Origin of the sequence: Streptomyces sp. NPDC005706 (assembly GCF_040631045.1) — a bacterium.
GTDB lineage: Bacteria > Actinomycetota > Actinomycetes > Streptomycetales > Streptomycetaceae > Streptomyces.
Window position 1 is genome coordinate 392,071 of the sequence record NZ_JBEXYS010000004.1, and the last position, 85,473, is coordinate 477,543.

Here is an 85,473-nt window from a genome sequence, read left to right on the forward strand (position 1 = left end):
CCGAATCCGACCGCTTTCAGGGTGAGTTGAGCAACCGGCTGACCAGTGGGCTGCGCCGATCCACCGCCGGGCTCGACGGTCACGGCGAGTGACGTCGAGGATCTGCCGAGACCCTTGGCGACCAAGGGCGTGTCGCCCGCGACGAGGCCCAGGGAGCGCGGTAGCGCATGGGAGCGCATGAGCCAGAGCTGGTGCACGCGGCCGCCGGAAGGGGTGCCGTATCCGCTGAGGGTGACGACGGCCCGCCCCTCCGAGGCGGAAGCGATCACTCCGATACCGCGGCCCCGGGCGTCCCCGCTCGCGGTGGCGCGGACGTCGGGAGCGGCGAGAACGTGGGCGATCTCACGTGCCCGGGTCTGCTCCGCGTCGAGCCGGTCCTGGGTGCGGTTCGCCTGGACGGCGAAGAGGGAGGCGACGACGAGGGCCGAGGCGGCGGTCGCCGTGGCGAACGGGACGAGGAGAGGGCGCGCCCGAGGCGTACGGGCGCGCGCGGGCGGGGGCTGGCCGCCCCAGACGTGCGGGGGCAGTTGGGGCGCGCGCTCCCGGGTGGGCGACTGCTCCTGCGGGGTGGCGCGGACGGCGGCCAGCACCCGGTCGCGCAGGGCGGCCGGCGCGGGGGCGGCCGTGGACCAGGCGAGGCGTACCGCGCCCTCGGACAGCGCGCGCGCCTCGGCGGCGCAGCGGTCGCAGTTGCCCAAGTGCTTCTCGAAACGGCGCCGTTCGCCGGGTTCGAGCGCGTCGAGCGCGTAGGGCGCGGCGAGGGAGTGCGGGTCCCCGCGGCCCAGGAGGCGGCCGAGGATGCTCACGCGGCACCTCCCAGGCAGTCGCGCAGCCGGGTGAGTCCGTCGCGCATCCGGGTCTTGACCGTGCCGAGCGGCAGCGAGAGCCGCTCGGCCACTTCACGGTAGGTGTAGCCGTCGTAGTAGGCGAGGGTGACGGACTGGCGTTGCAGCTCCGTGAGCCGGTTCAGGCAGCGGCGCACCCACTCGCGCTCCAGACCGGCCTCCACCTCCTCGGCGACATGGTCGAAGGCCGGTTCCCCTGCGCGCAGCGCCTCCCGCTGCTCGCGTTCGCCGGCCGCGCGTGCGCTGCGCACCCGGTCGACGGCGCGACGGTGGGCGAGGGTGAGGATCCAGGACAGGGCGCTGCCCCGCCGGGGGTCGAACCGGCCCGCGGAGCGCCAGAGTTCGAGCAGCACCTCCTGGGCCACCTCCTCGGACTGCGAGGGGTCGCGCACCACCCGCCGCACGAGCCCGAAGACCGGTCCGGACACCAGCCCGTACAGATCCTCGAACGCCCTCTGGTCGCCGCCCGCCACGAGCACCAGCAGTTCGTCCGCCTCCACCCCGGTCCTCCGTCCGTGGCCGCAGCCGGCCCGGCCCCCGCCTCTGACTCCACGCATCCGCACGAGCGCACACCTCCGGCGGTTGATACGCATCGGCGGGCCGAAAACGCGGGTCCAGGACGGTCCAAAAGAATTTTCCCGGCCGACCAATCCGATCGGCGATCCCGCTCCGTATACCCGTCCGTCAAAGCAAGTCGGTACTGAGGACGGACGGCATGACACCTCTCTTCTCCAGGAGCGGCACCGGTCGCAAGGGCCTGGTCGCGCTCATCTGCGGTGCGCTGGCCGCCGGGGGGCTCGCAGCCGCCGGCGTCGCCACGCTGGAACCCGGGGCGGCCTCCGCCTCCTCCCACCGCGAGGCCCCGCTGATCTCGGGGACCCCGCAGTACGACAACACGGACCTGTACGCGTTCGTCAGCCCGGACAAGCCCGACACCACGACGATCGTGGCCGACTGGATCCCGTTCGAGGAACCGGCCGGCGGCCCGAACTTCTACACGTTCGCGGACGACGCGCAGTACGACATCCACGTCGACAGCAACGGTGACGCGCAGGGCGAGCTGCTGTTCCGCTACACCTTCAAGACGCACACGAAGAACGGGGACACGTTCCTCTACAACACCGGTCCCGTCACCAGCCTGGACGACCCGGACCTCAACATCACGCAGACGTACGACATCGACCTGATCCGGATGAAGAACCAGCACGAGATGTCGCGGACGAAGCTCGCGGACGACGTGCCGGTGGCGCCGTCGAACGTGGGCAAGGCGTCCATGCCGGACTACGGCAAGCTGCGCTCGCAGGCCGTGTACAAGGCGGCGGGCGGTGCCGCGACCTTCGCCGGCCAGGCCGACGACCCGTTCTTCCTGGACCTGCGGGTGTTCGACCTGCTGTACGGCGGCAACCTCACCGAGGTCGGCCGGGACACGCTCAAGGGCTACAACGTCAACACGATCGCCCTCCAGGTGCCCAACGACCTGATACGCGAGTCCGGCGAGCAGCCGGTCGTCGGCATCTGGTCGACCACCCAGCGGCGCAACGCGCAGGGCTACTACTCGCAGGTCTCGCGCCTCGGCAACCCGCTGGTCAACGAGGTCGTCAACCCGCAGAAGGACAAGGACAGGTTCAACGCGTCGCAGCCCGCGTACGACGGCCAGTTCCTGAAGAACGTGACCAACCCCGAGCTGCCGAAGCTCATCGAGGGCATCTACAAGATCAAGGCGCCCGCCGAGCCGCGCAACGACCTGGTCGACGTCTTCCTCAAGGGCGTCAAGGGCCTCAACCAGCCGCCGAACGTGAAGCCTTCGGAGCAGTTGCGGCTGAACACCTCGATCAAGCCGAGCATGCATCCCAAGCGGCTGGGCGTCCTGGACGGTGACAACGCGGGCTTCCCGAACGGCCGCCGGCTCACCGACGACGTGATCGACGAGGCGCTCCAGGTCGTGGAGGGCGAACTGGTCGGCGCCAAGAACGACCTGGGCGACGCGGTGGACAAGAACGACAAGAAGTTCGAGAAGTACTTCCCGTACGTCGCCGAACCCACCGCCGGTTCGCGCGGCGCGCTCGCCAAGGGCACGACCAAGGGCGCGGACGTGCGCAGTCAGCTCGGCGACGCGCTGCGGCCGGCCGGGGCCGGCTCCTCCGGCTCCGGGAACACCGTGCTGATCGCCGCCTCGGCGGCCTCGGGCGCGGCCGGCATCCTGCTGATCGGCACCGCCCTCGCCTGGTGGCGCCGCCGGATGCAGCGCCCGTACTGACCCACCCCCGAACCGGCGCGGCCCGTTTCCCTTCCCCCACGGCGGGCCGCGCCCTTCTCGCTTCCGACCGGCACCAGGCGATCCAGGAGACGGCATGGCCCCGCGCACCAACGACGAGGAGACCGGCGGGCGTTCGGCCCGCACGGCCGGGCCGGGCACCCCTCCGCCCGGCACCCTGCCCGCACCGAGGCCCGAGTCCGGCACACCGCCGGACGAGCAGCGGGGCGAGGCCGGGGCCGAGGAGCGGGTGGCGGCCGTGCGGCGGGTGGGGGCCGCGGGGCGTCGGTGGCGGGCCGCGCGGCTCGCGGGGCCGGCGGTGCTGCTGGCGGTCGCGCTGACCGGCGGCGCGATCGCCGCCGGGGCCGTGCGGGACGGCCGGACGGCCCCGGCGGCGGCCTCCGGTGCCGTGGATCCCGGGGTGCTGGGCGGCGGAAACCTGGACGCGGCCGTCGCCGCCCTCCAGGCCCATCTGCGGTCGCAGCCCCGGGATCACGCCGGCTGGGCCACGCTCGGTCTGGCCTATGTCGAGCAGGCGCGGACCAAGGGCGACCCGGCCCGGTACCCGCAGGCCGAGAAGGCCCTGAAGCGGTCCCTGGAGCTGGCCCCCGGCAACGACCAGGCGCTGGCCGGCCGGGCCGCCCTCGCCGCGGCCCGGCACGACTTCGCCGGCGCCCTCACCTACGCGGACCGGGCGCTGCGGCGGAACCCGTACGGCGAACGCGCCCTGTGCTCCCGGATCGACGCCCTGGTGGAACTCGGCCGGTACGGGGAGGCGTCCCGGGCCGCCGACGCCGCCGACGAACGCAGGCCGGGCGTACCGGTGTTCACCCGGTACGCGTACGTGCGCGAGCTGCGCGGTGACGTGCCGGCGGCCCGGCGGGTCCTGCGGCAGGCCCTCGACGCGGCCGCCTCGCCCGGCGACGTCGCCTACGTGGCCGCCCAGCTCGGCCAGCTCGCCTGGAACCAGGGCCAGTACGCGTCCGCGCTCGACTACTACTCCCGGGCCCTGGCCGCCGACGACACCTATCTGCCGGCGCTGGAGGGCCGGGCCCGGGCGCAGGCGGCGAGCGGGCACCGGGACGAGGCGATCCGGGGGCTGCGGGCCGTGGTCGCCCGCTATCCGCTGCCCGGGCCGCTGGTCGCGCTCGGCGAGTTGTACGAGGCCCGGGGCGCGGCCGGCGACAAGGCGCGGGCGCGCGAGCAGTACGCGCTCGTGGACGCCTGGACCGCCCTGGCCCGGGCCAACGGCGTCGACGCCGACCTGGACACCGCGCTGGCCGCCGCCGACCACGGCGACAAGGCCTCCGCGCTGCGCGCGGCCCGCGCCGAGTGGGCCCGCCGGCACACGGTGCACACCGCGGACGCCCTCGCCTGGGCGCTGCACGTCAACGGCCATGACGAGGAGGCCCTGCCGCTGGCCCGCCGGGCCACGGCCACCGGCTACCGCAACGCGGCCTTCCTCCATCACCGCGGCGTGATCGAGCTGGCCACGGGCCACACCGCGGACGGCCGTGCCTCGCTGCGGGCGGCACTGCGGCTGAACCCCGGCTTCTCGCCGCTGGGCGCGGCACGGGCCCGGAAGGCACTGGAGGCCGCGAAGTGACGCTCCGCCGCCCGGCCGCCCTGGCCGCGGCCGTCCTGACCGCCGCCTGCGGACTCACGCTGCTCCCCGCCGCCACGGCGAGCGCGCACCCCCTCGGCAACTTCACCGTGAACCGGTACGACGGGCTCGTCGCCGCCCCCGGGCAGCTCCGCGTGGACCACGTGGAGGACCTCGCGGAGATCCCGGCGACCCAGGCCGGGCCCGCCGTCCGCCGGCTCGGCCTGAGCGCGTGGGCCGAGCGGCGTTGCGCCGAGGCCGCAGGGGACAGCGCGCTCACCGTCGCGGGCCGCGCCACCGAGCTGACCCCCGCGAGCGCCCGGGCCCGGCTGCGGCCCGGTCAGGCGGGTCTGCACACCCTGCGTCTGGAGTGCCGGTTCACCGCGCCGCTGCCGAAGGGTGAGCCGGTCGCCCTCGGCTTCCACGGCGCCGCGGCCGGCGGCGGGCCCGGCTGGCGGGAGATCACCGCGCGCGGCGACCGTATGACGCTCACCGCGACGGACGTGCCGAAGAGGTCCGTCTCGCACGAACTGACCACGTATCCCAAGGATCTGCTGTCGTCGCCGGCCGACACCACCGGCGCCTCCCTGCGGGTGCGCCCCGGTGGACCGGCCCTCGCCGAGGAGCGGCAGGACGCGCCCGGCGCGGCCGTCCTGCCCCGGGGCGCCGACCGCTGGACCCGCGCCCTGGACGATCTGGTGGCCCGGCACGACCTCACTCTCGGCTTCGCCGTGCTGGCGCTGCTCATCGCGGTCGCGCTCGGTGCACTGCACGCCCTGGCCCCGGGGCACGGCAAGACCCTGATGGCGGCGACGGCGGCCGCGCGCGGGGGCCGGTCCCGGCTGCGGGACGTGCTGCCCCTGGCCGCGTCGGTGACGGTGACGCACACCCTGGGCGTGGTCGCCCTGGGCCTGCTCGTCACGGCCGGGTCGGCGGCCACGCCCTCGGTGATCGCCTGGCTGGGCATGGCCGGCGGCGCCCTGGTGCTCGCGGCGGGCACCGGCCTGGTGCGCCGGGCCTGGCGCGACCGGGCACGCACGCGTCCGCACCCACGGGCTCGACAGGTGCCGCGGGAGCGCCCGTTGGTGCTGGTCGGCGCGGACGAGGAAACCGCCGGTGCAGGTCACCCGCACCACGACCACCACCACGACGGACACCACCACGACGGACAGCAGGACCACGGGCATCACCATCACGACGGACACCACCATCAAGAGGGACACCACCATCACCACCCCCACGAGGAGCACCACCACGCTCACCACGACGGTGTGGTGCACACCCACGGCGGCCACACCCACAGCCACCCCACCGCCCCCACCCTGCGCGGCACGATCCTGCTCGGGTTCGCCGGCGGACTGGTGCCCAGCCCCTCCGCCGTGGTCGTCCTGGTCGGCGCCGCGGCGCTCGGCAAGGCCTGGTTCGGGCTGTTGCTGGTCGTGGCGTACGGCGCGGGTCTGGCGCTGACGCTGACGGCGGCAGGGTTCGCGGTGGTCCGGCTGGGCTCGGGCGTCGCCCGGGCGCTGGGCCGGCGCCCGCGCTGGACGTCCCACCCGGTGACCGGCCTGGTCCGCCGCACCCTGCCGCTCGCGTCCGCGCTGGTCGTCGTCGCCCTGGGGGCCGGATTGCTGCTCAAGGGGGCGGCATCCGCGGTCGGTTGAGCTACTTTGTGGAGAAATCACGTCAGATGCCGTGGGGGGGGCGCCCGTGTCCGAAGAGCCGGGTCGTGAACGCGTGATCGCGGGCCGCTACCGTCTGCTGTCCCCGCTCGGCGAGGGCGGCATGGGCACCGTGTGGCGGGCCCGCGACGAGGTGCTGCACCGCGAGGTGGCCGTCAAGGAGGTACGGGCCCCGGCGGGCCTGCCCGCCTCCGACGTCGAGCGGATGTACGCGCGCCTGGAGCGCGAGGCGTGGGCGGCGGCCCGGGTCGCCGACCGCAACGTGGTCACGGTGTACGACGTGGCGCTGGAGGGCGGCCGCCCATGGATCGTGATGGAACTGGTCAGGGGGCTGTCGCTGGCAGACCGGCTGGACGGCGAGGGTCCGTTGCCGCCGGCGCGGGCGGCGCACATCGGCGCCGAGGTGCTGGCCGCGCTGCGCGCCGCGCACGCGGCCGGGGTGCTGCACCGGGACGTGAAGCCGGCCAACGTACTGCTGGCCGAGGACGGCCGGGTGGTGCTGACCGACTTCGGCATCGCCACGGTGGAGGGCAGCTCCGCGCTGACGATGACCGGAGAGGTGATCGGCTCTCCCGAGTTCCTCGCGCCGGAGCGGGCGCTGGGGCGCACCCCGGGCCCGGAGTCGGACCTGTGGTCGCTGGGTGTGTTGCTGTACGCGGCCGTCGAGGGCAGTTCGCCGTTCCGGCAGAACACCCCGCTGAGCACCCTGCGTGCCGTCGTGGACGAGGAGTTGCCGCCCCCGCGCCTGGCCGGGCCGCTGGCCCCGGTCATCGAGGGGCTGCTGCGCAAGGACCCCGCCGAGCGGCTGCCCGCCGAACAGGCCGAGCGGGATCTGCGGATCGTCGCGGCGGGCGGTACGGCGGCGGCCGGAGCGGCGGCCTCGCCGTACGCCGCGACGCTCGCGGCCCGGCCGCGCCGGCCCTCCCCCACCCCGCCGATGCCGCTGCCGGCGGGGAATCCGGAACCCGGGACCACGGCTGCCGGGCCGGAGCGCGGCCGGCGCGCCGGGCCGGTGCTCGTCGCCGGGCTGGTCGCGGTCCTGCTGGCGGTGGCGGGACTGACGTACGCCCTCCTCGACCACGGCGACGGCGGCGGCCGGGCGGACGACGGCACGCACACCAGCCGGGCGAGCGGCACGCACTCGAGCGCTCCCGGCACCGCCACGGACACGGGCGCGGACACCGGCGCACCGCCGCCCGCGCCGAGCAGCGGTGCGCCGAGCAGCGCGCCCGCCCAGTCGGTGCACGTCACCCTGGCCGGCGCGCACACGGAGTACGCCGGAAGCTGCCCGCCGCCGGACGCGCGGGCGCCCGCCTTCACGGCGACGTTCACCGTCGGGCGGCTGCCGGCGCGGGTGGAGTACCGGTGGGTGCTCGCGCACGGTTCGGTCTCCGACCCGGAGTGGAAGACGCTGACGTTCCCGGCGGACGGCGCGAGGAGCAGGCAGGTGCGGGTGACCGTGACCGCGTACGCCGACGGCGGGACGGTGGAGAACGAGATCAGCGTGGAGGTGCGCGCTCCGGTGCGGGCCACCTCGAACGCGGTGCCGTTCTCGGTGACCTGCACGAGCGCGACGGAGACCCCGTCGGACGGGGCCTCCGCGTCTCCTTCGGGCTCGCCCTGAGAGTTCACTCCCACGGGTCGTCCCTGGCGGAGCCTTGATTGACGGCCTCACCCGCCCGGCTCAGGCCGCGTTGGTGAGCACCGGCAGATAGCCGCCGGACTGGCCGGTAGCGGTCGGGTGGTACGACTCGCCGATGTCGAGCCAGTTGACGCTGTGGAGCCAGGAGCTGCTGGAGCAGATCTCGTGCCCGGTGAACGTGGTGCGTACGTCACCGAAGACGAAGTTGTGGTCGAGGGCGCGCTTCTGGACGGCGTTGTCGAGGTAGTCGGCCGCGCCGTTGATCGCGGACCGCTTGGTCTCGGAGAGGCCCAGGCAGGTCTGCCCGAGCTTGTAGAAGCGGGGGTAGCCGATGACGACGACCCGGGCGGACGGGGCTTTGGCGCTGATCGCGTCGTAGACGGTGTCGAGCTTGCCGGGGAGCGTGGAGTCGACGTACGCCTTGGCGGTGTTGATCTTGGCCAGGCAGGTGCTGTCGGACGAGGTGACACAGGTCGTCATGACGTCGGCGAAACCGGCGTCGTTGCCGCCGATGGTGATGGAGACCAGGGCGGTCGAGGAGTTGAGCGAGCCGAGCTGATTGGCCAGCACATCGCCCGTCTTGGCGCCCGAGCAGGCGTTGAAGGCGAACGAGGAGGGGCTGTGGGCGGCGTTCCACAGATAGGGGTACGCCTTGGTGCTGCGGTCGCAACTGCCGCTGGAGCTGATGTAACTGCCCGATCCGACCCCCGAGGAGTAGGAGTCGCCGAGCGCCACGTAGCCGCCGCTCACGGCGGTCGAGGACGCCTGCGCCGTGGCGGCCCCGGTGAGGGAGAGGCCGGTGGCGAGGAGGAGCGAGGTAACGAATCCGGTAAGTCGGGAACGTCTCATGGAACCTCCCTTTAGCAGGATCTCTGCCACAACTGTCGTAGCAACTACGCGTGTTGACTGGAAGTGTCCATGCCAAAAACTTTTTCGACCTCAACGACTTCTCACGACATCCCGACGCAATCGCCCCACAACGTTCACCGGCCGGCGTATTGCGCGCCCACGCCGCCCCATCCGCCCGACAGGGCGTCAGCCGGCTCCGTGGACACCCTCGGCGCAGGCCTCACAGCCGCTCGTTGAACACGCGTCTGGAAGGAGGGTGCCGTCTTGACGGCCCACGCGGGCTGCGCGACATTGAGGCCGACATCAGGCGCGCCGGGGGGCAAAGTCGCCCATGCACACCTCACGCATCGAGACACCTTCACCGGACGGCGGTACGGACGACGCCGAGCGGGACGGGACGGGACCAGGGAGGGACCTGTCGCCGCTGCTCGCGGGGGCCGCCACCGCCGTCGGCGCGGTCGGCGCGCTGCTCACGCTCACCGGCACCGACTCGCCACTGCGCGGCCCGTGCACGCTGTTCCTCCTGCTCGCCGCGCCGGCCGCGGCGATCGGGGCGGGCTTGCGCGGGCTGGAACCGTTCGGCCGCTCGATCGCCGCGCTCGCGGGTGCGGTCGTGCTGAACATGCTGGTCGCCCAGGGCATGCTCGCCGCGCACCGCTGGTCGGTCCGCGGCGGCGCCGTCGCGGTGATGTGCCTCAGCCTGCTGGTGTTCCTGTCCGTCCACGCCGGGCGGACGGCCCGGTCGAGGAACCGACCCAAGAGTGACAATACGGACTGAAGTTATGTAACGGTCCAAGCAGAACAACGTGATAATTACATCCAGGTCTTGCGATTCTGCTTCAATCGTCAATACCGTCATACAACTCACCCGCAACGGTCCGTCGGTACACGGTTCAGGGGAGGGCTCGGAGCCGTGACGTTCCGGCGCGGGGCGCGGCAGGGGGGTGCCGTGCTCGGTGACCGCACTGGTGGCCGAGCCGTGCCGAAGACGAGAACCCCCTTTCGAACCGGAACGGAGCGGGCCGCCCAGGGGCGGGCGGCCCACCGGACGAGAGGGACCACACCCATGAGTTCTGTGCTGCATCCGCCCGGTTCGGACCGGGATCCGTTACTGACCACCCGCTACCGGCCCATCTCCTCGCACCTGGCGATCACTGTGCCGGTGAGCGTGGTGATCCCCGCCATGAACGAGGCGGAGAACCTGCCCTACGTCTTCAAGTCGCTGCCGGGCTGGATCCATGAAGTCGTCCTCGTGGACGGCGACTCCACCGACGACACCGTCGAGGTCGCCCGCTCGCTGTGGCCCGGGGTGAAGGTCGTCGGACAGCACGGCAAGGGCAAGGGGGACGCCCTGATCAGTGGTTTCGCGGCGTGCAGCGGCGACATCATCGTGATGGTCGACGCGGACGGCTCGGCCGACGGGGGCGAGATCGTGTCGTACGTCTCCGCCCTGGTCTCGGGTGCCGACTTCGCCAAGGGCTCGCGCTTCGCCAACGGCGGCGGCACGGACGACATGACCTTCGTCCGCAAGCTCGGCAACTGGGCGCTGTGCACGGTCGTCAACCGCAAGTTCGGCGCCCGGTACACCGATCTCTGCTACGGATACAACGCCTTCTGGCGGCACTGCCTGGACAGGATCGAACTCGACTGCACCGGCTTCGAGGTCGAGACGCTCATGAACATCAGAGTGGTCAAGGCGGGCCTGAGAGTGCAGGAGATCCCCAGCCACGAGTACCTGCGCATCCACGGCACGAGCAATCTGCGGGCCGTGCGGGACGGGCTCCGGGTACTGCGGGTCATCCTCGGCGAGCGGTCCAACCGGCGTGCCCTGCGCCGGCGCGGTCACCGCTCCCCGCTGCTCGGCGCCGGGCGGGGAGAGGCGTCTTGAGGGATCCCGGCATCTCCGTCGTGATCTGCATGTACACCGAGGACCGCTGGGAGGACATCCTCGCTGCGGTCTCCTCGGTACGTGCCCAGTCGTACCGGGCCCTCGAGACCCTGCTCGTCGTCGACCACAACGCGGCCCTGCTGGACCGGCTGGCGCGCGAGTACCGGGAGGCGGCCGGCGTGCTGGTGCTGCCCAACGCCGGCCCGCGCGGGCTGTCGGCCGGGCGCAACACCGGCATCGCGGCCTCCCGGGGCGAGGTCGTCGCCTTCCTGGACGACGACGCCGTGGCCGAGCGGGACTGGCTGCGCCGCTTCGCCGAGGGGTACGCCGACCCGCGGGTGATGGCGGTCGGCGGCCGCACGGTGCCCGTGTGGGCCTCGGGCCGGCGGCCGGCCTGGTTCCCGGAGGAGTTCGACTGGGTGGTGGGCTGCACCTACCGGGGCCTGCCGCCGGGCCGGGTCCGGGTCCGCAACGTCCTGGGCGGCAACGCATCGTTCCGGCGCACCGCGTTCGAGGCGGCGGGCGGCTTCGCCACCGGCATCGGCCGCGACGGCGACCGCCGTCCGCTGGGCTGCGAGGAGACGGAACTGTGCATCCGCCTCACCCGGGCCCGCCCCGGCGCCGTGCTGATGGTCGACGACCGCGCGGTGATCCACCACCGGGTGCCCGCGGCGCGCGAGCGCTTCGCGTACTTCCGCGCCCGCGCCTGGGCGGAGGGCCTGTCGAAGGCGCTGGTGGCCCGGAGCGTCGGCGCGGGCGAGGGCCTCGCCTCCGAACGCCGGTACACCACCCGGGTGCTGCCCGCGGGGGTGGCCCGCGGGCTGCGGGACGCCCTGCTCGCCCGGCCGGGCGGCGCGGGCCGCGCGGGCGCGATCGTCGCCGGGGTGCTCACGGCGGCCGGCGGCTACGCGGTGGGCAGTGCTCGGGCGTGGCGCGGCCCGACCGCGTTCCGCGTCGTACGGATCGAGGGGGACGCCCATGTCTGACGCACCGGTGCCGATCCTCATGTACCACGCGGTGGCCACCGCGCCGAACGAGGCCACCCGGGCCCTGTCCGTCGCCCCGGAGGCGTTCGCCGAGCAGATGGGAATCGTCGGCGACCTCGGCCTGACCCCGCTCACCACCGCCGGCCTCGCGGCGCGCTGGCGCTCCGGCCGGCCGCTGCCCGCCCGGCCGGTGCTGATCACCTTCGACGACGGCTACGAGGGCGTCCACCGGCACGCCCTGCCCGTGCTCGCCGAGCACGGCTTCCCGGCCACGCTCTTCGTCTCCACCGGCTGGATCCGGGGCGCCCACGACACCGGCGGCGGCCCGGACACCATGCTCGACTGGCCGCAGGTGCGCGAACTGGCCGGCGCGGGCGTCGAGATCGGCGGGCACAGCCACACCCACCCGCAGCTCGACCAGCTCGACGACCGCGCGCTGGCCTCGGAGCTGTCCCGGGGGACCGAGATCCTGACCGGCGAACTGGGCGCCCGGCCCGAGTCGTTCGCCTACCCGTACGGCTACTCCAGCCGCCGGGTCCGCCGGGCGGTGCGCGAGGCGGGGTACGGCCAGGCGCTCGCCGTCGGCAACGGGCTCGCCCGCCGGCGCCAGGGGCCGTACGCCATCGAGCGCGTCACCGTCCGGCGCGGCACGGGCGCCGAGGAGTTCGAACGGCTGCTCCGGGGCCGCGCGATCGCCCGCGCCTTCGCCAGGGACCGCGCCCTCACCAAGGGCTACGCCCTCGTCCGCAGAGCACGCCAGGTCCGCCGGAAGGCCATCCGTCCCCGTGTCTGACACGACCACCACCACCGAGGCCGCGGCACCCGGGGCCGGGGCGGCCGAACGGCCCGGGCGCCGGCTGCGGCTGCCCGGGTCCGGGCGGCCGCCGGGCGGCAGCCCGCTGTTCCGCAACGCCTACGCGCTGATGCTCAACACCGGCATCTCCGCCGTCCTGGGGCTGGGCTTCTGGCTGGCCGCGGCACGCCACTACTCCGAGTCGGCGGTCGGGCAGGGCTCCGCCGCCATCGCCGCGATGAAGCTGCTCGCCGGGCTGACCGCGCTCACCCTGACCGGGGCGCTGGCCCGGTTCATCCCCGTCGCCGGCCGGCACGTCGGCCGGCTCATCCTCCGTACGTACGCGGGCAGTTCGCTGGTCGTCGCGCTGGCGGCGGGGGTCTTCCTGCTGACCCTGGACGTGTGGGGGCCGTCGTACCGGTTCCTGCACGGGCCGGTGAACGGGCTCGGCTTCGTCGCGGCCGTCGTGGCGTGGAACGTGCTCACGCTCCAGGACGGGGTGCTGACCGGGCTGCGCAGCGCGCCCTGGGTGCCGGTGGGCAACACCGCGTTCTCGGCGGTGAAGCTGGGACTGCTCGTCGCGTTCGCCGCCGCCGTGCCCGCCACCGGCGTCTTCGTGTCCTGGGTCGCGGCGATCGCCGTCTCGGTGGTGCCGCTGGGCTGGCTGGTCTTGCGCCGGCTGGTGCCCCGGCACGCCGACGCCACCGGGGACGGCGCGAGGCCGCCGACACTGCGGGAGATCGGGCGGTTCCTCGCCGGGGACTGCACCGGCTCGCTGTTCTCGCTCGCCGTGGTCCACCTCGTCCCGGTGATCATCGCCGCGCAGGTCAGCGCCGAGGACAACGCGTACTTCTACATCACCACCACGATCGGCGGCACGACCAACCTGCTCGCCGTCAACATGGGCGCCTCCCTGACCGTGGAGGGCTCGCACGATCCGGGGCGGCTCGCCGCCGACACCCGGGCCGCGCTGCGCCGGATGGCCCGGATCATGCTGCCGGTCGCTGCCGTGCTGTTCGCCGGCGCGCCGTGGATCCTGGGCGTCTTCGGCGCCGGCTACGCGCAGGCGGCGACCCCGCTGCTGCGCTGGCTCGCGGTGGGCGCGGTGCTGCGGGTGGTCACGGAGACGTACTTCGCGGTGCTGCGCGCGCAGAGCCGCACCGCCCAACTCGCCTGGCTGCAGGGCCTGTTGTGCGCGCTGGTGCTCGGGCTGACGCTGCTGCTCCTGCCCCGGGCGGGGCTGACCGGCGCGGGCGTCGCCGAGATCTCCAGCCTCGCGGTGATCGTGGCGATCGCGGCGCCGAGGCTGTGGCGGACGATCCGGTCCGCGCCGCCCGTCGCACCGGAGACGGTGTCACCGGACGGCGATCTCGCGGATCTGGGGGCACACGACGCCCCGGCCGGTCTCCCCCGGCGCCGGCGCGGCCCGGCCTGGGCGCACGGCGGCGCGACCCCCGGCCCGGTCGTCCCTGCCGACGCCGACCACGCCGAACGCCGGCCGGACGTCCGCCCGGGCCCCGGCACCCCGCCCACCGGCACGCCGGCACCGCCGCCGACGCCGTCGCCCGCCGAGGCGGCCGGGGAACCGGGGCCGGGTGCCGGGGCCTCGGCCGGACCGGCGGCGGCCGCCCCCGCGCCGGAGACGCGGGTGGACGCGCCGTTCGGGACGGCGGCTCCCGCCCGCGCCGTGGAGGACGACCCGGATGCGCAGGAGCCGCCCCCGCCCGCGCCGCGCGAAGGCCCACTGCCCACCCGTGCCGGCGTCGTCCTCGGCTGTCTGCTGACCGCCGCGCTCCTGCTGTACTGGGTGCCCGCGCTGCGGCTCGGCGAGGCCGACCTGGACCGGATGGGCGGGCTCGGGCTGGTCTCGGTGCTGCCGCCGCCGACGCTGGTGGGGGCCGCGCTGCTGGTCACGGTGTTCGCCTCGCTGCTGTGGCTGCGCCGCGAGCACCGGGCCCTGCTGCTGATCACCCTGCTGGCGACGGTGGTCTCCCTGCACGCGCTGCCCGCGGTGCTGGAGAGCGAGCCGCGGTTCCCGACGGCCTGGCAGCACCTGGGCTTCATCGACTACGTCGACCGCACCGGGTCCGCCGTACCGGACCTGGACGCCCGCTGGAGCTGGCCGGGCTTCTTCGCGGCGGCCGCCTTCACGGCCCGGGCGTGCGGCGTCGGCGACCTCACCGAGGTCATCCGCTGGTGGCCCACGGCGATCCAGCTCGCCTACCTGGCACCGCTGTTCCTGCTCACCCGGTCGCTGCGGGCGGGCTGGCGGGCCAAGTGGACCGGCGTGTGGATCTTCGTGCTGAGCGGCTGGGTCGGCCAGGACTACTTCTCCCCCCAGGGCTTCACGTATCTGCTGTACCTCGTCTTCGTGGCGATCCTGCTGGTCTGGTTCCGCGCCCCGTATGCCATCCGGACCCGGTTCCGCCCGGGCGAAGCCGAGGTGGAGCCCACCGGCAGGTGGCAGCGGGCGGTGCTGCTGCTGGTGCTGATCGGCCTGTACGCGGCGAGTGTGCCCGCGCACCAGCTCACCCCGTTCGTGATGCTCGGGGTGCTCACGGCCCTGGTGCTGTGCGGCCGTTCCGAGCTGCGCGGGCTGCCGCTGCTGTGCGCGGTGCTGGTCGCGGTCTGGGTCGGCTTCATGGCCGAGCCGTACTGGTCCGGTCACTTCGACGACCTGTTCGGCGGGGTCGGCGGGGTCGGCGGCAATGTCTCGACGTCCGTCTCCGGGCGGATCGAGGGCGGGAGTTCGACGCACAAGCTGGTGCTGTACACCAGGGTCCTGCTGGCCGGCTCGGTACTCGGCCTCGCCTGCTGGGGCTGGTGGCGGCGCCGCTTCCACCGGTACCGGGAACGCTCGCTGCCGGTCCTCGCCTTCGTCCCCTTCCTCGGCTTCGGCATGCAGTCGTACGGCGGTGAGATGGCGCTGCGCGTGTTCATGTTCGCGCTGCCCGGAGCCGCCCTGCTCGGTGCCCTCGCCCTCTTCCCGCGCACCGGTGCCACCCGGCGGGAGCGCGACAGGGACCGGGTGAGCCTCGCGCCGCTGGCCGCGCTGCTGGCCGGGCTGCTGCTGATGGGCGGCTTCCTGGTGGCCCGGTGGGGCAACGAACCGTTCGAGCGGGCCCGGCCCGGCGAGGTCGCGGCGATGGACTGGGTGTACGCCCACGACGAGCCGACGGTGCGGCTGCTGTGGCTGAGCCAGGACCCCGTCGACGACGTGACCCCCGCGCTGCCGTGGGGCGCCCGGGACATGGAGCGGGTCGACTACCTGCCGACACGGGCGCCGGTGGACCCGGTGCTGGTGTCGGGCCTGGTCGAGGCGCTGAAGGACGCGGGCCCGAACTCGTATCTGATGGTCAACGAGAGTCAGGTCAGGTACCTGCGGCTGGACGCCGGGTATCCGGCGTCCTGGGAGTCCCGGCTGCTGCGGAACCTGGACGCCCGGCCTGAGCTGGCCAGGGTCCTGGTCAACGAGGACGTCACGGTGTACGCGGCGCGCGGGCGGCCGGCGGGCGCGGTGCCGGAGCCGGATCCCGGACCGGTCGGGCCGCGGATCACCTGGACGCCCTGGTCGGTGACCGGCGCGGTGGCCGCCCTCGCGCTGGTGCCGCTGCTCGGCGCGCGCGAGGTGCTCCGGGTCGCGGCGCGGCCGAGCGTGCGCCGGCTGCGGTGGCTGCAGGGCGGCTTCTGGTTCGCGCTGCCGCTGCTGGCGGTGGTGCTGGCCTCGCTGGTGCAGCGGTTCCTGACGATGAGGTGACGGGCGGGGCGGGGTGGTTCAGCGGGTCAGCCACCTCACCTCGTAGGGGCGCATGCCGAACCGTCTGCCGTCGACCCGCGCGCTGATCGGCCGGTTCTGGGTGTTCACCACCAGGACGGTTCCGGCGCTCGCCAGCACCCGCACGTTCGGGACGTCGTCCGGGGCGACGGACACGGTCTCGAACCGGGTGCCCGGCGGGAACGCGCGGTGGAACCTGGACACCAGGTTGTACATGGGCAGTTCCCGCCCGCCGCCGGCGCCGCCGGTCGGTGTCCACAGGCAGCCGGGGCAGCCGGTGCCCTTCTCGTCCTCGGGGTTCCAGTAGAAGCCGGAGTCCGCGCCGCCCCTGGCCATGGCGATCATCCCGGTGGCGTGGACGGCGCGGCGGTGGTCCTCGGACCAGCCGGTGCGCCCGCCGTCGGCGCCGGCGGGCTCGACGTAGTACTCGGCCCACCACAGGGGCAGGCCGTGGGTCTGCCGGCGCACCCACTCGCTCACCGCGGTGAGCTTGTCGGTGGCCGCGAACTCGTCGGGCAGCGGTTCGCCGTCGTTGGTGTAGCTGGAGCCGTCCACGACCACGAAGTCGGCGCCGGCCCGATGGGTGTTCCAGTAGCGGAAGGCGTCGAGGACCCGCTGGTCCATGGCGCCCCAGGGGCCCCGGAAACCGGCCGAGGCGTTCTCCGCCCGCGGTTCGAGACTGTCCATGACGAGGTAGGGGCCGCCGACCATGATGTCCTCGTCGACCTTCTTCAGGGCCCGGTGGACGAGGTTGTACATCCTCGTGTAGCCCTCGTAGTCCCAGCGGTGCTCGGCGTCGTTCCAGAAGCCCTTGAACTCGTTCCAGACGATGAAGTGCCGTACGCCCGGATAGCGCCGGGCGACGGTCGCGGCGAGGTCGGCGAAGTCCTGGTAGTGGTCCGGGGTGGGCGCGGTCTCCAGGGCGGCCCGGCTCCAGTCGGTGCCGCCGGGCCTGCCGCCCTTCATCCAGTCCGGCGCGCAGCACAGCGTGATGACGGGGGTGCCGCCGGACTCGCGGATGAAGCCGACCCGGCGGTCCATCGCGCCGAAGTCGTAATGCCCCTTCACCGGCTCGGGGTTGTCGGCGCCCCAGCCCATCAGTGCCTGGACCTGGGGCAGCCCGCGGTCCTTCGCCAGCCGTCCGGCGACCCGCCCGGTGGCGGTGGCACTGCCCTGGTCGGCGCTGTACCGGGTGTGGGTGAAGCCCCACCCCACAGCGGGCTCCGGGCGCCCGCGGGGCGCGGCGGGCGTGACGTGCGCCCCGTCCCCGCCGCGCGAGGTGCCCGCGGTGCCCGCGCCGCCTCCGGGCGGCGTGCCGAGCAGGGTCACCACCAGGGCCAGCACGGCCGCCGACACACCGATCAGGGCGGTGAGCCGCCACCGCCGCCGAATCCCCGCAGACCACTCATGACGCCCCATCAAGGACCACAGTAACGGCCGGATCCGGGATCGCGGCAGGTGCGGGGAACACCCGGACAAGGGGTGGAAATGCCGTGCGCCGGGGGCATCGGTGCCGGATCATGGCCGCATGTCTGCGAACCCACACGACGCTCTGCCGATCCGGCTCCACGTCGACGACTCCGACTCGCCGTCCGACGTCGTCGACGCGCTGTTCCTCGGCCGCTTCGCGACGGGCGAGCAGCCGTACTCCCACGCGGTGAACATCGACCGCGTGCGCTCCGGCGCGACCCTGCTGCCGGAGGGCGCCCGGGTGCTGCGGGCCGCCCGCGACGACGACCGCAGCGCGACCCTCGCCGAGGGCGACGGCTGGACACTGCTGGTCTCCCGCTGGAACCGGGGCGCGGACGTCACGGTGACCGCGACCAGCGCCGAGCTGGCGAAGACGGTCCTGGACCGGGCGACGGACGGCGCGGCCGACGAGCCGGAGCCCCAGCCGGAGAACGTGACCATGGGCTTCTGGTACGTCTCCCCGCGCCGCGGCCCGCACCGCACCACCCGGCAGATCTCGGCGGGCACCTGGGACGAGGTCCGGCCCAACTACACCGCGCCCGTCGCGGACGCGATGGACCGTCTGATGAAGACGACCCCCGAGGACATCGCCGGCCGTCTGCTCCTGCTGCACGGGCCGCCCGGCACCGGCAAGACCTCCGCGCTGCGCACGCTCGCCCGTTCCTGGCGCGACTGGTGCCAGGTGGACTGCGTGCTCGACCCGGAGCGGCTCTTCTCCGACGTCGGCTATCTGATGGACATCGCGATCGGCGAGGAGGACGCGGCGGGCAAGGGCCGCTGGCGGCTGCTCCTGCTGGAGGACTGCGACGAGCTGATCCGCGGCGAGGCCCGGCACACCGCGGGCCAGGCCCTGTCCCGGCTGCTCAACCTCACCGACGGCCTGCTCGGCCAGGGCCGCAACGTCCTGGTCGGCGTCACCACCAACGAGGACCTGGAGCGGCTGCACCCGGCCGTCGTGCGGCCCGGCCGCTGTCTGGCCCGCATCGAGGTGGGCCCGCTGACCCGCGCCGAGGCGGTCGGCTGGCTCGGCACCGAGGAGGGGGTCGGCCGGGAGGGCGCCACCCTGGCCGAGCTGTACGCGCTGCGCCGGGGCACGGCGCCGACGTCGGTGCCGGGGGCGCGGGAGGGGGCGGACGCGGGGCTGTACCTGTAGCCGCCCGGTGGACCTGAAGGCGGCGGCTCCGGGTGTTTTCATGGCCGTATGACCGTGTTCGTCGGCACCTCGGGATGGCAGTACAAGGACTGGCGGGAGGTCGTCTACCCGGCGGGGGTCCCGGCGCGGCTGTGGCTGGAGGAGTACGCGCGCCGGTTCCTCACCGTGGAGATCAACAACGCCTTCTACCGGCTGCCCTCGTACGACAACTTCGCCGCCTGGCGGGTGCGGGTGCCGCCGGACTTCGTGGTCGCGGTGAAGGCCAGCCGCTATCTGACCCACATCAAGCGCCTGAAGGAGCCCGAGGAGCCGGTGCACCGGCTGATGACCCACGCGGCGGGACTGGGCGACCGGCTGGGCCCGGTCCTCCTCCAGCTCCCGCCGACCCTCCGCGCGGACCCGTCCCTGCTGGACGCCTGCCTGGCCTGCTTCCCGCCGGGCACGCGGGTCGCCGTCGAGCCGCGGCACGACTCCTGGTGGACGGCCGAGGTGCGCGAGGTGCTGTCGTCCCGGGGCGCCGCCCTGTGCTGGGCGGACGTCCTGGCCCGCCCGGTCACCCCGCTGTGGCGCACCACCGGCTGGGGGTACGTCCGCTTCCACCAGGGCCGCGCGCGGCCGTGGCCGCGCTACGGCAGGCGGTCCCTGGAGACCTGGGTGGACCGGATCGCGACGACCTGGTCCGAGGGGGAGGACGTGTACGCGTACTTCAACAACGATCCCGGGGGCGCGGCGGTCCAGGACGCGGTGGCGTTCGCGGGGGCGGCGCACCGGGCGGGGCTGGCCGTCACCCGGACACCGGAACCGGCCCGGGCACGCTGACCCGGGGCACGCCCTAGTCCCCGTAGGCCGCCCGCAGGGCGTCGCGTACGGCGGCCAGGGCGTCCTCCTCCCCCAGCCCGAGCCGGTGCGCCCGCTCCGCGTAGGCCTGGGCGGCCGACGCGGCCTCGCGCACGGCGGCCGGGCCCGCGGCCGCGACGACCGTGCCGTTGCGGCCCCGTGTCTCGATCACCCCGTCGCCCTCCAGCGCCCGGTACGCCTTGGCCACCGTGTTCACCGCCAGCCCCAGCGACTCGGCCAGCCCCCGCACGGTCGGCAGCCGGTAGCCCACCGGCAGGGCCCCGGACCGTGCCTGCTCGGAGATCTGCGCCCGTACCTGCTCGTACGGCGGCGCGCTGTCATCGATGTGGATCTTCAGGCTCACAGGGCCGATTGTCCCGCACCCGGCGGAAAATGGGAGGCACCCCCGGCGCCCCGGCCCGTACGGTGCCTCCCCATGACAGTGATCGTGCGCGATCTGCGCCCCGACGTCCCGGCCGACACCGAGGGCTACGCCCGGGTCCGCCATCTCGCCCTGCCGTACATCCTGTTCACCCCGGAATCGGTCCGCCACCTCGTCACCCACAGCCATCCCGACGCCCACTTCCGCTCGCTGGTCGCCGTCGAGGACGGCGAGGTGATCGGCGTCGCCGGGGTGTCCCTGGCGCACGACAGCCCGGAGCCGGGCCAGGGTGTCTTCAGCGTCTACGTCCGCCCGGACCGGACCGGCCGGGGAGCAGGCCGGCTGCTGGCTCGCGCGGCCGAGGAGCACCTCGACGCCGTCGGCGCGACCAAGCTGTACACCTGGGTCCTCGACGAGCCCGCCAACCGCGCCTTCGCCGAGCGGAACGGCTACACCATGGGACGCCCGGCCCACTTCCTCCGCCTGGACCTGGCGAACGGCACCCTTCCGGCGCTCCAGGAGCCCCCGCCGGGCGTCGAGCTGCGCACGGCCGCGGACTTCGCGGACGACCCGCGCCCGCTGTTCGAGCTGGACGCGGCGACGGTGACCGACGAACCGGGCATGGTGCCCGTCGAGTTCACGGACTACGACGCCTGGCTCGAGCAGAACTGGCGGCATCCGCTGCTGAACCGCGAGCTGACCACCGCCGCGGTCGTCGACGGCCGGCCGGTCGCCTTCACCGTGGCCTACACCGACGGCGGCACCCGGTACACCACCTCGATGACCGGCACCCTGCGCGCCCACCGCGGCCGCGGTCTGGCCAAGCTCGCCAAGACCCACTCGCTGCACCGGGCCCGCGCCGCCGGCATCACCGAGGCCTTCACGGGCAACGACGCCGGCAACGACCCGATGATCGCGATCAACAAGTGGCTCGGCTACGAGATCTGCGCGACGGAGGTGCGCTATGTCCGCGCGGCCGGCTGACCCGGCCGGCGGGGTGGAGGTCGTCCTGGTCAAGGGCGGCCGTGTGAAGATCCGTTACCCGGCGGAGCTGCTGCAGGAGGACGGCGTCCGCGTCTCGGTGCGGGCCTCGTGGGCGGGCGAGGGCGTGCGCGACTTCGGGTTCGTGCGCTTCGAACCGGGTGACGTGTTCACCGAGCACTACTGGCTGGACCGGTGGTACTCGGTGAAGGAGGTCCGGGCCGGGGACGGCACCCTGAAGGGCTGGTACTGCGACATCACCCGGCCGGCCACCCGGTCCGGCACCGAGCTGGTCGTCGAGGACCTCGACCTGGACCTGTGGCGTTCCGCCGACGGCCGGGACGTACGGCGGCTGGACGAGGACGAGTTCGCCGAGAGCGGGCTGGCGGAGCGGGACCCGGGGGCCGCGTCCGCCGCCGTGGCCGCGCTGGACGAGCTGGAGAAGCTGGCCCGCGAGGGCGGCTTCGACGACCTGCTGGCCTGAGACCCCGAGGGGCCCCGCAGGGCCGGACCCCGCCCGCCGCTACACGGTCGCCAGCACCGCGTACCGCTCGTCGTCCACGGCCCTGCCCCACAGCAGCGGGTCGCCGGACAGCCGCTCCACCCGCGTGCGGAGGGCGACCGGCTCCAGCAGGGACACGAGCCGGGCGGCGGGTATGCCCACCGGGCTGACCGCCCCCCAGACGCCCTCGACCAGCACGAACCGGCCTCCGGGCCGCAGCAGGGTGCGCCAGTGGCGCAGGACCCGCGCGGGGTCGGGCAGCGCCCACAGCACATGCCGGACCAGGACCACGTCGTGGCTCCGCTCGCCCACCGGCGGTGCTGCCGCGTCCCCCTGGAGGACCGCGGCGTCGCGCCCGGTGAGCTTGGCGCGGGCGAGTCCGACCATGGCCGGGGAGCTGTCCACCCCGGTCACCCGGTGTCCCTGCTCGGCGGCGAGGAGCGACAGGCTGCCGGTGCCGCAGCCGAGGTCGAGGACGTCGGCGGGGCGTCCGGGCAGCCAGCCGCGCAGCCGGTCCGCCCAGGCGGCCCGCACCTCGGGGGCCCGCAGACCGTGGTCCGGCTCGTCGTCGAAGGCGGCGGCCTGCGCGTCCCAGTCCACCTCGGTGCCCGTCGCGGCCCGTCGGCCACTCTCGTTCGTCATGTACCGCAGAGTGACATCCGCCACTGACAATCCGGCATCGATGAGCAAGTCTCCCCAAAAGCGTCTATCTCCGTGGCAACGCGGAACCCGGTAGGCACTGTGAGGAGGCAGCCATGGGCCGTGTGACCGTGCAGAAGCCGCTGAAGAGGACGGACAGCCGCAGGCTCCGCGAAGAGGCGGAACAGCGCCCGGCGGGCCGTCCCGAGGTGCGCAAGGACATCGCACGCACCTGGTGGCCCGACGGGTAGACGGCCCCCGTCCGCCCGGCCGGCGGACGGTCGCGGTCTCAGAACCTGGGTTCGGAGAACTGGACCTGGACGAGTTCGGCAGCCTCCTCCTCCGTCTCGACGGAGGGCGGAGAGCCGGCCAGCGGTTCGTTGGCCGTCTCCTTCATGCACAGGACGGCGACGACGCCCACGAGGGCGGCGGCCGTGGCGTAGTAGGCCGGCATGAGGTTGGTGCCGAAGGCGCTGATCAGCGCGGTGATCACCAGCGGAGTCGTGCCGCCGAAGAGCGATGTCGAAAGGTTGTAGGCGACCGCGAGGGAGCCGTAGCGGACGTGGGTGGGGAAGATCGCCGGGAGCGCCGCCGACATCGTGCCGAGCATCGCCACCAGGGAGAGGCCCATCAGGACCAGGCCCAGGGTGATGAGGACCACGCCACCCTGCCGGATGAGCAGGAAGGACGGCACGGACAGGATGAGGAATCCGAGCATGCCCGTCATCAGCAGCGGCTTGCGTCCGAAGCGGTCCGAGAGCCGTCCGACCTGGTTGATGACGCACATCTGCAGCACCATCACCACCAGCAGGATCAGCAGCCCGTGGTTGGTTCCGTAGCCCAGTTCGTCGGACAGGTACGTCGGCATGTACGACAGCAGCATGTAGTCGGTGATGTTGTACGCCGCGACGAGCGCGAGGCACAGCAGCAGCGGCCGCCAGTGGCGGGTGAAGATCCTGCCGAGGTCTCCGGCGGCCGAGGTCTCCACCGCGTCGGCGGCCTCGCTCGCCTGGACCTGGCCGCCCTCCAGTTTCTGGAAGGCCGGCGTCTCGTCGAGCCTGAGCCGCAGGTACAGGCCGATGAGGCCGAGCGGGGCCGCGGCCAGGAAGGGGATGCGCCAGCCCCAGTGCAGCATCTGGTCGTCGCTGAGAAGGCCGCTGAGGACGACGACGAGGCCGGAGGCCCCGACGTACCCGGCGAGCGTGCCGAACTCCAGGAAGCTGCCGAAGTAGCCGCGCCGCTTGTCGGGCGCGTACTCGGCGATGAAGGTCGACGCGCCTCCGTACTCGCCGCCGGTCGAGAACCCCTGCACCAGCCGGAACAGGATCAGCAGGGCCGGGGCCCAGAGACCGATGGCGTCGTGCGAGGGGATGAGACCGATGGCGAAGGTCCCCACCGCCATCATGATCATGGTCGCGGCGAGGATGCGCTTGCGGCCGAGCTTGTCGCCGAGCGGCCCGAAGACCATGCCGCCGATCGGGCGCACGAGGAAGGCGACCGCGAAGGTCGCGAACGAGCTGAGCAGCTGGGCGGTACCGCTCGCCGAGGGGAAGAAGACCTCGCCGATGGTCGAGGCGAGATAGCTGTAGATGCCGAAGTCGTACCACTCCATCGCGTTGCCGAGTGCGGCGGCCTTGGTGGCGCGCTTGACCGCCGCCTCGTCGGTCACCGTGATGTCGCTGCGACGGAGCTTCGGGTGGCGTCTCCGCTCGATCGCGCGGAACAGCGTCCGGTGACGCCTGACCGCAGCGTGGTCCACGGACTCGTCGGGGCCGGTCGCCACCATGAACATGTTCCTTTCGCCGTCGTACCACCTCCGCCTGCACCGATCTCATGCGCTCAAACGACCCGCTTCGCCCCGCATTCGCCCGGTCGCCCCGCGTCACGGCCGTCGCGGCGCTCCGCGGCTGCCTGAGCCCAGCCTCAGCGCTCCCTTAACGCCACCATAACGATCTCCCGGAACCGCTCCCGGCAGGCGATTCCACGGCTTCCCGGGGCTAGCTTCGGAACACCCCACGGGATCCGACCCGCCCCAGAGGACCGTTCCAAGGAGCTTCCCCATGCCCGCACGCCGCAAGGCCGCCGCCGTCACCGTCGCCGCTCTCGGCATGACCGCGCTCGCCGCGGTGCCCGCGTCCGCGCACGGCTCGATGAGCGGCCCGGTCAGCCGGGTCGCGCAGTGCTACGCCGAGGGCCCGGAGAGCCCGAGGTCGGCGGCGTGCGGGGCGGCCGTGGCGACGGGCGGCACCCAGGCGCTCTACGACTGGAACGGCATCCGGATCGGCGACGCCGCCGGGCGCCACCGGGAGCTGATCCCCGACGGCAAACTGTGCAGCGCCGGGAACGAGGAGTTCAAGGGGCTCGACCTGGCCCGCTCCGACTGGCCGGCGACGAGCGTGCGCAGCGGGGCGTACACCTTCAAGTACCGGGTGACCGCCCCGCACAAGGGGACCTTCAAGGTGTACGCGACCAGGTCCGGTTACGACCCGGCGAAGCCGCTCGCCTGGTCGGACCTGGACCTGGAGCACCCGGTCGCGACGGCCACCGACCCGGTTCCCTCGGGCGGCTTCTACACCTTCGCGGGCACCCTTCCCGAGCGCACCGGCAGGCAGTTGCTGTACGCGGTCTGGCAGCGCTCGGACAGCCCGGAAGCCTTCTACTCCTGCTCCGACGTGGACTTCGGCGGCAGCGGTGACGCCGGCAGCACGACCGGCGGCGGCACTTCCGGGGACGGCACCGCCGGCAACGGCTCCACCCCGGCGCCGAGCGCCTCCGCGCCCTCCGACGAGCAGATCGAGGCGGGCTCCCGCAGGTCGACGATCGAGCACCACGGGCACGGGGACGACGACGCGAGCACGTCCGCGCGGCCCACCGCGGCGGCGGCCGGGGCCAACCGGCCGGAGGCCGCCGGTACCGCACGGAACCTGGCCGAGACGGGCGCCTCCAGCGGGACCTCGTACGTCGCGATCGGCGGGGCGGCGGCACTGGCGCTCGGCTCGGCGGCGCTGTTCCTCTCGGTCCGGCGGCGTGCGGCGGGCGGCCGGCCGGGCCGCTGAGCCCGACAGGACTCCGGGGCCCGTCCGGCGGCTCAGGCCGGACGGGCCCCGGCGGCGGGTCAGCTGAAGACCGACGCGCAGGTGGTGGCCGTGGCGTGGGCCGGGTCGAGGGCGTTGGCCACCTCGTGGAAGGCGATCCGGTCGAACAGGGCGATCGCCACGTGCTCGGACAGGTCGAGCGGGCACAGGTCCTGGAGCAGGACGTTGCGGACGTCCGGGCCGCTCAGGTACTGGTTGCGCCAGGGGGTGGCCACCTCGTCGTACTTGGTGGCGATGACGGTGTAGCGCACTCCGGGGACGGTGTCGCCGCCCGCGTTGAGCTTGGTGAGGAAGGCGGAGCCGGCGATCTGGTCGGCGAGACCGGGAGTGGTGGACTTGATCAGGTCCGCTGCGCCCGGGAAGTAGGGCAGCAGGTTGGTCAGTCCGCTCAGGTCGGTGCCGTGGTTGTCGGGGGCGAGGCCGACGAGGGCGTTCACCTTGGCGGCGCCGCCGAGGAACCTCAGGTAGTAGCGGGGCATCATGCCGCCCTGGGAGTGGCCGACGAGGTCGGCCTTGGGGGCGCCGGTGGCGGTGAGCACCTTGTCGACGTAGGCGGCGAGCTGCTCGGCCGACTTGTCGATGGGGCCGAGGCCGTGGAAGAGGGGGACGCCGGGCAGTTGACCGTAGTCGAGGGAGAAGACGCAGTACCCGCGGTGCTTCAGGTACGGGGCGAGGGAGAGCCAGTTGTCGACGGAGTTGCCCAGGGTGCCGTGGACCAGGACGACCGGGCGGGGATGGGCGGCGGAGGGCTTGCAGGAGTAGTCGTTCCAGCCCGAGCTGGGGGCGGTGTCGGCGTGCGCGGCGGCGGCGGGGACGACGGCGACGGCGGCGGTGAGGAGCAGCGCGGTGAGGGGTCTGAGCACTCGCTTCCAGGGCAGCATCGTGTGATCTCCTTGCGGCTCAAGGGAGGTGCGGCGGACGACCTGTCCCTGTGATCCGGATCACGAGGATGCTGTTCACTCGTCAAGTTACGGGCGAGTAGTGGACGTGTGAAGTTACGCGTCAGTAAAAACTTCCAGTGATAACCACGGCCCCGCCCCCGCGTCGACGGACCGTCACCAGGCGGGCCGTATCGGGCCGTTGGGCGCGATCCGCAGCAGACGCTGCCGCAGCGCCGCGATCTCCCCCTCGCCCAGCAGCTCGACCCACACCCCCACCACCTCGGCGGCCGCCGCCTCCGCGGCCCGTGTGCACTCCCAGCCCCGCCCGGTGAGCACGACGAGCCGGGCCCGCGCGTCCGCGGGGTGCGGGCGCCGCTCGGCGTACCCCTTGCGCACGATCTCCTCCACGAGCTGGCTGGCGGCCTGCTTGGTCACCCCGAGATGCGTGGCGAGGTCGGTCACGGTGGCGCCGTCCGGCGCGAGCCGCGCGAAGGCGAAGCCGTGGGCGGGCCGGATGTCCGTGAAGCCGCGGGCCCCGACCCCGTCATGGATGCGCTGGACGAGGTCGCCCGCGACGGCGAGCAGGGCGGCGGACAGGGCCATGGCTTCGGAGTTCTGCACGCAGGCATTGAAACACCCTTGACGAACTGGTCAAGCAGCTTGACCATATAGTCAAGCAACTTGACCACTTGATCGGAGACCACCATGCCCGTAGTCCGCTCGGCCGAGGCCGTGACCCACGAGATCCACGGCGCCCGCTTCGTCTCGTACGCCACCCCGCTCACCGGGAGCAAGGAGCTGTGCGCGTGGCGGGGCGAGATCCCCGCCGGGACGAAGGCGCCGGCCCACACCGTCGACCGGGAGGAGATCTTCCATCTGCTCGTCGGCGAACTGCTGATCACCCTCGACGGCGAGACCGAGCGCGTCCGCGCCGGCGACACGGTGATCGTCGGCGCCGGGACGACCCTGACCGTGGAGAACCCCACCGACCACACCGCGCTCTCCTGGGTCACCACCTCGGTGGGCCTCACGGCCCGGCTGGCCGACGGCACGGTCATCACTCCGCCGTGGGCCAACTGAGCCGGTGGGCGGGGCTCAGGCGGCCAGCGTCCCCGGCATCACCGCCCTGGGCCCGAACTTCGCCCGGGCGCGGTCCGCGACCTCCTCGATGCGGCGGACCTTCTCGTCCACGGGGTCGAAGGTGAGCTGGTGGGCGGCCTGGTCGGCGGAGGTCAGGCCCTCGGCGCGCAGGGCGAGCGCGCGGACCCGGGCGCGCTGCAGGCCGAGCGCCTCGTACATGCCGTAGGCCGCCCCCGTCAGGGCCGCGGAGTGCGCGGTGGGTTCCGCCAGGGTGCGGCTGCGGGTGGTCGAGGTGCGGTCGGCGTAGCGCACGGTGAGGGTCAGCGTGCGGCAGACCTTCTCCACCGCGCGCAGCCGGGCGCCGATCTCCCCGGCCGCCGACAGCAGCGCCCTGCGATGCCGGTCGGTGTCCAGCTCGTCCATGTCGAAGGGGCGTTCGGCGGCCAGGGAGCGCGAGACCGCGTTCGGCACGACCCGGCCGCGGTCGATGCCGTTCGCCTTCTCGAGCAGCTCGCGGCCCGCCTTCGCGCCGATCAGCCGCTGGAGCGTGGACAGGGGTGCGCCGGCCACCCGGCCGAGCGTGTCCAGGCCGTACTCGCACAGGGTGCGGGCGGTCGCCGGGCCCACGCCGGGCAGCGCGGCCACGGGCCGGCCGGCGAGGAACTCCGCGACGGCGTCCGGTTCCCCGGAGACGGCGCGGGTCACCCCGGGGCGGGCGTCGCGCAGCGCCATGCGGGCCAGCATCGGGCCCGGTCCGGCGCCGATCGCGCAGTCGACGCCGTGCAGCGCGAGGGCGCGGACCCGGATCACCGAGGCCAGTTCCACCGCGTCGCGCCCGAAGTACCGTTCGGCACCCCGGAGATCGGCCAGCGCCCCGTCCGGCGGCAGCGCCTCCACGACCGGGGTGAACTCCTCCAGCAGCCCGAGCAGGCCGGGCAGGGCCGCCTCGTGCGTCGGCGGCGGCTGGAAACGTACGCAGAGGATGGTCATCCCGCACTCCCCGGACTCTGGTGCCACAACTTCCTTCCCACCGCGGGCCCTTCGCCCGCGGGGCGCAGATCGGCCCAGGGGTGCATCTCGTACCCCGTGGACATGCGGATCGTCCGGCCCTCCATCGGGTCACGGGCCGCCGAACCGGCCGGCCGGGGCAGCCCGTCCGAACCGGCGATCCGGGCGCGGGACGGGCCGTCGCCGTCCTGCGGCGCGGAGCCGTCCGCGGCGCCGCCGGGCGGGCCGGCGAGGAGGGCGGCGACCCCGTCGAGACCCTCCTCGCGGCGCACCTCCAGCAGTTCGGCGAGGTTCCAGGCCGCCGAACCCACCACGCTGAGGCTGCGCGGGCCGCGCCGCTGCACCACGCCGCGCACCAGCAGCAGCCAGGAGTGGAAGACGGTGTGCGCGCAGGTGTCGTGGGAGTCGTCGAAGAAGGCGAGGTCGACCAGGCCCGTGCCGTCGTCCAGCGTGGAGAAGATGACCCGCTTACCGGACCGGATCGGTGGGGTCTGGGTGGCCGCCTTGGCGCCCGCGACCAGCACCGTCTCCCCGTGCCGGGCATCGCGCAGCCGGCGCGCGGACACCACGCCCAGCTCCTCGAGGAACTCCCGGTGGTCGTCCATCAGATTGCGCGAGGCGTCCATGGACAGCACGCCGAGTTCGGCGCTGAGCCGCTCCTGCGGGGTCAGGTCGGGCAGGCCGGCCGAGGCGGTCTTCCGGCCCCCCGCGAGCGGGAGCTGACCCCCGCCGCCACCCCGGGCGCCCCGGTGCAGTTCGGTCAGGTGAAGTTGCAGGTCACGGCGGTTGGCGCCGAACGCGTCCAGCGCGCCCACCTGGGCCAGCCGCTGGGCGAGCGGGCGGCTCGGGCGGGCCCGCTCCCAGAAGTCCAGCAGGGAGGCGTACGGCTGTCCGGCCGCGATCCGCTCCGCCTCGGCCTCGCTGATGCCGTGCACGTCGCTGAGGGCGAGCCGGAGCCCCCACACCCCCGATTCAGACACCAGTTCGATCCTGTGTGCGACCCCGGACACGTTCACGTCCAGCGGCAGGACCGGCACCCCGCGCCGCCGCGCGTCCGCCAGCAGCAACCGCTTGGGGTACATCCCGGGGTCGTGCGTGAGCAGCCCGGCGTAGAAGGCGGCCGGGTGGTGCGCCTTCAGCCATGCCGACTGGTAGGTCGGTACGGCGAAGGCGACGGCGTGGGCCTTGCAGAAGCCGTAGGAGCCGAAGGCCTCGACGATCTCCCAGGTCCGCCGGACCGTCTCCGCGTCGTATCCGTTCGCCGCCGCGGCCCGCGCGAACCACACCTTGATCCGCCCCTGCGACTCCGGGTCGGACAGCCCGCGCCGGACCCGGTCCGCCTCGCCGCGCCCGCAGCCGGTCAGGACGGAGACGATGTCGATGACCTGCTCGTGGAAGACGACGACCCCGTACGTGTCCTTCAGCGCCTCCTCCAGGTCCGGGTGCGGGTAGCGCACGGGCGCCCGCCCGTGCCGCGCCTCGATGAACGGCCGCACCATGTCGGCGGCGACCGGTCCCGGCCGGAAGAGGGAGATGTCGACCACCAGGTCGTGGAAGGTGCTCGGCTGCAGACGGCCCACCAGGTCCCGCTGGCCCGGCGACTCGATCTGGAAGCAGCCCAGCGTCTCGGTGGACCGGATGAGCCCGTACGTCGCCGGGTCGCCCGGCGCCACCGCGTCCAGGTCGATCCGCTCCCCCGCGGCCCGCTCCACCTCCGCGACCGCGTGCGCCATCGCCGACTGCATCCGCACACCCAGCACGTCCAGCTTGAGCAGTCCGAGGTCCTCCACGTCCTCCTTGTCGAACTGCGACATCGGCAGCCCCTCGCCGCTGGTCGGCACCACCGGCGTACGGGCGAGCAGGGAGGCGTCGGACAGGAGCACCCCGCACGGGTGCATGGCGACTCCGCGCGGCAGCGCGTCGAGCCCCTCGACCAGCTCCCAGAGCCTGCCGTACTTCTCCTTCTCCCCCGCCAGCTCCTTCAGCTCGGGCAGTTCCTCCAGCGCCGCGCGGGCGTCCCGGGCCCGGATGTGCGGGAAGGACTTGGCCACCCGGTCGATCTCGGCCGGGTCCATGGACAGCGCGGCCCCCACATCCCGGATGGCGTGCCGCACCCGGTAGGTCTCGGGCATGGAGACGGTCGCGACCCGCTCGGTGCCGAACCGGCCGATGATCGCCCGGTAGACCTCCAGCCGGCGCGCGGACTCCACGTCGATGTCGATGTCCGGCAGCACCACCCGCTCCTTGGACAGGAAGCGCTCCATCAGCAGCCCGTGCTCGACCGGGTCGGCGTGCGCGATGCCGATGAGGTGGTTGACGAGGGAGCCGGCGCCGGAGCCCCGGGCGGCCACCCGGATGCCCATCCCCCGGACGTCGTCGACCACTTGGGCGACCGTGAGGAAGTAGGAGGCGAACCCGTGGTGGGCGATGATGTCCAGCTCGCGGTGCATCCGCTCCCAGTACGCGCGCCGGCCGGCGTGACCGAGCCGCACCATCCCGGCCACCGCCCGCGAGGCGAGCGCCCGCTGGGCGGTGCGGCGGCCGGCGCCGACGAGGTGCGCCTCGGGGAAGTGGACGGTGCCGATGCCGAGGTCGTCCTCGGGGTCGACCAGGCACTCGGCGGCCGTGGCCCCGGTCTGCTCCAGCAGCCGGTGCGCGGTGTCGCGCCGGTAGCCGGCCGCCTCCACGACCCGCTCGGCGACCGCCAGCATGGCCTGCGCGTCCTTCAGCCAGGCCTCGCCCGGGTCCAGCTCCTTGCGGGGGTCGATCGGCACCAGTCGGCGGGCGGCGTCCAGGACGTCGGCGACCGGCCCCTGACCGGGGTCGGCGTAGCGGACGGCGTTGCTGAGCACCGGCCGGACCCGCTGCTCGGCGGCGAAGCCGACGGTACGGGCGGCCAGCCGCAGGGAGCCGGGGCCGGTGCCCGCGCGGCCGTGCCAGACGGCCTCCAGCCGCAGCGCGTCACCGTAGACCTCGCGCCAGGAGGCGAGCAGCCTCGCGGCCTGGTCGGGACGCCCGGCGGCGAGCGCGCGGCCCACGTCCGAACCCGGCCCGAGCAGCACGGTCAGTCCGTCGCCGTGGTTGCCGGACCAGGGCAGCAGCGGCGTGCCCCCGCCCTCGTGCGCGGCGGTGACGATCCCGCACAGGTCGGCCCAGCCGCGGGCGCCGTCCCGGGCGAGGTAGGTCGCCCGGGGGGCCGACTCGTCGATGAAGGCGCCGCCCCGCACCGGGGTGCGGTGCTTCTCCCGGCGGGCGGTCTCCGGCCCGGCCACCCCCAGGTTCACGCCGAACAGCGGGCGGACCCCCTCCGCGGCGCACGCCTTGGCGAACCGGACCGCCCCGGCGAGGGTGTCGCGGTCGGTCAGGGCGAGGGCCTCCATGCCCCGTTCCCCGGCGCGCGCGGCCAGCCGCTCCGGGTGGGAGGCGCCGTACCTCAGGGAGAACCCGGAGACGGTGTGCAGATGCGCGAAGCCCGGCACACGCACCTCCCGCACTCGTGAGCCCCGAACGGCTCTCGAACATCAGTTCCCTACTCCGCCATCCACCATACCCCCATTCTCGAACAAGTGTGCGACATCGCGATGACCCCCTCCCACCTGCGCAAACACCTCGCCGAACGGGCGCCCGGGGGCCGACAGCACGAAGTCCCGCCCCCTCGCGCGCGGGGACGGGACTTCGGCAGCGGGCGTCGTGCGGGTCAGCCGATCCGCGAGCCCGTGGCGGACAGCGCCTCGGTGACCGGCTGGAAGAAGGTCTCCCCGCCGGAGGCGCAGTCGCCGCTGCCGCCGGAGGTCAGACCGACGGCCTTGTCGCCGGAGAACAGCGAGCCGCCGCTGTCCCCGGGCTCGGCGCACACGTCGGTCTGGATCAGACCGCCGACCGTGCCCTCGGAGTAGTTGACCGTGGCGTTCAGGCCGGTGACCGTGCCGTCGTGCACCTGGGTGGTCGAACCGCTGCGGGTGACCTTCATGCCGACGGTGGCCTCGGCCGCGCCGGTGATCTGCTGGGCGGAGCCGTTGTAGAGGTCGACCTCGCTCGGGTGGTCGACCTGGGCCGTGTACTTGACCAGGCCGAAGTCGTTGCCCGGGAAGCTGGACTGCTCGTTCTGGCCGATGACGCCGCCCGAGGAGTCGGACCAGCTCGAGATGGCCTCGGTGCAGTGGCCCGCGGTCAGGAAGTACGGCTGTCCGCCCTTGACCACGTTGAAGCCGAGCGAGCAGCGCCCGCCCGAGCCGCTGATGGCGTCGCCGCCGGCGATGAAGGGCTTGTACCGCCCCTCGGACCGGTTCAGCTCGGCCTTGCCGCCCAGCCCGTCGACGACCTTGCCCAGTCTGGTCCACTCGGCCCCGGACACCGTTCTGTCGGCGGTGACGACGACCTTGTTGGTGACCGGGTCGGTCGCCCAGGAGGTACCCGGGATGGTCGCGTCCTGCTTCAGCGTCGCACGCGCGCCGTCGAGTTCGGCGAGCGAGTTGGCGACGACTCTGGCCTTGGCGCCGGCCGCCTCGACGGTCCTGGCGGCCGTGGCGTCGAGCACGTTGACGACGAGGCTCTTCGCCCGGGCGTCGTAGTAGCTGCCGGCCGCTCCGGAACCGAGGTCCCGGACGAGCGTGGAGGCGAGCTTTCCGGCCGCCGGGACGGACAGGATCCGCGCCTGGGGGGCGGACTTGGCGGGCTCGCTGGCGTTCGCACTCTGGAAGGTGACTCCCGCGGCGACCAGTGCGGCGATTCCCGCGCCGGCCACGGCGATCCGCCGCCCGGGTATGCGTCGGTGCTTCAACTCATGTCCTCCTGTGGGGGATCGGCTCCGCGGATTGTGGGGACCGCACGGGCCGGAAGGCTGGTTGACGGGCGCCCACTCTTCCGAACCGCACAGGGGGCACACAAGGTCGACTTCAGGACGCGCGCGCGGAAGACGCGTGCGCCCCACCCCCGCTTGGGAGTTCACGGTCGCCCCAGGGAATTCGCACTGCAAACACCCGGTGCGAGCAACGGCTCTGCGGACAGTGACCGTCGCCGCTGGCCGGAATTCGATCCTCCGCATCGGGCCGCCGGGGGCGGGCAGACGGAAGCCCCCGCACACGCGAAGCGTGCGGGGGCCGATGCCGTCACGACGCCGTCACGGCCGCGTCCGGCCGCGGGGACCCGGAAGGCGGTCCCGTCCTAGTAGACGTGGACTCCGTAGGCGCTCAGCGCCTCGGTGACCGGCTGGAAGAAGGTCGTACCGCCGGATGTGCAGTCACCGCTGCCGCCCGAGGTCAGGCCGTAGGCCTTGGTGCCGCCGTACAGCGGGCCGCCGGAGTCGCCGGGTTCGGCGCAGACGGTGGTCTGGATCAGGCCGTAGACGATGTCGCCACCGCCGTAGTTGACCGTCGCGTTCAGCGCGGTGACGCGGCCGCTGTGGGTGCCGGTCGTGGATCCGCGGCGGTAGACGGTCGTGCCGACCGAGGGCGTCGCGGCGCTGGTGATGTCCTGGCTGCCGACGGCACCCGACTTGGTCACCGAGCTGTTGGTGTAGCGCACGATGCCGTAGTCGTTGCCGGGGAAGCTGGAGCCGGCCGTGGAGCCGAGCGTGGTCGAGTGCGAGGAGTTCGACCACCAGGTGCCCGCGCCGTCGGTGCAGTGACCGGCGGTCAGGAAGTAGTAGTTGCCGCTGGAGTCCTGGACGTTGAAGCCCAGCGAGCATCGCCAGCTGCTCGCGTAGATCGCGTCGCCGCCGGAGATCAGCTTGTTGAACTTGCCGGGCGTGTGCTTGACGACGAGTGCGCCCGAGTTGTTGCCGGCCTGCTGCTTGATCTTGGCGATCTCGGCCTGGGACACCGTGCTGTCGACGGTGACGACGACGCGGTTGTTCTTGGCGTCCACCGCCCAGGCCGTGCCGGGGATGTCGGCCTGGAGGACGGAGTCGCTCGCCCTGGTGAGCTGGTTTGCGCTGAACGTGTGGGCGTCGCTGGCGTTCGCGGTGGGGGCGGCGAACGCTGCCGCGGCCAGGAAGCCGGTCGCCACGGCGGTCAGCCGGGTCCGTCTTGCGATACCGCTGCGGGGAGTGGTGCGCTTGATCCTCACGTTGCATTCCCTCCCAGGGGAAGTCGAGGGCCCGCGTGGGGTCGGGGCCCGGTGAGGCGCAGTCAGGGACTCGTTCGGGGTACCGAACAACGCTCATGTTCCTGACAAGCGCTGAGGGGGAGTATTCGGCCGAACGGCCGGTCGGCACAAGGGTGCCTTTCGGCCGTCAAGCTTTGAACCACCTATGCGGGCCGCCCCCTTGACACCGGCTCAGGAAGAGCGTGGCCGGTACACACCGCGCACGGGCCGGCGGCGGGCGGTACCGGGCCGATTCCGGCCAGGGTGAAGGCGGGTTCACCGGCGGGGACGAGGTCGCGCCCCCGTCCGCCGGCACCACCCGTGCACGGCCGGGCCGCCGGACCGGGCGACGGTGGCATCCTCACCGCCACCCCGTTCCGGGCATGGCCGGAATTCACCCCTCCGGATGGTCCCCTAGCAGTCGCAGCACGAACAGCACTCACAGCATTCGCAGCACTGGCAGGCCTCGCAGCACGAGCAGTCGCAGGCGCAGTCGCCGCACCAGCCCTCGCGCTTCTTCCGGGACCAGGGGCCCTCGTACTCGTCGGCGCAGCACACCTTGCAGGTGCAGCACACCCCCAGGGCGGCCGCGCACCCGGCCCAGAAGCCCCGCTTGTCCGGGCGCGGCGGCTCGCCCCCGAAGGGGTTGCCGTACGGGTTGCCCGGCGCCGGGGGTGCCTGGTGCCCCGGGGGCGGCCCGAAGGAGGCCTCGGGCGCGTGTCCGCACGAGTGGCCGCCGAACGCCCGGTCCACCGAGCGGCTCAGCTCGTGCGCGAGCAGCAGGTGGACCAGCCCGCGGTCGGTGAGCTCCGCCTCGCGCAGCGCCAGCCGGATGCCGTGCAGGGCGTCGTCGGCGAGCCGGCGTGCCTCGGTGAGAGAGGTGCCGGTGGCGGTGAGCGGGTTCCAGGCGCCCGAGCGCGCGTCCGCCTCCCGGTCCTCCACGGCGTCCAGCAGGTGCGCGAGCCGGCCGAAGAGGCGGCCGGCCTCGGCGAGCGGCCCGGCGTTACCCGGCCGCCCGGCCAGCACGGCGGTGTGCGCGAAGGCGGCCGCGGTCGCCGTCTCGGTCGGCTCGGTGACCGTCAGCAGCGGGGTGCCGTACCCCGCCAGGGCCTCGATGCCGGTCTGCCGGTCGACGGCGTCGACGAGGACGCCGGTGTCGAACCCGACGGCGGCGCCGCTGTGCGCCCCGGCCTTCCCCCAGCTCGCCGCGACCCGGCGCGCCGCGAGCGCGACCGGCCTGCGGGCCAGCAGCCCGTCCCGGTCGGCGACGTGGTCGCGCACTTTGGCGGAGGCGAGGACCAGCGAGACGGCCGCGGCGAGCCGGGCGCCCTCGCCCTGGGCGACGGACGCCGTCCGCATGCCGCGCAGCGCGCACGGCCCGGCGGTGCGCCGGGACCCCTCCACGGGGCCGGCCTGAGCCTCCGTCAGGACGGATATCAGCAGGCCGTCGTAGTTGGTCACGACGCGGGCGAACTGCCCGTGATCACGGCGCAGGGCGAGACACAGCCCGCACAGGTGTGCCATCCACTGGGCCCTCAGACCCTCCCCCAGCCGGTGACTGCACGGCCGTACGATTCCGAACACGTCGATCCCCCGTGATGTGCCGCGACCTCGAGCCGGGGCATCGTATCGGCCGACTGTCGGCTCATATCAGGTATGCCGTTCACCCGAACGCTCCGTGCATCACCCATCCGCCAACGACAATCATATTTCACTCACAGTCAGCAGCCGTATGAGTCGGGACCCTTGGGGTACATGGGCTCTCGACGTAGCCGCTGTGCACCAGTACCGTCACAAACCCCCCGCGCGGCGTCTATCCACTTGGCGCACCGTCCGCATCATGGATGACCATAGGGATGCCGGAAGCAAGAAGACAGCTGTGAGAGGAGGCGTCCATGGGATCGGTACGCAAGGCGAGTGCGTGGCTCGGCCTCGTCGACGACAACGATGACGAGCGTTACTACGACGACGACTACTCCGAGGGCACCGAGTCCGCGGACGCCTGGGTCACGGACCCCCGGGTGAAGGTGGCAACGGACACGGCCGAGGAGAAGGGCCGCCGGATCGGCACGGTCACCCCGGACAGCTTCCGGGACGCCCGCGCCATCGGCGAACTGTTCCGGGACGGCGTCCCGGTCATCATGAACCTGACGGCGATGGAGCCCTCCGACGCCAAGCGCGTGGTGGACTTCGCGGCCGGGCTGACCTTCGGCCTGCGGGGCACGATCGAGCGGGTCGCGAACCGGGTGTTCCTGCTGACGCCCTCGAACACCGAGATCGTCAGCGGTGAGCCGGCGGCACGCCGCGAGGACGGCTTCTTCAACCAGAGCTGAGGCAGGGCCGTTCACCGGCCCTGCCTCCTCCGGGAGCTCACCGGAAGGCGTCGAGCCCGGTGAGCGCCTTGCCCAGCACGAGCTGGTGCATCTCGACGGTGCCCTCGTAGGTGAGCACCGACTCGAGGTTGGTCGCGTGCCGCATGACGGGGTATTCGAGGGAGATCCCGTTGGCACCGAGGATCGTCCGCGCCGTACGGCAGATCTCGATGGCCTCGCGGACGTTGTTGAGCTTGCCGAAGCTGATCTGCTCGGGACGCAGGCGGCCGGCGTCCATCCGCCGCCCCAGATGGTGGGCGAGCAGGATCCCCTTGTGCAGTTCCACCGCCATGTCGGCGAGTTTCGCCTGGGTGAGCTGGAAGCCGCCGATGGGCCGCCCGAACTGCTCCCGGGTCTTCGCGTACTCCACGGCCGCCTCGAAACTGCTGCGCGCCGCGCCCATGGCGCCCCAGACGATGCCGTACCGGGCGTGCGAGAGGCAGCCGAGCGGCCCGCGCAGGCCGGTGACCTCCGGCAGCACCGCGCCGGCGGGCAGCCGTACGTCGTCCAGGACCAGCTCGCTGGTGACGGAGGCGCGCAGGGACCACTTGTGCTTGATCTCGGGCGCCGAGAAGCCGGGGCGGTCGGTCGGCACGACGAAGCCGCGGATGCCCTCCTCGGTCTGCGCCCAGACGACGGCCACCCCGGCCACCGAACCGTTGGTGATCCACATCTTGCGCCCGTTGAGCACCCAGTCGTCGCCGTCGCGCTTGGCGTGGGTGCGCATCGACGCGGGGTCGGAACCGTGGTCGGGCTCGGTGAGCCCGAAGCAGCCGATCACCTCGCCGGCGGCCATCCGCGGCAGCCAATGACGCTTCTGCTCCTCGCTGCCGAACCGGTGGATCGCGTACATCGCGAGCGAGCCCTGCACGGAGACCAGGGAACGGATTCCCGAGTCGGCCGCCTCCAGCTCCAGGCAGGCGAGTCCGTACTGCACGGCCGTGGCGCCGGCGCAGCCGTAGCCGGTCAGGGACATGCCGAGCGCGCCGATGCCGCCCAGTTCCCGGGCGAGCTCCCGGATGCCGGGCAGCTCGCCCTTCTCGTACCAGTCGGCGACGTACGGCAGCACCCGGTCGGCCGCCCAGCCCCGGACGGTGTCCCGGATCGCCAGGTCCTCCGGGTCGAGCAGGTCGTCGATACCGAGCGGGTCTGCGGCATCGAACGGGGGCAGCTTCGCGGACGCGGACATGGGACACCCTCCGGAACACTGGAACTCATCAAAAACTAGCAGCGCTAGTTACGTCTCTCCGGCCGACGTTACGGTGCGGTGTCCCGCGCGTCCAGAGCGCGGGTCAGGCCGACACCTTCGGCTTCTGCGGCTCCCGCGGGGAGGGCACCGCCCCCACTGCCGGGACCTCGTCCGCGCCCTGCTCGCCGCACTGCATGATCCGGGGCAGCCGCAGCGCCATCATCGCGCCCAGCAGCAACAGCCCGGCGCTGACCAGCAGGGTCACATGGAGTCCGTGCACGAAGGAGTCCCGGGCGGCCCGGCGCAGGGCCTCACCGGCGGGGCCGCCCAGGCGCCCGGCGACCTCGTAGGCCTCGCCGAGCGAGTGGCCGGCCGCCCGTGAGGCGTCCGAGGGGACACCCGGCACCGACGTGAGGCCCGGCGCGTAGGCCCTGTTCATCACGCTGCCGAGCAGCGCGATCCCTATCCCGGCGCCGAGCTGGTACGAGGTCTCGCCGATCGCCGCCGCCCCGCCGGCCTGCTCGGCCGGGGCCTCGCTGAGCATCGACTCGTAGGCGCCGAAGAGGGTGGTCTCCAGGCCGAAGCCGAGCAGTACGAAGCCGCAGAGCAGCAGTGCCGCGTCGTCCTCGCCGCCCATCGCGGTCAGCGTCACCACCGCGGCGGCGGTGAGGCAGAAGCCGGCGCTGACCATCCGGCGCGGTCCGAAGCGGCGCAGCATCCGGGCGCCCGCGAGGCCCGCCGCCATCGCCGCCACGGTCAGGGGCAGCAGCCGCAGACCCGTCCGCAGCGGCGACAGCCCCAGCACCAGTTGCAGGTACTGCGCCGCGATCAGCTCCAGGCCGACCAGCGCGAGCATGGCCAGCACGATGCAGCCCACCGCGGTGGTGAAGGCAGGCCGCCGGAACATCCGCAGGTCGACCAGTGGGTGCGTCCGGCGCCCCTGGCGCCGGACGAAGAGGAACAGCAGCGCCGCGCCCAGCAGCAGCGGGGCCACCGTGAACGGGCTCGCGGCGGACTCCCCGCCACCGAGCCGCTTCACGCCCAGGACGACGCCGAACAGACCGGCCGCCGCCATCAGCGCGCCGGTGACGTCCCAGGGGCCGTCGCGCTCACCCCGGGACTCGGGCAGCAGCATGCGCCCGATCGGCAGGCTGACCAGCATCAGCGGGATGTTGACCAAGAAGACCGAGCCCCACCAGAAGTGCTCCAGCAGGAAGCCGCCGAGCAGCGGGCCGACGGCCGCGCCGACGGCGGCGACCGCGCTCCAAATGCCGATGGCCAGCGCGCGCTCACGCCGGTCGGGGAAGACCTGGCGGAGGATCGACAGGGTCGCGGGCATGATCATCGCACCGCCGACGCCGAGCAGCGCGCGGGCGAGGATCAGCGTCTGGGCGCTCGGCGCGAAGGCGGCCACGGCGGAGGCGACACCGAACAGGGCGTAGCCGAGGAGCAGCACGCGCCTGCGCCCGATCCGGTCGCCGAGCGTGCCGAAGAGGATCAGCAGCGAGGCGCAGACCAGCGGGTAGACGTCGACGATCCAGAGCAGCTCCACGGCACCGGGCCTGAGGTCCTCGGTGACGGCGGGGACCGCCACGTGCAGCACGGTCGCGTCGAGGGCGACGAGCAGCAGGCTGACGCAGAGGACGACCAGGACGACCCAGCGGTTGGCACCGGCACCGGTCCCGGCCTCCCGACGGCGCGGCCGAACGGCAGCCGTGGTCGTCCCGGACATGTACGTACCTCCCAGATGATCCCTCGCGTGCGGCGGATCGGCGGAGTGGGGACTCTCCGTCGTACGGCCGGAGAGGAGCGGGGTCTCCGGCCCGCGCAAACCCACGCGGGTGACTCGCCAGCGTACGCGAGTCCGTCGTGGGCACACGTGGCCGACCTCTCACACGCGGGACCGAACCCGTGTGGCGTACGCCACCTCGTACGACGTCGCGCGTGCCCGGCGGGCGGCCCGGCTTTCGGCCCGGCCGATAATCGAGCCCGTGACCGACCTTGCGACGCGCGCGGCCCCGGCCCGCGACACCTTCCTGCGCCGGGCGGCCCCGGCCCTCCTCGGGTACGCGGCCGTCCGTGTCCTCGGCCTGCTCGTGCTGGCCGTGTGGAGCGCCGCGCGCGGCAGGAGCGCGCTCACGCTGCTGGGCGCGCGCTGGGACTCCCTCTGGTACACCCGGGTCGCCGAGCTCGGTTACGGCTACGAGGTCCGCCTGCCGAACGGCGACGTCCACTCCAACCTGGCGTTCTTCCCGCTGCTGCCCTGGCTGGAGCGGCTGCTGCACGGCGTCACGCCGCTGTCGTACGCGCACGCCGGCCTGGTCGTCGCCCTGCTCGCCTCGCTGGCCGCGGCCGGAGGGATCTTCGCGGTCGCGGAGTGGGTGTACGGGCCCCGGGCGGGGGTCTGCGCGGTGCTGCTGTGGGCGGTGCTGCCGGTCGGGATCGTGCAGTCGATGGCCTACAGCGAGTCCCTGTTCACCGCGCTGGCCGCCTGGTCCCTGTACGCCGTGCTGACCGGCCGGTGGGTCGGGGCGGGTGCGCTCGCGGCGCTGGCGGGGCTGACCCGGCCGGTGGGTCTCGCGGTGGTCGCCGCGGTCTGGGTGGCGGGCGTGCTCACGTTCCTGCGCGAGCGGGGCGCGCGCGACGCGCGCGGCGGCGACGGCGCTCCAGGCCCGGCGGCCGGTGTGTGCGCCGAGCGCGTCGCGGGCGCCGGCAGCGCGCACGAACCGACACGCGCTCCCTTCGCGTCAGAGGGCGCGCATGATGCGGCGCGCGCTCCGTCCCTTACCTCTTGCGCTCCCTGCGCGCCCGCCTGGCGCCGCGCCCTCGGGCTGCTCCTCGCCCCGCTGGGCGCGGCGGGCTACGTGCTCTGGGTCGGCCACCGCACCGGCCGGGGGCCCCTCGGCTACCTGAACGTGCAGGCCGGCTGGCGCAACGGGTTCGACGGCGGATACGCCTTCGCCCGCTTCGTCGCCGACAAGTTCACGTCACTGCCGTCGGCCCTCGCCGGAGCGGGCCTGATCATCGGGGTGGCCCTGCTGATCATGCTGTACGTGACCGGCGTACGGCAGCGTCAGCCCCTTGCGCTGCTGGTGTACACGGGTGTCGTCCTCGCCCTCGCCCTGTGCGCCTCGAGCTACTTCGGGTCGAAGCCGCGGCTGCTGATGCCGGCCTTCCCGCTGCTGTTCCCGCTCGCCCGCGCCCTGGCCCGGTCGCGGACCTCACGGTCGGCGCTGGTCACGGCGGGTCTGGCGGTGGCGACGGCGGTGTACGGCGCGTTCTGGCTGAACGGCTCCGGTCCCCCGTGATCGACTCCGGCGGCCGATGAGCACACCCTGAATTCCACCCCATGATTCGGTGAACGAATTCATAAGAGCCATATAACCGCCGCCCGGAATGATCAAAGGAATTCCAGGAAGCCGGTTCACCGGATTGCGGAATCCCAGGAATTCAGCGGCTCCTGAGAGGTTTCCCACATCACATCGTCATCACAAAGCCGCTGTTTCGACCGGGAACAGAGCGCACTCACTGTAACGTCGATCGGGTGCGTACCGAACTAAACCTCACCCGGCGTCTGGACCGGGTGTTCGCCAGGCTGGACCGTGAGCCGGAACGGCCGGCCCACCTCGATGTGCCGCGGATGAGCCGGCACCGGGTCGTGCTGTTCACCGCGACCCTCGCCTTCTACCTGGCGATCGTCTGGGCCGTGGTGATCACCTCCTGGCTGGTCCGGCTCGACTGGCAGGTCATGTTCTTCCGGCCGTACCAGCAGTGGTCGGAGATCCACTGGTTCGTCGACTACTACGTGGTGCTCGGCCAGCGCGGCCCCACCGCGGTGATGGTCGCGGCCTGGCTGGGCTGGCGCTCCTGGCGGCAGCACACGCTCCGCCCGCTGCTGACCCTCGGCGCCTCACTGCTGCTGCTCAACATCACGGTCGGCGCCGCCAAGTACGGCATGGGCCGGCTCGGCCCGCACTACGCCACCGTGATCGGCTCGAACGAGATGGGTCTCGGCGGCGATATATTTCCCAGCGGCCACACCGCCAACGCCGTGGTGACCTGGGGAATCCTGGCGTATCTGGCCTCCACCCCGACCGCGCGCCGCTGGCTGTCCGCCGTGTCGGCCGTGACCTCGCTGGGCGTCGGAATGGCCACCGTCTACCTCGGTACGCACTGGCTGAGCGACGTGCTGCTGGGCTGGGCCGCGGGCCTGCTGATCCTGCTCGCGCTGCCGTGGTGCGAGCCGCTGATCGCCCGCGCCGAGACCGCGGTCTTCGATCTGCGCGACCGCTGGCGCGCCCGCCGCGGCCGCACCGCGCCGGCGCCCACCGTGCCGGTCCCCGTGGTGCTCAAGCCGCGCACCGCGCCCGCCGGGCAGCCCGCTCCGGCCCGCGAGCCGGTGGCGTCGGTGCGCGGGCCCCGGGCGCCGATCCATCTGGCCCCGGGTCCGCACACGGCCCGTTCGGAGCGCACTCCCCTCACCCCGGCGGGCAGCCGCCGGCCGCCGCACGCCGACCGGTTGCCGCGCGGCGCCTCCCAGCCCGCCCGGCCCGTCTCGGGCGGCTGACAGCCGCCCTGGCGGCGGAGTCCGGTACGCACGACCGACCCCGCACGTACGGCGAAGACCCCGTCTCCCCTTCCGGGAGCGGGGTCTTCGCCGTACGTGCGGGGTGCTCAGCCCTTCCAGGCGCGGGTCACCCGGCCGTCCCGCACCTCGAAGTTGAGCCGGCCCACCCGGTACTCCATGGTGATGATCGCGCCCGGCGGCAGTGACCGTACCGTCGGCCACCCGCGCTGCCGGGCGAGCCGCTCGGCGCTCGGGACGTCGAGGCCGACGTACCCGTCCGGACTGTCCTGGGGCTCCGCTGGCGGAGTGGGAATCGGTGCCATGCGGCCACGCTAGGCCGCATCGGGCGAGGACGGAAGCCGCTGCGGCGGCAGGCCTCCCGGCCCCTCTCCTGTCACGCTTCTGTCACAGGTTCCCGAAGCCGTTCTCTTCGAACTCCGTCACACGATCGGGGGTTTCCATGCCGTTCGCCGGGGTATTCGAACACAATTCTCACGCGCCGGAGCACCCCGCGGAATTGGCCGGCGGAAAGCACCGGGGCGCCGGTCGAGGCCGGTCCACGGCGTGATTCCGCGGCGAATCCGCGGCCGTGTCGGGAGAGCCGACGCCGCATGGGAATTTCATGGATTCGGCGTGCCGGAGCCGTGCGGCCCCGCCGACCGGGCCAGTGCCCCGTCGAGCCGGTCGCGGATCCTCCTGATCGACTCGGTCAGCTCGGCGGGCTCCAGGACCTCGAACGGGAAGCCGGTCATCATGATGTGAATCACCATCACCTCCAGGCTCGGCGCGCCGCTGCGCAGGACGCAGGCCTCCGGGCCGTCGGCCTCCAGCGTCCCGGCGGACGGCGAGATCCGCTCGGCGGCCTCGTGCAGCGGCACCAGCAGCCGGACCGCGGACCGCTCGGCGTACGCGCGCGTGGAGACGCCCTCGGAGACATGGGCGGCGAGGTCCTCGGCGGGCGGCTCGCGCGGGGTGAAGCGGGGTCCGTGCGGCGGCCTGGGGGCGATGCGGTCGACCCGGAACGTCCGCCAGTCCGCCCGGTCGACGTCCCAGGCGACCAGGTACCAGCGCCGCTCGGTGCAGACCAGCCGGTGCGGTTCGACGGTGCGGCGGCTCGCGGTGCCGTCGTGCGCGCGGTACTCGAAGCGCAGCCGCTCGGCGTCCCGGCACAGATGGGCGATCTCGGTGAGCAGCGCCGGGTCGACCGGGGAGGCCGGCGGGCCGCCGCGCAGCATCGGCACGGTGAAGGCGTTGAGCGCGCCCACCCGGCGGCGCAGCCTGTTCGGCAGCACCTGTTCCAGCTTGGCCAGGGCGCGTACGGAGGTCTCGCCGATGCCCTCGATGCCCTGTCCGGCGGCGGTGCGCAGGCCGACGGCCACGGCGACGGCCTCGTCGTCGTCCAGCAGCAGCGGGGGCAGTTCCGCGCCCGCGCCGAGTTGGTAGCCGCCGCCGGTGCCGGGGCTGGCGTTGACCGGGTAGCCCAGCTCGCGCAGCCGGTCCACGTCCCGGCGGACCGTACGCGCGGTGACGCCGAGCCGGTCGGCGAGTTCGGCGCCGGACCAGTCGCGGTGGGCCTGGAGCAGCGAGAGCAGACGCAGCAGTCGTGCCGAGGTCTCCAACATGGGGCCGAGTCTGCCGGCCGATGCGGACAGCCGCTGTCCTCGACGGGACAGCGGCTGTGGTGCGCGGGCTCGCTCAGAGCGCCAGGCGCCGGCCGGGCACGATCAGGTCCGGGTCGTCGCCGATGACGCTCCGGTTGGCGGCGTAGATCCGCTGCCAGGTGGTGCCGTGCCGGGCGGCGATGGTGCTCAGGGTGTCGCCCTCGCGGACGGTGTAGTCGCCGCGCGCCGCGTCGCGGCCGGTGTGGGCCGACGTGCGCTCGGGCTTCGCCGCCGGCGCCGGCTCCGTCGTCGCGCCGCTCCCGGCCGCCGCGCCCGAGGCGGGCGCCGGGGCGGTCCCGGTGGCTCCGGCCCGGCCGGAGCAGACCGGCCAGGCGCCCCAGCCCTGGGCCCGCTGGACCTTGGTGGCGACGGCGATCTGCGCGCCGCGGGAGGCCTGGTCGGCCGTCGGGGCGTAGGAGCCGCCGCCGTACGCGCGCCAGGTGCCGGCGGAGAACTGGAGCCCGCCGTAGTAGCCGTTGCCGGTGTTGATGTGCCAGTCGCCGCCGCTCTCGCACTGGGCGATGCGGTCCCACACCCCGTTGTCCGCGGCGTTCGCGTCGCCGGTGGCGGCCAGCAGTCCCAGCGGGGCCAGCAGGGCGGCTCCGGCCAGGGCGGCCGCTGTCGTACGGCCCCTGCGGGCGCCGTCGGGACGGGTGGTGCGGCGGGTGGTATCGGCACAATCGGACATGTAACTCCCTCTCCACGAACCCGGGCTCCCCCGGGCGGAGCGCGCCTCGCCGCGCAGGACCGCGGTTCCTCGCGCCCGCCCCGTCCGCCGCGGCCGGTGCGGCGATCGTGCTCTGCCTGGCCGGCCGGCGGACGTACCCGAGCGGTGCTGGTTGCACACGGCGGAGGAATGTAGAGAGAGCGGGCCGGCTGTTTCAACCAAGTCGCCGTCGTTCCAGGCCAGTTCGCGGTTACCTCAGGTATCGACGATTTTCGGCCAGCCGTTTCGTGCGTGGATTTCACGATTTTTCGACCACACACGTGACCGACGCGTGACCCACTTCACTCATTCAAGTGCCTTGACGGGACACGGACTTGACGATGAGTGCCCGGTTCCGCACCGATGGTGACCCTGTGCGGTGGATGGTTCGATTCCGTCGCCCCCGGGGCGTGACCCCCACCACAGGACGCCCGTTGTCTTCTTCATGAGCCCGGAGCACCGGGGCTCAGCGGCCGGGAGCCACCCTGCCGACCCAGCACCGCATCCCGAGGGAGCCACCGTGCCGCGCATGCTCGACGTCAGTGACGCAGTACGCGCCGAGATCGGCGACGAAGAAGCCGACCGGCTGCTCGCCGGAGAGAACGCCCCGGGCAGTTACGACTGCACGTCCTGCCGCACCCCGGGCGACTCCGAGCAGGAGCGCACCAGCACCGTTCTGTTCGTCGGCGACGAGACCGCCGTCCTCGCCTTCGCCCACGCCGGCTGCCTGCCCTCGCAGGTCGTCCAGGTCACCGAGGAGCAGTTGCAGGGCGCCGTCCGCTCCATCGGCGGCCGCCCGGCCGCGGACGGCGACCCGCGGCGGTCCGTGCCCGAGCAGGCCGTGCTCGGTGTGACCAGCGGTCTGGTCCTGATCGAGGGCGAGTTGCACCCGGCGCTCGTCGTCGAGCCGACGGCGCCCATCGTGCGTCCCGGCTCCTACGGCGCCGGCGACGACTTCCTGCCGCTGCTCATCGAGCAGGGCTTCATGCCGGTGATGGAGCTGGCGTCGGTCCCGCCGGTGCTGCACGGCTGGTCGGTCCTGCTCGCGATGGGCCAGCTCCACGCGGTGCTCCAGCCGGGGGCGGCCGGCGGTCAGCCGGTCGCCTGGTGGCAGGCGCACCATCCGCTGCAGGTGACCGACAGCTGGCGGGCCGCCGCCAACAAGCACCAGCAGGTGCTGATGTTCGCGGCGCCCGTGGGGTCCATCGGACGGCAGCCCCGGGAGGACCTGCTGCGCGACTCCCTCGACCGGGCCGCGGCGAGCGGCAAGCTGGTCGCGGCGGCGCTGCCCCTCGCGGGCACCTGAGACCCGCCCGGCGGCAGGCCGGGAGCGCGCCCCCACTTGTCCGACCGCATCCCTTTCGGAGCCCGGTCGTTTGGACATACGTGCACGCATACGACACTCCTCCTCCCCGCCGGTCCGCCTTCGCCTCCGTTCCGTCCGCCCGGGCGGGGGAGAGTCCGGTCGCGGCATCGGCCACGCCGATCTACGACTCGCTCTACGCGGAGTGGGTCAAGGCCTTCCGTACGCTGCCGGGCGACCGCAGTGGTGAGGAGGAGCTGGGGTTCTGTGCCTTCGGGAACACCCCGCACAGCACCGGTTCGTACCGCATGACCTCCTACAGCGCCTACAGCGCGGGGGCGTACAGCGCCCGGCAGGGCGGCGGTCAGCAGCAGCCGCAGTGGCAGCGGGTCGGCACGCTGGGGCGGCAGCAGGACACCGGGATGCACCACGTCCCGGCGGGGCTGCCGCCCGCTCCGCGGCGCGGTGCCTGAGGCATGGCGAAGGGCGGCCCCCGTTACCGCGGGTGGCCGCCCTTCGCCATGCCTCGAGGGACCGGTTACTTCTTCTTGCCGCGCTTCTCGCGTACCCGCACCGAGAGGTGGATCGGGGTGCCCTCGAAGCCGAACTCCTCACGCAGACGGCGCTCGATGAAGCGCCGGTAGCCGGCCTCGATGAAGCCGGAGGCGAAGAGGACGAACCGCGGCGGCTTGGTGCCGGCCTGGGTGCCGAACAGGATGCGCGGCTGCTTGCCGCCCCGGACGGGATGCGGGTGGGCCGAGACCAGCTCGCCGAGGAAGGCGTTCAGCCGGCCGGTGGGCACCCGGGTCTCCCAGCCGGCGAGGGCGGTCTCGATCGCCGGGACCAGCTTCTCCATGTGCCGGCCGGTACGGGCCGAGACGTTGACCCGGGGCGCCCAGGCGACCTGGCCCAGCTCGGTCTCGATCTCCCGCTCCAGGTAGTAGCGGCGCTCCTCGTCGAGGGTGTCCCACTTGTTGAAGGCGAGGACGACCGCGCGGCCCGCCTCCACGGCCATGGTGACGATGCGCTGGTCCTGGACCGAGATGTTCTCGGAGCCGTCGATCAGGATGACGGCCACCTCCGCCTTCTCGACGGCGGCCGCGGTGCGCAGCGAGGCGTAGTAGTCGGCGCCCTGCTGGAGGTGGACGCGCTTGCGGATGCCCGCGGTGTCGACGAACTTCCAGGTCACCCCGCCCAGCTCGATCAGCTCGTCGACCGGGTCGCGGGTGGTGCCGGCCAGCTCGTTGACGACGACGCGCTCCTCGCCCGCCACCTTGTTCAGCAGGGAGGACTTGCCGACGTTCGGGCGGCCGATGAGGGCGATGCGGCGCGGACCGCCGACCGCGGTGCCGAAGGTCTGCTCGGGTGCCTCGGGCAGCGCCTCCAGGACGGCGTCCAGCATGTCGCCGGTGCCGCGCCCGTGCAGGGCGGAGACGGGGTGCGGCTCGCCGAGGCCCAGGGACCAGAGGTAGGTGGCGTCGGCCTCGCCGCTCGGGCCGTCGACCTTGTTGGCGGCCAGGACGACGGGCTTGCCCGCCTTGCGCAGCAGCCGTACGACCGCCTCGTCGGTGTCGGTGGGGCCGACCTTGGCGTCCACGACGAAGACGACCGCGTCGGCGGCCTCGATCGCGTACTCGGCCTGCGCGGCGACGGAGGCGTCGATACCGAGGACGTCCTGCTCCCAGCCGCCGGTGTCGACCACCTTGAAGCGGCGGCCCGCCCACTCGGCCTCGTAGGTGACGCGGTCACGGGTGACGCCGGGCTTGTCCTCGACCACGGCCTCACGGCGGCCGATGATCCGGTTCACCAGGGTCGACTTGCCGACATTGGGACGGCCGACGACGGCGAGCACGGGCAGCGGGCCGTGGCCCGCCGCCTCGATGGCGCCCTCGACGTCCTCGACGTCGAAGCCCTCTTCCGCGGCGAGCTCCATGAACTCCGCGTACTCGGCGTCGCCGAGAGCCCCGTGGTCGTACTCGTGCTCAGCCGAGTCGCCGGGCTGGGTCTGGTCGTTCATGAAGTCCGTACCTCGTCGTTCATCGTGGTGATCGGTGGACCGGCCCTGGTGGGCCGATCCACTACTCAAGTGTCGCTCAGCGCGGTCAAGTGTCGCTCAGCGCCCGGTCAGGCGCCTGGCGTTTTCCAAGTGGCCGGTGAGCTGCTTCTGGATGCGCTCGGTCGCCTCGTCCAGCGCACTGCGCGTGCGCCGCCCCGACCCGTCGCCCGCGTCGAACGGGTCTCCGAAGACGACGTCGACGCGGGAGCGCAGCGGGGGCAGCGCCTTTATCAACCGGCCGGGCCGCTCGGTGCTGCCCAGGACGGCCACGGGCACGATCGGCGCTCCGCTGCGCACCGCGAAGTACGCGAGCCCGGCCCGCAGCGAGGCGAAGTCGCCCTCGCCCCGGGTGCCCTCCGGGAAGATGCCCAGCACGCCCCCGGCCGCCAGCACGCCGAGGCCCCGGGTGATGGCGGTGCGGTCGGCGGAGGCGCGGTCCACCTCGAGCTGGCCGATGCCGGTCAGGAAGGGGTTCAGCGGGCCGACGAACGCCTCCTTCTTGATCAGGAAGTGCGTCGGCCGGGGCGAGACACCCATGACCATGGGCCCGTCGATGTTGTGCGAGTGGTTCACGGCGAGGATCGCCGGGCCGCTCGCGGGCAGCTTCCAGGCGCCGAGCACACGCGGCCGCCACAGCCCGTACATCAGGCCGACGCCGATGCGCCGCCCGACCTCGGCGCCCCGCTCCGACGGAAGGCTCACTTCCCGGCCCGCTTCTCCTCGACCAGGGTGACGACGCACTCGATGACCTGGGCGAGGGTGAGCTCGGTGGTGTCCACCTCGACCGCGTCGCCGGCCTTGGCGAGCGGGGAGGTCTTGCGGCTCGAGTCGGCGGCGTCCCGCTTGATCAGGGCCTCACGGGTGGCGTGGACGTCGGCGCCCTTCAGCTCGCCGCTGCGGCGGGCCGCGCGGGCCTCCGGGGAGGCGGTGAGGAAGATCTTCAGGTCGGCGTCCGGCAGCACCGTGGTGCCGATGTCCCGGCCCTCGACCACGATGCCGAGCTCGGCGCCGGCCGCCAGCGAGCGCTGCAGCTCGGTGATCCGGGTGCGCACCTCGGGCACCGCGCTGACCGCGCTGACCTTGGAGGTGACCTCCTGGGTGCGGATCGGGGCGGCCACGTCGACGCCGTCGACCGCGATGGTCGGGGCGGACGGGTCGGTGCCGGAGACGATCTCCGGCTTGCCCGCGACGGCGGCGATGGCGGTCGGGTCCTCCAGGTCGATGCCGTTGGCCACCATCCACCAGGTGATGGCCCGGTACTGGGCGCCGGTGTCGAGGTAGCTCAGACCGAGCTTGGCGGCCACGGCCCTCGACGTGCTCGACTTGCCCGTGCCGGAGGGGCCGTCGATCGCGACGATCACGGGCTTGGCGGTCGGGGCGCCGTTTTCCACGGGGGACACCTTCCTGGTGCGGTGCGGGGGCGGGGGGCGGAGCGCGAGAGCGCCCTGCACAAGGTTACTGGGTACGGGCGACCCGGACGGACGGCCGCCTTCCTACTGCCGCAGCGCCCAGCCCCGCTCACGCAGCGCTTCCTTCAGCACGGGCGCCGCCTTGGGCTCGACCAGGAGCTGGACGAGACCGGCCTGCTGCCCCGTCGCGTGCTCGATCCGGACGTCCTCGATGTTGACCCCGGCCCGTCCCGCGTCCGCGAAGATGCGGGCGAGCTGGCCGGGCTGGTCGTCGATGAGGACGACGACGCTCTCGTACACGCGCGGCGCGCTGCCGTGCTTGCCGGGTACCCGCACCTGGCCCGCGTTGCCGCGGCGCAGCACGTCCTCGATGCCCGAGCCGCCCTCGCGGCGCTTGTCCTCGTCGGAGGACTGCAGGGCGCGCAGGGCGCGGACGGTCTCCTCCAGGTCGGCGGAGACGTCGGTGAGCAGGTCGGCGACCGGGCCGGGGTTGGCGGAGAGGATGTCGATCCACATACCGGGGTCGGAGGCGGCGATCCGGGTCACGTCCCGGATGCCCTGCCCGCACAGCCGTACGGCCGCCTCCTCGGCGTGCTCCAGGCGGGCCGCGACCATGCTGGAGACCAGGTGGGGCATGTGGGAGACGAGGGCCACGGCCCGGTCGTGGGCGTCGGCGTCCATGACGACCGGCACGGCCCGGCAGTGCGAGACCAGTTCCAGGGCGAGGTTGAGGACCTCGGTGTCGGTGTCCCGGGTCGGGGTGAGCACCCAGGGGCGGCCCTCGAAGAGGTCGCCGGTCGCGGCCAGCGGGCCGGACTTCTCCCGGCCGGACATGGGATGGGTGCCGATGTAGGCGGACAGGTCGAGGCCGCGCGCCTCCAGCTCGCGGCGCGGGCCCCCCTTGACGCTGGCCACGTCGACGTAGCCGCGGGCGGCGCCGCGGGCCATGGCGTCCGCGAGGACGCCGGCCACGTGCGCGGGCGGGGCGGCGACGATGGCGAGGTCCACCGGGCCGTCGGGGGCCTGGTCGGTGCCGGCGCCCAGCGCGGCCGCCGTGCGGGCCTGCTCGGGGTCGTGGTCGGTGAGGTGGACGACGACGCCCCGCTGGGTCAGGGCGAGCGCGGCGGAGGTGCCGATCAGCCCGGTGCCGATGACGAGTGCGGTTCTCACTGGGCGATGTCCTTGCGCAGGGCGGCGGCGGCGCCGAGGTAGACGTGGGCGATCCGGTCGCGGGGCCGGTCCGACTCGATGTGCGCGAGCACCCGGACGACCCGGGGCATGGCGCCCTCGATGTCCAGTTCCTGGGCGCAGATCAGGGGAACGTCGACGATCCCGAGCTTGCGGGCGGCGGCGGCCGGGAAGTCGCTGTGCAGGTCGGGGGTGGCCGTGAACCAGACGCTGATCAGGTCCTCGGCGGTGAGCCCGTTCCGCTCCAGGATCGCGGTGAGCAGCGCTCCGACCTGCTCGTCCATGTGACCGGCCTCGTCCCGCTCCAGTTGGACGGCCCCCCGGACCGCTCGTACCGCCACGGCGCTGCTCCTTGCTGACATGCGTTTCGTTCCTGGCCGGTCCAGCCTAGTCAGGCCCGCGCGGCCGGGCGCGCGGCGCCCGCCCGCTGAGACGTGGGGCCGACCCGGTGACGGCCGTGTCTCCGCTCCCGCCGCCTGCTTCGGCAGGTGAACCTTTGATGCCAAGATGTCGCAGATCGCGGCTTTTCTTGCTTCCGATGTTCGGAGTGACGACATGACCTACAGCACGACGCGGCGCACGGTTCTCGCGACGGGCGCGGCGGCGCTCGCCACCGGCTGCGGGGGCGGCGGCGGTTCGACGGGCTCCTCCCCGTCGCCCGGCGGCACGGAGCTGGCGAGCACGAGCGACATCCCCGAGGGCGGCGGCAAGATCTTCAAGGAGCGGAAGGTCGTGGTCACCCAGCCGTCGAAGGGCGACTTCAAGGCCTTCTCGGCGATCTGCACGCACGAGGGCTGCACGGTGAGCAAGGTGGCCGACGGCACCATCGACTGCCCCTGCCACGGCAGCAGGTTCCACATCGCCGACGGCTCGGTGGCGCACGGCCCGGCGAGCCGGCCGCTGCCCGCCGAGACGATCAAGGTGGAGGGAAATTCGATCCACCTGGCGTGAGCGGCCCGCGTACGCTCCGGGGATGCAGCCCGAGGACCTGGTACGCGACCACACGATCTACGCCTGTGTCATGGGTTCGCGGGCCTTCGGCCTGGCCACCGGGGCCAGTGACACCGACCGGCGGGGTGTCTTCCTCGCCCCCACTCCCCTGTTCTGGCGGTTCGAGAAGCCGCCGGCCCATGTGGAGGGGCCGGGCGAGGAGCGGTTCTCCTGGGAGCTGGAGCGGTTCTGCGAGCTGGCGCTGCGCGGCAACCCGAACATCCTGGAGTGCCTGCATTCCCCGCTGGTGGAGCACGTGGACGACACCGGCCGCGAACTGCTGTCCCTGCGCGGCGCCTTCCTCTCCCGGCATGTGTACGGCACCTTCGCGCGCTACGCCCTCGGCCAGCGCAGGAAGCTCGACGCCGACGTCCGCACGACGGGCGCCCCGCGCTGGAAGCACGCCATGCACCTGCTGCGCCTGCTGATGAGCGCCCGGGACCTGCTGCGCACCGGGGAGCTGCGGATCGACGTCGGCGACGAGCGGGAGCCGCTGCTGGCGGTGAAGCGGGGCGAGGTCCCCTGGCCGGAGGTGGAGACCCGCATGGCCCGGCTGGCGGCGCAGAGCGAGGAGGCCCTGCACCGCACCCCGCTGCCGCCGGAACCGGACCGCGCGCGCGTGGCCGGCTTCCTCTTCCGGGCCCGCCGGGACTCAGCCCGCCAGGCGGACGCGTACGACGAAGTCGTGCAGGGCGTCGTGCGCGCCGGGGGTGCCGGGCAGGACTGAGGCGGCCTGCGCCTCGTCGAGCACGGCGTGCAGCCGCTCCACGTCGGCCTCCACGCGCGCGTGGTCGACGTCGGCGGTGCCGTGCTCGCGCTCGGCCTTGGCGGCGATCAGCTCGGGCAGGTAGGCGGGCGCGGTCACCTGGTCCAGCAGGGTGGGCAGATGGGCCTGCACCTCGCCGCTGCGCATCAGATGGATGCCGGTGAGCAGCACACGGAACGTGTAGAGCAGCGGCTTGAGTTCGCCGGTCTTGCCGAACAGCCGCCACTGGGTCACGGCGAACCCGCGGTAGTGGTGGGCGTGGTGGCCGGTGAGGACGCCCGGGGCGAGGGCGGCCAGCTCCCGGTGCGCCTCGGAGGTGTGCGCCACGAGGGGCGACAGGAGCTGCTCCAGCACATAGCCGTTGCGCCGGAACATCAGCCGGGCGAACTTGCGCACGTCGTGGGTGACGAGGTCCATCTCGAGGCCGAACCGCACCCAGGTCCGCTCCCGCGTCTCCTCCGGCTCGCGCAGCCCAACCAGGTCCGCGGCGGGCAGGAGATGCGCGCCGCGCAGGTCGAGATCGGGCCTAAGCGTCGTCCCAGAGCGCCCCCAGTGCCAACAGGTCGCCCCGGTACTCGATCCGCCCGGTCCAGTCGGCGGGCCAGGCGTCCGCGCCGAGCCAGGCGCCCGCGAAGGCCCCGGTGAGGCAGGCGATCGAGTCCGAGTCACCCGAGGAGCAGGCGGCCCGGCGCAGGGCGGTGACGGGCTGGTCGGGAAAGAGCAGGAAGCACAGCAGCCCGGTGGCGAGGGCCTCCTCGGCGATCCAGCCCTCGCCGGTGGCCAGACAGGGGTCGGTCTCCGGGGAGACGGTCCGCACGGCCTCCTGGAGGCGGCCGAGCATGTCCAGGCACTCGTCCCAGCCGCGCGCGATGAAGTGCTCGGGGCCGGGGTCCTGGGAGCGGGTCCACAGGTCGCCGAGCCAGGTGTGGTCGTAGCGGGTGCGGTTGTCGTAGGCGTAGCTGCGGAGCTGCCCGACGAGTCCGGCCGGGTCGGTGCCCCGGGCGAGCAGGTGCACGGCATGGGCGGTCAGGTCGGAGGCGGCCAGGGCGGTGGGGTGGCCGTGGGTGAGCGCGGACTGCAACTGGGCCGCGCCGGCGCGCTGTTCGCCGGTCAGGCCGGGGGCGAGGCCGACGGGGGCGACGCGCATGTTGGCGCCGCAGCCCTTGGAGCCGACCTGGCTGGCGTCCTGCCAGGCGCGGCCCTCCTCCTTGAGCAGGCCGCAGGCGGTCAGGCAGGTGTTGCCCGGGGCGCGGTTGTTGTCCGGCGACCGGTACCAGTCCACGAACTCCTCGCGCAGCGGCCGCTCCAGCCGTTGCGGGGCGAGGTGCCCGCGCTCCATGGCCGTGCGGAGCCCGCGGCCGACGGCGAGGGTCATCTGGGTGTCGTCGGAGACGAAGGGGCGCCGCGGCAGCTCCATCTCCCGCCAGGGGCCGCACTTGGCGAGGATCGAGGGGACGTCGTTGAACTCGGTCGGGAAGCCGAGGGCGTCCCCGAGGGCGAGGCCGAGGAGGGAGCCGGTGGCGGCGTGTCCGGTCGGGCGGGTGGTGGTCATGCGGGGCTTCCTTCCCGGGACGGCCGGAGCAGGGGCGGGTGCAGGGCGGTGGCGGGGCCCGCGCGGTAGAGGGCGGCCGGCTTGCCACGGCCGCCGGTGAGCCGGGCGGCGCCGGGGACGGGTTCGACGAATCCGGGGGTGGCGAGCACCTTGCGGCGGAAGTTGGGCCGGTCCAGGGCGGTGCCCCACACCGTCTCGTAGACCTGCTGGAGCTCGCCCAGGGTGAACTCGGGCGGGCAGAAGGCGGTGGCGGCGCGGGTGTTCTCCAGCCGGTCGCCGACGCGTTCGTGGGCGTCGGCGAGGATGCGGTCGTGGTCGAAGGCGAGCGGCCCCGCCGAGCCGTACGGCAGCCAGCGGGCCTGGGCCGCGTCACCGCCGCCGCGGGGCTCCGGGGGGTCGGGCAGCAGCGCGGTGAACGCGACGGAGACGACCCGCATCCGGGGGTCGCGGCCCGGCTCGCTGTAGGTGCGCGACTGCTCGAGGTCCAGCCCGGAGACGTCGTCCAGGCCGGTCTCCTCGGCGAGTTCGCGCCGGGCGGCCGTCTCCGCGGACTCGTCGGGCAGCAGGAAGCCGCCGGGCAGCGCCCACCGGCCGGCGTACGGTTCCTGCCCGCGCTCGACGAGCAGCACGTGCAGCGCGCCCTCGCGGACGGTCAGGACGGCGAGGTCGACGGTGACGGCGAAAGGCTCGTAGGCGTGCTTGTCGTAGCCCCGCAGCACGAACACCCCCCTTTTTATAGTCACTGCGACTATAAAAGGGGGGTGTCCAGGAGCACAACCTCTTTAGAGGTCGACCTCCTGCAGAAGCATCCCGACCTCGGTGTTGGACAGGCGGCGCAGCCAGCCCGACTTCTGGTCGCCCAGGGTGATCGGGCCGAAGGAGGTGCGCACCAGCTTCTCGACCGGGAAGCCGGCCTCGGCGAGCATGCGGCGCACGATGTGCTTGCGGCCCTCGTGCAGGGTCACCTCGACCAGGTAGTTCTTGCCGGTCTGCTCGACCACCCGGAAGTGGTCGGCGCGCGCGTAGCCGTCCTCGAGCTGGATGCCGTCCTTCAGGCGCTTGCCCAGGTCGCGCGGGATGGGCCCGACGATGGCCGCGAGGTACGTCTTCTTCACGCCGTACTTCGGGTGGGTCAGCCGGTGCGCCAGCTCGCCGTGGTTGGTGAGCAGGATGACACCCTCGGTCTCGGTGTCGAGCCGGCCGACGTGGAAGAGCCGGGTCTCGCGGTTGGTGACGTAGTCACCGAGGCACTGGCGGCCCTCCGGGTCCTCCATGGTGGAGACGACACCGGCGGGCTTGTTGAGCGAGAAGAACTGGTAGGACTGCGTGGCGACGGTCAGGCCGTCGACCTTCACCTCGTCCTTCTCCGGGTCCACCCGGCGGCCCTGCTCCAGCACGATCTCGCCGTTGATCTCGACCCGGGCCTGCTCGATCAGCTCCTCGCAGGCGCGGCGGGAACCGTAGCCCGCGCGCGCGAGCACCTTCTGCAGCCGCTCGCCCTCCTGCTCGGCGCCGGGGAAGGTCTTGGGCGGCTTGACGTCCTTCTTGCCCGCGTACCGCTCCCGGTTGCGCTCCTCGGCCCGCGTCTCGTACTCGCGCGAGCGCGCCGGGGCCGTACGGCCGCCGCGCTGCTGGGACTGCTTCGGGCCGCCCTTGGCACCACCGCGCGCGGAGCCGCCGCGCCCGGACTTGGGGCCGTCCTGGGTGGCCCCGGGGCCCACGTCGTAGCGGCGCTCCTCGGGGCGGGGCTTGCGGGGCCGGCCCTGCCCCTGCTTCTGGTCCCTGTCGTTGCCGGCACCGCGGTAGTTACCGCGCCCGCCGCTCTTGCCGCTGCCGCTGCTTCGCATCAAGGTTTCCGTCTTAGTCGTCTGCGTCCTGACCGCCGGGCGCGTCGGGCGCGTCCGGGTCGAACGACGGGACTCCCTCCTGGGTCTCGGCCTCGATCGCCTCCGCCTCCGGGAGGAAGGGCGCGAGCTCCGGAAGTTCGTCCAGGCCGCGCAGGCCCATCCGCTCCAGGAAGTAGTTCGTCGTCCTGTACAGGATCGCACCTGTTTCGGGTTCCGTGCCCGCCTCCTCGACCAGACCGCGCTGCAGGAGGGTGCGCATCACGCCGTCGCAGTTCACTCCGCGCACGGCGGAGACGCGGCTGCGGCTGACCGGCTGGCGGTAGGCGACGACCGCGAGGGTCTCCAGCGCGGCCTGGGTGAGACGGGCCGTCTGGCCGTCCAGGACCAGCCGCTCCACGGCGGGCGCGTACTCGGCGCGGGTGTAGAAACGCCAGCCGCCCGCGACGAACCGCAGCTCGAAGCCGCGGCCCTGCACGGTGTAGTCGTCGGCCAGCTCGCGCAGCGCGTCGCCGATTCTCCGCCTGGGCCGCTCGAGGATGCGGGCCAGGTGCTCCTCGGTCGCGGGCTCGTCCACGACCATGAGGACCGCTTCGAGGGCGGGCTTGAGGTCGAGCCCGGCGACGGAGCGCAGGCCCGCGGGCGCGCCGGTGGGCGCTTCGGTGGTTCCGGCGGGTGCCTCGGCGGGGCCCGTGGGTGCCTCGGTGGTCTCGCTCACGCCTTCTTCTTCTCCTCGGTCTCCTCGGGCGGCCGGTCGAACTCGTCGGTGACCATGGGCGCCGCGTCCGTGTCCCCGCCGGTCCAGCGCACCAGCAGCTCCCCGAGGGCGGTCTCCTGTTCCAGGGCCACGGCCTTCTCCCGGTACAGCTCCAGCAGCGCCAGGAAGCGGGCCACGACGGTGAGGGTGTCGCCGGTGTCCTCGACCAGCACCCGGAAGCTGGCCTCGCCCAGTTCCCGGAGCCGCGCCACCACGATCCCCGCCTGCTCCCGCACGCTGACCAGCGGGGCGTGGATGTGGTCGACGTAGACCTGCGGCTTGGCCTTCGGCTGCATGGCCTTGACGGCGAGCCGGGCGAACCCCTCGGGCCCGATGCTGATGACGACCTCGGGCAGCAGCTCGGCGTGCTGGGGTTCGAGGCCGACGGTACGGGGGTGGCGGCGGGCCTCCTCGTCCAGGCGCTCGTTGAAGATGTCGGCGATCCGCTTGTACGCGCGGTACTGCAGCAGCCGCGCGAACAGCAGGTCCCGGGCCTCCAGCAGCGCGAGGTCGGCCTCGTCCTCGACCTCGGCGGCGGGCAGCAGCCGGGCGGCCTTGAGGTCGAGCAGGGTGGCTGCAACGACGAGGAACTCGGTCGTCTGGTCCAGGTCCCAGTCGGGGCCCATGGCCCGGATGTGCGCCATGAACTCGTCGGTGACCTTGGACAGGGCGACTTCCGTGACGTCCAGCTTGTGCTTGGAGATGAGCTGGAGCAGCAGGTCGAACGGCCCCTCGAAGTTGGCCAGCCGAACCTTGAAGACCCCGTCGGCGGCGGTCTCCCCCGCCTCGGCCTTCCCTGCCTCGGCCTTCCCTGCCTCACCGGCTCCGGCCGGCTCGGCCCCGGACTCGGTGGCGACGCCCTCGGACACCGGTTGCGGCGGCCCGGGTTCGGCGGTCGCCGGTGCCGGAGCGGCCTGCGCCGCGCCGGGCTCCGCCGGGACGGGGCCGCCCGCGGCCGGTGGTTCGGGTTCGAGCGGGGGCGGGGGCGGGGGCGGTGCGGTGTCCGGCGAGGGTGCCGACGCGGGCTCCGGCGGAGCCGGGTGCGGCTCCGCGGGCCGCGGCTGGGACGTGCCCGGTCCACGGCCGAGCGCACGCCTGCGGCCGGCACCGGGGCCGGAGGCGGGGGCGTCGTTCGGGGTCATGGCCGTCGCAGGCTATCGTCTGCCGCCCGCCCGGCCGACTACCGACCCCGCAGCCGCCGTACCAGGATGCTCGCGTCCCCGCGGGACTCCAGGTCGGCCAGGACCACGGCGACCGCCTCGCGGACGATACGGCCGCGGTCCACGGCGAGGCCGTGCTCGCCCCGGAGGACCAGTCGGGCGTGTTCGAGGTCCATCAGTTCCTCGGCGGACACGTACACCGTGATCTTCTCGTCGTGCCGTTCGCGTCCGCTGGGCCGCCGGTTCGCCGCCCGCCCGCGCTTGCGCGGCTGCTCGGCCGCCGACGCGGCGGCCGCGGCGGCAGATCCCTCGGGCGGAGCCTGGCGCCGGGACGGCCGGGTGCGCGACTCGGCGGTCCCGGCCGGTTCCGCGTCCGCCGCGGCGTGCTCCGCGCCCTCTCCGTCACCGCCCTGGACGGGCACCGACGGCGGCGCGTCCTCGGCGGCCACGTCGTCGCTCTCCCCCGCGGGAGCCGGCACCCGGGCCTCGCCGTTGGCCCCGCGCCGGGGCGTGGACGGCTGGAGCGCCATTCCTCCTGTCGTACGGAACAGTTCGTCGGCCCCGGGCAGACTCACTCGGCGTGACACCGGGCGAGCACCTCCCTGGCGAGCTGGCGGTAGGCGGCGGCGCCGACGGAGTTGGAGGCGTACGTGGTGATCGGCTCACCGGCGACGGTGGTCTCCGGAAAGCGGACAGTGCGGCCGATGACCGTGTGGTAGACGTGGTCGTCGAACGCCTCGACCACGCGCGCGAGCACCTCACGGCTGTGCACCGTGCGCGAGTCGTACATCGTGGCGAGGATGCCGTCGAGTTCCAGGTCGGGGTTGAGCCGCTCCTGGACCTTCTCGATGGTCTCGGTCAGCAGGGCCACGCCGCGCAGCGCGAAGAACTCGCACTCCAGCGGAACGATCACCTTGTGGGCGGCCGTCAGCGCGTTGACCGTGAGCAGGCCGAGCGAGGGCTGGCAGTCGATCACGATGTAGTCGTAGTCGTCCATCAGCGGCTTGAGCGCCCGCTGCAGGGTCGACTCGCGCGCGACCTCGGAGACCAGCTGGACCTCGGCGGCCGACAGGTCGATGTTGGAGGGCAGCAGGTCCATGTTGGGGACCGCCGTCTTCAGCAGGACCTCGTCCGCCGACATGCCCCGCTCCATGAGCAGGTTGTAGACGGTGAGGTCGAGCTCCATGGGGTTGACGCCGAGACCCACCGACAGCGCGCCCTGCGGGTCGAAGTCCACGAGCAGCACGCGCCGGCCGTACTCCGCGAGCGCGGCACCCAGGTTGATGGTCGACGTGGTCTTGCCGACGCCGCCCTTCTGGTTGCACATCGCGATGATCTTCGCGGGGCCGTGGTCGGTCAGCGGGCCGGGGATCGGGAAGTACGGCAGCGGGCGTCCGGTCGGACCGATGCGCTCACGGCGCTGGCGGGCCGCGTCGGGCGCGAGCGTCGCCGCGTACTCGGGATCGGGCTCGTACTCGGCGTCGGGGTCGTAGAAGTGCCCCTCGGGCAGTTCGTCGTAGTCGGCGAGTTGGTTGTGGGGCGCGCCACTTCCGTCGCCGGCCATGGCGTTCACGTGATGGCCATCCATGCTCTGGTGTGCTGTCCGGACCGTCTGCGGACCCGGAGTCTGGTGGGCTGCGAAGGTGCGCACAGCGACGGAGCCGACAGCCTCGAATCCCGCGGAACCGGCCTGGCCCCGTACCGGCATTCCTGGTTGACCACCCCCGGGAGTAAATGTCGACTCATTCACAAGTCGTCTTACCTCCTTGGTGACCAGGAAACTTCTAGACAAGGTCAGCGTGGCACCATGCCGACGATTGGCGACTCTATGGCGTGTCGGCGGTCCGCAGCAACACAATCCGCCGGACCCGGCCGGATGTGTCGGCAATGAAACATCCCTCTGTCAAGGGCGTACGGGCGTCGCACGGCAGGTTTCACCGGTGTGCGAATCGGTCGAAGGGTTACGTTCGAGGCGAGTTGACCGCAAGTGGCAAAGTGACCATACACACATCCGGCCGGACCTTGTCGGGCAAGGTCCGGCCGGGTGTTCGGTGTTGACGACACGTGTTGACGAATCGCCTTTCACCGGTTGGCGACTTGGCGACACACCAGGTCGGCGAGGGTCAGCCGAGCAGGGACTCCAGCTCCACGTGCTCCAGGCCGTGAGCCTCGGCGACCTCCTTGTAAACGACCTTGCCGTCATGGGTGTTGAGACCCTTGGCGAGCGCGGCGTCGCGGCGCAGCGCCTCAACCCAGCCGTTGTTGGCGAGGGAGACGATGTACGGCAGCGTGGCGTTGGTGAGGGCGTTGGTGGAGGTGTTCGGCACCGCGCCCGGCATGTTGGCGACGCAGTAGAAGACCGAGTTGTGGACGCGGAAGGTCGGCTCGGCGTGCGTCGTGGCACGGGAGTCCTCGAAGCAGCCGCCCTGGTCGATCGCGATGTCGACAAGGACACTTCCGGGCTTCATGCGCGACACCAGCTCGTTGGTGACGAGCTTCGGGGCCTTGGCGCCCGGGATGAGCACCGCGCCGATGACGAGGTCGGCGTCCAGGACGGCCTTCTCCAGCTCGAAGGAGTTGGACATGATGGCCTTGACCTTGGTGCCGAAGACCTTGTCGGCCTCACGGAGCTTGTTGATGTCGCGGTCGAGCAGGGTCACGTCGAAGCCCATGCCGACGGCGACCTGAGTGGCGTTCCAGCCGGAGACGCCACCGCCGATGACGACGGCCTTGGCCGGGGTCACGCCCGGCACACCGCCCGGCAGCACACCGCGGCCGCCGGCCGGGCGCATCAGGTGGTAGGCGCCGACCTGCGGGGCCAGCCGGCCCGCGACCTCGGACATCGGGGCGAGCAGCGGCAGCGCGCGGTTCGGCAGCTCGACGGTCTCGTAGGCGATGGCCGTGGTGCCGGACTCGATGAGCGCGTCCGTGCACTCCTTGGAGGCGGCCAGGTGCAGGTAGGTGAAGAGGATCTGGTCCTTGCGGAGGCGGTGGTACTCCTCGGCGACCGGCTCCTTGACCTTGAGCAGCAGGTCGGCGGCGGCCCACACCTCGTCGGCGGTGCCGAGGATCGTGGCACCGGCGGAGACGTACTCCTCGTCCGTGATCGAGGAGCCGAGCCCGGCGCCCCGCTCGACGACGACCTGGTGGCCGTTGCGCACCAGCTCGTGCACGCCGGCGGGGGTGATGGCCACCCGGAACTCGTTGTTCTTGACCTCGCGGGGGATGCCGACCTTCACGTCGATCACGGTCCTTGGCTCAGAGGGTATGGGGGTGCATTACAAGACGTACCCAGACATGCAAGGGCATACCGGGAGACACCGCAGGAGAACGAGCGGCAGAGCCAGTTTAATGAAGGTGTTCCGACTGTCTAGCCTTTCATTGCATCAATCTTCGCTCGCGGCAGTACGGATTTCGCAGGCATCATCGCCGTAATCCGGCAGGACGCCGTCCTCCTGCACCCCGTTACCCAGCATGCGCTCGGCCGCGGCCCGGTGCAGATGGGCGGCCGCGGGGTCGCCGAGCCGGTCCAGGGTGTCGGCCAGCCTGAGCTGCAGCGCGGCCTGCAGCCGGGTGTCCTGGGCGCGCCGTGCCCACTCCACCGCCTCCCGGCAGGTGTGCAGCGATTCCTCGGGCCGTCCCGCGTACTCCTGGACCCGGGCCACCTCGCTCAACGCCCGTGCGTGGGCGGCCACATCACCGTCCTTGCGGTACCCGGCGGCGGCCGCGCGCCAGTTCCTGAGCGCCTCGCCGTAGCGGCCCGCGTAGGTGTGGGCGGTGCCGGTTCGGCCGTACAGCCGGGCGGCCTCCGCGCGCTCGCCCCGGGCCAGCCGCTCGGCCAGCGCCCTGCCGAACCAGTCCGCGGCCCGGTCGTAGTCCCCCAGCTCCTGGTGGGCGCCGCCTACGGATTCCATCGCGCGGCCGGTCGCGTACGGGTCGTTCGCCTGGCGTCCGGCGTCCAGCGCGGCCCGGTAGCGGGCCAGCGCGTCCCCGGTGCGGCCGGTCCGGGCGTCCACGTCACCGAGGTTCAGCAGGGCGGCGGCCCGTTCCCGGTACAGCCCGCGCCGCTCGGCGACGTCGAGGACGAGGCCGTGGACCTCGTACAGGTCGGGTGCCGCCGCCTGTGCGCCGAAGTGCGCCGCCATGGCCCTGACCAGCTGGGACATCAGTCGGCGGGCGAGGGTGTCCAGCTCACCGTCGGCGACGGCCACGCGGGTGGCGGCCAGCAGGGCGGGCCGGCGCGCACGCAGCCACTCGGCGGCCGCGCGGGGTGTGGGGAAGCGCAGCGCCGGGGGCATGTCGCGCAGCTTCTCCCGGGCCTGCGGGCTGTCCGTCTCGGTGATCACCCGGCAGGACTGCAGCAGCCGTACGCTGCGCTCCAGCATCCGGGCCCGGGCGAGCTGGAGCTCCCCCGGACGCTCCTGGCTCTCGGCGCGGGCGCGCATCAGCGGGTGCAGACAGCCCGGCACGGCGTACTCGGGCAGCGGGGAGTCCACCGCGCGCAGCAGGCCGAGCGCGACGAACTCCTCCAGCACGGCGCCGGCGGTGTCCACCGAGCAGCCGGCCAGGGCGGAGGCGGTGTGCGGGTCGACCAGACCGGCCGGGGCCAGGCACAGCAGGCGCAGTATCCGGGCGGCCCGGCCGGGGAGCTGGTCGTGGACGAGCCGGAAGACCCGGGCGAGCGGGGTGCCCTCGGTACCGTCGTCGGCGTCCGCGTGCAGCCGTTTGGCCAGGTCGGAGACGGCCGCCTGGGGCCGGGAGGCGAGCCAGCCGCCGGCCAGGGTGAGCGCGGCCGGCTGGCCCTGGCAGGCCTCGGCGAGGCTTTCGGCGGAGCGCGGGTCGACGGTGATGCGGACCGAGCCGGTGTAGCGGGTGAGGAGTTCCACCGCCGACTTGGTGTCGAGGCCGCCCAGGGTGCAGGGGCGGACGTCGGCGATGCCGGTGAGCGGCCCGCCGGCGACGGCGACGACCAGGCAGTCGGGGGCGTCCGGCAGCAGCGCGTCGACCTGCTCGGCGCCGGCCGCGTCGTCCAGCAGGAGCAGCGCCCGCCGGCCGGCGAGGGCCGTGCGCAGCACCTCGGTCAGCTCTTCCTCGGCGGCCCCGGCGGGGGCCGGCACGTCGAGCGCGGCGAGCAGTTCGCGGGCGGTGCGCGCGACGGGGACGGGGCTGCCGCCGGGCTCGCTGAGCCGGGCCCGCAACACTCCGTCGGGGTAACGCTCGGCGACCTGCCGGGCGAGTTCCCCGGCCAGGGCTGACCGGCCGGAGCCGGGGCGTCCCGCGATGAGGAGCACGCGCGCGCGGGGTGCCTTGCGGCCGGAGAGGGTGTCCAGGCCCGCCCGCTCGATGTCGGCGCGCAGCCCCTTCAACTCCCGCGTGCGGCCGAGGAAATGGTGCTCCGCGGGCGGATGCGCGGGCAGCCGCGCGCCGTCTGTGTCCACCGCCTGATCCGTCACGGGCCACACTCCCGTCCCACCGCACGCGCAAGCCCGCCGGGTCCTCCCGGAACAGGCATTTCCAGAGCCTAGTTCACGCTCTGCGACGTTCCGGTGGGAGCGCGGCGGGCACATCCCCCGATCGGATCAGGCGATCGTCACACCAATGCGCGGACGGCTGGGAGCGGGCCCCGGGCCGGGGTGGGTCCGGGGCCGGGGCGAGCGGGTCCCGGACGGCCGCCGGGGCCCTTCCGGGACTCGGGGCTCAGGACTCGAAGGGACGCGCGGGCCAGGGCGCGTCGGCCGGGCGCAGGCCGTCCAGGCCGTCCAGGCCGTCCCCGCCCCGGGCGGCGACCAGCGAGAGGACGCCCACCACGAGACAGTTGTTGTGCACATCACCGGCGAGCACCCGGCGCACCAGCTCGTCGACCGGCACGCGCGCGTGCTCCATGTCGGTCTCCTCGTGCTCCGCCTCGAACCGCACGCCCTCGGCCTCCGAGAGATCACGGGCGAGGAAGATCCGCACGGCCTCGTCGCAGCCGCCGGGGGTGGTGTACACGTCGGTCAGCACCCGCCAGTCCTCGGCCTTGACGTGCGCCTCCTCGTACAGCTCGCGCTGGGCGGCGTGCAGCGGGTTCTCGCCGGGCACGTCGAGCAGGCCGGCCGGGATCTCCCACAGCTTGTGCCGCACCGGGTGCCGGTACTGGTTGATGAGCAGCACCCGGTCCTCCTCGTCCAGGGCGAGGACGGCGACCGACCCGGGGTGCACCTGGTAGTCACGGCCGACCACCGAGCCGTCGGGCATGACGACCTCGTCCGTGCGCACGGAGGTCTTGTTGCCCCTGAAGGGGGTCTGGGTCGCCCGGATCTCCCACTCCGCGGGGGTGTCCTTGATCGTCATGCCCTGTCCTTCCACACGTGCGCGAGCGGCCGGGGCGCGATCCATTTGAATGGGCGCGCCCCGGCCACCGTACAACTCTCGTGTTACTTCGAGATCTTCCGCTCGACCGAGGCCTTCACCAGCCCGGCGAAGAGCGGGTGCGGGCGGGTCGGCCGCGAGCGCAGCTCGGGGTGCGCCTGCGTGGCGACCAGGTAGGGGTGGACGTCGCGCGGGTACTCCACGTACTCCACGAGCTTGCCGTCCGGCGAGGTGCCCGAGAAGAGGATGCCGGCCCTCTTCTCCAGCTCCGCGCGGTAGGCGTTGTTCACCTCGTAGCGGTGGCGGTGCCGCTCCTCGACGTACTCCTTGCCCTCGTACACCTCACGGACGATGGAGCCCTCGGCCAGCTTCGCCGGGTACATGCCGAGCCGCATGGTGCCGCCCATGTCGCCCTCACCGGCGACGATGTCCATCTGCTCGGCCATCGTGGAGATGACCGGGTGGCCGGTGGCCGGGTCGAACTCGGTGGAGTTGGCGTCCGGGATGTCGGCGAGGCTGCGCGCGGCCTCGATCACGATGCACTGCAGCCCCAGGCAGAGGCCGAGCAGCGGGATCTTGTTCTCGCGGGCGTAGCGGATCGCGCCGACCTTGCCGAGGACACCGCGGTCGCCGAAGCCGCCGGGGATGCAGATGCCGTCGACGTCGCCGAGCTGCGCCTTGGCGCCGGCCGAAGTCTTGCAGTCGTCCGAGGTGACCCACTTGATCTTGACGCGGGCCTTGTTGGCGAACCCGCCGGCGCGCAGCGCCTCGGTGACCGACAGATAGGCGTCGGGCAGGTCGATGTACTTGCCGACCAGGGCGAGGGTGATCTCGTGGTCGGGGTTGTGGACGCGGTCCAGCAGGTCGTCCCAGGTCCGCCAGTCGACGTCCCGGAAGGGCAGGTCGAGCTTGCGCACGACGTAGGCGTCCAGGCCCTCGGAGTGCACGACCTTCGGGATGTCGTAGATCGACCGGGCGTCCGGGCAGGCCACGACGGCGGCCTCGTCGACGTCGCACATCAGCGAGATCTTGCGCTTGATGGCGGTCGGCACCTCGCGGTCGCAGCGCAGCACGATGGCGTCCGGCTGGATACCGATGTTGCGCAGGGCGGCGACGGAGTGCTGGGTCGGCTTGGTCTTCAGCTCGCCGGAGGGGCCGATGTACGGGAGCAGCGAGATGTGGACGACGAAGACGTTGTCCCGGCCGACCTCGTGGCGGACCTGGCGGACGGTCTCCAGGAACGGCAGCGACTCGATGTCGCCGACCGTGCCGCCGACCTCGGTGATCACCACGTCGACCTCGTCCGTCGCCATGCGGCGGATGCGGTGCTTGATCTCGTTGGTGATGTGCGGGATGACCTGCACGGTGTCGCCCAGGTACTCGCCGCGCCGCTCCTTGGCGATCACGGTCGAGTAGACCTGACCGGTGGTGACGTTGGCGGATCCGTCGAGGTCCCGGTCGAGGAAGCGCTCGTAGTGGCCGATGTCCAGGTCGGTCTCGGCGCCGTCGTTCGTGACGAACACCTCACCGTGCTGGAAGGGGTTCATCGTGCCCGGGTCGACGTTGAGGTACGGGTCGAGCTTCTGCATCACGACGCGCAGGCCGCGGGCCTTGAGCAGCATGCCCAGGCTGGAGGCGGTGAGGCCCTTGCCGAGCGAGGAGGCGACACCCCCGGTGACGAAGATGTGCTTGGTCGTCGTAGATTTCGGCGGCATGGCCAAGAGGGGGCTCCCGTGGTCGCTGTCTGTCGTGCGGTGCGGCTGTCGGTCCGGATGTTTCCGGGGGTCGCCGTCGCTGCGGTTCGGGGGTCTTCCACCACCGGTCCACGGGCTACCAGCGTAACAGCGCCCGGACGAGATGGCTCCCGGCCACGCTCCGCTCCCGCTCCCGCACGCAGCGGTTCCGTTCCGGGGCGGCGTCCGTCACACCCCTGTACACAGGCGCTCATTCGTCACATGCTCATCACCCGCTGCTCACTCGTTCGGCCCACACGGGTTGCCGGGAGCGGCACGCAGATCATCTACGTGCGTCGTATCCTGCTCGGACACTCACCTGCCGAGCCCGTCCGGAACGACGGCACACCCCCGCCCGCGGTACCCGGAACAACGAGAGCGCGGCAGTTCGTTGAGCAAGGACTGTCGTTTTGCCCCAGGGCTCGGCGGGCTGCTTTGCTTCACCGCTCAACGACGCACAACAACGACCCCTTGACCGCACTAGCGACAGCCCCCCTGCGCGGGGGTGACGTGGCCGTTCGACTGGAGTTGCACGTGGCCGGGCGCATCGAAGACTACGCACTCATCGGAGACATGCAGACCGCTGCCCTGGTCTGCCGGGACGGCACAGTCGACTGGCTGTGCCTGCCCCGCTTCGACTCGCATGCCATCTTCGCCGGCCTGCTGGGCACCGAGGAGCACGGCTTCTGGCGGCTCGGCCCGGCGCACGCGGCCGACTCACAGCCGCCCACCGCCGCCCGGCGCAGCTACCGGGGCGACTCGCTGATCCTGGAGTCCGAGTGGGACACCCCGCGCGGCACCGTGCGCGTGACCGATTTCATGCCCCCGCGTGACGGCGCCCCGCAGCTCATCCGGATCGTGGAGGGCGTCACCGGCCGGGTGCCGATGCGCTCGGCGCTCAGGATGCGGTTCTCCTACGGCCGGGTCGTGCCCTGGGTGCACAAGCACGAGGGCCGCACGGTGGCGGTCGCCGGACCCGACTCGGTGTGGTTCGACACGGAGGCCGAGACCTACGGCAAGGCGCTGACGACCTACGCCGACTTCACCGTCGCCCCGGGCGACCGGATCGCGTTCACCATCTCCTGGGAGCCCTCGCACAAGGAGCCGCCGGCGCTGCCGGAACCGGAGCAGTCGCTGGAGGCGACGGAGACCTTCTGGCGCGAGTGGGTCGAGCACTGTACGTACCACGGTCCGTACCGCGAGGCGGTGGTCCGCTCGCTGATCACCCTGAAGGCGCTGACCTACGCCCCCACCGGCGGCATCGTCGCGGCCCCCACCACCTCCCTGCCCGAGGACATCGGCGGCGTCCGCAACTGGGACTACCGCTACACCTGGCTGCGCGACGCGGCGATCACCCTGTCCTCGCTGCTGCGCACCGGCTACCGCGAGGAGGCCCGCGCATGGCGCGAGTGGCTGCTGCGGGCGGTCGCCGGCGACCCCGAGAACCTGCAGATCATGTACGGCATCGCGGGCGAGCGCGAGCTGGGCGAGGCCGAGCTGGACTGGCTGCCGGGCTACGAGCACTCGGCCCCCGTCCGGGTCGGCAACGGTGCCGCGCACCAGCTCCAGCTCGACGTGTACGGCGAGGTCACCGAGGCCCTGCACCTGGCCCACATGACGGGTCTGGCCCGCAACGACTACGCGTCCCTGCTTCAGCTGAAGCTGATCCGCTACCTGGAGGACCACTGGCAGGAGCCGGACGAGGGCATCTGGGAGGTGCGCGGCCCGCGCCGGCACTTCGTGCACTCCAAGGTGATGGCCTGGGTGGCGGTGGACCGCACGATCAAGCTGATCGAGTCCGGTGACGCGGACGGCCCGCTGGAGCGCTGGAAGGAACTGCGCGACGACATCCACCGGGACGTGTGCGAGAAGGGCTACGACAAGGAGCGCAACACCTTCACGCAGTCCTACGGCTCCCAGGAGCTGGACGCCTCCCTGCTGCTGATCCCGCAGATGGGCTTCCTGCCCCCGGACGACAAGCGGGTGATCGGCACCATCGAGGCGATCCAGCGCGAGCTGTCCACCTCGGACGGCTTCATCCTGCGCTACCCCACCGAGGGCAAGGACGAGGGCGTCGACGGCCTCCCCGGCGACGAAGGGGCCTTCCTCGCCTGCTCGTTCTGGATGGCGGACGACCTCGCGATGATCGGCCGCGTGGACGAGGCGAGGAAGCTGTTCGAGAAGCTCCTCGCACTCCGCAACGACCTCGGGCTGCTCGCCGAGGAGTGGGACCCGCGGCTGCAGCGCCAGGTCGGCAACTTCCCGCAGGCGTTCAGCCATGTGCCGCTGATCGACACCGCACTGCGGCTGACGGCCTCCGGGGCGTACGGCGGCTGAACGCGACCGGGTGAGCCGCCCCGCCTAGGCTGGAGAGGCACCATTGCCCCTTTCCGGAAGGGGGCGGCCATGGCTTCCCCTTCGAAGGCCGGCGCGGCCCTCGCCGCGTTGCGCGAAGATCTTGCCGGCGACGTGTTCGCCCCCTCGGACCCGGGCTACGACGAGGCCCGCGCCGTCTTCAACGCGATGATCGACCGGCGGCCGGCCGTGATCGCCCAGTGCGCGGGCCCGGACGACGTGGTCCGCGCCGTACGGTTCGCACGGGACCTGGACCTGCCGGTCGCGGTGCGCGGCGGCGGCCACAGTGTGGCCGGCACCGCCCTCGGCGACGGCGCCGTCGTGGCGGACCTGCGCCGGATGCACGGGGTGAGCGTCGACCCGGCGGCCGAGGCGGTCCGGGTGGAGGGCGGCGCCACGATGAGCCATCTGGACCGGGCCACCCAGCCGCACGGCCTCGCCACCACCGGCGGCCGGGCCTCCACCACCGGCGTCGGCGGCTTCGTCCTGGGCGGCGGCACCGGCTGGCTGGACCGCACCTTCGGCTACGCCGCCGACAACCTGCTCGGCGTGGAGCTGGTCACCGCGGACGCCGAGCGGGTGCACGCGAGCGCCGACGAGAACCCGGAGCTGTTCTGGGCCCTGCACGGCGGCGGCGGCAACTTCGGCGTCGCCACCGCGCTCACCCTGCGGCTGCACGAACTGCCCGAGTTCTCCATCGCCCTGCTGCTCTACCTGCCGCACCTGGGCCGGGACGTGGTCCGCATCTTCCGCGAGACCGTCACCTCCGGTCCCGACGAGGTGAGCGGCGCCGTGCTGTATCTGACCGGCCCGCCCGAGGAGTTCGTACCGGCGGAGCTGGTGGGCAAGCTGGTGTGCGCCGCGCTGCTGACCTACGCCGGCGGTGAGGAGGACCTGCGCAAGCTGGCCGAGCCCCTGCTGGCGCTGCCCCACGAGGCGGAGATCGCCGGCGCGATGCCGTACGCGGACGTCCAGTGCATGCTGGACGATCCGCCCGGGCAGCGGAACTACTGGTCGGCGGAGTACGTGACCGGTCTGCCCGACGAACTGGTGGACGTCTACTGCGCCCGCGCGGAGAGCATGCCGGTACCGACCAGCACCCAGCACCTGCTGTTCCCGCAGGGCGGCGCGATCGCCGCCGGTCCGCACGAGTACCCGGTGCCCTACCGGGACGCGCCCTGGGCGGTGCACCCCTTCGCCATCTGGCAGGACCCGGCCGACGACGAGCGGGCGGTCGCCTGGGTGCGCGAGGTCCGCGCCGACGTCCGGCCGTGGAGCACCGGCGCCGTCTATCTGAACTTCATCGGGGACGAGGGCCGGGACCGGGTCCGGGCGGGACTGGGCGAGGGGAACCTGCTGCGGCTGGAGAAGGTGAAGCGGGCCTTCGACCCCGACAACGTGTTCCGCTTCAACCACAACATCCGGCCGGTGTAGCCGGGACACACGCTGTCGTCCGGGCGTTTGCGCAGGTAGCGTCCGCTGCATGGACAGCGGTACGGAGAGCAGACTCGCCACTCAGGGCGCCGGGATCACCGTTCGGCGGGCGCTGGAGCTGCCTGGGCTGCGCAGCGGACTGCCCGAGATCCTGGCGGGCGGCGACCGGCTGGGGCGCACCGTGCGCTGGGTGCACGCGGGCGAGGTGCCGAACATCGCCTCACTGCTGAAGGGCGGCGAGCTGCTGCTCACCACGGGCTACGGGCTCGGCACCCGGCCCGCCGAGCAGCGGGCGTTCGTACGCACCCTCGCCGAGCGGGGGATCGCCGCGCTGGTGGTGGAGCTGGGGCCGCGGTTCACCCGGCTGCCCGCGGCGCTGGTGGACACCGCACGCGCCGCCGGGCTGCCGCTGGTCCAGCTGCATCGCGAGGTGCCCTTCGTCGCGGTCACCGAGGAGATCCACACCGAGATCGTCAACGGGCACTACGCGCTGCTGCAACGCGCCGAGGAGGTGCACCGGCGGTGCACGGAGGCGCTGCTGGGCGGTGGCGGGGTGCCTCAAGTGCTCGGCATCCTGGCCGACTTCTGCGCCAACCCGGTGTTCCTGGAGACGGCGGACGGCCGGCTGCTGTACGCCGCCGGCCCGGGGCCGGAGGGCGCGGACCCGCTGCAGGTCTGGGAGGGGCTGCGCGGCCCGCACAAGGACGCGCCGCCGCCGGCCGGTTCGGTGCTCGTGGACGTTCCCGGCGGTGGGCCCGGGGCGGGGCCGGGGTCGGTACGGGCCCGGCTGGTGCTGCTGCCGGTCCGCTCGCCGCTGGCTCCGGTGCACCGGATGGCCGCGGAGCGGGCGGCGGGCATCCTGGCCGTCGTGCTGATGCAGGCCCGGCAGGAGGAGGAGCTGGCCGCGCGCGGCCGGGGCGACTTCCTCACCGACCTTGCGGAGGGCCGTATCACCGCCGAGGACGCCCCGGCGCAGGCCCGCGTGCTCGGGTTCAAGCCGGGCGGCAGCCCGCTGCTGCCGGTGGTGATGCGGGTCGGGGACTCCCTGTCCCCGTCCGGCGGCTGGGCGGTGCTGGCACGCGCGGTCTCCGAGGAGCTGGCCGCGGTGGGGGTGCCGGTGCTGCTGGGTGTCCGGCCGGTCGAGGGCCGGGTGCTGGTCCTGCTCGGGCTGCGCGCCGAGTCGGAGCGGCCGGCGGTCGCGGACCGGGTGGCGGCGGCGCTGCGGGCCGGTGTGGAGCGGGCCGGGATGCAGCGGCCGGGCGCGGCCCCGCCGGTGGTGGTCGTCGGGGTGGCCGGCGGCTGGGCGGCCGCGTCGGCGGGGCTCCGGCACGCGGCGGAGACGGCGGCCGCGGCGCAGGGACTTTCCGACCGGCCCTGGTACGACGCCCGCCGCCTCGACATCGACCTGCTGCTGTGGCGGCTGCGCGACCACCCGGACCTGGCGGCGTTCGTGGACCGCGCGATCGGTCCACTGCGCGACCACGACCACCGCTCCAAGCCGCCGCTGCTGCCCACCCTGGAGACCTATCTCGCGCACGCGGGCCGCAAGGCGGAGACCGCCCGCGAACTGCACCTCAACCGGCAGACCCTCTACAACCGCCTCGCCCGCATCGGGGAGTTGCTGGGCACCGACCTCGACGACCCGCAGACGGTACTGGCCCTGAGCCTGGCGCTGCGCGCCCGGCGCCACGCCCCCTAGGGGAGGGGTCTGGGCTGGGTGAGTTCGTCGTAGACGCTCAGGACCTGGGCGACGGTCTCGTCCTCGGTCGGCCAGGTCGCGGCCTGCCGGGGGCCCCGCTCGCGCAGCAGTTCACGGCGTCCGGGGTCGGCGAGGAGCCGGACGACGGTGTCCGCGAGGGCCTCCGCGTCGCCGTACGGAACGAGTTCGGCGGCCTCGCCCACGAGGTCCGGGACGCCGCCGACGCGCGTCGCGACGAGCGGCACGCCCGCCTGGAGCGCCTCCTGGGCCAGCACGGACCGGGACTCCCACCTGCTGGTGAGCACCGCCAGATCGGCGGCCGCGAGCAGCTCGGGCACGTCGTCACGGCGCCCGACGAGTCGTACCGGCAGTTCCTCGTCCTCGATCCGCCGCTGCAGTTCGGGCCGCAGCGGCCCCTCCCCCGCGACGACGACCAGCGGGACCGGGTCGAGGCCGCGCCAGGCGCGGGCCGCGTCCAGCAGGACGCCGTAGCCGCGCTGCCGGTCGAGGGAGCCGACGGCGATGAGCAACGGGCGTCCGGTGGCGCCGAGTTCGGCCCTCAGTTTGGGCCGCCCCTGGTCGGCGTCGTCGGGGTCGGCGCGCCGGCGCCGGCCGGGCAGGGCCACGGCCGCCAGCCGGGCGTCCCGCGCACCGGTGCGGCGGGCCCGGTCCACCAGTTCGGAGGTGGTGCCGAGCACCACGGCGGCGGTGCGCACCACGCGCCGTTCCAGCACCCGCAGCAGATGCGCCCGCGCGCCCTCCGCCCGGGCCCGGTTGTGCCAGGTGACCACCAGCGGGGTGCCGCGCCCGCTGAGCGCGAGCACGGCGCGGAAGGAGGCGTGCAGACCGTGGGCGTGCACGAGGTCGGCGCCGGCGCAGGCCGCCCGGAGCACGGCCACGGAGGCCGGGTCGCTGCTGCGCGGGACGTGCACATGGTCGGCGCCGGTCCCGGTGAAGTCGTAGGCGTGGTCGGCCTCGACGGGGGCGCACACCGTGACCCGCACGCCCCGGGCGACGAGCCCTTCGGCCAGGGAGCGTACGTGCGCGCTGCTGCCGGCGTTGCCCCCGCCCAGCACCTGCACGGTGCGCAGCGGCGACTGGCCGTGCGGTGCGTTGCTGCTCACGGGGCTCACGGGGCCAGGGGCTCCTGATTCGGGGCGGGCGTCACGAGAAAACGTACCGAAGGTAGCGGGCAGGGAGGACCGAAAGGACGTACCGCGCGCCTCCCGCGCGGACCGCGTACACCACCAAGCATGCCAGGACGTAAGGCCGTTCCGGCAAAACCCGGGGAGGCGCACATCACGGCGACCCGGAGCACTGCGCCGGAGCACGTTCACCCACACGGGTGAGCAGACGCCGAGGGCCCTTCGCATTCGAACGTGAGCTCCGAACCGGAGCGCTAGAGGTCGGCGCGGGCCGTCGCCAGGAGTTCCTCCGCGTGGGCGCGGGCCGTTTCCGAGTCCTCCTGGCCGGCCAGCATGCGGGAGAGTTCGCGGACCCGTTCCTCGCCCTCCAGGACCTTGACGCCGGAGCGGGTCACCGTGCCGTCGTTGGTCTTCTCGACCAGGAGCTGGCGGTCGGCGAAGGCGGCGACCTGGGGCAGGTGGGTGACCACGACGACCTGCGCGGTCCTGGCCAGCTTCGCCAGCCGCCGCCCGATCTCCACCGCGGCCTTGCCGCCGACACCGGCGTCCACCTCGTCGAAGAGGTACATCGGCACCGGGTCCGTGCCCGCGAAGACGACCTCCACGGCCAGCATCACGCGGGACAGCTCGCCGCCGGACGCGCCCTTGGCGATGGGCCGCGGCGGGGCACCCGGGTGCGGGGCGAGCAGCAGTTCGACCTCGTCGGCACCGGCCGGGCCGTAGGCGACGGACCGGCCGCCGACCTCGACACCCTCGGGATCCTCGGTCTGCCGGATGTCGAAGGACACGCGCGCGTGGGGCATCGCCAGCGAGGCCAGCTCGGCGGTCACGGCGGCGGCGAACCGCTCGGCGGCCTCCGTCCGGGCGTCCGTCAGCGCCTGGGCGAGTCCGCCCAGTTCGATGCGCAGGGCGTCCCGCTCGGCGGTCAGCTCGCCGGTCCGCTCGTCAGCGCCCTCCAGCTCGGTGAGCCGGGCGGCGCTCCGCTCGGCCCAGGCGAGGACGGCACCCACGTCGTCGCCGTACTTGCGGGTCAGCGCGCCGAGGGCGGCCCGGCGCTCCTCCACGGCGGCCAGCCGCAGCGGGTCGGCGTCCAGGTCGTCGGCGTATCCGGCCAGCTCTCCGGCCACGTCGGCGAGCAGGATGCCGACCTCACCGATGCGTTCGGCGAGGGAGGCCAGCGCCGGGTCGTGCGAGCGGACGGCCTCCAGGGCCCGGTGCGCGCCCCCGACGAGGGTCGTGGCGTCGATCCCCTCGGGGTCCTCGGGGTTGCCCGCGAGAGCGGCGTGCGCGGCGGACGCGGCGGACGACAGGGCCTCGGCGTGCCCCAGCCGTTCCGCCTCCTCGGCCAGCTCCACGTCCTCCCCGGGCCGGGGCTCGACACCGGCGATCTCCTCGAGCCCGTAGCGGAGCATGTCCGCTTCCTGGGCGCGCTCACGCCCGCGTGTGACGATCTCCTCCAGCTCGGCGGAGACGGCCCGCAGCCGCCGGTAGGCCCCGGCGTACTTGGCGAGCGGCACGGCGACGGCGTCCCCGGCGTACCGGTCGAGCGCCTGCCGCTGCCGGGTGAGCTTCAGCAGCCCCTGCTGGTCGGTCTGGCCGTGCACGGCCACCAGGTCGTCGGCCAGCTCGGCGAGCAGTCCCACCGGCACGCTGCGCCCGCCCAGGTGCGCCCGTGAGCGGCCCTCGGCGGAGACGGTACGGCTGATCAGCAGGGCGCCGTCGTCCAGCTCGGCCCCGGCCTCCTCCGCGCGCACGACGGCGGTGGCGTCCGGGGGCACGGCGATCCGCCCCTCCACGACCGCCTTACCGGCCCCGATCCGCACCAGCGCCGGGTCCGCGCGCCCGCCGAGCAGCAGTCCCAGGCTGGTGACCACCATGGTCTTGCCCGCACCCGTCTCGCCCGTGACGGCGGTGAACCCCGGTGACAGCTCGACCACGGCATCGTCGATGACCCCGAGCGACCGTATCCGCATCTCCTCCAACACGGAACAGACCATACGAGGTCCGGGGCGGGGAGCGCACATGGCCCGCCCGTGTCACCCCGGCGAGTGGCCCCCCGCGCGGTGCGGAGGGCCGGGCCGGTCACTGGTGCGGCGCGCCCCGCCAGCCGGTGGTCGGCAGCGCGAACTTCGCGACCAGCCGGTCCGTGAACGAGGCGTGGTGCAGCCGCGCCAGCCGCACCGGCACCGCGCCGCGCCGCACCTCCACCCGCGCCCCGGGCGGCAGCTCGATGGTCCGCCGCCCGTCGCACCACAGCACACCCGGCGGAATGTGCGGCAGCACCTCCACCGCGAGCACCGAGTCCGGCGAGGTGACCAGCGGTTTAGCGAACAGCGCGTGCGCGCTGATCGGCACCATCAGCAGCGCCTCGACCTCGGGCCACACCACGGGCCCGCCGGCCGAGAAGGCGTACGCGGTGGATCCGGTGGGCGTCGACAGCACGATCCCGTCGCAGCCGAACGCCGTGACCGGCCGACCGTCGATCTCGAGGACCACCTCGAGCATCTTCTCCGCGCCGGCCTTCTGCACGGCGGCCTCGTTCAGCGCCCAGTCGGTGTGCACGATGTCGCCGTTGCGGTGCACGACGACATCGATCGTCATCCGCTCCTCGACCTCGTAGGAGCGTGCCACCACCCGGTCGACCACCCGGTCGAGGTCGTCCCGCTCGGCCTCCGCCAGGAACCCGACCCGTCCGAGGTTGACGCCGAGCATCGGCACCCCCGAGGCCCGGGCGAACTCGGCGCCGCGCAGCAGGGTCCCGTCACCGCCGAGGACGATGAGCAGCTCGCATCCGTCGAGGCACTGCGGGGTAGCCTCCTTGACGAGTCCCACCTCGTCCGGGAGCGGCAGGTCGCGCGCCTCCTCCTCCAGCACCCGCACCCCGATGCCGTGCCGCAGCAGCCCCTTGACCACCAGCTCCGCGCTGCGGATGGCCGCGGGCCGCCCGGTGTGGGCGAGCAGGAAAACAGTTCGCGCTCGGTTCTGTGTCAACGCGGCCCCTCCGCCACTGCTCGGTCGACTTCGGCCGGGTCCAGGCGGGGGGCGCCGGACCGCAGCCACAGAAAGTACTCGACGTTGCCCGACGGTCCGGGCAGCGGACTCGCGGTGACCCCCCGCACCCCGAGTCCCAGTTCCCAGGCCTTGTCGGCCACCCCACGCACGGCCTCCGCCCGCAGCTGCGGACTCCGTACGACACCCCCGCTGCCCAGCCGTTCCTTCCCCACCTCGAACTGCGGCTTGACCATCATCACCAGGTCGGCGTCCGGCTTCACGCACCGCTTCAGGGCGGGCAGCACCAGCCCGAGCGGAATGAAGGACAGATCACCCACGACAAGATCCACAGGTTCCCCATCGATCGCCTCAAGCGTCAACTCGCGTACGTTCGTACGGTCCTTGACGGTGACGCGTTCATCGTTCTGAAGGGACCAGGCGAGTTGGCCGTATCCGACGTCCACGGCGACGACGTGCGCGGCACCCGCGCGCAGCAGGACGTCGGTGAAGCCGCCGGTGGACGCGCCGGCGTCCAGCGCGCGCCGGCCCTCCACGGCGAGACCCAGCGGTACGAAGGCCTCGAACGCGCCGGCGAGCTTGTGGCCGCCACGGGAGACGTAGTCGGGGTCGCTCCCGTCGGTCTGGACCACGATCGCCGCCGCCGTCTCCACCTGCGTGGCCGGCTTGGTCGCCACGGTCCTGCCGACGGTGACCCGTCCGGCGGCGATCAGCTGGCTGGCGTGCTCGCGCGAGCGCGCCAGCTTCCGGCGGACCAGCTCCGCGTCCAGACGACGGCGTGCGACTCCTGCCACGTTCGGTTCAGCTCCTGTGTCGGTACGGCGGTACGGGGACCGGGGGTCCGGGGCGCGTGTCGAGCGCGGTGAGCGCGTCGCGCAGCCCCCTGTGTACATCCTCGTACACCTCCACGTGGCCGTCGGTGGCGAGGTGGTCGGCGTCGGCCAGCCGCTGGAGCCGCGCGTCGACGTCGGCGTCGCCGGTGGAGGTGCGCGGGACACCCAGGGGCGCGGGGGCCGCGGGATCGCCCCCGGGCTCGAGGGCGTACCCGGGGTCGGGTCCGGCCGACCGCCCGGCCGCGGATCCGGCGCCGGGCACGGTGGAACCGGCCTCCGGCGCGGTCGCGGGAACGGCCACGGGCACGGCCTCGGTCACGGTCTGTGCCGGGGCTTCGGGCACGGTCTCGGTTTCGGCCTCCGCCGGGGCCTCGGGCACGGACTCGCTCATGCCCAGACGCTACCCCGAACCGCTGGGGTACCGTCGGTGGCCATGGCCACGATCGAGGAGTGCCGCACCGCGCTGGGGAAGCTCTCGGACAACATGCAGGGCGCCGAGGGCGACGTCCGGGCGGCCGCCGCCCTGGACCGCTCGGTGAGCTGCCACATCACCGACCTCGACGTCACTTTCGTGGGCCGGATGACCGGCGGCCGGATCGAGGTCGACACCACGCACCCCGGGCCGCCCCGCGAGAGGGCGCAGATAAGGCTCGCCATGGCCGGCGACGACCTGGTGGGCCTGGTGGACGGCGAGCTGAACTTCGCGACCGCCTGGGGCCGGGGCCGGGTGCGCCTCGACGCGAGTCTGCTGGACCTGTTCCGGCTCAGGAAGCTGCTGTGAGCCGTGCCCTGCGGGCCGCCGGGACCACCAGCGGGGTCCCGGTCTCCGGATCGGCGATGATCTGGCAGCGCAGCCCGAAGACCTCCTCGACCAGCTCGGCCGTGACGATGTCGTTCGGCGCGCCCTCGGCGATCACCTCGCCGCCGCGCAGGGCGATGAGGTGGGTGGCGTAGCGGGCCGCGTGGTTGAGGTCGTGCAGCACGGCCACCAGCGTCCGCCCCTGTGTCTCGTGCAGTTCGGCGCACAGGTCGAGTACGTCGATCTGGTGCTGGATGTCCAGGTAGGTGGTGGGCTCGTCCAGGAGCAGCAGCGGGGTCTGCTGGGCGAGGGCCATGGCGATCCAGACGCGCTGGCGCTGGCCGCCGGACAGCTCGTCCACGTACCGGTCGGCCAGTTCGGCGACCCCGGTCCGCGCCATGGACTCCTGGACCACCCGTTCGTCCTCGGCGGACCACTGGCGCAGGATGCCCTGGTGCGGGTAGCGGCCGCGGCCGACGAGATCGGCGACCGTGATGCCGTCGGGCGCGATGGACGACTGCGGCAGCAGACCGAGCGACCGGGCGACCTTCTTGGCCGGCATCGACTGGATGACCTGTCCGTCCAGCAGCACCCGGCCCTGGCTGGGCCTGAGCATCCGCGACAGCGCCCGCAGCAGCGTCGACTTGCCGCACGCGTTCGGGCCGACGATCACCGTGAAGGAGTTGTCGGGGATCTCCACCGACAGCTCCTCGGCGATGACGCGCTGGCCGTAGGCGAGGGTGACGTTCTCGGCGGACAGGCGGTTCACAGTGCTCCTCGGGGTGTTCGGGTGCGAGCCGCGCGGGTCCGGCCGGCCCTTCGTGCCGCTCATGTCCTGCGCGTCCTTCGTACCGCTCATATCCGGCCCGCCCTGCGCTCGGCGACCAGCAGCCACAGCAGATAGCAGCCGCCGAGCACGCCGGTGACCACGCCCACGGGAAGCTGGTCGGCGCCGAAGACACGCTGTGCGGCCCAGTCGGCGGTGACCAGCAGGGCGGCGCCCATGCAGAGGGAGGGCAGCAGGTTCGGGCCGGGCGAGCGGGTGAGGCGCCGGGCGAGCTGCGGCGCGGTGAGCGCCACGAAGCCGACGGGCCCGGCGGCGGCGGTGGCGGCCGCGGTGAGCAGCACGGCGGACACCATCAACACCAGCCGCACGCGCTGCACCCGCACCCCGAGGGCGTTGGCGACGTCGTCGCCCATCTCCATCATCCTCAGCCCCCGCGCGTTGGCCAGGACCAGCGGCACGAGGACGGCGCAGAGCCACAGCAGCGGCCAGACCTGCTCCCAGTCACGGCCGTTGAGGGACCCGGTCATCCACACCACCGCTCGGGTCGCGTCGACCAGGTCGGCCTTGGTGAGCAGGTAGCCGTTGACCGCGGTGACGATCGCGGAGACGCCGATGCCGACCAGGACCAGCCGGTACCCGTGCACGCCCTGCTTCCAGGCGAGCAGGTAGATGGCGAACCCGGTCACCAGGCCGCCGGCCAGCGCGCCCGCGGTGACCTGGGCGGCGCTGCCGGACATCAGCACGATCACGACCAGCGCGCCCGCCGTCGACCCCTGGGACAGGCCGAGCACGTCCGGGCTGCCGAGCGGGTTGCGGGAGACCGCCTGGAACAGGGCGCCGCCGAGACCGAGCGAGGCGCCCACCAGCAGCCCCACCAGCACGCGTGGCAGCCGCAGTTCGTTGACGATGAAGTCCTGGTACGCGGTGCCGTCGCCGGCCAGCGTCCTGAGCACGTCGGCCGCCGGGATCCTGGCGTCGCCGGTGCCGATCAGCGCCACGCCCGCGGCGCAGGCGGCGAGCAGCAGCAGGGCGACGACGCTCAGCGCCCGGACGTCCAGGCGCAGGGACAGCCCCCCAGGAGTGCGCACGGCACGGCTCGTCCGTCGGGTCTTCACAGCTGGGCCGTCCTCCGCCGTCGTACGAGAAAGATGAAGACCGGGCCGCCGACGAGCGCGGTGACGATGCCGACCTGGAGTTCCGCGGGCCGGGCGACCACCCGGCCGAGGACGTCGGCGCCGAGCAGCAGCACGGGCGACAGGACGGTCGCGTAGGGCAGGATCCAGCGCAGGTCGGGGCCGGTGAAGGAGCGCACGACGTGCGGCACCATCAGGCCGACGAACATGATCGGACCGCAGGCGGCGGTCGCGGCACCGGAGAGCACCGTCGCCGCGAACATGGCGAGAGCCCGGGTGCGGTTGAGGTTCGCGCCGAGGGCGCGGGCGGTGTCGTCGCCCATCGCCATGGCGTTCAGCGGCCGGGCGAGCCCGAGCGCCAGCAGGGTGCCGGCCAGCAGGAACGGCAGCACCTGCGCGATGGTCGAGTCCGTGGCCGAGGCCAGTGAACCCACCGTCCAGAAGCGCATCTTGCCCAGCGCCGCGCCATCCATGATCATCACGGCCTGGAGGTAGCCGTACAGCGCGGCGCTGATCGCCGTGCCGGCGAGCGCCAGCCGGACCGGGGTGGCGCCGCGGCTGCCGCCGAGGAACCACACCAGCGCGCCGACCGCCGCGGCGCCGCCGAACGCGAACCACACATAGCCGGTGAGGCTGGTGACACCGAAGAAGGTGAGCGCCGTGACGACGGCGGCGGAGGCACCGGCGTTGATGCCGAGCAGCCCGGGGTCGGCCAGCGGATTGCGGGTCAGCGCCTGCAGCACCCCGCCGGACAGACCGAGCGCGGCACCGGCCAGCAGACCGAGGACGGTACGCGACATCCGCTCGTCCACGACGACGTCGCCGTACGTACCCGTGCTGTGGAACAGGCCGTGCCAGACCTGGTCCGGCGACAGCGCTTTCGCGCCGACCGCGATGCTCGCCAGGGCGACGAGCACCAGGATCACGACCGAGAGCAGGAGCCCAAGGCCCCTCACCGCCCGGCGGGTTGGGGGCGCGGGGGCGGTGTCCGCGCGCTGTTCCGGAGGACTGTCGACCAACACGAGGTTAGGTTAGCCTACCCTCCCATGTGATCTCGATGCCGCCTTCGCCGCCGGGCCCTGAGCCGGCCCCGCAGCCGCCCGGAGCGGGGTACCCGGGAACGCCGCCCCGGCACCCGGCGACCGGTCACCGCTCCGCCCGGCGACCGGTCACCGCTCCGCCCGGCGACCGGTCACCGCCCGGACGTCAGAGTCCCAGCCGCGCCAGCGCCTTCTCCCCGTCCAACTCGCAGGAGCCGTCCCCGGCCGCCGTCCAGGCCGCCGCGCACAGGGCCCGCAGTCCGTCCAGGGTCTCCCCGTCGCCTTCGAGCTCCAGCCGGTCCGCCGCGGTCGCCGTCCACCCTCCGCACCGGAAACCGTCACCCTCACGGGTGATTTCCGGCTGCCCCGTGAGCAGCCCGCGCAGATCGGCGTCCACATACGTCGGCCGGTGCTGCGGCGGCGCGGCCAGCAACTTGGGGCCGTCCGTGACCCCGGTCAGCACCAGCAGTGAGTCCACGCCGCCGTTGAACGCGCCCTCGATGTCGGTGTCCAGCCGGTCCCCGACCACCAGCGGCCGCTCGGCGCCCGTCCGCAGGATGGTCTCCCGGTGCATGGGCGGCAGCGGCTTGCCCGCGACCTGCGGCTCCGCGCCCGTCGCGATCCGCACGACCTCCACGGCCGCGCCGTTGCCCGGCGCTATCCCGCGCCCGCTCGGAATCGTCAGGTCGGTGTTGGACGCGAACCACGGCACGCCCCGCGCCACCGCGTACGAGGCCTCCGCGAACCGGGACCACGTCAGGTCCGGGCCGCCGTACCCCTGCACCACCGCAGCCGGATCGTCGTCCGCCGACTCCACCGGCGTGAGACCCCGTTCGCGCAGCGCCACCCGCAGCCCCTCACCGCCGATCACCAGCACCCGGGCCCCGGCCGGCACCTGCTCGCTGATCAGCCGGGCGACCGCCTGAGCCGAGGTGATGACGTCGTCCGCCCCGGTCGGTATGCCCAGCTCCGTCAGATGGTCGGCCACGACGTCCGGCGTCCGCAGGGCGTTGTTGGTGACGTACGCCAGATGCATGCCGCCCGCGCGGGCACGCTCCAGCGACTCGACGGCGTGCGCGATGGCGTTCCCGCCCGCGTACACCACCCCGTCCAGATCGAGCAGCGCCGTGTCGTACGCCTCGCTCAGGGGCCGCCCACTGCCCTCGGGCCTCGTCCTGACGCCCTCGCTCATTGCACATCGCTCCTCGTTCGACCGTCTTTCCCCCGATCATCCCCCACCCCGCCGGCACACGTACGATGCCGAAATGAACACAGCAGGTCACTCGGAAGCAACGGTGCGCCGAGGCCTGGAACTGACCCCGTTCCGAGGCCTTCGTTACGACCCCGACCGGGTCGGCAGCCTGGCTTCCGTCACCTCTCCCCCGTACGACGTCGTCGTACGCCCCGACGGCCTGCACCACCTCGAGTCCGCCGACCCGCACAACATCGTCCGGCTGATCCTCCCCCAGGCAGGTACCCCGGACGCCCGCAACGAACAGGCGGCCGACACCCTGCGCCGCTGGCTCGCCGAGGGCGTGCTGGCCCCCGACCCGGATCCCGCCCTGTACGTGTACGAGCAGCGGGACGGCGACGGCATGCTCCAGCGGGGTGTCATCGGCGCCCTGCGCGTCTCCGCCCCCGACGACGGCGTAGTGCTGCCGCACGAGGACGTCATGCCCCCGGTCGTCGCGGACCGCGCCGCCCTGATGCGCGCCACCCGCGCCAACCTCGAGCCCCTGCTGCTGACCTACCACGGCAACGGCACGGCGGCCGAGGTCGTCGAACGCACGGTGGCCGGCCCCCCGCTGCTCGCGACGACCACCGAGGACGGCTTCCACCACCGCCTGTGGTCGGTCACCGGCCCCGCCGACCTGGCCGGCATCCAGGCCGACCTGGCGCAGCACCAGGCCCTCATCGCCGACGGCCACCACCGCTGGGCCACCTACCTGCGGCTGCGGTCCGAGCACCCCTCGCCCAGCCCCTGGGACCACGGTCTGGTCCTGCTGGTCGACACCGCCCGCTACCCGCTCCGCGTCCGCGCCATCCACCGCCTGCTGCACGGACTGCCGGTCAGGGACGCGCTGGCGGCCCTGGACGGGCTGTTCCGGGTACGGCGCCTCGACGTGCCGCTGCCCAAGGCGCAGGAGGTGCTGGCGGACGCGGCCTGCGCGGGCAACGCCTTCCTGCTGGCCGGCGACGGCGCCTTCCATCTGGTCGACCGCCCGGACCCCGGCCTCCTGGACCGCACGATCCCCGCGGACCGTCCGGCCGCCTGGCGCTCCCTCGACGCCACCGTCCTGCACGCCACGCTCCTCGAGCACGTCTGGCACGTCCCCGAGGACTCCCCCGCCCACATCGCCTACATCCACGACACGGCGGCCACCGTCGCGAAGGCCGAGCAGGACGGCAGCACCGCCGTCCTGCTGCACCCGGTACGCGAGGAGGTCGTACGAGAACTGGCGCGACAGGGCGTGAAGATGCCCCGCAAGTCCACGTCCTTCGGCCCGAAACCGGCGTCCGGGCTGGTGCTGCGCGCGCTGGAGCTCTGACCGGGCCCGGACATGCGAAAGGGCGGGACTCCGGGGAGTCCCGCCCTATCACCTTTTCGGACGTCAGTCCTTGTCCTCGTCCGCCTTCTCGTCCGCCTTCTCGTCGCGGCTCTCGTCGGAGCCCGCGTCGTCAGAGACCTCGTCGCCAGAGACCTCGTCGTCGGAGACCTCGTCGCCAGAGCTTTCGTCGGCAGGGCCTTCGTCGTCGGACCGGTCGCCCTCGACGGTGGCACCCTCGGCCTCGTCGGCGGGGCCGTCGCTCTCGTCGAGCGCGTCGACGAACTCGACACCGTCCAGCTCGGCGAGCCGGTCGGAGGCGTCCGTGCTGCCGTCGCGGTCGGCCTCCACGGCCTTGGCGAACCACTCCCGCGCCTCGCCCTCCCGGCCGGCCGCCAGCAGGGCGTCGGCGTAGGCGTAGCGCAGGCGCGCGGTCCAGGGCTGGACCGAGTTGGAAGCCAGCTCCGGGCTCTGCAGGGTCACGATGGCCGCGTCCAGCTGGCCCATGTCGCGCCGGGCGCCGGCCGCGACGAGCCGCATCTCGACCTGACCGGCCTTGTCCAGCTTGTGCACATCGGGGGCACCGGCCATGTCGAGGGCCTTCTCCGGGCGGCCGAGGCCGCGCTCGCAGTCGGCCATCACGGGCCACAGCTCCACGCTGCCGGTCATGCGCCGCGCGGCGCGGAACTCGGCGAGGGCCTCGCTGTACTTCTGGTTGGCGTAGGCGGCGAACCCGGCGGCCTCACGCACGGCGGCGACCCGGGACGCCAGTCGCAGCGCCACCCTGGAGTAGCCGTAGGCGCCCTCGGGGTCCTCGTCGATGAGCCGCGCGACCATCACCAGGTTCTTGGCGACGTCCTCCGCGAGCGTCTTGGGAAGGCTCTGCAGCTCCTGGCGGACGTCCTTGTCGATCTCCTCACCGGTGACGTCCTCCGGGATCGGCAGCCGCTTGATCGGCTCACGATCCCGGTCCCGCTCGTCCCGGAAGCGGCCACCGCCACGCCGGTCGTCACGGCGGTCGTCCCGTCCGTCGCGTCCCCGGAAGCCGCCGGGCCGGCCGTCCCGGTCGTCCCGGCGGGGCCCACGGCCACCCCGGTCGTCCCGGCCTCGGAAGCCACCGCGGTCGCCATCGCGGCGATCGTCACGGCGGTCGTCCCGACGGAAGCTACCGCGGTCGTCGCCACGGCGGTCGTCACGGCGGAAGTCGCTGCGGTTGTCGTCGCGGCGGAAGCCGGGACGGTCACCGCCGCGGTCGTCACGGCGGTCGTCGCGCCGGTCGTCACGGCGGAAGCCGGGACGGTCACCGCCGCGGTCGTCGCGGCGCGGTCCACGGTCGCGGTCGTCACGCTGGTAGCCCGGACGGTGGCCCTGGCCCCGGTCGCCCTCACGGCGGTCGTCCCGACGGCCGCCGTAACCACCCCGGTCGCCGCGGTCGCCGTAGCCGCCACCACGACGGTCGTCACGACGGTCCCCGCCACGGTCGTCGCGGCGGAAGCCACCACGGTCGTCACCACGGCGATCGTCGCGACGCTCCCCGCCCCGGTCGTCACGGCGGTCGTCCCGACGGAAGCTACCGCGGTCGTCGCCACGGCGGTCGTCACGGCGGAAGTCGCTGCGGTTGTCGTCGCGGCGGAAGCCGGGACGGTCACCGCCGCGGTCGTCACGGCGGTCGTCGCGCCGGTCGTCACGGCGGAAGCCGGGACGGTCACCGCCGCGGTCGTCACGGCGGAAGCCGGGACGGTCACCGCCACGGTCGTCGCGGCGGAAGCCGGGACGGTCACCGCCACGGTCGTCGCGGCGCGGTCCACGGTCGCGGTCGTCACGCTGGTAGCCCGGACGGTGGCCCTGGCCCCGGTCGCCCTCACGGCGGTCGTCCCGACGGCCGCCGTAACCACCCCGGTCGCCGCGGTCGCCGTAGCCGCCACCACGACGGTCGTCACGACGGTCCCCGCCACGGTCGTCACGGCGGAAGCCACCACGGTCGTCACCACGGCGATCGTCGCGACGGTCCCCGCCACGGTCGTCACGGCGGTCGTCCCGACGGAAGCCACCACGGTCGGCACGGTCCCCGTGGCCGCCTCCGCGGCTGTCATCGCGCCGGCCGTAGCCACCACGGTCGTTGTCGCGACGGTCATTGTCTCGACGGAAGCCGCCACGGTCCCCGCGGTAGCCGCCGCGGTCACCACGGTCACCACTGTCCCGTCGCCGCTGGTCGCGCTCCGGTCGATCGTCGGGAGAGTTGGTGGACATGGTGACTCCTGTCTTAGGTACCGCAAGCATTGTAAAAACAAAAGGACCCCTGGTCCCAGCTGAACGCTGGGACCAGGGGTCCTCCAAAGATTGTTCGGCGGCGTCCTACTCTCCCACAGGGTCCCCCCTGCAGTACCATCGGCGCTGTGAGGCTTAGCTTCCGGGTTCGAAATGTAACCGGGCGTTTCCCTCACGCTATGACCACCGAAACCCTAATGGTTTCGAGCGAACAAGCACACTTTTTACTTGTGTTAATTAGTTCAGCTCTAGCCGGCAACTGTTCGTTGCCTCAGAACTTACACAGTGGACGCGAGCAAATGAGGACAAGCCCTCGGCCTATTAGTACCGGTCACCTCCACCAGTTACCTGGCTTCCAGATCCGGCCTATCAACCCAGTCGTCTACTGGGAGCCT

73 protein-coding genes, 2 rRNA genes and 2 pseudogenes (1 of these 77 only partly in view) are annotated in these 85,473 nt (G+C 73.2%); 29 read left to right on the plus strand and 48 right to left on the minus strand.

All coding sequences use genetic code 11. The features are described from left to right. A protein-coding gene (locus ABZ478_RS10875) for an anti-sigma factor (protein ID WP_359547352.1) crosses the window boundary here: on the minus strand, positions 1–806 show its 5' portion. 7 nt of this gene lie to the left of the window's left edge; the window shows 806 of its 813 coding nt (coding positions 1–806); the start codon lies at positions 804–806; its stop codon lies off the left edge, out of view. After that, positions 803–1,345 (minus strand): sigma-70 family RNA polymerase sigma factor, encoded by a 543-nt coding sequence (locus ABZ478_RS10880; protein ID WP_359547354.1) that lies wholly within the window; start codon positions 1,343–1,345, stop codon positions 803–805. Before ABZ478_RS10880 ends, ABZ478_RS10875 begins: the two co-directional genes overlap by 4 nt. Before the next feature lie 215 nt (positions 1,346–1,560). Here ABZ478_RS10880 and ABZ478_RS10885 point away from each other — a divergent pair, with 215 nt between their 5' ends. The 4 genes from ABZ478_RS10885 to ABZ478_RS10900 all read left to right on the plus strand — a co-directional run bounded on the left by ABZ478_RS10885 (position 1,561) and on the right by ABZ478_RS10900 (position 8,005). After that, positions 1,561–3,102: a DUF4331 domain-containing protein gene (locus tag ABZ478_RS10885; protein ID WP_359547356.1), complete on the plus strand. Its 1,542-nt coding sequence runs from the start codon at positions 1,561–1,563 to the stop codon at positions 3,100–3,102. Between the two features lie 94 nt (positions 3,103–3,196). Beyond that, positions 3,197–4,705: a tetratricopeptide repeat protein gene (locus ABZ478_RS10890; protein WP_359547358.1), complete on the plus strand. Its 1,509-nt coding sequence runs from the start codon at positions 3,197–3,199 to the stop codon at positions 4,703–4,705. Then, positions 4,702–6,363, plus strand: coding sequence for a nickel transporter (locus tag ABZ478_RS10895; RefSeq protein WP_359547361.1), 1,662 nt, complete (start codon positions 4,702–4,704; stop codon positions 6,361–6,363). The genes ABZ478_RS10890 and ABZ478_RS10895 overlap by 4 nt, the downstream gene beginning before the upstream one ends. Before the next feature lie 46 nt (positions 6,364–6,409). Continuing rightward, a complete protein-coding gene (locus ABZ478_RS10900; RefSeq protein WP_359547364.1) occupies positions 6,410–8,005 on the plus strand; it encodes a serine/threonine-protein kinase in 1,596 nt (531 codons plus the stop codon). A gap of 60 nt (positions 8,006–8,065) precedes the next feature. On the opposite strand, the gene ABZ478_RS10905 is transcribed toward ABZ478_RS10900, so the two are convergent. Then, a complete protein-coding gene (locus tag ABZ478_RS10905; protein WP_359547367.1) occupies positions 8,066–8,872 on the minus strand; it encodes an SGNH/GDSL hydrolase family protein in 807 nt (268 codons plus the stop codon). A gap of 331 nt (positions 8,873–9,203) precedes the next feature. On the opposite strand from ABZ478_RS10905, the gene ABZ478_RS10910 reads away from it, so the two are divergent. The 5 genes from ABZ478_RS10910 to ABZ478_RS10930 all read left to right on the plus strand — a co-directional run bounded on the left by ABZ478_RS10910 (position 9,204) and on the right by ABZ478_RS10930 (position 16,296). Next, the gene (locus ABZ478_RS10910; protein WP_359547370.1) at positions 9,204–9,650 is read left to right on the plus strand and encodes a hypothetical protein; all 447 of its coding nucleotides are present in this window, start codon (positions 9,204–9,206) and stop codon (positions 9,648–9,650) included. A 288-nt stretch (positions 9,651–9,938) separates the two neighbouring features. Beyond that, a complete protein-coding gene (locus tag ABZ478_RS10915) occupies positions 9,939–10,760 on the plus strand; it encodes a glycosyltransferase family 2 protein (RefSeq protein ID WP_359547373.1) in 822 nt (273 codons plus the stop codon). Next, complete coding sequence (locus ABZ478_RS10920; protein ID WP_359547376.1) at positions 10,757–11,746, plus strand: glycosyltransferase family 2 protein; 990 nt, start codon at positions 10,757–10,759, stop codon at positions 11,744–11,746. Before ABZ478_RS10915 ends, ABZ478_RS10920 begins: the two co-directional genes overlap by 4 nt. Beyond that, positions 11,739–12,539: a polysaccharide deacetylase family protein gene (locus ABZ478_RS10925; protein ID WP_359547378.1), complete on the plus strand. Its 801-nt coding sequence runs from the start codon at positions 11,739–11,741 to the stop codon at positions 12,537–12,539. Before ABZ478_RS10920 ends, ABZ478_RS10925 begins: the two co-directional genes overlap by 8 nt. Then, the gene (locus tag ABZ478_RS10930) at positions 12,532–16,296 is read left to right on the plus strand and encodes a lipopolysaccharide biosynthesis protein (RefSeq protein ID WP_359547380.1); all 3,765 of its coding nucleotides are present in this window, start codon (positions 12,532–12,534) and stop codon (positions 16,294–16,296) included. Before ABZ478_RS10925 ends, ABZ478_RS10930 begins: the two co-directional genes overlap by 8 nt. Positions 16,297–16,314: 18 nt before the next feature. Here the strand turns inward: ABZ478_RS10930 and ABZ478_RS10935 are convergent, their stop codons facing one another. Further along, entirely contained in the window at positions 16,315–17,733 is a 1,419-nt protein-coding gene (locus ABZ478_RS10935; RefSeq protein WP_359547382.1) for a xylan 1,4-beta-xylosidase, read from the minus strand. A gap of 109 nt (positions 17,734–17,842) precedes the next feature. Here ABZ478_RS10935 and ABZ478_RS10940 point away from each other — a divergent pair, with 109 nt between their 5' ends. Together ABZ478_RS10940 and ABZ478_RS10945 are read left to right on the plus strand one after the other, a co-directional pair. Further along, positions 17,843–18,937 (plus strand): DUF5925 domain-containing protein, encoded by a 1,095-nt coding sequence (locus ABZ478_RS10940; protein ID WP_359547384.1) that lies wholly within the window; start codon positions 17,843–17,845, stop codon positions 18,935–18,937. Between the two features lie 48 nt (positions 18,938–18,985). After that, positions 18,986–19,756 (plus strand): DUF72 domain-containing protein, encoded by a 771-nt coding sequence (locus ABZ478_RS10945; RefSeq protein WP_359547386.1) that lies wholly within the window; start codon positions 18,986–18,988, stop codon positions 19,754–19,756. Between the two features lie 13 nt (positions 19,757–19,769). Here the strand turns inward: ABZ478_RS10945 and ABZ478_RS10950 are convergent, their stop codons facing one another. Next, entirely contained in the window at positions 19,770–20,138 is a 369-nt protein-coding gene (locus ABZ478_RS10950) for a GntR family transcriptional regulator (protein ID WP_199209980.1), read from the minus strand. 72 nt (positions 20,139–20,210) lie between these two features. On the opposite strand from ABZ478_RS10950, the gene ABZ478_RS10955 reads away from it, so the two are divergent. Together ABZ478_RS10955 and ABZ478_RS10960 are read left to right on the plus strand one after the other, a co-directional pair. Beyond that, the gene (locus ABZ478_RS10955; RefSeq protein ID WP_359547388.1) at positions 20,211–21,140 is read left to right on the plus strand and encodes a GNAT family N-acetyltransferase; all 930 of its coding nucleotides are present in this window, start codon (positions 20,211–20,213) and stop codon (positions 21,138–21,140) included. Continuing rightward, the gene (locus ABZ478_RS10960) at positions 21,121–21,621 is read left to right on the plus strand and encodes a DUF402 domain-containing protein (RefSeq protein ID WP_359547390.1); all 501 of its coding nucleotides are present in this window, start codon (positions 21,121–21,123) and stop codon (positions 21,619–21,621) included. Before ABZ478_RS10955 ends, ABZ478_RS10960 begins: the two co-directional genes overlap by 20 nt. A gap of 39 nt (positions 21,622–21,660) precedes the next feature. Here the strand turns inward: ABZ478_RS10960 and ABZ478_RS10965 are convergent, their stop codons facing one another. Further along, positions 21,661–22,281 (minus strand): class I SAM-dependent methyltransferase, encoded by a 621-nt coding sequence (locus ABZ478_RS10965; protein WP_359547392.1) that lies wholly within the window; start codon positions 22,279–22,281, stop codon positions 21,661–21,663. A gap of 113 nt (positions 22,282–22,394) precedes the next feature. On the opposite strand from ABZ478_RS10965, the gene ABZ478_RS10970 reads away from it, so the two are divergent. Beyond that, complete coding sequence (locus tag ABZ478_RS10970) at positions 22,395–22,529, plus strand: hypothetical protein (protein WP_359547395.1); 135 nt, start codon at positions 22,395–22,397, stop codon at positions 22,527–22,529. 38 nt (positions 22,530–22,567) lie between these two features. On the opposite strand, the gene proP is transcribed toward ABZ478_RS10970, so the two are convergent. Continuing rightward, the gene (gene proP, locus ABZ478_RS10975) at positions 22,568–24,064 is read right to left on the minus strand and encodes a glycine betaine/L-proline transporter ProP (RefSeq protein ID WP_359547397.1); all 1,497 of its coding nucleotides are present in this window, start codon (positions 24,062–24,064) and stop codon (positions 22,568–22,570) included. A gap of 274 nt (positions 24,065–24,338) precedes the next feature. On the opposite strand from proP, the gene ABZ478_RS10980 reads away from it, so the two are divergent. Then, positions 24,339–25,334: a lytic polysaccharide monooxygenase gene (locus ABZ478_RS10980; RefSeq protein WP_359547400.1), complete on the plus strand. Its 996-nt coding sequence runs from the start codon at positions 24,339–24,341 to the stop codon at positions 25,332–25,334. Positions 25,335–25,393: 59 nt separating this feature from the next. On the opposite strand, the gene ABZ478_RS10985 is transcribed toward ABZ478_RS10980, so the two are convergent. Further along, a complete protein-coding gene (locus tag ABZ478_RS10985; protein WP_359547403.1) occupies positions 25,394–26,254 on the minus strand; it encodes an alpha/beta fold hydrolase in 861 nt (286 codons plus the stop codon). A 174-nt stretch (positions 26,255–26,428) separates the two neighbouring features. Next, positions 26,429–26,875: a MarR family winged helix-turn-helix transcriptional regulator gene (locus ABZ478_RS10990; RefSeq protein WP_359547404.1), complete on the minus strand. Its 447-nt coding sequence runs from the start codon at positions 26,873–26,875 to the stop codon at positions 26,429–26,431. An 84-nt stretch (positions 26,876–26,959) separates the two neighbouring features. On the opposite strand from ABZ478_RS10990, the gene ABZ478_RS10995 reads away from it, so the two are divergent. Next, positions 26,960–27,334 (plus strand): cupin domain-containing protein, encoded by a 375-nt coding sequence (locus tag ABZ478_RS10995; RefSeq protein WP_358934908.1) that lies wholly within the window; start codon positions 26,960–26,962, stop codon positions 27,332–27,334. Positions 27,335–27,349: 15 nt separating this feature from the next. On the opposite strand, the gene ABZ478_RS11000 is transcribed toward ABZ478_RS10995, so the two are convergent. The 5 genes from ABZ478_RS11000 to ABZ478_RS11020 all read right to left on the minus strand — a co-directional run bounded on the left by ABZ478_RS11000 (position 27,350) and on the right by ABZ478_RS11020 (position 36,010). Then, positions 27,350–28,324, minus strand: coding sequence for a hypothetical protein (locus ABZ478_RS11000; protein ID WP_359547407.1), 975 nt, complete (start codon positions 28,322–28,324; stop codon positions 27,350–27,352). Continuing rightward, a complete protein-coding gene (gene dnaE, locus ABZ478_RS11005) occupies positions 28,321–31,821 on the minus strand; it encodes a DNA polymerase III subunit alpha (RefSeq protein ID WP_359547409.1) in 3,501 nt (1,166 codons plus the stop codon). Before dnaE ends, ABZ478_RS11000 begins: the two co-directional genes overlap by 4 nt. A 218-nt stretch (positions 31,822–32,039) precedes the next feature. After that, complete coding sequence (locus ABZ478_RS11010; protein ID WP_359547412.1) at positions 32,040–33,122, minus strand: S1 family peptidase; 1,083 nt, start codon at positions 33,120–33,122, stop codon at positions 32,040–32,042. Between the two features lie 383 nt (positions 33,123–33,505). Continuing rightward, positions 33,506–34,408: a S1 family peptidase gene (locus tag ABZ478_RS11015; protein ID WP_359547414.1), complete on the minus strand. Its 903-nt coding sequence runs from the start codon at positions 34,406–34,408 to the stop codon at positions 33,506–33,508. Between the two features lie 432 nt (positions 34,409–34,840). Further along, a complete protein-coding gene (locus tag ABZ478_RS11020) occupies positions 34,841–36,010 on the minus strand; it encodes a DUF5685 family protein (RefSeq protein ID WP_359547416.1) in 1,170 nt (389 codons plus the stop codon). 311 nt (positions 36,011–36,321) lie between these two features. Between ABZ478_RS11020 and ABZ478_RS11025 the strand changes: the two genes are divergently transcribed. After that, a complete protein-coding gene (locus ABZ478_RS11025) occupies positions 36,322–36,759 on the plus strand; it encodes a cell division protein SepF (RefSeq protein ID WP_199209989.1) in 438 nt (145 codons plus the stop codon). A gap of 37 nt (positions 36,760–36,796) precedes the next feature. On the opposite strand, the gene ABZ478_RS11030 is transcribed toward ABZ478_RS11025, so the two are convergent. Together ABZ478_RS11030 and ABZ478_RS11035 are read right to left on the minus strand one after the other, a co-directional pair. Next, positions 36,797–37,987, minus strand: a complete 1,191-nt coding sequence (locus ABZ478_RS11030; protein WP_359547418.1) for an acyl-CoA dehydrogenase family protein — start codon at positions 37,985–37,987, stop codon at positions 36,797–36,799. Positions 37,988–38,090: 103 nt separating this feature from the next. Continuing rightward, positions 38,091–39,719, minus strand: a complete 1,629-nt coding sequence (locus ABZ478_RS11035) for an MFS transporter (protein ID WP_359547420.1) — start codon at positions 39,717–39,719, stop codon at positions 38,091–38,093. Between the two features lie 259 nt (positions 39,720–39,978). Between ABZ478_RS11035 and ABZ478_RS11040 the strand changes: the two genes are divergently transcribed. Both ABZ478_RS11040 and ABZ478_RS11045 read left to right on the plus strand, forming a co-directional pair. Continuing rightward, positions 39,979–41,295, plus strand: a complete 1,317-nt coding sequence (locus ABZ478_RS11040) for a hypothetical protein (RefSeq protein ID WP_359547422.1) — start codon at positions 39,979–39,981, stop codon at positions 41,293–41,295. Between the two features lie 236 nt (positions 41,296–41,531). Then, on the plus strand, positions 41,532–42,554 hold the full coding sequence (locus ABZ478_RS11045; protein ID WP_359547423.1) for a phosphatase PAP2 family protein: 1,023 nt from the start codon (positions 41,532–41,534) through the stop codon (positions 42,552–42,554). A gap of 107 nt (positions 42,555–42,661) precedes the next feature. On the opposite strand, the gene ABZ478_RS11050 is transcribed toward ABZ478_RS11045, so the two are convergent. From ABZ478_RS11050 to ABZ478_RS11060, 3 genes and pseudogenes are all read right to left on the minus strand, one after another. Next, positions 42,662–42,877: an I78 family peptidase inhibitor gene (locus tag ABZ478_RS11050; protein WP_358934887.1), complete on the minus strand. Its 216-nt coding sequence runs from the start codon at positions 42,875–42,877 to the stop codon at positions 42,662–42,664. Positions 42,878–43,207: 330 nt separating this feature from the next. Continuing rightward, a pseudogene (locus tag ABZ478_RS11055) lies at positions 43,208–44,176 on the minus strand (YafY family protein); the annotation flags it as partial. Between the two features lie 73 nt (positions 44,177–44,249). Beyond that, complete coding sequence (locus ABZ478_RS11060; protein ID WP_359547425.1) at positions 44,250–44,903, minus strand: transglycosylase family protein; 654 nt, start codon at positions 44,901–44,903, stop codon at positions 44,250–44,252. Positions 44,904–45,441: 538 nt separating this feature from the next. Here ABZ478_RS11060 and ABZ478_RS11065 point away from each other — a divergent pair. Both ABZ478_RS11065 and ABZ478_RS11070 read left to right on the plus strand, forming a co-directional pair. Next, the gene (locus tag ABZ478_RS11065) at positions 45,442–46,227 is read left to right on the plus strand and encodes a hypothetical protein (RefSeq protein WP_359547427.1); all 786 of its coding nucleotides are present in this window, start codon (positions 45,442–45,444) and stop codon (positions 46,225–46,227) included. Between the two features lie 80 nt (positions 46,228–46,307). Beyond that, positions 46,308–46,697 (plus strand): hypothetical protein, encoded by a 390-nt coding sequence (locus ABZ478_RS11070; RefSeq protein WP_359547429.1) that lies wholly within the window; start codon positions 46,308–46,310, stop codon positions 46,695–46,697. Between the two features lie 65 nt (positions 46,698–46,762). Here ABZ478_RS11070 and der read toward each other — a convergent pair whose 3' ends face one another. The 5 genes from der to aroH all read right to left on the minus strand — a co-directional run bounded on the left by der (position 46,763) and on the right by aroH (position 51,218). Then, positions 46,763–48,241 carry a ribosome biogenesis GTPase Der gene (der, locus tag ABZ478_RS11075; protein WP_359547432.1) on the minus strand — a complete coding sequence of 493 codons (1,479 nt, stop codon included), beginning with the start codon at positions 48,239–48,241 and terminating at the stop codon, positions 46,763–46,765. 96 nt (positions 48,242–48,337) lie between these two features. Continuing rightward, a complete protein-coding gene (locus tag ABZ478_RS11080) occupies positions 48,338–48,925 on the minus strand; it encodes a lysophospholipid acyltransferase family protein (protein WP_359547528.1) in 588 nt (195 codons plus the stop codon). A 53-nt stretch (positions 48,926–48,978) separates the two neighbouring features. Then, entirely contained in the window at positions 48,979–49,671 is a 693-nt protein-coding gene (cmk, locus tag ABZ478_RS11085) for a (d)CMP kinase (RefSeq protein WP_359547434.1), read from the minus strand. A 102-nt stretch (positions 49,672–49,773) separates the two neighbouring features. After that, positions 49,774–50,859, minus strand: a complete 1,086-nt coding sequence (locus ABZ478_RS11090) for a prephenate dehydrogenase (protein WP_359547437.1) — start codon at positions 50,857–50,859, stop codon at positions 49,774–49,776. Next, entirely contained in the window at positions 50,856–51,218 is a 363-nt protein-coding gene (aroH, locus tag ABZ478_RS11095; protein WP_359547439.1) for a chorismate mutase, read from the minus strand. Before aroH ends, ABZ478_RS11090 begins: the two co-directional genes overlap by 4 nt. 214 nt (positions 51,219–51,432) lie before the next feature. On the opposite strand from aroH, the gene ABZ478_RS11100 reads away from it, so the two are divergent. Continuing rightward, positions 51,433–51,828 (plus strand): Rieske (2Fe-2S) protein, encoded by a 396-nt coding sequence (locus ABZ478_RS11100; RefSeq protein ID WP_359547442.1) that lies wholly within the window; start codon positions 51,433–51,435, stop codon positions 51,826–51,828. Between the two features lie 22 nt (positions 51,829–51,850). Further along, a complete protein-coding gene (locus ABZ478_RS11105; protein WP_359547445.1) occupies positions 51,851–52,594 on the plus strand; it encodes a nucleotidyltransferase domain-containing protein in 744 nt (247 codons plus the stop codon). Here ABZ478_RS11105 and ABZ478_RS11110 read toward each other — a convergent pair. The 12 genes and pseudogenes from ABZ478_RS11110 to ABZ478_RS11165 all read right to left on the minus strand — a co-directional run. Then, positions 52,520–53,155: pseudogene (locus tag ABZ478_RS11110) on the minus strand (nucleotidyltransferase domain-containing protein); the annotation flags it as partial. The gene ABZ478_RS11105 and the pseudogene ABZ478_RS11110 overlap by 75 nt on opposite strands. A 4-nt stretch (positions 53,156–53,159) precedes the next feature. Further along, on the minus strand, positions 53,160–54,185 hold the full coding sequence (locus ABZ478_RS11115) for an ADP-ribosylglycohydrolase family protein (RefSeq protein ID WP_359547447.1): 1,026 nt from the start codon (positions 54,183–54,185) through the stop codon (positions 53,160–53,162). Next, entirely contained in the window at positions 54,182–54,901 is a 720-nt protein-coding gene (locus tag ABZ478_RS11120) for an NUDIX domain-containing protein (RefSeq protein WP_359547531.1), read from the minus strand. Before ABZ478_RS11120 ends, ABZ478_RS11115 begins: the two co-directional genes overlap by 4 nt. Before the next feature lie 66 nt (positions 54,902–54,967). After that, positions 54,968–56,032, minus strand: a complete 1,065-nt coding sequence (locus ABZ478_RS11125; protein WP_359547450.1) for a pseudouridine synthase — start codon at positions 56,030–56,032, stop codon at positions 54,968–54,970. A gap of 13 nt (positions 56,033–56,045) precedes the next feature. Continuing rightward, positions 56,046–56,663, minus strand: coding sequence for an SMC-Scp complex subunit ScpB (scpB, locus tag ABZ478_RS11130; protein WP_359547533.1), 618 nt, complete (start codon positions 56,661–56,663; stop codon positions 56,046–56,048). 80 nt (positions 56,664–56,743) lie between these two features. Continuing rightward, positions 56,744–57,928, minus strand: coding sequence for a segregation/condensation protein A (locus ABZ478_RS11135; protein WP_359547453.1), 1,185 nt, complete (start codon positions 57,926–57,928; stop codon positions 56,744–56,746). Positions 57,929–57,966: 38 nt separating this feature from the next. Next, positions 57,967–58,533, minus strand: a complete 567-nt coding sequence (locus ABZ478_RS11140; RefSeq protein WP_359547456.1) for a hypothetical protein — start codon at positions 58,531–58,533, stop codon at positions 57,967–57,969. Then, positions 58,518–59,654, minus strand: a complete 1,137-nt coding sequence (locus tag ABZ478_RS11145) for a ParA family protein (protein ID WP_358934856.1) — start codon at positions 59,652–59,654, stop codon at positions 58,518–58,520. The genes ABZ478_RS11140 and ABZ478_RS11145 overlap by 16 nt, the downstream gene beginning before the upstream one ends. 415 nt (positions 59,655–60,069) lie before the next feature. Further along, positions 60,070–61,194, minus strand: coding sequence for an alanine dehydrogenase (gene ald, locus ABZ478_RS11150; RefSeq protein ID WP_359547458.1), 1,125 nt, complete (start codon positions 61,192–61,194; stop codon positions 60,070–60,072). 138 nt (positions 61,195–61,332) lie between these two features. Further along, the gene (locus ABZ478_RS11155; protein ID WP_359547460.1) at positions 61,333–63,399 is read right to left on the minus strand and encodes a tetratricopeptide repeat protein; all 2,067 of its coding nucleotides are present in this window, start codon (positions 63,397–63,399) and stop codon (positions 61,333–61,335) included. Between the two features lie 244 nt (positions 63,400–63,643). After that, positions 63,644–64,279: an NUDIX hydrolase gene (locus tag ABZ478_RS11160; RefSeq protein WP_359547463.1), complete on the minus strand. Its 636-nt coding sequence runs from the start codon at positions 64,277–64,279 to the stop codon at positions 63,644–63,646. 83 nt (positions 64,280–64,362) lie between these two features. Then, positions 64,363–66,012, minus strand: coding sequence for a CTP synthase (locus ABZ478_RS11165; RefSeq protein WP_359547465.1), 1,650 nt, complete (start codon positions 66,010–66,012; stop codon positions 64,363–64,365). A 552-nt stretch (positions 66,013–66,564) separates the two neighbouring features. Between ABZ478_RS11165 and ABZ478_RS11170 the strand changes: the two genes are divergently transcribed. The 3 genes from ABZ478_RS11170 (at position 66,565) to ABZ478_RS11180 (ending at position 71,518) form a co-directional block, all read left to right on the plus strand. Then, the gene (locus ABZ478_RS11170; protein WP_359547535.1) at positions 66,565–68,367 is read left to right on the plus strand and encodes a glycoside hydrolase family 15 protein; all 1,803 of its coding nucleotides are present in this window, start codon (positions 66,565–66,567) and stop codon (positions 68,365–68,367) included. A 69-nt stretch (positions 68,368–68,436) separates the two neighbouring features. Continuing rightward, positions 68,437–69,819, plus strand: a complete 1,383-nt coding sequence (locus ABZ478_RS11175) for an FAD-binding oxidoreductase (protein ID WP_359547468.1) — start codon at positions 68,437–68,439, stop codon at positions 69,817–69,819. A gap of 49 nt (positions 69,820–69,868) precedes the next feature. Continuing rightward, entirely contained in the window at positions 69,869–71,518 is a 1,650-nt protein-coding gene (locus tag ABZ478_RS11180; protein ID WP_359547471.1) for a PucR family transcriptional regulator, read from the plus strand. On the opposite strand, the gene ABZ478_RS11185 is transcribed toward ABZ478_RS11180, so the two are convergent. From ABZ478_RS11185 to ABZ478_RS11205, 5 genes are all read right to left on the minus strand, one after another. After that, a complete protein-coding gene (locus tag ABZ478_RS11185) occupies positions 71,515–72,651 on the minus strand; it encodes a glycosyltransferase family 4 protein (RefSeq protein WP_359547473.1) in 1,137 nt (378 codons plus the stop codon). The two genes, ABZ478_RS11180 and ABZ478_RS11185, sit on opposite strands and share 4 nt — an antisense overlap. Positions 72,652–72,917: 266 nt before the next feature. After that, positions 72,918–74,660 (minus strand): DNA repair protein RecN, encoded by a 1,743-nt coding sequence (recN, locus tag ABZ478_RS11190; RefSeq protein WP_359547475.1) that lies wholly within the window; start codon positions 74,658–74,660, stop codon positions 72,918–72,920. Between the two features lie 85 nt (positions 74,661–74,745). Then, positions 74,746–75,654 carry an NAD kinase gene (locus ABZ478_RS11195; protein ID WP_358934837.1) on the minus strand — a complete coding sequence of 303 codons (909 nt, stop codon included), beginning with the start codon at positions 75,652–75,654 and terminating at the stop codon, positions 74,746–74,748. Next, entirely contained in the window at positions 75,651–76,466 is an 816-nt protein-coding gene (locus ABZ478_RS11200) for a TlyA family RNA methyltransferase (RefSeq protein ID WP_359547478.1), read from the minus strand. Before ABZ478_RS11200 ends, ABZ478_RS11195 begins: the two co-directional genes overlap by 4 nt. Positions 76,467–76,473: 7 nt before the next feature. Further along, complete coding sequence (locus ABZ478_RS11205; RefSeq protein WP_359547538.1) at positions 76,474–76,767, minus strand: hypothetical protein; 294 nt, start codon at positions 76,765–76,767, stop codon at positions 76,474–76,476. A 171-nt stretch (positions 76,768–76,938) separates the two neighbouring features. Here ABZ478_RS11205 and ABZ478_RS11210 point away from each other — a divergent pair, with 171 nt between their 5' ends. Next, positions 76,939–77,286, plus strand: coding sequence for a sterol-binding protein (locus ABZ478_RS11210; RefSeq protein WP_358934833.1), 348 nt, complete (start codon positions 76,939–76,941; stop codon positions 77,284–77,286). On the opposite strand, the gene ABZ478_RS11215 is transcribed toward ABZ478_RS11210, so the two are convergent. From ABZ478_RS11215 to ABZ478_RS11230, 4 genes are all read right to left on the minus strand, one after another. Beyond that, the gene (locus ABZ478_RS11215; RefSeq protein WP_359547480.1) at positions 77,270–78,136 is read right to left on the minus strand and encodes an ABC transporter ATP-binding protein; all 867 of its coding nucleotides are present in this window, start codon (positions 78,134–78,136) and stop codon (positions 77,270–77,272) included. The genes ABZ478_RS11210 and ABZ478_RS11215 overlap by 17 nt on opposite strands. Before the next feature lie 23 nt (positions 78,137–78,159). Continuing rightward, positions 78,160–79,206 (minus strand): iron chelate uptake ABC transporter family permease subunit, encoded by a 1,047-nt coding sequence (locus ABZ478_RS11220; protein WP_359547482.1) that lies wholly within the window; start codon positions 79,204–79,206, stop codon positions 78,160–78,162. Continuing rightward, a complete protein-coding gene (locus ABZ478_RS11225; protein WP_359547485.1) occupies positions 79,203–80,246 on the minus strand; it encodes an iron chelate uptake ABC transporter family permease subunit in 1,044 nt (347 codons plus the stop codon). The genes ABZ478_RS11220 and ABZ478_RS11225 overlap by 4 nt, the downstream gene beginning before the upstream one ends. A gap of 184 nt (positions 80,247–80,430) precedes the next feature. Beyond that, entirely contained in the window at positions 80,431–81,456 is a 1,026-nt protein-coding gene (locus tag ABZ478_RS11230; RefSeq protein ID WP_359547488.1) for an HAD-IIA family hydrolase, read from the minus strand. Positions 81,457–81,529: 73 nt separating this feature from the next. Between ABZ478_RS11230 and ABZ478_RS11235 the strand changes: the two genes are divergently transcribed. Next, positions 81,530–82,813, plus strand: a complete 1,284-nt coding sequence (locus ABZ478_RS11235) for a DUF1015 domain-containing protein (RefSeq protein WP_359547491.1) — start codon at positions 81,530–81,532, stop codon at positions 82,811–82,813. Between the two features lie 63 nt (positions 82,814–82,876). Here the strand turns inward: ABZ478_RS11235 and ABZ478_RS11240 are convergent, their stop codons facing one another. Further along, complete coding sequence (locus tag ABZ478_RS11240; RefSeq protein WP_359547541.1) at positions 82,877–83,755, minus strand: hypothetical protein; 879 nt, start codon at positions 83,753–83,755, stop codon at positions 82,877–82,879. 417 nt (positions 83,756–84,172) lie between these two features. Between ABZ478_RS11240 and ABZ478_RS11245 the strand changes: the two genes are divergently transcribed. Beyond that, positions 84,173–85,123, plus strand: coding sequence for a hypothetical protein (locus tag ABZ478_RS11245; RefSeq protein WP_359547543.1), 951 nt, complete (start codon positions 84,173–84,175; stop codon positions 85,121–85,123). Between the two features lie 29 nt (positions 85,124–85,152). Here ABZ478_RS11245 and rrf read toward each other — a convergent pair. After that, positions 85,153–85,269, minus strand: a 5S ribosomal RNA gene (rrf, locus tag ABZ478_RS11250). A gap of 110 nt (positions 85,270–85,379) precedes the next feature. Next, positions 85,380–85,473, minus strand: a 23S ribosomal RNA gene (locus ABZ478_RS11255); the annotation flags it as partial.

Coding starts and splice junctions, on each gene's coding strand:
- ABZ478_RS10885 (WP_359547356.1), top strand. CDS start 1,561: ATGACACCTCTCTTCTCCAGGAGCGGCACCGGTCGCAAGGGCCTGGTC.
- ABZ478_RS10890 (WP_359547358.1), top strand. CDS start 3,197: ATGGCCCCGCGCACCAACGACGAGGAGACCGGCGGGCGTTCGGCCCGC.
- ABZ478_RS10905 (WP_359547367.1), bottom strand. CDS start 8,872: ATGAGACGTTCCCGACTTACCGGATTCGTTACCTCGCTCCTCCTCGCC.
- ABZ478_RS10910 (WP_359547370.1), top strand. CDS start 9,204: ATGCACACCTCACGCATCGAGACACCTTCACCGGACGGCGGTACGGAC.
- ABZ478_RS10915 (WP_359547373.1), top strand. CDS start 9,939: ATGAGTTCTGTGCTGCATCCGCCCGGTTCGGACCGGGATCCGTTACTG.
- ABZ478_RS10925 (WP_359547378.1), top strand. CDS start 11,739: ATGTCTGACGCACCGGTGCCGATCCTCATGTACCACGCGGTGGCCACC.
- ABZ478_RS10935 (WP_359547382.1), bottom strand. CDS start 17,733: ATGGGGCGTCATGAGTGGTCTGCGGGGATTCGGCGGCGGTGGCGGCTC.
- ABZ478_RS10940 (WP_359547384.1), top strand. CDS start 17,843: ATGTCTGCGAACCCACACGACGCTCTGCCGATCCGGCTCCACGTCGAC.
- ABZ478_RS10945 (WP_359547386.1), top strand. CDS start 18,986: ATGACCGTGTTCGTCGGCACCTCGGGATGGCAGTACAAGGACTGGCGG.
- ABZ478_RS10955 (WP_359547388.1), top strand. CDS start 20,211: ATGACAGTGATCGTGCGCGATCTGCGCCCCGACGTCCCGGCCGACACC.
- ABZ478_RS10960 (WP_359547390.1), top strand. CDS start 21,121: ATGTCCGCGCGGCCGGCTGACCCGGCCGGCGGGGTGGAGGTCGTCCTG.
- ABZ478_RS10965 (WP_359547392.1), bottom strand. CDS start 22,281: ATGACGAACGAGAGTGGCCGACGGGCCGCGACGGGCACCGAGGTGGAC.
- ABZ478_RS10970 (WP_359547395.1), top strand. CDS start 22,395: ATGGGCCGTGTGACCGTGCAGAAGCCGCTGAAGAGGACGGACAGCCGC.
- proP (WP_359547397.1), bottom strand. CDS start 24,064: ATGGTGGCGACCGGCCCCGACGAGTCCGTGGACCACGCTGCGGTCAGG.
- ABZ478_RS10980 (WP_359547400.1), top strand. CDS start 24,339: ATGCCCGCACGCCGCAAGGCCGCCGCCGTCACCGTCGCCGCTCTCGGC.
- ABZ478_RS10985 (WP_359547403.1), bottom strand. CDS start 26,254: ATGCTGCCCTGGAAGCGAGTGCTCAGACCCCTCACCGCGCTGCTCCTC.
- ABZ478_RS10995 (WP_358934908.1), top strand. CDS start 26,960: ATGCCCGTAGTCCGCTCGGCCGAGGCCGTGACCCACGAGATCCACGGC.
- ABZ478_RS11000 (WP_359547407.1), bottom strand. CDS start 28,324: ATGACCATCCTCTGCGTACGTTTCCAGCCGCCGCCGACGCACGAGGCG.
- ABZ478_RS11025 (WP_199209989.1), top strand. CDS start 36,322: ATGGGATCGGTACGCAAGGCGAGTGCGTGGCTCGGCCTCGTCGACGAC.
- ABZ478_RS11030 (WP_359547418.1), bottom strand. CDS start 37,987: ATGTCCGCGTCCGCGAAGCTGCCCCCGTTCGATGCCGCAGACCCGCTC.
- ABZ478_RS11035 (WP_359547420.1), bottom strand. CDS start 39,719: ATGTCCGGGACGACCACGGCTGCCGTTCGGCCGCGCCGTCGGGAGGCC.
- ABZ478_RS11050 (WP_358934887.1), bottom strand. CDS start 42,877: ATGGCACCGATTCCCACTCCGCCAGCGGAGCCCCAGGACAGTCCGGAC.
- ABZ478_RS11060 (WP_359547425.1), bottom strand. CDS start 44,903: ATGTCCGATTGTGCCGATACCACCCGCCGCACCACCCGTCCCGACGGC.
- der (WP_359547432.1), bottom strand. CDS start 48,241: ATGAACGACCAGACCCAGCCCGGCGACTCGGCTGAGCACGAGTACGAC.
- ABZ478_RS11080 (WP_359547528.1), bottom strand. CDS start 48,925: ATGTACGGGCTGTGGCGGCCGCGTGTGCTCGGCGCCTGGAAGCTGCCC.
- ABZ478_RS11100 (WP_359547442.1), top strand. CDS start 51,433: ATGACCTACAGCACGACGCGGCGCACGGTTCTCGCGACGGGCGCGGCG.
- ABZ478_RS11105 (WP_359547445.1), top strand. CDS start 51,851: ATGCAGCCCGAGGACCTGGTACGCGACCACACGATCTACGCCTGTGTC.
- ABZ478_RS11115 (WP_359547447.1), bottom strand. CDS start 54,185: ATGACCACCACCCGCCCGACCGGACACGCCGCCACCGGCTCCCTCCTC.
- ABZ478_RS11125 (WP_359547450.1), bottom strand. CDS start 56,032: ATGCGAAGCAGCGGCAGCGGCAAGAGCGGCGGGCGCGGTAACTACCGC.
- ABZ478_RS11135 (WP_359547453.1), bottom strand. CDS start 57,928: ATGACCCCGAACGACGCCCCCGCCTCCGGCCCCGGTGCCGGCCGCAGG.
- ABZ478_RS11145 (WP_358934856.1), bottom strand. CDS start 59,654: ATGCCGGTACGGGGCCAGGCCGGTTCCGCGGGATTCGAGGCTGTCGGC.
- ABZ478_RS11160 (WP_359547463.1), bottom strand. CDS start 64,279: ATGACGATCAAGGACACCCCCGCGGAGTGGGAGATCCGGGCGACCCAG.
- ABZ478_RS11165 (WP_359547465.1), bottom strand. CDS start 66,012: ATGCCGCCGAAATCTACGACGACCAAGCACATCTTCGTCACCGGGGGT.
- ABZ478_RS11175 (WP_359547468.1), top strand. CDS start 68,437: ATGGCTTCCCCTTCGAAGGCCGGCGCGGCCCTCGCCGCGTTGCGCGAA.
- ABZ478_RS11180 (WP_359547471.1), top strand. CDS start 69,869: ATGGACAGCGGTACGGAGAGCAGACTCGCCACTCAGGGCGCCGGGATC.
- recN (WP_359547475.1), bottom strand. CDS start 74,660: ATGGTCTGTTCCGTGTTGGAGGAGATGCGGATACGGTCGCTCGGGGTC.
- ABZ478_RS11210 (WP_358934833.1), top strand. CDS start 76,939: ATGGCCACGATCGAGGAGTGCCGCACCGCGCTGGGGAAGCTCTCGGAC.
- ABZ478_RS11215 (WP_359547480.1), bottom strand. CDS start 78,136: ATGAGCGGCACGAAGGGCCGGCCGGACCCGCGCGGCTCGCACCCGAAC.
- ABZ478_RS11230 (WP_359547488.1), bottom strand. CDS start 81,456: ATGAGCGAGGGCGTCAGGACGAGGCCCGAGGGCAGTGGGCGGCCCCTG.
- ABZ478_RS11235 (WP_359547491.1), top strand. CDS start 81,530: ATGAACACAGCAGGTCACTCGGAAGCAACGGTGCGCCGAGGCCTGGAA.